Raw genomic sequence first — 115,343 nt, forward strand, 5'->3', positions numbered from 1 at the left:
TTTCTTGTTTTATATCTTTATTGTAATTAATTGATATTAGAATCGATCAATACGATCTTCACGTCGATAGCAGGAGGCAAGACAGGCGTACCCGAACCTGAAGGGTTTTGCGCGTAAATAGATACTCGGCCTACATCATGCGTAAAGCTGTAAGCGCGGCCGTTAAAGGTTTCAGGGATCTGTTCCCACTCAGTACTGCCCGGAGGCGCTATGTAAACTAATACGGCTCCATTTTCGCTGTAGGTTTTATCCAGGGCTGGTACATTAATGTCCATTACGTAAGAACCACCGCCATCGGTTACCAGTTGCCAGTTAGAAACATTTGTTGCGTATACTGTGCGATTAGTATTACCACCTTGTACAACAGTTTCTTTTTTACATGATGCTGCTGTAAGTGCAATAACAGCTACGCAGATAATAGATAAGAGTTTTTTCATAAATGTAAATTTTTTATTCCGCTATTTAACGGTTTAATGGTGCGATAAATTGTTTAACCCAACCACTCTAATCATTATAATAACAGGTGTTCCGTATTTGTTTTATGTGATTATGATTAAAATTATTGGACAAGGTTTAACTGAATTAAAATATTATTTACAAAAGCCTGAAATAAAAAAACCCGCTTACTAAGTAAGCGGGTTTTCCATATGATTAACAGACGATTACTTCTGCTCTTCTTCTTTTGGCTCCTTGTTTTCGCCCTTTTTGTCAGAAACCTTTATTTCATTGGCTTCTTTGTCGTAATCAACAATCAGGGTGTCGCCTTCGGTTAATTCACCTTTGAGTATCTCTTCGGCAATCGGATCTTCCAGGTATTTCTGGATGGCGCGTTTAAGCGGCCTTGCCCCAAATTGCGAATCATAACCTTTCTCGGCAATAAACTCTTTGGCTTCAAGCGTAAGCTCAATTTTATAACCCAGTGTGTTCACACGGCCAAATAAAGCGGCAAGCTCAATATCAATGATCTTGAATATCTCGTCTTTACCCAATGAGTTAAACACGATCACGTCATCAATACGGTTCAGGAACTCCGGCGCAAAGGCACGTTTCAGCGCGTTCTCTATCACACCGCGCGAATGTGCTTCGGCTTGTGTGGTTTTGGCGCTGGTGCTGAAACCTACACCCTGACCAAAATCTTTCAACTGGCGCGCGCCAATATTAGAGGTCATGATGATGATGGTATTCCTGAAATCTACCTTGCGGCCCAGTGAGTCGGTCAACTGACCTTCGTCCAGCACCTGTAACAAGATGTTGAACACATCAGGGTGAGCTTTCTCAATCTCATCTAATAATACCACCGCGTATGGTTTACGGCGTACCTTTTCGGTAAGCTGTCCGCCTTCTTCGTAACCTACGTAGCCCGGAGGCGCTCCCACCAAACGAGATACCGCGAATTTCTCCATGTACTCGCTCATATCAATCTGTATCAGCGCGTCCTCGGTATCAAACATAAAGCGGGCAAGTTCTTTAGCAAGCTCAGTTTTACCTACACCTGTAGGGCCTAAGAATATAAATGAACCAATTGGTTTTTTAGGATCTTTAAGGCCCGCACGGGTACGTTGTATAGCACGTGTAAGCTTTTTGATGGCATCATCCTGGCCAATAATTTTACCGCTGATGGTTTCAGACATGGCCAATAATTTGGCGCTATCTGCCTGCCCAACACGCTGTACCGGAATACCGGTCATCATGCTTACTACCTCGGCAACATTATCTTCAGTCACGGTATAACGTTTCGCTTTAGTTTCAGCTTCCCAGGCAGCTTTAGCCTGGTCAAGCTCTTCCAGCAGGTGTTTCTCGGTATCACGCAGTTTGGCGGCTTCCTCGTATTTCTGGCTGCGCACCACTTTGTTCTTCTCTACCTTTATCTGCTCAATCTTCTGCTCAATATCCAGGATATTTTGCGGAACATGGATGTTGGTTAAATGCACACGTGAACCAGCCTCGTCCAAAGCGTCAATAGCTTTATCCGGCAGGAAGCGGTCGGTAATATAACGTGTGGTTAAGGTAACGCATGCGGTAATCGCTTCGTCGGTATAAGTAACACCATGGTGTTCCTCGTACTTCTCTTTAATGCGGTTCAGTATCTCTACAGTTTCATCAGGCGTAGCAGGCTCTACCATTACCTTTTGGAAACGGCGGTCTAACGCGCCATCTTTCTCAATGTACTGGCGGTACTCATCCAATGTAGTAGCACCGATGCATTGTATCTCTCCACGCGCCAGGGCAGGTTTAAACATGTTAGATGCATCCAGCGAGCCGGAAGCACCACCAGCACCAACAATAGTGTGTATCTCGTCGATAAACAGGATCACGTCCGGAGATTTTTCCAGTTCGTTCATCACTGCTTTCATACGCTCCTCAAACTGCCCGCGGTATTTGGTACCGGCAACCAGCGAGGCAAGGTCAAGCGTAACCACGCGTTTGTTGAACAATACACGCGATACCTTGCGTTGTACAATACGCAACGCCAGGCCCTCTGCAATGGCAGATTTACCTACACCCGGCTCACCTATTAAAATAGGGTTGTTCTTTTTACGGCGCGATAATATCTGCGATACGCGCTCTATCTCTTTTTCACGGCCAACAATGGGGTCAAGCTTACCTTCTTCGGCAGCTTTGGTCAGGTCGCGGCCAAAGTTATCCAGTACAGGCGTTTTGGATTTGATGTCTGATACCTTTTTAGGTTGGGTGAAAGAATCATCCTCTTTAAAGTCATCGTCACCACCGGTTGATGAACCCGGCATTTCGTCCGTAATGTCGTTCTTGCTCGATTCTACTTCTCCTTTAAACACCTCGTAGTTTACGTTAAACTGCATCAGTATCTGTGAGGCGATATTATCCTCATCACGTAGTATAGAGAGTAAAAGGTGTTCGGTACCTATTACATCACTTTTAAATATTTTGGCTTCGAGGTAAGTTATCTTTAATACCTTTTCGGCTTGTTTGGTTAGCGGGATACTGCCTATATGTACATTTGTGCCTATTGTTCCTTTTACAGCATCCTCAACAGCACGGCGTAATTTAGCGGTATCAACGGCCAGCCCTTTCAATAGTTTAATTGCCACGCCATCTCCATCACGGATAAGGCCAAGCAAAAGATGCTCCGTACCAATATAATCATGCCCAAGGCGCAGTGCCTCCTCGCGGCTGTACTGTATCACATCTTTAACCCGTGGCGAAAATTTAGCTTCCATATATACCTTTCTGATTATGATCGTCCTAATCTAATATTTGTTTCACCAGGTTAAGCCGATTTTTATTTTTTTAACAACAATGTTGCCAACTTTTCTACATCAAATATTAACAGACAATCGGATGATAAAAGCGGATAAAAATTTAATTCGTACGGCCGGGTTTTGTTTGCCCAAACCGTAAAAAAACGTTTGAACACGGGTATAAACAAATAAAACATTTATTATTTGATGTTGCACCGCTCAAATAGTTTAAGCCGGATAAAAATTATAGCTACTATTTTACTTGCAGGGCAATTAGTCATGTTTTATGCCATTACGGCATGGTGTTGTGCAAGTGTGCCAACGGCATGAAACACGATATCAGCAAACCAAACGATTTACTTTGAAAGATACAAATTATGGGATGAATTTGAGATGAAAAATTCTCCACCAATCCACATTTCAAATCCTATATTTGCTCTCCCTAAGTATAAATCAATAAATTTTTATGGCTGACGAAAAGATCATTTTTTCAATGGCCGGCGTAAGTAAGGTTTACCCGCCGCAAAAAACAGTGCTGAAAAACATATACCTGTCGTTCTTTTACGGCGCCAAAATAGGCGTTATCGGTTTAAACGGCTCCGGTAAATCATCGCTGTTAAAAATTATCGCCGGTATTGATAAGACCAATATTGGCGAGGTGGTTTTTTCGCCGGGCTACAGCGTAGGTTACCTGAGCCAGGAGCCTGAGCTTGACCCCGAAAAAACTGTACGTGAAATAGTAGAAGAAGGCGTGGCCGAAACCACCGCCCTGTTGAAGGAGTACGAAGAGATCAACGAAAAATTTGGCCTGGAAGAGTATTACAGTGATGCCGATAAAATGGAGAAGCTGATGAACCGCCAGGGCGAATTGCAGGATAAGATCGATGCTACCAACGCCTGGGAACTGGATACCAAACTGGAGCGAGCGATGGATGCCCTGCGCTGCCCCGAGCCGGATACTAAAATTTCGGTTCTATCAGGTGGTGAGCGCCGCCGTGTGGCCCTGTGCCGCCTGCTGTTGCAGGAACCGGACGTGTTATTGCTGGATGAGCCTACCAACCACCTGGATGCTGAATCAATAGATTGGCTGGAGCACCACCTGCAGCAATATAAGGGTACCGTTATAGCCGTAACGCACGACCGTTATTTCCTGGATAACGTGGCAGGATGGATACTGGAGCTTGACCGTGGCGAGGGTATCCCATGGAAGGGAAATTATTCCTCATGGTTAGATCAGAAAGCCAAACGCCTTGCCGCCGAAGAAAAAAGCGAGAGCAAACGCCAGAAAACACTGGAGCGCGAGCTGGAATGGGTACGTATGGGCGCCAAAGGCCGACATGCTAAATCAAAGGCCCGTTTATCTAACTATGAAAAGCTGGCTTCTGAGGAAACTAAAGAGCGCGAAGAAAAACTGGAGCTGTTCATTCCGCCGGGGCCGAGGTTGGGTAATATCGTTATCGAGGCTAATAACGTTACAAAAGCCTATGGCGATAAGGTGTTATTCGAGAACCTGAGCTTCTCGTTGCCACCGGCAGGTATTGTAGGTATTATTGGCCCTAACGGTGCCGGTAAAACAACCTTGTTCCGCTTAATTACCGGGCAGGACCAGCCCGATGCCGGTACTTTCCGCGTAGGTGAAACGGTAGCCCTTGGGTATGTTGACCAAATGCATGACGACCTTGACCCCGATAAATCTGTTTGGGAGAATATTACCGGCGGCACGGATAACATTATGGTAGGCAACCGCCCGCTTAACTCGCGTGCCTACGTTTCCAAGTTTAACTTTAACGGTGCCGACCAGCAGAAAAAAGTGGGTGTGCTATCGGGCGGTGAGCGTAACCGTGTGCACCTGGCTATTACCTTAACCAAGGGCTCCAACGTGCTGCTACTGGATGAGCCGACCAACGATATTGACGTAAATACTTTACGCTCGCTGGAAGAAGCGCTTGAAAACTTTGGCGGCTGCGCCGTGATCATCAGCCACGACCGCTGGTTCCTGGACAGGGTTTGCACCCATATCCTGGCATTTGAAGGCAACTCTCAGGTATACTTCTTCGAGGGCAACTACAGCGAATATGAAGAGAATCACAAAAAACGCGTAGGTGACATAACGCCTAAGCGGATCAAGTATAAAAAACTGACGGCTTGATAGAGTCAAGAGCCAAGAATCAAGAGGCAAGAAACAAGAATCAAGAGGCAAGATTCAAAATAGTTATAAAGCCCGATTGTGTTTGCAACCGGGCTTTTATGTGGAATGCACCCTACTCAATATCTACCTACATTAAATTCAGGCTCATCAGCCACAATTCTAAGGCGATCTCCCCAGCGCTTTAATTCATATTCACGTTCCTCCCCGCTCATTCTTGCAGGCCCGTACACCACATGCGGCGTTAAAACCTTAAAACCCGTAAACTGAAGTATACCACGCTGTAACGGCCTCAAAATACCATTAATATCTCCTTGCAATCCATCTTTGAGGTAAGCATCTTGCGGCCCGCCGGTTGTTAAGGATAATAAGGCCTTTTTATCTTTGAAAAAGCCGGTTTCATAAATCCTACCGCTTCCATAAGCCTGCCCCATCGCAAATGTTCTGTCTACCCAGCCCTTGAGTATGGCCGGCACGCTAAACCACCAAAGCGGAAATTGCCAGATCATTAACTCGCACCACTCTATCTTCTTTATTTCCGGTTTAAGTTCGGAAGAAAATAAATGATTGGCTGTAGCGTGCAATTCTTCTAACTGCTGCTTAAAATAATCCGGGTTTTGTAAACCGGTGAAGTTAGATGCATCTGACACAGGTTTAAACGCCATGCCATATAGGTCTGATGTTTGAACCTGGTGCCCTTCTGCTTCCAAAACCCGACAAGCCTCCTGAAACATAGCGCCATTAAAACTTTTACGTTCCGGATGGGCATAAACTATAAGAATTTTCATAAATATAAATTACGTTTAACTGATATAAACAGGTCAAAAGTATAATGTCTAATGCTACTTTTGAAGAACCGCATCCATTGTTCGGAGCGAACAAAAAAGTAAGTAGCCATGAGTAAAGAAAACTCCACCAATCAATATAACCGTAAAAAACTTCAGGACTTTTGCGGTATGGTGTATGCACACGATATGGTGAGCGGCCGGTGGAAAATGCTGATCCTGTATAAACTTGACAAGGGCGCTATGCGTTATACAGAACTTAAAAAATTGCTGCCTAATATTACGGAACGCATGCTGACACTCCAGTTAAAAGCGTTGGAAAAAGATGGTTTGGTTAAACGTTCCGTTTATGCAGAAGTACCGGTGAGAGTTGAATATTTGTTAACAGAATCGGCCCTGCAATTAAGTCCTTTATGGTATGCGATGGAAAAATGGGGTGATGATCATCGCCGAAACCATAACAGTTAATCAACAACATGGAACTATCTATAACTCGTCAGTTTGGTTCTTCATTAGCTTCCCCTGAGCAGTTCACTACTCCGGGCAATTATCCTTACGGCGGGTATCAACAATGTAAATGATCTTCCAGCCCTGCACGGTTTTCATCAGCTGAAAAAAGTTAACCCCGCAATGGCTGAACTGCGTGCCCAGGTAAAACTTATAGGGCGTCCATACGCTGGCCAGCGAACCATCAATTTTAATGTCGCCCCAGGTAATGCGTTCATCGTAAACTTCCTTGTGTGGCGCGCCTACCTGTTTTACAAAATCGCCCGCCTTCTCTGTGATGAGCACAGTGGAACCGTCTTTTTTATTGGCTACACTCTGCAGCACCATATCCTTATGAAACACTGAGCGCAGCATAGTGCTGTCGCCTTTGCGCATGCCCTCGAAAAGCGTATTAATGGTCTTTTTTATATCTTCTCTGTCTGTTTGCGCCAACGCTGGCAAAGAAAAAATAGTAATAGTAAGCAGGATAAGCAGCTTTTTCATGATGGATAAAATTGGTAACCCAAAATAGCCAAAAAAATAGGATGTTAAATGGCTAAAAAAGAAAACCCCGGCAAGCCGGGGTTTTCACTATATAATTAAAACTTCCTATTTAAGCGGCGGGAATTTCGCACCGTCAAATATACTACTTTGCGCGGCCATTTTCTCAACCGCCTGCCAGGTGCGCGGGGCATCTGCAGAAAGGTTGGTAAATTTATCTTTACCTATCAGGATATCATCCTCAATACGTACACCAATATTCCACCATTTTTTATCGCATTTACTGCCAGCCGGAATGTAGATACCGGGTTCGACCGTGATGATCATGCCTTCTTCCAGGTTACCGGCGTAAGAGCCCTTATCATGCACATCCAGCCCCACATGGTGCGATACTCCATGCGGATAATAGGTACGCAACTCTTTAGCATCCCTAATCACGCCAAGTTTAATTAAACCGGCGGCTAAAACTTCTTCCGTTTTTTTCTCCAGGTCTCCATATCTGATACCTGCCTTACACATATTTATCGCTTGTTCTTGCGCATCATAAACCACCTGGTAAATAGCTTTCTGCTCTTCGGTGAATTTTCCATTGGCGGGTACGGTGCGGGTAACATCGGCAGAATAACCATGGTATTCAGACCCTACATCCATTAAAACCAGCTGGTTATTCAGCATGGTTTCATTATTTTCTTCGTAATGTAATATGCAACCGTTTGCTCCTACCCCAACTATTGGCGGGTAACCTTCGTCCTCGGCACCATAATTTTTATGTACATAAAGCATAATGCCTTCCAGCTCGCGCTCGCTCATGTTGGGCTTCACAGCTTTCATCACCTCGGCATGCGCAATAGCCGATAGCTGCGCGCTCTTTTTCATCAGGGCAATTTCTTCCGGCTGTTTAATGCCACGCAGCGCTGTAGTATATTCTGTAAATAAACCTGATGCGCCGTATTGCGCCTTTAGCTTAGCTTTTACGTTTTCCAGGGTGGTAGAATCCATACCGGTAGAAAGCTGTTGCAGCAAAGGTTCGCTTTTGTGCGCTTCATCCTGTATGCGCGGTTTAATGTAGTTTAATATCCTGTCGAGGTTATGTATATTGGCGTAAGCCATAACTACCTTAACATCATCCATTAAACCTTTATCTATATTTTTTACCCCGGCTTTGGCTTTAAACGAGGCTATCATCTCCTGCAGTTCGCCGCCTGCCGCCTCAGGCAGGTCATCATACACTACGGCAGCAAACTTTTTAAGATCAACCGGGAGTTTGCTAAACTCATTACTGTTATAAACGCGTTTAAAGCCCAACCGGGTTTTAGCACCCTCCACTCCTAAACGGCGGCCTGTCCATTGCTCCTGCTGCGGGTTGCGCCGGCGCACATATAATATTTCGTTATAAGCCGTATCGCCGCTGCCCTGCATTTCTTTAAACACTAAAAGCGCCGCGTCAGGCTCTTTATAGCCGGAGAAATAATACAGATCGGGATTAGCGTGGTAAACGTAATTAACATCATTAGAGAAAACACGTTCCGGATAGGCAAATATCACCGTTACCGAATTTGCGGGCATGAGTTTACGCAAGGCTTCGCGCCTGCCGGCATGAAACTCCTTTGATAAATAATCTTTAGGAATATTATTTTGCGCCGTGCTTTTTTGATAAAAAACAAAGGTTACCGATAAGGCTAAAATTGCCTTGCTGAATACTTTCATGTTAACTGCTATTGGTTTAGTAAAACGGCTTTAAGGTAAATATTAATTATTAAAATAAACAGCTACCTGCTTAACGAACTACTTAAGATTAAAGACTTAAAGAAACGATGAACTGTGCTACATTATTAGCCATACCTGCCAAAAATAAATGCCTGTCAGGCTGTGGATCTTCCACGTTTGGCGGCAACTGGTCTATATAACTGAAATGACCGGCTTGTTCGTCTAACACAAAATCTACGCTGCTATGCTCCTCAAGCATGGCCTTGAACATCATCGTTCTATCGGTCGGTGTAATGTTGTCTTTAGCACCGGTGCGCAGGTATACTTTTGTATTTATCGCGTCTGATGCGCCCTCGTGCAAAAAGAAATCTACCGCGGGTGCAAGCAGTACCAATCCGGCAAAATTCCTTTTTAATTGAGGCTTAACACTTTCTTTGTAAAAAGTTATCGCCTTTGCACCTGCAAGCGTAAGCAGTAAAGTTGCCCCTATGGAGTGGCCAACTCCAACAATCGGCAAATCAGCTACGGCATAAGAGTTCAGAACAGTTTCAAGCTGTTTCATGCGAACATCCAGCTGCTCTTTTGTTGGCATTGGAGAGGGTATCATTTCAAAATGCGGAGCCACCACTGTGCATTCCCTGGCTGCAATTGCCCTAAGTAATGGCAGGTGCCGCGCCGGGCTGCCACCGCGCCCTGCTGCAAAAACAACTAATGCTTTTGGCTCCGCCATCTCAAACATGGTAACCGTAATGCCACTTTTTTTTGCAGGTGAAAAGTACTTTCGGTGAAGTCCATCTTTTTAATTTTAGATGGTAAAGATAAAGGATTACATCAAGGCATGTTTCTTTCATAAAATCGTCAATATCAGTTTTACGCAAGCCCTTGCTAACCATCTGATAAACAAGGGAACACATCATTGCGCACAACCGAACAATCACTGTCCGATTACGAACGTTTATTTTACCCATTAACATTACAACCTGCTTATATTCATATATTTACGCAATTGGCATATTATTAAATGTATGGTTAATGCAATAGTAGCACGTAACGCACCAATACTTATCAAACTGTATTTGCCATGATAAAGAATTACCTGAAAATTGCCTGGCGCAACCTCATCAAAAATAAAACGCATACGTTTATCAACGTGGCCGGACTGTCTGTGGGTATGGCGGTGGCCATATTGATAGGCCTGTGGATATGGGACGAGGTATCTTACGATAAATACTTTAAAAACCACGACCGTATTGTGCAGGTAATGCAAAACCAAACCATAAACGGCGAGGTACTTACCGGCAACTCCATGCCTATACCCCTGGGCATGATGCTGCGTAATGATTACAAGAGCGATTTTAAATACGTTAGCTTATCCAGCTGGACTTTCTCGTTCAGCGTGTCGCACGGCGAGCAAAAACTGATCGCTAAAGGTAATTACATGCAGCCTGAAGCGACTGAAATGCTAAGCCTCAACATGCTCAAAGGCAGCCGCGATAACTTAAAGGACCCTTCATCTATCTTAATATCACAAAAACTGGCAAAAGCCATATTCGGTAATACCGACCCTATGGATAAGGTGATACGCATTAATAACCAGTACGACCATAAGGTGACCGGCGTTTACGAGGATTTCCCTGCCAATACCACTTTTGATGGTATGGAACTGATAGCGCCATGGGACAGGTACCTTACCACACAACCCTGGCTTAAAAGAGCGGCGACCCGCTGGGGCAACAACTCGTTCCAGATCTTCGCGCAGCTACAGCCGGGTGCTGACATTAAAGAGGTGTCCGCACGTATCAAAGACCTTAAACTCAAAAACATCACCTTGCAGGGCGATGCAGTGGGCGCTTCATTTAAGCCTGCCGTGTTTTTGCACCCTATGGATAAATGGCACCTGTACAGCGAGTTTAAAAATGGGGTTAATACCGGTGGTGGTATTCAGTTTGTTGTGATGTTCGGTATTATAGGCGTGTTTGTTTTGCTGCTGGCCTGTATTAACTTCATGAACCTGAGTACGGCCCGGTCGGAAAAACGTGCTAAAGAGGTAGGTATACGCAAAACAGTAGGCTCGTTACGCGCACAGCTTATCGCCCAGTTCTTCAGCGAATCGTTACTGGTTACAGCCTTTGCCTTCATATTAAGTATTGTGCTGGTGCTGCTGGCGCTGCCCTGGTTTAACCAGGTGGCCCATAAAAGCATGGCGGTACTTTGGGATAACCCCGCATTTTGGATAATGGGTTTGAGTTTCAGTATACTCACGGGTATTGTTGCCGGTAGTTACCCTGCCTTTTACTTGTCATCCTTTCAGCCTGTAAAGGTTTTAAAAGGCACTTTTAAGGCAGGGCGTTTCGCGGCGCTGCCACGTAAAATATTGGTGGTGCTGCAATTTACGGTTTCAGTAACCTTAATTATCGGCACCATTGTAGTGTTTTTGCAGGTACAGCATAGCAAAAACCGCCCGGTGGGCTATGAACGTACCGGGTTGCTGCAGGCAGATATGCGTACCGATGCTATTCATAAAAGTTTCGCCGCTGTGCGGTATGACCTGTTGCAAACAGGCGTGGTGATAGACGTAGCAGAATCTGGCAGCCCTTTAACGGCAGTATGGTCAAACAACAGCGGTATGCAATGGCGTGGCAAAGCCCCCGGCCAGCAGGACGATTTTGGCACCATACCTGTCAGTCCGACTTTTGGCAAAACTGCAGGCTGGAAAATTATCAAGGGCCGCGACTTTAACGAAAATTACAAGTCAGATTCAGCTGCCGTTATTATTAATGAAGCTACCGCCAAATTCCTGGGCTTTAAAAACCCGGTAGGCGAAAAAGTAAAATGGGATACGGAGTTTACCATTATTGGCGTAGTAAAAGATATGGTAATGTCGTCACCCTATGAGCCGGTAAAAACTACCATATTTTTTCCGCTAACCGAAAAAGGCGATGTGCTGGATATTAAGCTCAACCCCAAAATAAGTACACATGAAGCATTAGCCAAAGTTGAGGCCGTGATTAAAAAATATGACCCTGCCAGTCCGTTTGATTACAAATTTACCGATGAAGAGTACGCCAAAAAATTCGCTACAGAAGAACGCGTGGGCAAACTGGCCGGGTTCTTTACTATACTGGCTATCTTTATCAGCTGTATGGGCTTATTTGGGATGGCATCCTTTATGGCCGAGCAGCGCACCAAGGAGATAGGCGTTCGTAAGGTTTTAGGCGCATCGGTATTTACCTTGTGGCGTTTAATGTCGGTTGATTTTGTGGTACTGGTAACCATATCCTTACTTTTAGCCATCCCAACAGCGTATTACTTTATGCAAGGCTGGCTGCAGGATTACAAGTACCGCACGGAGTTATCCTGGTGGATATTCGCTGCCACAGCCGCTGGCGCACTGGTGATCACCTTAATGACGGTGAGTTACCAAAGCCTCAGGGCCGCCACTATCAACCCGGTAAAGAGTTTGAAAACGGAGTAGGTTAGTGAGCAGTTAATGGTGAGTAGTAAATAGCTTTATTAGAAAACAACAAAGCCCGATGCAATGCACCGGGCTTTGTATTTAACATGTCTTGTATCTTGCTTCTTGATTCTTGATTCTTGAATCTATCAATTAGCAGTATTGCTCAAACGCGTCTATCAGGTTATCAGCAATCATTTGCGCGGGGCGGCCTTCAATCTGGTGGCGCTCAATGATGTGCACCAGTTTGCCATCTTTAAACAAAGCCATCGATGGTGATGATGGCGGGTAAGGCAGCATCAGGTTACGGGCGGCATCAACCGCTTCTTTTTCCATACCGGCAAATACAGTTACCAAACGATCGGGGTGTTTAGCATTGGCAGCGGCCATACGCGCGGCCGGGCGTGCGTTAGCGGCAGCGCAACCACAAACCGAGTTAACCATTACAAACACGGTACCTTCGCTTTTTATAGCATCATTAACCGAAGCGGCATCCTTTAGCTCTTCAAAACCAACTCGGGTTAACTCTTCGCGCATTGGCGCAACAAAATATTCTGGGTACATCATAATTTTTACTTCGCTTATATTCAGCACAAAAATACCAAATTCAAAATAAAATTAACTGCTTATCAGAATAATCGGCAATAATTGACGTTTCGGTTATAAATAAAAAAGGCGGGATTGATTGCGTGCTGTTAGGTTAATAATTGCTACATTGTAGTCCTTAATTTTTTGCTACCCCGTGTTAAACTATCAGGTTAAACTTAAAAATTGAAGATTTAGGTATGGGAATTATTTATCGAAAAAATAATGCGCAACCGCGTATTGTACAGGTAAAGGCCAGGCATGTTAACTCATTAAAATTTACTGTAGCGGCCGTGCTCATTGTAGTTATGGTACTCATGACGGCCATTGTTAGGCTAAGCAGCGAAGCCGCCCAGCAGCGCCAGGAAAACAGCAGGCTGCAATCGCAGATAGCCACATTGCAGGGCCAGATAGAAAAAAATGACCAAGACGCCCTGCTGCAATCAGCAGCGAAGGAGGGCCAGCGCAGTCAGGCGGTATCGTACCTCTCCGCCATACAATCAAAACTAAAACGTATTAATGAATTTATGAGCAAGCGCGGTTTGCATGGCATATCATTCCGTAAGCTTAATATTGATGATAAGCCCAAAAGCGAAACCAAGCTTTACGCGGAGTTTAACAACTACCTCGACCGGCTGGTTAATACTATTGCCTATACACCTATGGGTTATCCGCGTTTAAGTTCGTTCACCTCATTCTTCGGTTCGCGCGGAAACCCGTTTGATTTTGGCGGGCATGAATTTCATCCGGGTATTGATTTTAGCGGGCATAAAGGCGACCCGGTGAAGTGCACTGCCAGCGGCAGGGTAGTATTTGCCGGCCGCGCCGGTGGCTACGGCAACTGCGTTAAGATACGCCATAACAACAACATCGAAACCTGGTACGGCCACCTTTCCAAAATAAATGTAAAGGAAGGCGAACGTGTAACCGTAGGCGAATTGATTGGAAAAGTAGGTTCAACCGGCCGCTCAACAGGGCCTCACCTGCATTACGAGATACGCAAGAACGGCAAGCCAGTTAACCCCAAACAATACCTGAGTTTAAATATGTAATACCCACGTAGGTTATAAGATCAATAAGGCCAATGAGTTATTCATTGGCCTTTTTTATTGACCGTGCAACAGATTTACTGCACCAAACAACCTTTTTAACTGCCGGATGTTATGCTATTATATGACAAAGCCAGCAAACAACCACGATAAACCGTCGCCATCTGATACCCCGACAAACAGGCCCAATGATGAAGGGCATGAAAGCGTTGTGCGTAAAGAGGATGAGCAATACCATGCCGATGAACCGCAGCAGGAGGATGTTGCCAAATACATGGAGAACCGCGAGCAGCCCGTGCAACCGGTAAAAAACGCGCCGGCTGAGGATCAGCCGGATGCGTCTGATGATGATGAGCGCAGGTTGGAATCGAAATAATTTAAAACATAAATGTCATTTCGAATGAGCGGTAACGAAGAGAACAGGAACGAAGTTAAGCTCATCGAAGATAATCTTCTACGCCTTGGTTAGCGCGTAGAAGATCAAACACCCTTCGCTATACCTGCTGAATTAAATTGCAGGTCGTAAAGTTTACGGTAATAGCCGTTTTCTATACGCAGCAATTGCTGATGGGTACCCATCTCCTTTATCTCGCCGTGGTCAAGCACAATGATCTTGTCGGCATTTTGAATGGTGGACAAGCGGTGCGCTATTACAATAGCCGTACGACCCTGCATGAGCTTGTTAATGGCATTCTGTATGAGCAGCTCGGTTTCGGTATCTACAGATGAAGTGGCCTCATCCAGCACCAGTATGGCCGGGTCATAAACCAGCGCCCGGATAAACGAAATAAGCTGTGCCTGCCCTGCCGACAGCGTGGAGCCGCGCTCCATCACATTATAATCATACCCGCCGGGTAAACGCTCAATAAACTCATGGGCGCCCACATCTTTAGCCGCCGCTATCACCTGTTCACGGGTGATAGACTCATTGTTGAGGCTAATGTTATTGCCAATGGTATCGGTAAACAAAAATACGTCCTGTATAACGGTAGCGATCTTTGAGCGCAGGTAATCCACGCTGTACCCGCTTATATCGTGCCCATCTACTTTAACCTCTCCCTTACCAATGTCATAAAAGCGGTTAAGGATGTTGATGGTGGATGACTTGCCCGCACCTGTAGCACCTACCAATGCCAGCGTTTCACCGGGCTTAACATGAAAGCTGATATCTTTAAGCACCCAGTTCTCATCATTATAGGCAAACCAAACGTTATTGAATTGGATATCGCCCCGCAAAACGGCTGGGGCAAGCGTACCTTCATTCGGTGCTACGTCATCGGTATCCAAAACCTTAAAAATACGGTCGGCACCTACCATACCCATTTGCAGGGTATTAAATTTATCGGCAAGCTGGCGTATAGGCCTAAAAAGCATGTTGAGCAATACAATAAACCCGGTAATTACACCCGGTGTAATGCCATTGGGCGATGCCGAGAGCATGTGCATCTGCTCGTCATTCAAAATACGTTTACAGCCATACCAAACCAGCAGCGCGATACAAATGGCAAATAATATTTCAACAACCGGGAAAAAGATAGAATAATACCAATTGGAGCGGATGTTGGCATCGCGGTATTTGGTGTTAACCGCCACAAATTTGCGCATCTCCTGTTCCTCACGAGCAAAGTACTGGATAATACTGATGCCGCTGATATGCTCGGCCAAGAAGGTATTGAGCTGTGCCACCTGTGTGCGCACTTCCTGGAACGATGATTTGATGGCCTCCTTAAAAACGTACGTTGAGGCAAACAGGAAAGGCATCGGGATAAGCGTTATTAAAGCCAGTTTCCAATCCTGCCACAGCATGTACCCGATAACCGCGATTACCAGCAGCAGATCGCCCATAATGGATATCAGCCCCTCAGAAAAAATATCAGCAATGGTTTCCAAATCTGATACGGTACGGGTAATGAGCATCCCGATGGGTGTACGGTCAAAATAACGCAGGCGCAGACTGGTGATGTGGTTAAAAACATCTTTACGCAGATCGCGGATAACCGACTGGCCCAAAGCGTTGGTAAGGTAAGTTTGGTAGTATTGCGTAACAGACTGCACCAGCAGTTGCAGCAGCATAAAACCAACCATTAATACCAGGCCGTTGTAATTATTGCCCAATATATATTTATCCAGCGTAATTTGTACCAGTATAGGCTGTACTAGCGCTATAGCAGCTATGAGTATAGTTAATATGGTAGCTACTACAAACGTGCGGTTATAAGGCGCCACGTAATGCAATATCCGCTTGAACAGATGCCAGTCAAAGGCCTTACCGGTAACAGTACCCCCTGCACCCCCTGAAGGGGGAACTTTTGATTTGCTCTCTTTATCCTGTTTCGCCATTTTTATATACTACTCCCCCACCAGGGGGCTGGGGGGTTAATACTTAACCTCCGTTAAATACAAGCCACAGGCTGGTACGCTTGTACCGGCGTTGCTTCGGTTTTTGCTTTCAATTATTTTACGAACTTCCTGCGGCGCTATCTCTCCCTTACCCACCATCATCAGCGTACCTACAATAGCACGCACCATGTTACGCAAAAACCTATCGGCCGATATTTTAAATACAATACCATTGAGTGTTTGTTCCCACCGGGCATTTACAATTTTACAATTATTAGTAAACACCTGTGTATTGCTCTTGCTGAAACAGCTAAAATCTGAATATTCCATGATGATAGCAGCCGCCTGGTTCATCAACTCGATATCGGGCTTATCCCGCTGCAGCCACGAGCGGTTATGCAGGAACGGATCTTTTTGAAAATGGATACGGTACTCGTATGAACGTTGCGTGGCACTGAAGCGGGCGTGCATTTCATCATCAACTGCAAATATGCGTTTAATAGCTATATCGTGAGGCAATAAGGCGTTAAGCCCCCTAACGCCCTGAAGGGGGAATTTTTGAAGTGCATCTTCGGCTCCCCCTTCAGGGGGCCGGGGGGCTTCAAAATGCGCGAAAAACTGCGTAGCATGCACGCCGGTATCTGTACGGCCGCAACCTACAGTTTCAACGGGTTGGCGCAACAACGTGGTTAAAGCTTTATCCAGCAGTTCCTGCACGGTTATTGCGTTGGGCTGTACCTGCCAGCCATGGTAGCGTGTACCATCATAACTTAGCTCTATAAAATAGCGTTGGGTGTTTGCCACGGCGCAAAGTTAGCATCATTTACCATTTTAGATTTACAATTTACCGTTCTATCTTTGAGCACCTGTTAAAATAGATAAATATGTTGCAACGTATCCAATCCATATACTTACTGTTCGCTTCGCTGGTATTATTCGGTCTGTTTATTTTTCCGCTGGCGCATGGCCTTTTTATTGACGGCAAATTGGTTAACATAGCGGTTACCGGGGTATCTGAAAATGTAAACGGGGTAGATAAACCCGTACAGTCGTTTGTGGCCCTTAGCATTATTACCGCTATTGTGGGCTTAATACCGTTGGCGGTTATCTTTATGTATAAAAACCGCAAACAGCAAATAGCGTTAATATACAGCACTATCCTGGTGCTTATAGGCTATAGCTTCTGGATGGCGCAAACCGTTAAAAAGGTAGTTGGCCCTATTACACTGGAGTATAAAAATATGGGTATAGGCCTGTTCCTCACCTCACTGAGCATCATCATGCTGATATTTGCCGTTAAGGCCATTCAGCGCGATGAAAAGCTGGTAAAATCTGCCGACAGGTTACGTTAATTGAATCGTAGTCCTTTACTTATACTGCGATAAGGTTTCTCAAAAAAATCACCTACTGTCTGGTTAAACATATCCCTGTAAAATATGGGTGTAGAATGGCCGGAATTAGGTAATATCCACAAATAAGCCTTCGGGATATTTTCAAATATTTCTACAGTATGCTGCACGGTAATTACATCATGGTCGCCGGCTATGACCATTACAGGGCAAGTTATTTTTCCAAGCTCGCGGGCATCAATATGCGGCTCGTATGATAACAGGTGCATCAGCTTGAGTTGATTCTTCATTTCAGCCGGCGGGTTCTTCATCTTTTTTAATGAGTCTGCACCCTTTATATTTTCTGCCATTACCATTTTTTGGATGTAGGGGTCAACGGCAGTGGTATCAGGGCGCAGATTAGCGCCCGTAACGGCCAGCTTTTTTACCTTATCCGGATGGCGAATGGCCATTAGTAAGCCTTCAATCCCCCCATCGCTCCAGCCTATCACATTGGCATTTTTTATCTTTAAATGATCGAGCAAGGCGTCCAGGTCATCGGTGATCATCTCATAACTCAAGGAATCGGCATGGTCAATGGTTTTGCCCTGCGCGCGACTGTCGGCCAATATCACCTGGTACTTCTTAGCAAAGTAGGGTATCTGAAACAGGAAGTTATTGATAGAACCACCATTACCGTGGATGATAAGCAGCGGCTCGCCTTTGCCATAAACCTCGTAATACATTTTAATGCCACGGATACTGGCATATTTACCAACGGCAGGGTTACGGCCGTATTTAGTGGTGTCCATCATTTTGCGGATGTCCTGCGCGTGAAGCATGGCCGCACTTAACATTACAAGTGCCGGTACCAATAAAAAAGCTATTTTTCTCATTGTGACACAGGGTATTGGGTATGTCACTAATATAAATCAAATTTTCGGTAGTTTTGCCAGCTAACCAAGCCTGTTTTTGAGCAGGCTGTTCGCTATATAATGTTCAACTCTATACAAGATTTTGCCGAAGGGCAACTGCTGCTCGTTAATAAGCCCTACAAATGGACCAGCTTTGATGTGGTAGGCAAAATTCGCAACGCTTTTAAACCGCTGAAGCTAAAGGTTGGCCATGCCGGCACTCTGGACCCGTTGGCTACCGGCCTGCTCATCATCTGCACCGGTAAAATGACCAAACAGATAGATACCTTCCAGGCCGAGGAAAAAGAATATACCGGCACCATGGTATTGGGCTCAACAACGCCAACTTACGATCTGGAAAGCGAGCCTGAAAAACTTTTCGAAGTAGATCACCTCACTCCGGAACAGATCTATGCCACCTGCGCGCAATTCATGGGTGAGATACAGCAATACCCACCAGCCCACTCGGCCATTAAGATAGATGGCGAACGCCTTTACGAAAAAGCCCGCCGCGGCGAAGAAGTGGAGTTACGGGCACGTACCGTAACGATCAATGAGTTTGAGATCACCCGCATAGAACTGCCCGAGGTTGACTTTAGGGTAGTGTGCAGCAAAGGCACCTATATCCGTTCACTGGTAAATGATTTCGGAAAGGCGCTTAACAACGGCGCTTACCTATCGCGCTTACGCAGAACCCGCAGCGGTAGTTTTAAGATTGAAGATGCCCATGAGGTAATGGAACTGGTTGGGAAGATAAGGGGGTTGAAAGAACCGAAGGGAGAATAATTACAATCCGTTTTTGCTGAATTTATTTCAGCTATACACATTTATCCGGGTGCCGAAATTAACGTTAGCCCGCTCAATTGCCGCGGAGGGCTGTTACTTTTTGCTTGATCAAAAAGTAACCAAAAAATCAAATCAGCAAAGAGGCTTCTTTTCGCTCAGGGCCTTTGCCCTGCAAAGCGGGCAGAACCACGGGCTGCAAATCTTGCCGCCACTTCGTTCACTCATAGCTATCGCTTCAGGCAAGTATTGCTATGCCTTTGCCATGCACAAGGCCACCACTGTTCTGCCTGCTTTCGTCCGAAGCTTTTTTGCTGACAATCAGAAGAAAATACCACAGACAGAACCACACCGAACAAATGCGACATAGCGTAACGTGCGGGTAGTACAGGCTAAGGTAATATCAGAAACATTGCAGCGCGTTACCAAGTCGCGACTTTTCTTTGGTTACTTTCTTTTGAGAGAAAAGAACGGCGAAGCCCTCTTGAGCGCCCCTAAATAGATAACCGCGAAAAACGTAACATCCACAAACGATTTATACAAGCACTGCAATCCCTAATGAAACACAAAACGAACCTTACGCGTTAAACTGCGGCCCGTTCATGATTAAAAGGGCCTGCACTTCTTCTTTGTCTTTACCCAACTGCACCACAAGCTCATCCAGTGATGCGAATTTGATATCGCCGCGTACAAAGTGCAGGAACTCCATGCGCAACTGCTGGTTATATATATCCTCGCTAAAATCAAAGATATTCACCTCTATGTTGCGGCTCATTCCATTCACTGTTGGCCGGTGGCCTATATAGGCCATACCATTATACTGCTGTCCGTTTACTTTTACACGTACGGCAAATATGCCGTCATCAGGTATCAGTTTATAGCTTTCTTCAACAAGTAAGTTCGCGGTTGGGTAGCCGAGCTCCCGCCCCAACTGGTCGCCCCGTATCACCTTACCGGTAATAAAAAATGGATAACCCAGGCACTCGTTGGCAATATAGATATCATTAACGAGCAAAGCCTCCCTTATACGGGTGGAACTAATGGCCACGTCGTTGATATCCTGCTCAGGTATCTCTACCACATTAAACCCATAGCATGGCGATAAACGCAGCAGATCATCCAAACCACCCTGGCGGTCTTTCCCAAAACGGTGGTCATAACCGATCACAATAGTTTTGGTGCCTATCTTGTTCACCAGGATATCGCGGATGTACTCTTCTGCCGTTTGGTTAGAAAAATCGCGAGAGAATGGGGTAATGATCAAGTGATCTACACCCAACTGCTCCAGTAACTCGGCTTTCTCATTAATGGTATTAATTAGCTTGAGGCTTTCATCCTCCGGATGCAATATCATACGCGGATGCGGAAAAAAGGTAAGAATAACCGTTTCGCCATTGCTGCGCTGGGCAAGCTCTTTAATATGCGCGATAATTTTGCGGTGGCCTATATGCACACCATCAAACGTACCAATAGTAACCACCGCGTTCGCTAAAGGTGTAAAATCGTTAATATGGTGATATATTTTCATAAGACCCGGCAAAGGTATAACGACAAAACAAATTGCCGAAAGGTTTTTACTTATTTTACAAACGCCCGATGCAAGAACAAGGTATCTTTCTTTCTCTCCCTCACCCTCTTTGCGCAGCAGAGAGGTTAGGCGAGCATAGCGATGCCGGGGTGAGTTAAACAGTACTACCATTACCCACCGGAACCTATTATTCACCCTATTTGCGTAGCAGAGAGGGTCGGCGAGTGTAGCGACGCCGGGGTGAGTTAACCAATAAATGATTAATTTAGCACTAACATGGCTAAACTTAACCTCGATAAACAGGAAAGTGATTTTTTAAACAGCACTATTGCTTTTTGGGAAAAAGAACACCTGGTAAATACCGCACAGGCTCAGCAGCTTCGTAATTCATACGAAGTAAAAGGGTTCGACTGGATGCGCCTGGCTAAATACAGCATTTGGGTTTCTCTTTTTTGTGGTGCCATTGCCATAGGCTCGTTTATTGTGGACGACGCTGTGCTCAACTGGATAAAAAAACTTTATTACACGCCCGATCTGGTGATCAGCCTGCTATCAGGCGTGGCCGCTGCCGGCCTGTTTTACCTGGGGCGATTGCGAGAAAAACAGCATCCCGAAAAGATATTCAGTAATGAGGCCACCATATTTCTCGGCGTATTTTTTACGGCAAGCTGTATCGCCTACCTGGGCAAAGCGTTAGATAATGGCTCGGGGCATTATTCCATTTTATTCCTGCTATCGGTTTTTGTGTATGCCTTTTTAGCTTACCGCATGCAGTCAAGGCTCATATGGCTTTTCGCGCTGGTATCATTAGGCAGTTGGTTTGGCACCGAAACGGGTTATCAAACCAATTGGGCGCTATATTTCCTGGGGATGAACTACCCGCTGCGTTTTGTGGTATTCGGGATGGTTCTGGTAAGCGTTTGTCACCTGCTTAAAGGCCGTAAATGGTTTGCCTATTTTTGGGAACTCACGTATATAGTAGGGATGCTCTACCTGTTTATGTCGTTATGGTTGTTAAGCATTTTTGGCAATTACGGCAGCCTGGATAACTGGTGGCATATTAAGCAGATCAGCCTTTATTATTGGGGCATTATATCAGCAGTGGTAGCCGCACTGTTCCTGCTCTACGGTTTAAAATATAAAGATGCTATAGCCCGCGAATTTGGCATTACTTTCCTCATCATCTCACTATACACCAAGTACTTCGAATATTTTTGGGAACACACCAATAAAACGCTGTTTTTCGCTATACTGGCTTTATCGTTCTGGTTGGTAGGCCGCAAGGCAGAGAAGATATGGAACGTAAAGCTCAAGGTGAATAATTAGCCTCTTTGTTAGCCGATAAATCACTTACCGGTGCCATTTGAGCGACAGGGGAGAATCTGTCAGTTGTAGATTAACGCATAACAGGCTTCGTTATCAGCATGGTAAATTAGTTATATTTAATGATGCTTAAAAAACACCAGATACAGCTGCTTAAATATATGGTAGGCGGCGAATGAAAAGAAAAGTATCGCGATACCTGTATCAATAAAGCGGTTGCTGAGTTCAAATTTCTTTTTTATGTAGCCGGCAAACTTGGCGTACAGGAACAGTGCCAGGAATGCACCACAGGCCGAGCCTACGCTAAAGATGACCAATGGAAATTTCTGGTCCAATATCCATTCATGGGTGATGAGATAAGTGCCGGTCACCATCCAGAAGGGTATCTGCATGGGGTTTAAAAAACCTAATAATATGCCGTATTTGATGCTGGCATGTTCGGAGTAGGTGGTTTTTACCGGCTTATTCCTGCTGCGCCAGGCAATAATACCCAGCACGGTAAACAGCAGTACCATTACCCAGTCAATAATGGTATCCAGCTTTACCTGTTCGGCCAGCCACCTGGCCCCCAGCATCACAAAAAAAGTGAAGAAAAACTCAACGCACGAAAAAGCGATGATAAACTGCAACGCCTGTTTCATGCCACGGTTAATGGTAATTTGTACCAGTGTAAGGTTAATATTACCGGGTGGTACATAACCGATAAAATTGGCTATGATACCGATGAAAAAGGTCAGGAATATCATCGGTGTAAAGATATGGTTAATAGTTAAATTAAACTGTTATTGATGTTAACGAATTAATTTCAGCACTCCACACGCTATGCCTATAAGTACTTGTCGGAAACAGGCAATTTCCAAATTAGTATTCTATTAGGAAAGGCAGTAATTAATGAGTCGATTGTGGTTGTACTTTTTCTTTTTCCGCAAAAGAAAAAGTACCAAAAAGAACCGAGCAACAGCGAGCTCATTGATACCTACTAAAACAAATAACAATCAATAAAACTCGCGGCTGCCGCAAAACGCTTTCAAGTTTCTGCTGCTGCAATGACTGTGCTTACCGCCTTTTGCGAAGGCCGCATAAATTCGGTGGCGTCAGGTTCATCGCCGCAGCTTATTTTTCTTGTTCTTTCTTCTCCATGTCAGCAAAAAAGCTTCGGGCGAAAGCGGGCAGAACATTGGTGGGGCGTGCGAATTGGCAGGGGCATAGCAATACTTGCCCGAAGCGAAGGCTTGTGCGAACGAAGTAGCGACAATCTATTGCAGCCCGTGGTTCTGCCTGATTGCAGGGCAAAGGCCTTGTGGGTAAGAAGCCTCTTTGCTGACTTGATTTTTTGGTTACTTTTTGATCAAGCAAAAAGTAACAGCCCTCCGCGGCAATTGAGCGGTATCAACCAAATCATTACTCAACACAAAATCAAAAATCGCATATTTGCAACCTCATCAATGGATAGCTGCAAACTGCGCACTAATCATTGCAAACTAATAACACCATGCCGGAAAGAATTGTATCGCTACTGCCTGCCGCTACCGAAATTGTTTGTGCCTTAGGACTGGAAGACCGTTTGGTGGGCCGATCGCACGAGTGCGATTACCCGGAGAGTGTGCAGCAATTACCGGTATGTTCTGAAGCCAACTTCCCTGATGGTTTAAGCAGTGCCGAGATAGACGTAAAGGTGAAGGAGATACTGGCTGATGCGCTATCCGTTTACACCGTAAAGCGCGACGTGATAAAAGACCTGCAACCGGATGTAGTACTCACCCAGGCCCAGTGCGAGGTGTGTGCCGTAAGCCTGCCCGAGGTTGAACAAGCCCTGAGCGACTACCTGGATAAACCCGCGCAGATCATTTCCCTGCAACCTAATAGTTTGGATGAGATCTTAAACGACATCACACACGTTGCCGCTGTTTTAGGCGCCGCCGATAAAGGCGAGCAACTTTTAGAAGACCTCACCGAGCGTATCGATATTATTCGCCATAAGCTGAAGTTTATGGAGCTGAAACCCAGCATTGCCTGCGTGGAATGGCTGGAGCCCTTGATGATCTCGGGCAACTGGATCCCCGAACTGGTGAGTATTGCAGGTGGTACACCGGTACTGGCGCAGGCTGGCAAACATTCGCCTTATGTGGAGTGGAGCGATATTGTTGCTGCCGACCCGGATATTATCCTGCTGATGCCTTGCGGCTTCTCCATAGAGCGCACTATGAGCGAGGTGGGCCTGCTTTTAAGCCGCCCCGGTTTTGCGGAACTTAAAGCCGTAAAAAACAACCGTGTGTATATTGCCGATGGCAACCAGTATTTTAACCGCCCCGGCCCAAGGATAGTGGACTCGCTGGAGATACTGGCCGAGATCATTCATCCTAAACAATTCATCTTTGGCAACGAGGGTAATGGCTGGGTGAAATTCGCACTTTAAAAAATATTTTAAAAAGTAGATTGCTACGCGGATTTACTGGCTATATTTACGGTTAAACAAAACCTGAATAAGCCATGCGCCGTTTTATTATCCTGATGGTTATCGCGTTCGCGAATGTTACCGCATTTGCTGCCGCCCCGGTATTTAATGCTAAAAACCTTACCCTTACCTGGGAGGTGGTTGATTACAATTACAAAAACAAGCAGCAATCGCTAACGGCGCTCATTATCACTAATAACGGAACTGAAACGCTGCCCGCCGGTGGCTGGAAGATATACTTCAACTCATCGCGCAACTTTATGGCCGATGCGGTAAGCGGTAACGCCAAAATATTACCCGTAAATGGCGACCTCTACAGCATTACCCCCAATCAAAACTTTACCGCCATAAAACCCGGCGAAAGCGCCCGTATCGAGTACATCTGCGAAAATATCGTTGTAAACTATACCGACGCTATCGAGGGCCCTTACTTTGTTTGGGATGCCGCGCCCGACAAAGGCTATCTGCCCGGCAACTTCATCATCAAACCGCTTGATCCAAAATATCCCGGACTTGTTACGCCTGAGGTGATCTATAACCAAAACAAGACCATTATTGATATTCCCGCCGGTCAACTGTCTAAGATTGTCCCCCTGCCGTTAAGCTACCAGGAAACTGAAGGCACATTCACCCTTGCTGCCGGTGTTAAGCTGACGGCTACCGATGCACGCTTTACAAAAGAACTTAAAAAATTAGATACCTGGTTGCTTAGTACATTCGGTGTGCCACCCGCCACCGGCAGTGCCAATACCATAACCCTGGGTTACAAAGTCGGCTTTGGTAAGGAAGGTTATGAGTTAAGCGTAAAGCCCAATGCCATTCAGATCAACGCTTCTACAGAGGCAGGGATGTTCTATGGCATACAATCATTAAAGAACCTTTGTCCGCCCACAGTATACACAGACAAGCAGAAAAGTGTTACCCTCCCTTGCGTGGAGGTGAAAGACTCGCCGCGTTTTGGCTACCGTGCCGTGATGCTGGATGTCGCCCGTAACTTTCAGAATAAAAAGCAGGTGCTGCGCCTGCTGGATCTTATGGGTGCCTACAAGCTCAACGTGCTGCACATGCACCTTACCGATGATGAGGGTTGGCGCATAGAGATACCCTCACTGCCCGAGCTGACTTCCGTAGCCTCAAAACGCGGCCATACGCTGGATAGCAAAAACTTTTTACCGGCCTCGCATGGTTCCGGGCCCGATTTTAGCAACCCTGCCGGTACAGGTTTCTACTCCGTTGCGGATTATATAGAGATACTTAAATACGCCAACGAGCGCCACATTACCGTAATGCCCGAGATTGAAACGCCCGGCCATGCCCGCGGCGCCATTAAAGCCATGCAGGCCCGCTATAACCGCCTGGTGGCTGCTGGTAAAAAGGCCGAAGCTTCAAAATATTTACTGTATGACGCTGGCGACCAATCGGCCTACCGCTCGGTACAGTACTGGAACGATAACGTGATAGACGTTTCGTTGCCATCAACCTACACCTTTGTTGAGCGCGTGGTTGATGACCTGGTTGCTATGTACAAACAAGCCGGTGCACCGCTGCCTGCCATCCACTTCGGTGGCGATGAGGTACCCGCGCATGTTTGGGAAAAATCTCCCGCTTACGAAGCGCTCCGTAAAACGCATCCCGAAATTAAAAACACCGGCGACCTGTGGTACTACTTCTACGGCCGCGTGAACAGCATCCTGAAAAAGAAAAATATTACTCTGGCAGGCTGGGAAGAAATGGCCCTGCGCAAAACCACACTGGATGGCCACCCCACTTACTTGCCTAACCCTCAGTTTGTGAACGAAGGCATGCAGGTGGATGTGTGGAACAATGTACTGGGCGACGGGCAGGAAGACCTTGCCTATAAACTGGCTAATGCGGGCTACAAAACCGTGCTTACCTGCGTTACCAACCTGTATTTTGACATGGCCACCTACAAAAGCTGGGACGAGCCGGGCTATTACTGGGGCGCGTTTTTGGGGATAGATAAATTCTTCTCCTTTATCCCATTCGATTATTTTAAGAATACCGATGTGGACAAGAACGGCAAACCTATTGACCGCCGCATGTTTGTGGGCAAACAGCGCCTTACCGATTATGGCAAGGAGAATATTATAGGCTTGCAAGGTGCGCTTTGGGCCGAAACCGTAAAAACACCCCAGCAAATGGAATACATGATATTCCCTAAGCTGATTGCCCTGGGTGAACGTGCCTGGGCCAAAGACCCCGCCTGGACAACCGAGCTCGACTCGGCCAAAGCTAAACAAATGTACAACGCCGACTGGAGCCGGTTTGTGAACGTACTGGGCAAACGCGAACTACCGCGCCTGGCCTACGAGGGCGGAGGCTACGCCTTCAGGATACCTAAGCCCGGCGTAATATTAAAAGACGGTAAGTACTATGCCAACATGCAATACCCCGGCATGGTTATCCGCTACACCACCAACGGCGCGGAGCCAACTGCTGGTAGTCCTGAATATACCGGCCCGGTTGATGCTACAGGCACTGTAAAGTTCCGCGTGTTTGATGCCAAAGGCCGCGGCGGCAATGTAGCCCAGGCTGCGGAGAACGATAAGCCAGCTATTTAAGCATGTCCCAAGCCCCTCTCTAACTAAGTAGAGGATTGCCACGCTATCGCACGCAATGACAGATGGTTTATTCATCTTGTCATGGTGAGCTTGTCGAACCACTCTCGCGCATATAGGTCTTTGACAAGTTCATACTGACTCCTACACAACCTTTAGCTATAAAGCACTCCGTTTTATTATATTCGGCTGATAATTGTATTTTAACCACTTAGGTAAAAAATCCTTAACTTTGCCTCACTTAAAAAAACAATAATATGTCAACAGTAGAAACTGCATACGTTAAGTATAAAGTGAAGGACCTTTCACTGGCCGAGTGGGGTCGTAAAGAGATTGAATTGGCCGAGGCGGAAATGCCGGGTTTAATGGCGCTGCGTGCCGAGTATGGCGCAAGCAAACCTTTGGCCGGCGCGCGTATAGCGGGCTGCCTGCACATGACCATCCAAACTGCTGTTTTAATTGAAACATTGATAGAGCTGGGTGCCGAAGTTACCTGGTCGTCATGCAATATATTCTCTACCCAGGACCACGCCGCTGCCGCTATCGCTGCTGCCGGTACTTCTGTTTACGCCTGGAAAGGCATGAACGCTGAGGAGTTTGACTGGTGTATTGAGCAAACCCTGTTCTTTGGTGAAGATCGCAAACCATTAAACATGATTTTGGATGATGGTGGCGACTTAACCAACATGGTACTGGATAAATACCCTGAACTGATCGCTAACATTAAAGGCCTTTCTGAAGAAACCACTACCGGTGTACACCGCCTGTATGAGCGTATGAAGAACGGTACCCTACCTATGCCGGCAATTAACGTTAACGATTCGGTTACCAAATCAAAATTCGATAACAAATACGGTTGCCGCGAATCGCTGGTTGACGCTATCCGTCGCGCTACCGACGTAATGATGGCCGGTAAAGTAGCTGTTGTTTGCGGTTACGGCGACGTAGGTAAAGGTTCTGCCGATTCATTGCGTAACTCTGGCGTTCGTGTAATTGTTACCGAGATCGACCCGATCTGCGCCCTGCAAGCCGCTATGGAAGGTTACGAAGTTAAAAAACTTTCTACCGCTGTTGCCGAGGCTGATATTGTGGTTACCGCTACCGGTAACAAAAACATTGTTCGCGAAGAACACTTCCGCGCGCTGAAAGATAAAGCCATTGTTTGTAACATAGGCCACTTTGATAACGAGATCGACATGGCCTGGTTAAACGGCGCTTATGGCAATACTAAAGTAGAAATTAAGCCTCAGGTTGATAAATATACCATTGAAGGTAAAGATGTTATTGTATTAGCAGAAGGCCGTTTGGTAAACTTAGGTTGCGCTACCGGCCACCCAAGCTTTGTAATGAGTAACAGCTTCACCAACCAAACTTTGGCCCAGTTAGAGCTTTGGACCAACGGCGATGTTTATGAAAACAAAGTGTACACCCTGCCAAAACACCTGGACGAAAAAGTTGCCCGTTTACACCTGGCTAAAATTGGTGTGGAACTGGAAGTTTTAGATCAGGACCAGGCTGAATACATCGGCGTAACCGTAGAAGGTCCGTTTAAACCGGAATACTACCGTTACTAAGTAAAAATTAAAAAGTAAAAATTAAAAAGGGATGTGGTTTAAGGCCGTATCCCTTTTTTGTTGGTTTTTAGCTATATTTAGTTCACTTTATTCAAATGGCTGATAAAATTTTCACTCCTAATGAGACTCTTTTTCTTGATAAACAGTTCAAGCAAAATCTCACTTCTCACTATCATGTGCTAAAAGAATATAAAAACTCAATTGATGATGTACTTAAATTGGGTGGAGATACTCCAATTTTTTTAGACACAAGTGTGATTTTAGGCTTCTATGAAATATCATTTATAGCGAGAGAAAAAGTCGAACAGTTTTTAGATAATTATAAATCTCGCATAGTACTAACCGGACAGATACAGTATGAGTTTATAAAAAATCGCGAAAAAGTCATAAATACATTTCAGAAAGATGTATCTGAACAGCTACCAAAAGACTTCAATAATAATGTTGTCAATAAGTTGAAATCATTTATTAATTCAAATAAGTTAAAGTTAGAAGATTATCCACATATCGGAAAGAATCTGGAATCGCTGCATTCTATGTTATCAGAATTATTAAAAGAAATTCAAGAAAGCGTAAATGACAAGAAGGGAACAGCATCATCACTATTACATGACGATAGCTCCCTTGATGTCTTAGCTCAAGTAGAATTGTTGGATAGTTTAGACGTTTCTTACGTTAAAACTATAAAAGAGCATTATCATAAACTTCTTCCATCGTACAAAACGGCTCCAAATGAATCTTATAATTTGACCTCGTTTCCTGGTTGTGCAGAAAAAGGCGACAAAGATGATCCAACAGGAGATTTCATTATTTATCATGAACTGATGAAATACGCGATAGAGAAGAAAAAAAATATAATCTTCTTAACAAACGACACGACAAAAGGAGACTGGCTACGTACAGATGGCAGGCCACATTTACATTATCTTGAAAATTTCTTTTTAAACACAAATCGTATGCTCTTTATAATAAATGCTGAGCGTCTTTTTGAAAGCCTATTTGATCGCTCTTTCGAGTCCTTGATTGATGACAAAACGCTGATACCAGATGTTATTGATCATCAAGAATTAGAACTATTCTTGAAAGACATGGATTGTTTATTTGACGTTAAAGAGCCCCCTGAAGGAGCCTGTAAAATACTTGCAAATGAACTTTATCAAAATGATATTTATAGCATCTCTAAGCTTAATCAAAAATTGAGCTTAGCTAAATATGCCATTCCGGAAATTCTAAAGTTTCTACCGAACATCACTAAAACGGGTGCAGTCAAATTAGTTTTAGATCTATTGGATAAAAATTACTCCAGAAATCGTTGGTCTAAATCTTCCGAAGAAAAAATAACCCAATTAAAAAAACATTGGGAAAATGTGTCTGATTTTATAGAATTATTATAATCAAAATATTCTTCTTATCACTTCAACTCCTTTATCTTCAAACTCCTGAAATCCACATCAAAGCCGTGGTCTTGCAGGAGGATGTGGCCTTCTTTGGCTTCGCCGAAATCTTTCCAGATCTTGTATTTGCTGATAGCTACCAGGTCGCGAAATTCTTTTGAGCCGCGTTCATATTCCAGCACTTTTATACCGTTGAGGTAATGCTCCACGTGATTATTGGGGTAAACAATAATGCGGCCGGTGTTCCAGTCGCCAATAGGGTGCACAAAGCGCGGTTGCTTTTTGGCGGTAATGAGGTCATATAACGATGCCAGGGTGCGGTCACCATCGCGACCCAGTTTGGCATCGGGGTGTACAGCATCATCCAGTACCTGGTACTCCAGTCCAATGGCCGATCCTTTGGTTTTCTCGTCCAGCGTGACAAAATACTTAACACCACTGTTAGCCCCCCTGCTCATCCTAAACTCAAATGACAGATCAAAGGCTCCATACAACTTATCGGTCACTATATCGCCGCCATTGGTAGCCTCACCGCCGGTAGCGCCAATAACCGACAGCTTACCTCCCTCTATCTTCCAGCCTTTTGTAGGAAATGTTGATGACGAAGCACTATGCCAGCCAGCGTTGCTCTTTCCATCGAACAGCAATTTCCAGCCGTCACCCTTTTCGTAAGGCGTTAAACTGTTCGATTGTAGGTTGGCAACATATACACCTTTCGCAAATGCCTGTGGCTGCAAACCTGTGGTTTTAATTCTGATGTTTTTAAAGAATATCTTCTTACCTGCCTGCGCCTCATTATCAATAGCGTGCACCTGCAAACCTATAAATCCTTGGGCATCAAGCGTATCTACCACGTAAGCCGCAGCAACGCCGTTGATCCAGGTTTTCATGCTATTACCTATACACTCCACTTTTACGTGATTAAATTGCCCGTTCTTCCAGGCATCTTTGGCTTGGGCATGCAGTTCGAGAGGGTACAGCCAGTCGCGACGGCCTTCGTCATAAATTCCGCCGGTCCATTTACGGTCGCTGGGGTCAATTTCGCACTGTTTGCCATAAACCTTTCCCTTGCCTTCGTGCCCGGCAGGGTCATAATGGCTGCGCACCTGTATACCGGAGTTGGTGAGCGTGCTCTCCGTCTTCACATCCAGTTCCAGTATAAAATCGCCATATTCCTTTTCGGTTACTAAAAAGGTGTTACCGCTATTGAGCACAGCGGTACCGGTTATACCGCCATTTTCTACTTTGTATTCGGCTTTGCCGGCCAGTATTTTCCAGCCTTTGAGGGTTTTGCCATCGAACAGGCTGTTAAAGCCTGTTTGCGCGGCGGCATTGTTTGCAGCCGCGGCCAATACGGCAAGCATCAGGTAAGTTTTAAGGTTCTTCATATGGTGAAAAGATAATTTTAAACTTTAAGGTCCCAACCGGGCTGGTATTCGCGGCTCCAGAGTTTGGCGGCTTCCGCATCATGCAGGATATGGCCGTTCTTTGGGTCGATATTGAGCACGCGGCCAACTCTTTGCGCGATATTGCCTAATTGCGGTACCAGCGTAGATTTATGCCCGTTGATGATGGTTTGATTTAATTGCTCATCTCCACGAATAGCGTTCACGAAGTTCTGCAGATGCACACGATCCAGCATTTCGGTAGGGCTTACTTTGTTGGAGGCATCAACCGGCGTTTCGTCCTTCACTTCTTTTACCAGCTTATTATCCATGTCAAATACCTGGTAGCCATTACCGCCACCGTAATTAATAGTACCGTGGTCGCCGTAGAAAACTACTCCCCTGCCAACTCCTTCGGAATTAAAAGGATTACAGCTTCGCCCTTCCCATGAAAGGGAGGTATCATTAGGGAAATTCACTACGATGGTTTGCGTATCGGGGGTTTCCCAGTCGTCCTTAAAAGCGAAACGGCCGCCGCCGGAGGTCACCCGGTTAGGGAAATCGGCGCCAAGCCCCCAGCGCATTACATCAATTTCGTGCGTGCCGTTATTGAGCGCCTCGCCGGTACCCCAGTGCCAGAACCAGTGCCAGTTGTAATGGATCAGGTTATCCTTGTAGGGTCTGCGTGGCGCATAGCCCTGCCAAAGGTCATAATTAAGGTTGGCGGGAACCGGCGCGGCTTTACCAATGCCGATGGATTTACGGTTGTTAACATACCATCCACGCGCGAAATAAGCCCGCCCAATAATACCACTGTGCAGTTCCTGCACCATTTTCTGCACGTTACTGAACGAGCGACGCTGGCTGCCCATCTGTACCAGTCGATTGTATTTGGCGGCTGCTTGTATAGCCAGCTCACCCTCATGCGGGTTATGGCTGCAAGGCTTTTCAACATATACATGCTTACCTGCCTGGCAGGCCAGGATGGTAGCCGGGGCATGCCAGTGGTCGGGCGCGGCAATTACCAATGCGTCAAGGTCTTTCTTTTCCAGTAGCTGCCGCACATCGGTTATGCCTTTAGGCCTCTTACCGGTTATCTTTTCAATCTCGGCAATACACTTGTTCATGGCATTGCTATCCACATCGCATATGTAGCTGATCTCTACATCGCTTAGTCCTGCAAATTTCTGTGCGAGGAAAGCGCCACGGCTGTTTACCCCCATTACGCCAAGCACCACTTTTTTAGCGGGCGAACCTTTATATATACCGGCGATAGCCGTATGGCTGCCCAACATAAATGTAGTGCCGGCAACGGCCATGTTTTGGATAAACTGTCTGCGTTCCATAGCGATAACCTGTTTGGATGGTTGTTAAAAAGGAATAACTGGTAAGGCTAATTTAGCATTTACAGTTTAAAATTGAACATTTAGTTAATTTATAACAGGCTTGTTACTTTGCTTACATTCCCTGTAACATAATTATATTTCCACCGTCTTAAATCAATATAAAAGCTATACTTTAGCTTTATTATGCATGCATATCATTAAACTATTAACACATATGAAAACTCTTTACGCTGCCGCCCTCATTGGCAGTATGGGCCTTTTTGCCTTAAACGCTACCGCACAGCAGGCCGCCCCCAAACAGGACGACCCTGCCATGAAGATCTACCGCGAAACGCCTACCAAGTACAACGACCTGGTACACACCAAGCTGGATGTACGCTTTGATTACAAGAAGCGTTACCTGTATGGTAAAGAATGGGTTACCATAAAGCCGCATTTTTACCCCACCGATTCGCTTTCGCTGGATGCCAAAGGCATGGACTTAAAAACTATTGCCATAGTGAAAAATGGCAAAAACACGCCTTTGAAATTTACTTATGATGGCATGGTGGTTAAGATAAAACTTGATCGCACCTACCGTAACAACGAGAACTATACCGTATATGTTGATTACACGGCCAAGCCAAATGAATACAAGGCACAGGGCAGCCTGGCCATTACCGATGCCAAAGGTTTATATTTTATAAACCCCGATGGCACCGAGAAAGATAAACCAACCCAGATATGGACACAGGGCGAAACCGAAGGTTCATCGGTTTGGTTCCCTACCATTGATAAGCCTAACCAGAAAACAACTGACGAGATCAGCATGACGGTACCGGCCAAATATGTGACTTTATCTAACGGCCGCCTGGCTTCGCAAAAAGTAAATGGCGATGGCACCCGTACAGATACCTGGAAAATGGAACTGCCACACTCGCCTTATTTGTTTATGATGGCCGTGGGCGATTTCAAGATCACTAAAGATACCTGGAAAGGTAAAGAGGTGAGCTATTACCTGGAGCCTAAATACGCCCCTTACGCCAAAGACATTTTTGGCTTTACGCCTGAAGTGATAGACTTTTATTCGAAAACATTGGGTATTGATTACCCATGGAATAAATATTCGCAGATCGTGGTGCGCGATTACGTGAGCGGCGCTATGGAAAATACCTCCGCTACCTTGCATGGCGAATACGTGCAGGCCACCAAACGCGAATTGCTGGATGATTATTACGGCCAGGGCCGCAGCACTATTGTACACGAGTTATTCCACCAGTGGTTTGGCGACTATGTGACCTGCGAAAGCTGGAGCAACCTTACCGTAAATGAATCATTCGCGGACTTTAGCGAAACCCTGTGGGCAGAACACAAATACGGACAAGAAGCCGGCGACGCGCATATCAATGGCGACAGGCAAGCTTATTTAAGCCAGCCTGACCTGCGCACCAAAGACCTGGTACGTTTCCATTACCACGATAAAGAAGACATGTTTGATGCCGTTACTTACCAAAAAGGGGGCAGCATACTCTACATGCTGCGCAACTACCTGGGTAGGGAAGCGTTTTACAAAGGCCTTAACATCTACCTGAAAACAAACGCCTTAAAAAACGGTGAGGCACAACAACTGCGTTTAGCATTGGAAGAAGCCAGCGGCCGCGACCTTAACTGGTTCTTTAACCAATGGTATTACGGCGCGGGCAACCCGATCCTTAATATTAATTACAAATGGGATGACGCCACTAAAACAGAAACCGTTATCCTTAACCAAACCCAGGATGGCAACGCCTTTATCCTGCCGATGGCGATAGATGTTTATGCCGGTGGTAAAAAAGAGCGCAAAACTTTCTGGATGCGGAACAAGGTGGATAGCCTGGTGTTCAAATCGGCAGTTAAACCAAGCTTGGTAAATGTTGATGGCGACAAAATGCTATTGGCCAAAAAAACCGATAACAAGACCCTGGATGAGTTCGCGTTCCAGTACTTTAATGCGCCTTTATACTTAGACCGTTTTGAAGCCATTACTGCCGCTGCCAAATCGCAAAACAGCAATGCTGCTGCCCGCAAAGTAATTATTGCCGCGCTTAATGATAAATACTGGGAGTTACAGGTTAAAGCTATTAAAGCGGCCGATCTGACTAATGACGATGTGCGCAACGCCGCCCAGCCTATCCTGTCAAAACTGGCCCAGACAGACCCAAATAACCTGGTAAAAGCCGCCGCTATTACCGCGTTAGGCAAATTAAAAGCATCAGGCAATACCAACCTGTTTAAACAGGGGCTTAACAGCCAGTCGTACGCGGTACAGGGCGCATCATTAACCGCCCTTTCGTTAATTGACGCGCCTAACGCTTTAGCAATGGCTAAAACATACGAAAAAGACAGCGACGGCGCACTGAAAGATGCCGTACTGAAAACCTATGCCAACAGCGGCAGCGACGAACAATGGCCGTTTGTTTACGACGCCTTTAAAAACGGGCAGCCACAAGAGCAATTCAACATCATACGCAGCTATGCTGATATGATTGGCCGCCTTAAAAACCAAAGCAGCGTAGAGCAGGGTATCAGCTCTATTGTAGATTTTGGTAACAAATACAAAAAATACGGCGTTGGCCCGCAAATAGCCATGGTGCTTAACGGCATTAAAGATGCCCGCAATAAAGCAGGCGACACCGCCTCAAACGCCATGATCGACAAAGCTGTTGCCGAGATGAACGCTCCAGCCAACTAATAGGTATATCCGCATATTTAACGAAAGCCGCTCGATACAGAGCGGCTTTCGTTGTTTTAATACCATAAATGTTAAATAAGCTGATTTAACACTTTTTGTGCTCCCACTGAATACGCATCAATGCTATGCAGCCTTATATTAGTATTGTCAAAAATTAAAACGTATGAAAAAATTATTGATAGCGGCTATCTGTCTTGCCGCGGTAAATATGGCCAGGGCGCAAAACTCACCCTTAAATGGCAACACGGGAAATATAAACGGTGTAGTAAAAGCAGATACCTCTTTAGCCAAGCTATCCAAACCAGTACCTAATGACCTGCTATTGACGTTAAATGATGCCATCAATAACAAAATTTATAATAATATTAACCGCTCCCTTTATACACAACCCGCTGTAAAAAGCAATATCGACCATATGCCGGTAGCGGTTTTAAAGGGACAGTCGAAAATGCCGGTGGTGAAAATAGGTGGTAACTCAAAAATGCCGGTAGCCGGTTATCAGGTAAAGCCTTTACTGAAAAGGGATAGTGTGGTAGTAAAGCCTTAAAAATCCTTATTCAGTAGTTTTTCCAGTTCGGCAAAGCTGATATCCATTTTAATGCGGCCCTGCTTAGCGTATGAGATCTCGCCGGTTTCTTCAGATACGATGATCGCCGTGGCATCATTGGCTTCGGTAACACCTATCCCTGCCCGGTGGCGCAAACCAAATTGTGCCGGCAGGTCGGACTTTTCGGTTACTGGTAAGATACAGCTGGCAGATTTGATCTTGTTCTCGGATATTACTACGGCCCCATCATGCAGAGGGCTGTTTTTTTGAAAGATACTTTCCAGTACACGTTTGGATATACGCGCATCCAGCACTTCGCAGCTGTTCTGGTAAAACTGCTCATCGTAGTATTTGGCAAAAACAATCAGCGCTCCGGTGCGGGTTTGCTTCATGCTTTTACACGCGTCAATAATCGGTTTTATGCGCGCGTAGTTGTTTTTTTCGACCTCTGCTTTTCCAAAGAAATATTTCCACCAGGCTTTATTGCGCTGGAGCGATGCATTTTTACCTACCAACAGCAGGAAACGCCTTACTTCCTGCTGAAAAACAATAATGATGGCAATAATGCCCACATCCGCGAACTTGCTGAGGATGCCTGATAGCATTTGCATATGCAGTGCGTCAACAATGCGGTAAACCAGGTATATGGTAATAAACCCGATAAAGATATTTGCCGCTATGGTGCCCCTGATGAGGTTATACAACTGGTAAATGAGAAAAGCCACCAGCAGTATATCCAGCACATCAAAAATGCCAAATTTTGGAAAGTTGAGGTCGGGGAAATGCATATTTACGAAGTTAGTAATCTTTGCGAAAGATTAGTATAAACCCATCATGCCGAATTAATTCAATACATCAAGCGGCACTTAATAATACGAGGTAACCCTATGCGTCGTTGCGAGCGGAAGCGTGGCAATCCCCAATTTACAGAGCGGTTATGCCTATGGAGGATTGCCACGTTGCTGTCGCTCCTGGCAATGACGGGTAATTAAAAACTAACGCAGTTTAGATTCTTCGCTGCCGCTCGAAATGACAGAGTTTTTAACTTTGCCTTGAATAACTTATTTATTCCTTTCCGTAGTATATCGCACCAATTGCTCAAGACCTGTTCGTGCTTCAGAAGGTGGAAAAGTGTTTAGGATATCAAAAGCCGCCTGTTGGTATTTTTCCATTTGGGTTTGGGCATACTGTAAACCACCGTTACTCTTAACGAAGCTGATGATCTCCGCGATCTTTTTAGGGTCGTCGTTATGGTTTTTCACCAGGCTCACCATGCGCTTTTTTTCGCTGCTTTCCGCATGATTTAGCACGTAAATGAGTGGCAGCGTAACCTTCTTTTCCTTAATATCAATACCCAGGGGTTTGCCTACATCGTCGGTTCCAAAATCAAACATATCGTCTTTTATCTGGAAAGCGATACCTATCTTCTCACCAAACATGCGCATTTTTTCCACTGTGGCCTCATCAGCACCGGCCGAGGCCGCGCCACAGGCACAGCATGAGGCAATGAGCGAAGCGGTTTTTTGTCGTATCACCTCGTAGTATATTTCCTCACTTACATCCATCCTCCGTGCTTTCTCTACCTGTAGTAATTCGCCCTCGCTCATTTGCTTTACCGCTTCTGACACGATCTTTAATAAACCAAAATCGCCATTATCAACCGAAAGCAATAAACCCTTGCTTAACAGGTAATCGCCCACCAGTACGGCTATCTTATTTTTCCAGAGCGCATTAATAGAGAAAAAGCCACGGCGCTGGTAAGAGTTGTCAACCACGTCATCATGTACCAGCGTGGCAGTGTGCAGCAGCTCTACGAGAGCCGCGCCCCTATGAGTAGCCTCGTTGATGCCCCCGCTAATACTCGCCGAAAAAAATACGAACATGGGCCTTATCTGCTTGCCCTTGCGCTTAACAATATAATGGGTTATACGGTCAAGCAGGGGCACAGAGCTCCGCATTGAGGCTTTAAACTTTCCCTCAAAAACATCAATTTCCGCGGCAATAGGTTTTTTAATTTCGTTGATGTTCAGCATGCAGATGGCTGGCCTTGTATTTGGGAGCAAACATAAGCTTTATCAGATATATATGTGTAAACATCACATTTTTTTACCATAGCATTAAACCTTTAAATATTATTATACTCTATTATATAGTTAGTAATAACAGCATATAAGTTTAGTTTTTGTGAGTTAAAGTTTTCGTAGAAAGCGGGCACCTGAAAAGGCCCGCTTTTTTTTGCGATAATATTATACCTTTGCAAACCCTGATAAATGCATAAACGGAGAGGTGTCTGAGTGGTCGAAAGAGCACGCCTGGAAAGTGTGTATACGTCAAAAGCGTATCGAGGGTTCGAATCCCTCTCTCTCCGCTGATTTTCATACCAGAATAAAGTAAAAGCCCGTATTTCGCATTGAAACGGGCTTTTAAAATGATGAAATTACTTCAAAACCTTTCCGGTAACTCTAACCTCAGATAGACCAGCGTGTTCGGAATCAATAAAACTGATCCGAATTGCTCTTGCATGAATACCTTCCAGCGTAATCGTAGATTTAGTCTTTTTCTCGGAATTCCGAGTAAAATCTTTCAGCAAATACCAGTTCTTTCTGTCATCACTTGTTTCTACGATGTATTGATAAATATCAGGCTTTGGAAACGAGATATCAACCTCTTTGATCTCCAAACCTTTTTCAGTATCCAGGATCCAATAGGGTTTGGCGTCTGACGGCACAGGTAGCCACCAAGTATCTGCATGCCCGTCTGCGGCATAACCGCTAATATGATTGGCGGCTGAACTACTGGAAAAAGTAGGATTATTGCGACCAAAGACCCGTAATTCTTCTGATTTAGCAATGCTTGAAAAACGTGTATATGGCCTGGAACTGGCTTTGGGCGTTACTCCATCAATGAATGGGATATTACCTTTAAAATCAATCTCGATGATGGCCGGTTTTAAGCCTGGTGAAGTTGCCTTTACCACAGACTTTCCTGAAAACCAGGAACGATATTCAATCGCCGCCTGCCCATCCATGATCCTGATATCACTTGCACCAGAAAATAATATAGAAGGCCCCGTCGGAAATTCACCTGGCCCTGATATCACCTCAAGTTGCACATCGGGACTATTACTGATCAGCTTACCACTTTCATCTAAAACGCTTACGGTTAGTTTAATATCGTCCGTCCCATCGGTATTGGCGGTTAGTTTATCTGCCTGCAGCTTAAGCGCAACCGGCTTTCCATGCTCGGGCCAGACAGGCGGGGGAATATGTTTGTACTCGTTCCTATACCAATACCACGCGCGCTTCGGTATCCTGAAATAGTCAACGATACCCATTTTGGAAAGAGCTAATCCGGCTATCGAACCGTGGTCATACCCACACCACATCGCCTGCCCGCTTCTCCAGGCATAAGTTTCCTGTCCATTATCGACAGATAAGTCGCCCCAACCCGGCTCGTATTTTCCAGGGCGATCTGTGGATGTGCTGCCATACTCAGATACAATATTAGCTACCCCAGGGTTCCTAAACAACTCAATGATGCTTCCATCACCATTATATCCGGCAACATCACCTAATATATCTATCCGTAGGCTGTCCAAAGGTCGCTGAGCACCGCCTATTGCAGCAGGTCGGCTCGGATCAGCTTTGTGAACGGTTGCCACAAGCTTTTTCAAAAGATTTCGCATAGCTTCCACTGTTTGCTGCGCAGTAAAAAAAGGCTCGTTAGATACACTCCAAGCAATAATTGATGGATGATTACGGTAAATGTGAATCATCTCCTTCAATTCTTGTATTGCAGACGCGTTAAAGGCAGCACTATCGGCAGGATGGGTAGGATAGGCACTTGAATTCCAATAACCCTCGGGCGTATTGTCACTGCCTCCTATACCCCAGAAATTATTTTCTGACCATAATAGCATGCCGATTTTATCGCATGCCTCGGCAAACGCCGGATCATGCGGATAATGCGATCCTCTTATAAAATTGAACCCGGCGTCTTTCATCATTTGCACGTCCCGAACAAATCCGGTATTAGTTACTGCATCTCCCCAGCCAGCATGATCCTGATGAACGTTGATTCCACGAATGTAAAAATGTTTACCATTCAGAAAAAAGCCGCTATCAGCGGTCCACCTAATACTTCTTATTCCAAAATGCTGTTGGGTTTCGTCAACCTGCTTCCCTGACCGATAAATCTTGGTTATTAAAGTATACAAATATGGGTGATCGGGATGCCACAACCTGGGGTTGGAAATATTAGGAATATTTTGCTCAACGTTTTGCGAGGTACCGGCATTTAATTCGCCTTTGTAAGAAGCTGATCCAACAGTTTTACCACTTGGAGAAAGTACAACAGTTTGTACTTCAATTGATACTGCGCGCTTTTCAGTATTGGCAACATCAGTTTGTACCTTAACAGACGCTGTTTTTTTGTTTACCAGTGGTGTGGTTATAAAAGACCCATACCAATCAATATGCACAGGGTTTACTATTACCAGCTTCACATCTCTATAAATACCTCCGGAAAAAACATGTTCGCCGGCACGCGGCGCCAATGCAGCATTCCATACATTATTCACTCGGACAGCAACAAGGTTATCGCCCTTTTTTAAAGCACCTGAAATATCAATCCGGAAACCTGTATATCCGCCCTTATGACTTCCCATCTTTTGCCCGTTCACGAATATTTCGGCCTCCTGAAAAACGCCTTCGAAATCCAGGTAAGCCTTTTTATTTGCTAAATCGTTTTCCAATGAAAAATGTTTACGATACCAGCCGTAGCCAATGTAAAATTCGGTAGACATAAAATATGGAATACTGAAAGAGTGTGGCAAACCAACTGTAGACCATCCGCTATCATTATATTTATTAGAAGCACCATTTACCTGGTCACCCAGATCGAATTTCCAATCACGATTAAAGTTTAGCGATGCCCGACCTGCTTTTGCATAAATGGAAATCTTTTCCGGACCATTTTGTGCTTTCGAATCAGGAGATATAAAGACAAAACGGATGGCGATAAAAAGAAAAACAAACAGGACCTGGATACGCATGTTATTAAGTTAAAAGTTATTGCTATTTATTATTAAGCTGGCAATAGCCCATTTTGCCTGATCTTCATCATAATCAAAAACTGCAATACCAACCAACAGAGGTGGTAATACTGAAGCGCTAAGTTAGAATTTCTTAATTGTTCAGACAGGGGGTTTAATTCCTAAAAAAGGGGGGGAAATTAGTTATGATTTAACTAAATGAACCACCAGAAAAACAAAAAGCCCGTATCTCGCATGGAAACGGGCTTTTAGTATTAAAAGGTTAATACATTCTTGAACTCATCAATTACTATCCATACATCAATATGGTTCACAAATTAGCCACGACATTAACCTAATGCTCATCCTTTGGTTTTAGCCAGTACGCGTTAAAGTGGTGGAGTAATCAGTACTAAGATATCGGAAGCGATAATTTCTTCGTTATATCCGGAGCTACATATTTTGAAAAGTAGTTTTGCTCTAATTCCGATGTATTGGCGGTGGCTCGATAAACATGAGATACAAAATGGTTAGCAGACCGGTATAGGTATAATGAGATAACAAATTTGATATTTTGCCCTTTTCTGACAGATATGTCCTTTCCAATCCTGTCATAAGCGCTACCCAGCACCCTGTTTAGCCGGTCTCTCAAATAATCTATCCTGAATATATAGGCGCTATTGAGGTATTGGGCCAAAGCGTTAGCGTGATCGGGATAGTTGATGGTATATACTACCATCTGGTGCCAGATCTCCATAGCCGCATCTCTATTTTTTTCGGGATATTTTAGCTGCAAGGTGATGTTCTGGATAAAATGATCAAAACTGGCCGCAAGGCTGGCCTCCAGGATGGTCCTCAAATTATCAAAGCACGACAGGACCATGCCTTTATTACAATTCGCGGCCATGCAAATCTTCGCCATGGTCAAATGTTCAAATCCATACCGGTTGATCAGCCTGATCGCATGGGAAATGATGTGATCTTTCAGTTCCTCACCGGTATATTCGATGTTTTTTTGTTGTGCCATAGATCCAATTCATTTATTTAGGTTTATCATGCGCAGGTCTTTAACCTGCTATTGGTTATTTGGCTTAATTTTGTTGCCGGAATAAGATAACCGGCCGATCAACCCATCAATTAAGGGTCATTTCTGATGATTATCGCCCGATGCTGTCATATACCGGTATACCGCCAACCTGTCGTTATAATCCGTATAAGCGGTGGTAAGCACACCCACTGCCTGCTGGTAACCGGCTTGTGCATCCAGCACATCTGTAACGGGTGCCAGCCCGGCCTTATAATTGTCCCTGTTTACCTTTAAGTTTTCATCCGCGAGCTTCACGTTCTCCTGCGCGTATCTGATCTGTGTAAGCTGATCCTTTAACTCATACCAATAGCGGGTAATACCCAGCCTGATCTGGTTTTGCGCATCATGCAGGTCATTAGCGGCAATGGCTTCATTTAACTTCTCCTGCCTCACTTTTTGCTTCCCGCGCCCCCATAAGCCACTTGATATAGGAATGCTAACCGTAACCAGGCCCGCGGGCACGAATGAACTGCCCAGGCCGTTATTGAACGAACCCGCCTGTGACGCGCTTACACCTACTGAAACGCTCGGAAGGTTATCCCCTTTGGCCAGCCGTGTCTGCAGCGCTTGCGCGTCTATGCGTTTGCGTAATAATTGGTAATCCAGGTTCCTGGCCAGGAGCGTATCAGGAGAGAGGCCAGGCAGTGTGGGTAAATGCTGTTTATCCAGAGTATCCCTCATCGTCATTAACGAATCAAAGGGTATACCTGTATACATAGAAAAATCGAGCAGGGCCACCCTGTTACCGTTTTGCAGCTTACTTTTTTGAACCATTAGCTGGCTAAGCTGCACCTTAACTTTAAGCAGGTCGTTCCGTGCGATGAGCCCGGAAGCCAGCATGTCTTTCTGCATTTTTAACAGTCCGTTCAACAATACTTCGTTAGCGGCTACTGTTTTTTGCTGTTCCTGCAGGCTTACCAGGTTCCAGTATTTTTGTTCGGTAAGCAAAAGTACCGAATCTGTTGACTGCTGCATACGAATACGGGTAACCTCTAATTGCAGGGCAGCCAATTCGTTGCCGGTCTTGATCTTTCCGCCTGTATAAAGTGGCTGCATGCCGGTAACCCCAAGTAAATAAAAATTATTGATCCCTTTTGACAGCAATGGCGGCATGGCAGATACAAAGTCTTTAAACCCCAGCAATCCTACACCTGTAGCGCTTACTGATGGCAGGTAATCTGACTTGGCCGCGGCAACACCGGCCTTTGCCGACTCAATACGCAATTGCCCGTTCTTTAGTGTATTGCTATAAGATAGCGCGGCCTCTTTACTCGCTTCAAGCGAAATAACGTGTTGCTGAGCAATAGCACGAAGGCCGCTAAAGGTTATGATCAATGCTAAAATATATTTTTTCATAGCGGTTCGTTAAGCGTTAAGGCTTGTTTTAGTTTGGGCCGGTTGCCCATCTTCCTTTCGAAAGAACAGCCAGTACATAGTAGGTAAAGCGAATAGTGTAAGCAGCATAGAAACCAGTAAACCGAAACATATCACGGTACCTAAAGGCCCCCATAGCGAAGACCGGCTGATGATCATGGGTATTACACCAACGGCAGCTGCCGATGAGGTAAGGAATATCGGCCTCATGCGGCGTTCGGCCGAAAGCCTGGCAGCTTCAAATACAGAGGCTCCCTCGCGGTGACGCAATTCTTCGGCAAAATCTATCAGGATCACACCGTTACGTACCACAATTCCGCAAAGCGCCAGCAGCCCCAAAAACGAAGTGAAGCCGAAAGGGTAACCGGTCAACATGAGCCCGAAAGACGCTCCAAGAATACTTAGTGGCATAGTGGTAATACTCAATACCGCGTGCTTCAGATGCTTAAAGTGCCACAGAAGGATCAGGAAGATCAAGATGATACTCATGCCAAGCGCCATACCCATAGGGCCCATATTCTCGTTTTGCAACTCAAGTTCGCCACCATAGGTGATCTCCACACCCTCAGGCAGCTTAATCTTTTGTATACCAGGCTGCAGATCGGCCAATACACCATTGGCTACCGCATCCGGTGTAACATCCATCCTTACGGTAAGCGTACGGATGCTGTTACGGCGTACGATCTGCCCTTCGTTCCAATCAGGCCTGATGTTTACCACCTGCCTTAACGGCACTGCCGCGTTTGTTTTTGGCGATATGATATTGAGCTCATCCAATCGTTCCACATCCATCCTTACCTGCTGCGGGGTTTTGATCTCTACGTCTATAGGATAAGTGCCATCCCAAAGCTGGGTTGCTTTTATACCGGTAGTTTGGGCAGCAATGGTGTTGGCAATATCATTTTTACTGATACCCAGCCGGGCAGCTTCTGCTGCTTTTACATCAATATACAAGCCTTGCTGCATATCATCATAATCGGTACGTACCCAGTTCACCTCTTTGTGCTGCCTGCCAATAGCCATTACCTGTGCTGCTACTTTTTTCAGGTCCGCAATGCTATCACCAGAAATACGTACCTCTATAGGTGCCTGCGCGTTAACCATGTTTAACTGTTTCATGCGCACAAATGCAGACGGAAAATGCTCGCTATATTTTGGAATGTATTCTTTAATTACTTCTTCCGTAGCGCTTTCCGTTGTGGTGTTTACCAATATCTGCGCATAGTTTCTGGCTGCCAGGTTAGGCGCGTATACCATATGGAAACGTGGCGAGCTGGAGCCTATAAAACTGGTGTAATTGATGATACGCTTGTCCTTCGCCAATATTTTCTCCATCCCTTTTACCACACTATCTGTTTGTGAAAGGCTGTAACCACTGGGCAGGTAAACCTCTATCGCGAACTGGTTACGTTCAACCTTCGGGAATAATTGTTGTGGCAATAAGCCCATAAAGATGATACCTATTACAACAGATAATGCCGCGAATAATACGGTAAGCCTGTAATGGCGCATGGCATTGCCGATGTGTTTATTAAAGAAATCCTGCAGACGATCTAAAAAGGATTTTTTGTCATTCTTCTTCTCACCATGTATCAGGCCCTTTTTTATAAAAAGTGTATTAAAGAATGGCACCAGCATCATGGAGATGACCAATGATAGTGTCAACGCGATAATGATGGTGATAGGAAAAACGCTGATAAAGTCTTTCGCGATCCCCGTCATGAAGAACATGAGCGGCACAAATGTGGCAGATATAGCCAGGGTAGCCGTAAATACCGAGGGGAACAATTCAGACGCGCTGCTTTTCGCGGCGTCCCAAACAGACATACCATGATCCAGTTTCTCGATGTGATTGTCTATCACCACGATCGGGTCATCCACCACTATACCCAGCACTACGATCAATGCAGCTAATGTTACCGTATCAAGTTCTATCCCGAACAGATACATAATGGCCAGCGTGGCAGCAATAGTAATGGGGATGGTTGCGGCAGCAACGGCAGCTACACGGAAAGGCAATAGCAACAGCGCTACAATAACCACCCCCACCAATGCAAACGCAAACTCTTTCATGAAGTGGGTAATAGACTCGTCAACCACCTCGGGCTGGTTAGCCAGCTTTACCATCTTAATATCTTCGGGCAAATGCTCACGAACAACATCAAGCCGCTTCTCCAGCTCTTTACCAAAATGTACGATATTTTTTCCGCTAACCATTTCCAGCGAGATAATGATGGACTTGGTTCCATTAGCAGTAACATAGCTCTCCGGCTCCTGGTACTCCCGCTTAATCGAGGCTACATCTCTCAGCCTAACGGTGTTACCTTTATCATCCCGGCGAATGATCTGTTCGGCCAGGTCACCTTCGGTTTGGTAAAAGGTGCTCAGGTGTATAGGCCTGTCAATCACGTTACCCTTTTCGGTACCGGCAGGGTCTATAGCTCCGGCGTTCTGCAGCACCTGCATAATGGCGCTCACTGATATGCCCTGCTGCTGCAGCTTATTGTTATCAACATATACCGCTATCTGCTCGTTAAGGTCGCCGGTATGGGTGATCTTGGCTACATCTTTAACATGGCGCAATTGCGACTCAATGTATTCTACATTATTTAGCAGGTCCTTGTAAGGGCGGCTTTTAGATTCAACCGCCATTAATAACGCCGAGGTACTGCCAAAATCGCTATTTACATAAAACCCGCGTACTTCTTTAGGTAATTGCGCCTGTAAAATGAACATGCCATTCTTGATCTTGTTCCAGAAGGCCTTGCTTTGAACATCGTTGTATTTGTCCGAAACCTCAACGAATATATACATCATGCCATCGCGCGAGTAGGAATAGGTTTTGGTTTTATCAACCTCGTTATTGCTAAAAAGGTATTCCTCTACTTTTTTGGTGAGCTGCTCTTCAACCTGTTTGGCAGAAGCACCAGGATACACCCCGATGATCACGCCCTGCCTGATAGTAAAATCAGGAAACTCATTACGCGGCATGTTAAAAAGTGCCGAGATACCCACCACAAATAAAATAACGGCAAGCGCAACCGGCAGCACATGATATTTCATGGCCCAGTCAATCATACTTCCTTTTTCCTCTTTCATACCGGCCTATTGATTAATTACGGTTACAGGACTCTGATCAGAAAGTTTCTGGTACCCGGACGTAATGATGCGTTCATCGCCTTTGAGTCCTTCTGTAATCGCTATACCGTTGCTGTAAAGCTTACCCGTAGCTACTTTACGGCGTTGCGCTTTGTTGCCGGCACCCAACAGATAAATAAACTGGTTCCCTTTCTCATCCACCTGAACCGCCTGCACGGGTACGGTTACAGTACTGCTATCCGTGCCACGTGCAGCTATACCGGGCGTTCCAAAGGTCACTTTGGTTAGCATGCCCGGTTTTAACATACTGTTGGCATTAGTAAGTTTGATCTTTACATTGTAGTTGGCCGAACCATTAACCGCCATAACGCCAACTTCGGATATTTTCCCCTCGAACACCTGCCCCGCAATAGCATCAATGGTTACCTTGGCAGCCGTACCCACCGGAAAATGGTTAACCTCGCTTTCCGGAACAGCTACCAGCACCTGCATGGTTCTGGTGTCCAATAACTGGGCTACAGGTTGCCCGGGGTTAGCCACCCCGCCTGCTTCCACCATTTTCCCACCGATATAACCAGATGCCGGCGCATATAGGTGCGTATGCGCAATATTTTGATAAGTGGCCTTAGCCGCAGATGTAGCCTGCTCATAGTTTGATCGTGCTTCAAGCATCTTTATCTCGGCAATACTACCCTTACGGTATACCTCTTCCAATCTTCGATAGTTCTCCCCGGCCAGCTTAGCCTGGGCCAGCTGCGCGTTGTACTGGTTACGATAGGTAGTTTCATCCACCTGAGCAATCAACTGCCCTTTATTGACATGGTCGCCTGCTTTTACCGGAAACGATGTAATGGTGCCGGATACCTGGAAACTAAGATCGATCGTCTTGTCGGCTTGCAGCGTACCGTCATAATTAACTTGCCGTAACCCACCGGCGCCTGATCTATCAAGGTTAGTAACTGATACCGCGATAGTGTCCGGACCACTCTTTGTGTTTTTTTGATGACTACAGCTACTTACCCCCAGCGCTGCAAGGATAAAACCCATATTAATCATCGTATTACGATTGATAAGCCAATTCATAGAGTCATTTATTGATTTTTTGTATACATAAAAATTACGCCTTTTGATATTTTTCGCTGCAAACATATGAATATTTTTGAAAACAAAAATACAAAATAACAATAAATGTCTTTTTGTTTAATTAGTTTTGTGCTGTCGATTTTTTTATCATTTTTGTAATAGCTGTTAAGACGAGTGATCATTATGGAGAAAGAAATTATAAAGGAGGAGCGCGAGGTGGTAATTGATGGTGTGAAGGAAGAAATTATTGAGGGGGCGATAAGCGCTTTTAAAAAATATGGTTACACCAAGGTAACCATGCAGGATATTTCAAAAGAAGCGGGCAAAGTGCGCAGTACCGTTTATAAATACTTTGATAACAAGGCAGAGGTGTTGAACGCCATGTGTGCAAAAACCATGGCATCCATACTCAATGATTGCGCTGAAGTGATCAGTAAACGACGCTCGCTTTCAGCCAACATTGAACAATATTTTCGCCGAAAGCTGGAAAAAATCAGAGCGCTGGTAGTTAATTATGAATTACTGGTAAATGATTTAAAAGCAGACCCAAGTTTGATCATCATACAAACAAGATGTATGATGAATGAAGAATTGTTGCTCATAGGAAACATTATATCCTGGGCAATTGAAAATGAGGATATTAAACCACTAAATGATGAGGATCGCGCTTTCTTAGCTGAAACGCTGCAAACAGCTTTTAGAAGCTTTGAAATGGATGTTATACTCTTTGGGCGTTTTCCTAATTATGAAGAAAAGCTTTCATGGCTGGCACAAATGCTGCAGAAAGGGCTTTCTTAAGAGTGCCTTATAACAGATTTAATCATTTATACCGGCTGTAAAGGCTATTGTGGTTATTACTGACGGGTTTTAACCCGCTTTATGTAACAGTGCCAGGTTATTTTTGGCTGTTTCGTCACCAAGGTCGGCTGCTTCTTTCCAGTATTTTTCTGCATCAGCTAATTTTTGTTGTTGTGCGCAACAAACACCAAGATTAACCAATGTGTTGATATAACTTTCTTTTCCAAGATTATCCTTGTGCTGCAATACTGCCAGGAAATGCTTTTCAGCCTCGGCATATTTTTCACTGTCCATCAGGCGTTTGCCCTCATCAAAATCATACTGGCCGGATTGTACCTGGTCTTTTATAGCAGAAATATCTGTACTGTTGCTTTTATTAAAAAGTATATTATAAAACACCCACCCTACAATTACAAGCGCTATTATACTTACTATGGCTATTAAATTCTTGTTCATAATATTAATGTTATAAAGAATAGTACAAATGCAAACATTATAGGTTTGGATAGATTCGACTGGTTGTAAACCCAATTAACTTCATCAGTTACGTCAACCCCTTTTTTCGTCCGCTTATAAATATCTCTTAACAGCGCAAATACAATAAAAATAGCTACATGCAATACTATAAGGCTATGTAATACATAGTTAAAAACATCTATCACCAAACGCAAGCCAGACGCTTTTTCTCTGCCTGCCGTAGCGGCGAAATGTATAATTTTACCGCTTGCATTTGGCGGCAGAGCATAAAAAGTTACGGTTTTAACCCTATTGATATCTCCCATTGGAAGCATAAACTTCGAGAGGGTTAAGCCTGTATAAACCCTTGATATAGGCGAGCTGTTTTTCGTTATCCCCGGAGTATTTCCCAAAGATATTTTAGTAATATAAAACTCTTTAACTAAACCTATGGGGCCAGCGTGACCCATCTGGGCCCCTTCAATTGTAACCGGCTTTATTTCTGCTATAATATCAACTACTCTATATATAATAAATAGCCAATAAAATAACCATATAACCAGAAATGAGCTAACAAGGGTTACAAACTTCATATTTCGTCTTCAACAACCTTTATAGATTTCTTAGCTGCTGCTTCTGCAGTTTGCAGCGCGTTAACGTAATTTTTAATATCGTCTTTTAATATCATATTTGTCACACCTTTATAAGCATCCTGGGCCACGTCCATTACTAAACCACCACCCTCAACACCTCCTGGCTTAAATTTGGGTTTTGTTGCGAAATAATCTTTGCTCCAGCCTTTGATAGTGTTACCTGCAACGCCTGCGTTTTCGCCGGCCGACATAGGCCTATACTCGCGCCCGGTTTCCTGCCGATAGTTTTCCTCATGCATGTATGTGCCGGATTGATCTGAATATATATCATTACCCGGCAGGTTATTTACTGTTGGGTTTCTTTCAGGTATAGCTCCCGGTGTTGCATTTGATACCCGATCTGTATGATACTCTTCTAAACCACCGGTATTACTATTAGCAATTGTTCTTGATTCATAATCAATAGTTTCATAATTACCTACACGATTGCCAACATGATCATGGCCGGCTTTTGTAGATTCACCAAACCTTTTAGAATCATCATATGGATCTATCGGAGAACTTTCTTCGGCCTTTGGAACCGAGTTGCGTATATTATCAATATTGGTATCATAACCTTCAACATATTCGCCTACCGGGGTTTGAGCATAAAGCCATTTTTTTGCTTCATCCTTAGTCCTGTCTAAAGCAAAGTTAGTACCCAGGCCAATACCGAGACTTCCCAAATAACTTGCCGTAGCCCGGTACCTAAAGGCACTCATTAAACCACGTACTGTAGTCACAGCGGTACCCGCGCCCTCGGCGGCAGGGCCAGCCAGGTACGAAGCTGCAATAACAAATGCCAGTTTAAAGGCAAACTCTTTCCTCTTCATGTCAACGGCAGCCTGTGCCGCTTCTTTGGAGTATTGTATCAATACCTTTCCGCCCAGTATACATGGAACAATTGATTTGGCTATTAAAGCTTCTTTCTTTTCAAACTTAACGCGTGGGTGAACCGGCGCCCAATCATTAGGCATAGTTAACAAAGCACATGTTGGTGGCACAGTTGCCAGCATAGCTCCAACAGCTGCACCGCCGGCAGCAGCTGCAGCCATAGCAGCACCTGCACCAATAGTAACAGCCGCGGGTGCTGCAACTATTACAATTGCACAAATAAGCGCTGCCGCTATAGCAGCAGCGATGATCATTTTTGCACAAATAAAATTTGCACTCGTCCTGTCTTTTATCGTAGCAGCCAGTTTGCCATGTGCTATAAAGATCGTTTGCTGGCTGTTAACTTTTATCTGTTGTATCTTCAGCCCTTCCGTACAAACCAGATAGGCCTGATCCGGAACATATAAGTCTTTCATTTTAAACCTTTCTAATTAAATAACTGCCCTCAAAAAACAGATCGGGGTGGGCTTTTTCGGTTATTTTAAAGAAACAAGATCTTGCCTGCCCGGTCTGCACATCGTAAGTACCGCGCCCTGTAAGCGATATGTTATAATTAAAGTTGTCGCCATTTAAGGCCTCCTTATAAACAGCATTGTAAATACTTTCCAGGTCTTTTTTATTAAAAGCGGATATATCTGAATTAAAATTTAATTCTATATCTGCCGTGTGTATGTTCTCCACTTTGTTAGTTATGGTGTATGGGATGATCTTATCCTGAAAAAGCTGTGAAGTGAACCGGCCACTGGCTATGGTTTTTGTTTCGCCTTTTACTTTGTGTCCATAAACAGGCATAAAGAACAGGTTGTAAACAATGGCCGACTGGAGCATTGTTACAGGGTTGTTAAACTGCTGGTCGGCATTGGGAATAATCATTTTCACTTCTTCGGGGCTTAACACCGGTATCAATTGCTCCCGTACTTCCTGCCAACGTTTAAACACCTGCTGGCGATTAAGCACCTCCTTTAAATTGCCCGCGAGGTCTAATTTCAGCACCATCTCAACAAGCGGAACATTGAATAGCTTACTAAAATCAATCATGCCGTTTAGCAATTGGTTCGAGTTGATCACATCGTGTCGTGTAACTTCAACCATTACTATATAGCCGTCGGTAACAACCTCAATATCGGTCACTGTCCAAACAGATTCACTTTTAATGCCGAGCACTTTATTGCCTAAGGCAATAAGCTCAGAATCATAATCTATCTGAAAGCTGGAGCCCTTTGATGACTTAAGCGTGAAATCAACCTCATTGGTATTTTCTAAAGGCTTAGAGGCTACCTCTTCAACATTCTTATTATCAAAAAACTTAAAATTGCTCATGGTTTAGTTGATGTTTACAGGCTTACCTTCAAGTTTTTGTTCTTGTTTAGCGGTTGATTTAATAGTGCCACCATTTACAGTAACCGAAGTGGTACCGGTTATAGTAATTTCAAGCCCTGTAAGTTCAATTTTTCCGTCTTTATACAGCTTGATCGAGCTTTGGCCGGTAGTGATAGTAACGGTTTCCTTAGCCACAACATCAACAGCACCCTTTTGGCTGCTAATAATTAAACTATTATCCGCAGCCGCGCCTTGTGCAGGTGCTGCGGATTGCAGGGTAACAGTATTTGCCGCTGAGCCTGTTAATGAGCCCGACGGCTCATCAACATGTATCATGTTTGATAAAGAGGTTGCCAGGGAGAGGGCATGCGCGGCATCGTCAAATTTGAGATGGCTACCCCGGCGGGATGTCATCCCTTTGATATTACTGTTGCTAAAACCGCCACTATCAACGTTATTACTGTGGTATACGCTGCCCATGATGATCGGGCGGGCGATATTTCCCTCTTCAAAAGCAACAATAACCTGATCACCCACTTCAGGCACAACCAAAAAACCCCGGTTTTTTCCGGTGTCACCATGCCCTGCATTAGGGCTCATTACGCGCAGCCATTCAGTTGGGTCATTAGCGGTACACTGCCATTTGAACTGTACTTTAATACGGCCCTGCTTTTTGGGGTCGTTATTATCAAGCACTATAGCGAGTTGCATATCAGGCATTGGCTTTTCAGCATGGCGTACCGGCAACTTTTCGCTATCAGCAGACACTCCCTCGAAAGTATTCTGATAGTGCCCTACACCATCTAACTGATGATAAACCGCTGTTACCAGAAATTTACCAAAGTCCTGCACCTCAAAACCGGTTGCAGCACGCATGCTGGTACTTATATTTACAATTGAGCCCAGCTTAACCTGCGGGTTATCGCCATTGCCCATAATGTTCAGCAACTCTGATACTATTGCTTTGTGCTCATCATTCACAAACGTATCTATCTCCTTTTGGTTACTTACCCGCACATCTATCGGCCCGTTATATTGCTTGCTGTACACCTGGTTTGAAGCAGCTATCACATGAGACAGATCTGGGTTGCTGCCGCTGGCTTCCGCGGGTTTGGAGCTAAGCAATTTATCTTCCAGGGAGTGATAGGCAAATTTTTGATATTTCAAGGGCGCGATCTGCAAACCATATTGAAGGCTGTGCAAGTCGCGGCCATAAATTAACGGCACCTCGTCAAGCTTGGAAGGCTTCCCAAAATTGAGCTTAACCCCGTCATAATAAAACCACTCATGGTACTCTGCCGAGAGTCGATTGATAAAATCAAAATCACTCTCGCGGTACTGAATAATATAATCAATTGGCGAGGTATAAGTGGGGTTAATGTTCAGGTTCAGATCATTCTTAGGCGCATCATCAGTTGCCTGCTGAATAATGGTTTTAAGGTCCTTATTTAAATACGACCCCAGATCAGGCCCACGATCTATTAAAATTGTAGGACTATAACCGCTGATAACAATATCACCCTGAAAACCGTGGCTCTGCGCTATTTCAACACGGGTAATTTTACCGATGAACTGATGCTCGGTATCCTCGCCCCTGCCAAATTGAACGGTTAAGTTCTTGCCAATAAAATCTTTAGATTTTTCGAGCGTCACCTTGTTGGAACTCTCCACCTGGTCATGGTTAAAGCGCAACTGAAACGATTGATGCTCATTAAACCGTTGCTCCAGGTTAAATGATGAGAAGTGCGTTATAGGCGTCCCCTCAATATTTATATCTACTTTGATCTTTGTTTCCATAATGTATGCTTAGGTTTAGTCTTTTAAAGGCCAGGGCCGGTAATAGCTCATAACTTTGTACTGCCCCTTTATCCTCCCAAACACAAATCCAAACGAGGTTTCCTGGCCATTATCCTGTGTATATTGCTGTTGCAGCTCGTATAAGGTACTGCCCTTATCCGTTGCTAACATTAACTTTTTATAATAGTCTTCCGTAGTGGTTTTATCTATTTCTGACAGATCGTCTTCTTTACTTTCCGGTATGAGCTTAGTGGCGTCCTTAGTAAAAATATCATCATAGAACTTATCAAACTCGGCCGCGCCGATTAAGCCGGATCTGTAATCGATACGGGTATTTTTTAACTCATCGTTTGACCACTGCGGATTTGTTTGTAAAGGAAAATTGAACAAGGAGCGCAGTTGTTGCTTGTTATGAGTTTTCACATCATTTTTAAACTTATTGAAAAATGCCCTGAATAACTGCTCGTCATTTAACGCTGGTTGCTTTTTTTCACTTGCAAGGCTGTCGGACGCTTTTTTCTGAACGGCAGTATTTGCCCCCGCGGTTTGGCTTTCACAGCCGTACGCACAGTGCAGTAGCAACACTGCAGCAATCAGTCGTATGTATTTAAACGTATTCATTGCTTAATTTCTCGGTATGCTGATCAACGCACGGTCTTCCATGCGTTTTAATATCACAGCCGATCCCATTTGTGATGAAACCGCCTCTGCGTCAAACACCCCATCTTTAACATACTTGCCTTTTATGTAATGGTTTGAAAAGCTCCATAAATAGGGCGATTTTACGCCCTTTCGGTTATACCCAAACCCATTGTAACCCTCCAGCTTAAGTAAGATGAATGGCAGGCTCCAGTTAGTCACCTGGTCATATTTCATGAGTTTTATAGCATCAACAGCACTTTCTTCAAAAGTAAATGGTGGTGGATGCCCTACTTTAGGGCGATGGGCCGGTACGTGTACGGTATAACCTGTTAAAGGGTCACCATTATGTAAATGCTTTTTGAAGCTGAAACTGCATTCCATATAATGGACACAAGCCAGGAAATACCAGGGTACCGAAGAACTATTGAAGAACCCTGTGGCAAACAGATCGCGGTTTAGCCCAAACATACTATCAGTAGTTTGTGTAAACTTCCCTTGCAGCATATTGAACTGCCCTCCGTTGTTGAAGTTGAACGACGGAGCAGTAAGGGTAGCGTTGTTAATTATCGAACTGTCTGCTGACAGTAAGCGATCGGCAGCGCTGAATTTTTTATAGAAAGGGTTAGGTTGCTGAAATAACGGTGGGCTGCCAAAAAGCAATGTATTTGACCCTCCACCACGTACTAAATTTGAAATTTGCTCATAACGGTTTCGGTTAGGAACTATCTTATCATCAATAACTTTATCAACCTCCGCAATCTTCTCCTTCTTTATTACGCATTTGTTAAAGAGATCAATATATTCCATGGCCGTTGGCGTAACGGAAATTTTTTTCTTCTTAGTAGTCTTCGCTCCCGGCTTTATTATTCTTTTCTTTTTCTGCATAAAAAATAAAGAACTAATTGGAAAAAAAAGAGGAGATAAACTTCGTATCTCCTCTGTACCATTTTATACGAAAGGCTGATTGCGCGATGGCTTATTTAGGCCAATCGTTCTCATGCTCCGCGTTACCGATTTTTAAAACACGGGCCGAGATCACGAAGCTTAATGACATAGGCGCGTTACCTACGATAGATAAACCTTCGTTATATTGAATGATGTAACCATCCTGAAAGCTTAATTCTTTCATTTTGGCATCTTCTTCTGATTTTTTAAAGGTAATAGTACCACTTAACGGTTTGTACTGGTTGTTTACCATTGATTCGATCACTGAAGTATCTTCAGTTGATTCAACTTCAACCTGTATGGTACCACCATATACACCAGACGACGGACGACCCTTCGCGTCAACATCCCTGCTTAGCGCATAGCTGCACTGCAATACGTCAAACTCTTTTGAGCCAATATTAATTCTTGCTTTGAAAGCCATTTTAATAAAATTTAAAGTAAAACCTTAGGCCTGGTAGAAAAACCCTGCCCCTTAATTACAAACCAGCGTGTTAAGCTTTAACACCCGGCCAATCGTTCACATGCTCCGCGCTACCTAATTTTAGTTTCCGCGCCGAGATAGTGAATTTGTAACTCATTGGTGTGTCACCAGTGATGTCCAATCCTTCAGAATACTTTACAATGTAACCGTCTTCAAAAGTCAGCTCTTTCATTTTAGCATCTTCCTCAGACTTTTTAATTAGCAAAGTACCTGCAAGAGGCTTGTACTGGTTGTTCACCATAGACTCGACAACGGAGGTGTCTTCTGTAGATTCCACTTCTATGTCGATTGTTCCGCCATATACTCCTGAGGACGGGCGTCCTTTTGAGTCAACATCGCGGTTAAGGGCATACGAGCAATTAAGTACATCGTACTCTTTGCCCGAAAAATTTAATCTTGCTTTGAAAGCCATAACGATAAATTTTAAAGGTTAATGTATAAATACCGACCGTCGGTAATTATAATATTAACTACAAAATAGGCAAAGTATTGTTTTAACGAAAGTATTTATTTTTTAACGCTATGTATATTAAATTATTTTTGCGCCAAAGTTAAACAGCTTTTTTAGCCATTTTTGGGTATAATCGTTGTTGAGCGAGTATAAATGGCCGATGGTACTGGTATGGACAGGATGCATACGGCAACGCTCCAGCACATTCTTTTTTATAGATAGGTAAGTTGGTTTTTGATTTAACTGCCAATCGGCCCAGGCTTCTTCATCAAGGATAGACACGATACGTGCTGTGCGGCCTCTGAAATCATTATTAAAATTACCCTGGTTAACCACAAATACCTGATCAGGAAGAAAAACACGATCAAAAAATCCTTTGATCTTAAAATTGATAGAGCTTTTATAAACAGGGCAAAAAATAATAATGTGGCTGGCCCACTTTAGCTTCGATAGGGCATCGGCCAGATCAGGTTCCACTTCTACAGGGCGCCCTAACAAGGGTTTGTTGGGGTTAAACTTCAGGTCGGCAATAACAATAACTTTAACAGTAGCAGCGGCACTTTCCGCACCCTCCCTGTAAGCTTCTATCAAAGCCGTAGTGGTATCTGTTTTGTTAATATCCGCGTTTACTATTGCTACCTGTTTCATTTAACAGGAGCAAAAGTAACTGAATTTAACAATAAAGAACAGTACAGTTAAACTTAATGTAACAAAAAGGCCGGCTATGCTGCCGGCCTTTTGTTACATTATTGCTGGTTATAATCAGTTTCCCAGCTAGTATTTCCATCTTCGCCTTTGTGGCCATCAAGTTTAACTACAAAGCTTTTAGCAGGGAAATAAGGTGTTATATTAATATCCAGGTGAATACGGTCTTTCTGCACCTCGTCACGTTCAAAACGGAGTATCTTGAAACGTTCTATCAGGCGGTCAGGTCCCTGTATATTATCTAAAAACTTCACGATCTGGCTGCGCAGGTCCTGCTCTGTTTTTGAGTTCCAGTTTTCAAATGCCCTGCGGTTCAGGAAGTCAAACAATACTTTAGTGATATAGTCAAATACACGCACCACCGAATAGGTTTGCAAACCAATATTATCGCCATTGAACAGGGTTTTAGCCGAGAATGCCATTACCTTGCCATACTCGTTAACCATTGGTACCAAACCAATCCTTTCCAGGTGAGATATTTCGCTTTTCTTCAGGTCAAAGCGCACCCCATCAACCTCGTTTACTGCACCGTGTTTTTTACCCGCGGTAACCTGCGACATTAAGGTATAATACATTTTACCAGCGAGTGCCGCAGAGCCCGGCACATACAGGTTATCCTCTTCGCCAACCTCTGCAACTTTGTTACGGCCCACAACCCAATTACAGGTCATTATGGTGTTTGATTTAAAAGCGTCTCCGCCGGTAAGATTGGCCGCGGTAAACAGGTCTACCACATCATCCGGCTGGTCAAGGTCGGCAAAATCGGTAACCAGCATCACTTTGTTCTCGTATGCCATTTTTGACCACCTTTCCACTACTTTATTTGAACCCAGGTAACCGGGTATCACCATAATAGAGTAGTTTTTACGCAGGTCTAACCTATCATAATTCTGTTTAAGCTCGTTACCTACATATTCAATAAAACGGGGGTTATCCAACTCTTTAAGTTGTTCCATACTGGCATTCATTACCACTACGTTTTTAAGCTTGTCTGCCTCGGTATTCTTGTAAAACAGGTGAACCGAACGGTAGGCTTGCTCCAACTCTTTGGTTGTTTCCAGCGCTTCTTTTATATTGCTGTTCAGGTTTTCTTCGGCAAGCTGTAGTTTTTCGTTGCTCTTTTCAACCATCTCAGCAACAGACGAACCTTCTTCGAGTGCGGTTATCCACTGGCTTAGCTTTAACTTTAGCTCCTCACGCTCCTGCTTCTTTTCATCATCAGTTAGAAATATCTGTTTACGTGCCTTGCGTTCGGGGTTTAAATTTTGAAGACCATCAATAGTGGTTTCCAACAGATCAAACCCACCAACACGTGAAAGTTTATCAAGGCTTTCCTGTAAAGAAAGCTCCTTAGCCGCGGGGCGTTCTGCAGGCTTAAATGCCTGTTCCCCGGATGTATTTACTGCCTGTTCGTTATTTGTTGCCATAGGTGTGTAGCGTTAAGGTTATTGGGGAAAGATGTTATTGCTCCAGCTCTTTTACAAAGTTTTTTAGCGCACTCACAAAAGCGGCGCGTGTTTCTTCATTATCAAGCGTGGTTTTTAAGGTTTTGTTGGTTTTTAGCTGCTTGATAATATTCATGTACATCTCCCGCTCAATATTTAATTTGCGCAGGTAGCTACTTTGCTGTACAATCTTTTTAGGGCTAAAATCACCAAGATTTTTAAACTTGATATTCTCTACCACAGCCGAGCCGTCCTGCCGGGTTAAATTTAAGTCCACATTGGGCTGATAATGTTCAAATACAGCTTCTACTGTACTTAACCCTTCAACCTTTTCGGGCCTTAAAGGCTCATTGTCGGTAAGTTTCTGTATAAAAAGTGTTTTGTTTGGGGCTATCTCGCCAAACGCTTCTGAGGTATCTACTTTAACTTCGTTCCCTCCAATTTCGTAGTTAAACATATAATAAAGGTGTGAGGTGTGACTTGTATATTTTATTATAACTCATTTTTCTTAAAAATGTTTTGTAGCTTAAAAAGCATTAACTTATTAGCAATTAATTAATTGCCCAGGTCAATTCTTCCTTTTCGCCGTCTTTTCCAATGCTAATGGTGTGCCCCTTCTTTAACTCGCCAGAAATTATGTATCGTGATATCGGCCTGCGCAGGCGGTTACGTATCACACCCGATAATTGCCTGGCACCATATTTTGGCGTAAAGCCCCCTAAGGCCAGCATACTTTTCGCCTCTTCGCTAATGTCAAAACCAATACCCATCTTATCCAGGGCATCAGTAAGGCTTTTTAGCTGTATATCAAAGATCTTTACCACGTTAGCTTCAGATATGGGCGCAAAGGGAACGATCTCCGAAAGCCTTGCTAAAAATTCGGGCCTGAAATGCCCACCCATGATCTCCATTAATTGTGCGGAAGTAGGCATTTGCCCCTTTGTTAATTGATCTGCCACCCACTCGCTGCCAATGTTGGAGGTAAAAAGAACAAGGGCATTAGAAAAGTCGCCTTCTTTACCCAAGCGGTCATGAATATGGCCCTCGTCCAGTATCTGTAAAAAAATATCAAAAACAGATGGATGGGCTTTTTCAATCTCGTCAAATAACAAAACGGCATATGGCTGCTGCCTTATTTTGTTTACCAGCAACCCGCCTTCTTCGTAACCCACATAACCCGGAGGCGCCCCGTACAGCAGCGCTGCAGAGTGTTCTTCCTTAAACTCCGACATATCAAAACGGATCATGGCCTTTTCATCGTTAAATAAAAAGTCGGCTATGGATTTAGCCAGTTCCGTTTTACCTGTGCCTGTTGGCCCCAGTAAAAAGAATGATCCTATTGGCTGCCCTTTCTTATTCAAACCACTGCGTGATTCCAGTATGGCATCAGATACCGCTTTTAATGCCTGGTCCTGGCCTACCACGCGTTTTTTCAGGAAGCTTTCCATATTCAGCAACCGCTCTTTTTCCTGCGCCTGTATTTTGCCTATAGGTATACCGGTTTTGTGTGATACCACCGCAGCTATATCATGTTTATCTACAGTGCTTGTTTTTTCTTTGGCAAACTCCGCTAATGCAGGTAAGTTCTTCTCGAAGTAACTAATGTATTCATCAGAGTTCTCAAAGGTGTTTACCTGCGTTTCGTCTTCAAGTTTCCCCAATAACACAGCGCTGGTTTTATTTTGCATGAGGTTATACAGCCATTTATAATCGGCTACCGCGGCTGCCTCATCAGCTTTCAATTCGGCAAGCTTCTCTTTCAGTTCAACAAGTGTTTGGTCTGATGTATCATTCATCAACCTTATCGCAGCCATAGTGCGGTCCATCAGGTCAAATGCCGAATCCGGAAGGCGGCGATCTTTCATGTAGCGTTTGGCTAAACGCACGCAATCTTTTACAGCTTCGTTATCTATTTTTAGCCCGTGATGTTCCTCGTAATAAGGCACCAGCTTTTCCAGCATTTTTATGGCTGTATCTATATCCGGCTCGGCCACCTGCAGCACCTCAAACCTGCGGCTAAAAGCCTGTTCAGGTTCAATTATCTTCCGGTATTCCTCCATAGTGGTAGCGCCTATTACCGTAATTTCGCCACGCGCCAGCTCAGGCTTAAGCAAGTTACCTACGCCGCCGCCGATAGGCCCTTTGTTATCTAATAAGGTATGTATCTCGTCAATAAAAAGGATCGCTTTATCCTGCTGCTTTAATTCGCGTAAAATATTTTTGAGCCTGTCTTCTATCTCCCCTTTATATGACGCGCCTGCAATTAGTGAGCCCAGATCCAACTCAAATAAATTAACGCCCTGTAAGGATTGAGGCACTTTGTTCCCGATGATATCTAAAGCAAAACCATCTATAAGGGCCGTTTTACCAACCCCGGCATCTCCGGTAATAATTACGTTAGGTTTGGTACGCCTGCTGAGTATCTCCATGATCATGCGCGTTTCTTTATCGCGCCCAATGATGGGGTCTGTTTTTCCCTGGCGTGCCAGATCGGTACGGTCAATACAGTATTTTAAGAGGGCGTTACCACTTTTGGTGTTTCCGGCTGATGTTTCTTCAAAAGACGGTGCAGACACTGCCTGTTTTACATCTTCTTCATTGATATACATATCCAGTATATCTTTTTCTTTAACAGGAAATGATTTTAGCTGGCCCGCATCAAAACCAACATTTGGCTTGGCTAAGGCAACCAGTATGCAAACAGGGGTAATGGCATCAAGGCCAAGCTTTACACGAACGTTATCCGCTTCCTCAAAAACGGCCTTTACAGCATCGTTCCCAAGCATTTCATCAGGCACATGCATAGCCTGGGGATAATCCTCTATACGTACATCGGCCCAATCGCCTATGTAAGCAGCATCTTTCCCTATCGAGTTCAGAAAGTTTTTTAAACCCACTTCCTGATGCAACAAACCCTTTAAGAGGTGCGCGGGTCCAAATTCTTTGTGATGATATTCTTTGGCCAGCGATTGTGCCACCCTGACGGCCGTTTTAACCGATTCGCTTAAATTCAATACGCTCATATCGCTGTTGTTATTGCCAGTTTGCCTGTGTTACGTAGTAATATGTTTTTCCGTTTGATGTGAAACGCTGCTGCAATAGCGCCTGCTGTTTGATGGTATTACGGCACTTGATGAGATAAGCTATGTAAGCCTCAAACTGTGGCTGCGGCATATTGCTGGTGCTGCTGATATCGCGCACTTTATAATTACCCAGTTGCTTGCCGGCAGGTATCACCAGGCCGGTAACCTTTTGCAGATAATCTGATAAGAGTATATTTTTTATATCGCCATTGCTCATTTTAAGGCCCATATTCTTTTTAATGATATCCAAATAGTTCCGGCGCAGTTTACTGCGGAAATTACCTGCATCCTGCTCCAGGTTTTCGCCTATCATCATAGAGAGTATATCGTTCATTTGCTTATACTCGTCCTCGTTAAGGATGATCATGTACTGCAACTTATCGGGGTTACTGCTTACCATGTTTGCCGGGGCATTGGTGGTAAGGAAATATTTGAAGGCATTATGCGGCATATCGTCCCCAATGGTTGCAGGCGGCGAATTCAATTGCGATAACACTACAGGTGTAACATAACGGTACTCCCGGCCAGTGAGCCTGAAAACACTATCAAGCGATCGGGTTTGCATGCGGATATCTGTTTGCGTTTCCAGCATAAAGCGCTTTAAAGCCGCCTCCATAGCCTGATTAGTTTTCACACTCCCCTTTGGCGGAAACACTACCGCACCTTGGATCAAACTGTTTTTTGGAAAATCGAGATAAAAAGAGATGGAATCTGACAGGGATACGTTAAACTGCTGCGCATTGCTTAACCCTTCGCCAACTACCATACGGTTTTTCTTACGATCGGCCAGTAAGGCTGCCGATCCTGATACCAGCTTACGCGACTGGATAACGAAATCGTTATAGATAGAACTATAGTCGGCGTAAACCTGCATGGCAAGTATACGGGCGTCAGCAGAAGCGATATCTTCAGAAAGATCGGCTATTGTGCCGGCTGTGGCTTCTTCATTGCCGGTACTGCCTACCAATACTATCAAATTGGTTTCGTTTTTATGGTTGGCAAACATGCTAAGCGCGTTACGCAGCCCGTCAAATACAGGCTGGCTGTTTGCGGCCGACACACAATTAGCTGTAATAGCCGCTTGCTTTTCAAGGAAGCTGATAACCTTACGGTAATCGGTATTAAAATCCTGGCGCTCTACACCACCTTTTGAACAGTTGGTTTGGTTACGGTAAACCGCTACGCCATAGTTAATTTTGCGGCCGCGGTTATAGTTATCAAAAACATTTTCAAATGACTTTATGGAGCTGGTTATACCTGAAAAATAATTGCGCATGGATGAGCCACCATCAACCACAAATACCACGTTTATTTTACGGATATTTTTACGAATGGCCAGGTATTGCTTGTAGCTCAAATGCCCACCTTTAATATTAATGATGCTGTTGTTTGATTTATCGTAAACATCTGTGGCAATACCCAACTGCATAGGCGAACCGGCATTATAGCCCATTACGGGGATACTGCGCAATACAGGCTGGTCAGCATCAATCAATGGGTCAAAAGCAAAGCGCACGTTAGCCGATTGGCCGTTAGATTGCAAAGATTGGTTAATAACCGATGCCACGGAATCATCCGCGTCTACATCAAATGGTTTGGCCGAGCTTATGTAAAGCCTGTCGCCCCAGCCATGAACGGCATCAGATGGCACCCAGCCAAATACACTCTGTGCCGCGCTATCCACCACCAGTTGCGGGTTTGAACCTACGAGCAGCGTTTTACCATCAGCAGATTTTTTTAACACATAAATAAGCTGGTTTAAAGCTACTTTGGTTTTTTTATGCTCCAGCTCGGGTGAATTATACACCAATAAGGAGTCGGTACGGTCATAATATATATCCGGGTTGATCATCGGATTTTGTCCCGATATTATCGCGATAGCCTTCTCCGGATAACCGCTTGCCGGGCTTACATAGGCTGATTGCCACAGCAATAATTTATTCTTACTGATCCACCCGTAGCTTTGGGCTGCTTTTTTATTGATCAGCTTGCGGCCCTGTACCATGCCCGGCTGATATTTGATGAGTTTAACATAGCCGTTGCGTGATTCGCTCACATAAAACGGCTCCATAAACTTTATTTTTTTCATCACCAGTGAGCCTCCCGGTGCTGTAGTGGTAAAGTTCTCCTCACGATCCGAAAAAACGATCCACGGTAAGGCTGTTTTTTTGTTTTCGTCAAATACATTGGTTCTGTCGTTAGGTTTCTCAAAGGCAGCAGGCAGCGTAGCAACCTTTTTGCTTATTGACACCGGCGACTGCGCGTTTACAGCAACCGTAGCAACCATGAGCGAAAAAATGCATATTATGTTTTTCATGTTATGTTGGTAAAGGCTAATTATTTTGAACGTTTAATACCCGGGGTTGATGTTGTAGAATGCTGCTTAACAGTAAGCAAACTTGAGCAGGTTGACTTTGGCTTAAGCGTTATCTGCGCTTCATCAACATAAATACCACCGCCAAAAGTGAGGCGCATGCAATAAGAGTAAAAGTCGGTTTGCTTTTTATCACCGTTTGATTCGAGGTTCACCGTGATCTTCTCATCGCCGCAGAAATACTTATTTACCAGGTAATAGTAATGCGTGTTAAAATCGGCGCCGTTGGCAATAGCCTGCAGATGCGCGCGTATATCGTCTATCACACGCTGCTCACCCTCGCCTGGGGTAACCATTGTATTAAAAGTAGAATCGGGATTGGTGATCAGGATTTTGTGATAAGCCGGACGGGTACCTTTATCTGTATTTAATCGCACGAAATAAGTACCGGGGTTATGGTAGGTATAAAGCGCGGTAGGGCCTTTAACGTCAACCCGGCCGGTTTCTCCGAATGACCATTCGTAGATGCGCGCGTTCCCCTGCGCTTCAAGCCTTACTTCTTCGTTAACTATGCCCTGGGTTGGGCCGTTTATGGTAATAAGCGTATCGGCACTAACCGGCGCTAAGGCTACCTCCTTCACATCTACCGGAAACTGCTGCTGTAATTTACCGTCAACAGTTAGCCTTACTATATAGGCGCCGGGTTTGCTGTAATGGTAAGTCCCGTTTTGCTTGGTAGACCTTTCGCCGTTACCAAACTCCCAAAGCCAGCTTTTGGCATTTGGCGTGTTATCAGAGTAGATCAGGTCCTCGTTCAGCAGTATCTCGTCCTTCAGGATCCTGGCGTTCACGGTACGTTTCTCAAAAAGCGAACTCTTAAATAAAAAAATCAGCCCCGCCAACAGCAAAATACTGACTACAATATATAAGAAAATGTAGCCCTGCCTGTTAGTGCTTACTGATCTGCCATAATTTTGATCGTCTTGCATGTTTAGTGATAATTATTAAAGGATTGGGTTATGTATGTTTATCGCCTGCTGCTCATGCTTTGCTGCAGTTGCCGGCTTGATAGTTTGCAATCTTCTGATAGTTTGTTTAACCTGCTAATGTCATTGTAGTTACCCCGCAATTCCCGTTTGTCATAAAAAAGGTTCTCCTGTATTTTTGATGCGTAAACGAAAAATTTATACCTGTTGTCATACGACCGGGCATTGTAGAAAGACCGTATAGCAGATATAGAGTTCCTGATATCGTTTTCAAGAAACAGCGCCTGCACGTTGGGGTTAAATTTTACAATGCGGGCGTAACTTGTATCAATGGTAGGCTCAGCTTCCGCACAAACAGCTTCAAAACGCTCTTCTTCCTGCAGCCTCCTTGCAAAATCAGCCTTGGATATGTCACTACTGTCGCCATAATTATAAAATATAGCGGTACATAATATTGCGGCTGTAAAGACAAACAGGCTCAGAAAAAACAAAAACTTTTCCCTTTTTTCTTTTAAACTAAATTTCATAGGATTAACGGCCAAAACGCCCGCGGATACGGTTTACTGCCGATTGGTTTGACTTATTACAAGCCTCTACCTGCGAGCGTAAACTTTCTATCTGGAAGCGGGTGGTGAATAGTGAATCTTTAATATTTGCAGCGGTAGCTACATTATCGCTAAGTTTTTTATACAGATCAAAGCTTTTTAGTGGTACATGGTTATCCTGCAGCTTAGCTTGGATCTTCATGTTGCTTTCCTGTATATCATTCAAAATAAGGTTTTGATTATTAAGCTCCGTTGAATTCATTTTGGTGTATTGAGACAACTGCTGCATACGGAGCATAATAAGGTCAAAGTTGGCGTTGATATCAGTACGCATGGCCATCAACTTGTTTGACTGCTTTACTTTGGCGTTAAGCATAAGCACTTCGCGGTTGGCTGTCATGAAAAAGAAATACACGGCCATTACGCTGAAAAGCAAAAGAAAAGCGAAGTATGATAGGAATTTGATATAGGCCCTGCGCAACTCATTATTGTTGATCGGCTTCATCTCTGTGATTAAATTTTATGGTTAAGGATAAACTATGTCAATCAGCCTTCACTAAAGCATAAACTTTCTTACCTATGCTTAAAACAGTCCAATTATTTGCTTGTTGATAAATAGACTTTCACCCACACGACGGATATATAACCATTGACGAAAAAAATTGTTTACAGTGGATGAAAAATTAACCTTTAAGCTCTTTTTAAATCAACCAAGCTATGTCACTTTATAAAAAGCCATTGCTTTTTAACCAATTGTTACGAGGTCGGGATCTTGAAACTCAGGATCTGGGAGCTTCCATTTCCCAATATTTAGAGCTCATCATTTTTACACGTTTCGGCGAGCATCGTTTTAAGCCTGATTTTGGTTGTGAGATATGGGAGCTCGACTTTGAACTGATCGTTAGTGAAAGCACCTGGGAAGAAAAATTAAGGCAATCGCTACTTAAATCAATCACCACGCATGAGCATCGTATTTATGATGTAAACCTTGACGTGCGCATAAAAGAGGTTAATAAGTTTTACCCGCTGCGCAATATCAGCGAAATAAAAAAACGTGTAGAAATAGTAGTGACAGGCAGAATACAGCAAACGGGCGAAAACTACATGTTTTCTACAGCACTTTATCTAAACCCATTATCAACTTAACTTTATGAGCTCAATTTTCTATAACAGTAAGGAAGAGATACGAACCCGTATGTTGCGTAATGCAATGGACTTTTGGGGTAATACCAACGTAAACGACATGGACCCGTTGGTAAAATTGCTGATAGAGGCGCTTAGCACGGAAATATTTAACGTTTCAAACGATGTAAAAAATCTGGAGAACCGTGTGCTAAACAAAATATCACGCATACTTGCTTCAGACTATCTCACTTCGGCATTGCCTGCACACGCGGTTCTTAAAGGCCATCCAATAGAAAGCGGGGAAGTGCTTGGTACCAACAATCATTTCTTTTACCGCAAGCCTAACGCTAATGAAGGCTCAAAGCAAAAGCAGGACGATACGGATATTTTCTTTTCACCTGTTGGTAACATAAAGGTTTATGATGCCGGCATCAGGTACACGGCAAGTGGAAGGTACCTGTATGAGCATAATGATGGCTCACACAAAACCGTACTGCTAAATGCGCAGCAAAGCGCCGGCAACGAACCAAATACACTTTGGCTGGGTATTGAATGCAGCCAAAACTTAACAGACCTGCGTGATCTATCGCTGTTTTTTGAATGGCCCGACTATACAACAAGCGATGACCTGTACACGCTTTTATCAGTGGTAAAATGCTACACTAATGATAACAAGGATTTAGAATTGCTCAACGGATTAAAATACCAGGATGAGCAGGCTAAAGAGAATCGCCCGGTATTTTACGAGCAAAACATTATTAATTTGCTTACCCGTGATATTAAAGAATATTATAGCAAACGGTTCATCACGCTAACGGATGACCAGCTGGCGGATGTAAGCGCCATGAAAGCTGCCTACCCGCAGGTGTTTACCGGGATGTTTAATGCAGCAGACCTGGCACGTTTAAAACCCTGTGTTTGGTTAAAACTTACCTTCCCCGCCGCTATGCCTGCCGCTGCCATAGATGAGTTACAATTATCTTTAAATTGCTTCCCGGTGGTAAACCGCCGTTTATATGAGCAAAAATACCGGCTTAAGGATACCAATAACATTATCCCGATAAAGCCCGCCAATAGCGAACTGTTTTTATCTGTAAACAACTTGTTTGATGATAAAAACACGCATTATTCCGAGATACCTTATACACAGGCCGACCATAATTACGAGGGCAGTTACTCCATAAGAAATGGCGGGGCGGAAAGATTTGACTCCCGCAACGCGCACCAGCTTATTGAATATTTATTTGAACTGCTGCGTGATGAGAAAGCAGCATTTGCAAGTTATGGCAGCGACTTTTTGAGCAGCATGCTAAAAACCCTTGAACAAAACCTCGCATTGATAGAGCGTAAATCACGCGTTACTAAAGACAAGGCAGGAGCTTTTAACTACCTTATTATAAAACCGGCTAACAAGGCTACTATGTTGTACCTGCAATACTGGACAACACTGGCCGATGCCGCTAATAACATTCGCAGGGGTAGTAAGGTACAGCAATTTGAGATGCTGAAACTACGCGACGAAAGCTTACGACTAATGACCACTACTACAGGTGGCCGTAACAGCCTTGGCGCCACAGAACGTATACAGGCCTATAAGTACGGGCTAACAACAAAAGATAGAATTGTAACCCAGGCCGACCTGATCAGCTTTTGTTATTATGAACTTGGTAACAAGATAAATGATGTTAAAATTGGCAAAGGTGTGGTGGTGTCGCAAAACCCTAAAGAGGGTTTCCAGAAAACGGTTGACATCTATCTTAAACCTGTTGATAATCTTCGGTTATCTGCAGAAGAATGGGATACGCTGCTCGACCTGCTGAAAACTAAGCTGATCAACCGGAGTGTCATCAATTCCCATTATCGGTTTTTCCTTAATTAATGCCTAAGTACGTAGTTACGCCAAGGCAAGAGTTCTCCTCTTCTGGTCCCAGGGAAAGCTTCTGCGACTCGGGGCCTGCTAAATAATGGATATTGTAGGTGGTTTGCAGCGGGATGAAATAAGAGAGCAAAACCTCAAGTGCCCTGGCAGATCGCGTTCCCGGCAAAAAGCTGAGCATTTGTTTGGCATCAAGCGGGCCAATGGTGATAGACAATTCTTCTTCCGGCTCTTGAACAAAACCCGCAATGAAATTAACACCAAGTGTACCTTGCCCCAATTGGGTCTGCAATGCCTTAGCCGCTGATGACGGCTCTGCTTCCTTAATATGATATTGCAGCTTAAACGGCATCTGAAACATAATGCCTAACACATTGCTAATGAACGGCAAATTGTTTCTTTGCTCGTGTATTACCGGTAACACATGCATTAGCATTACCATTTGTTTGTTATCGAAACAATTAAACTCGCGCCACTCCGTCAGGAATATATTTACCAGTTCGTTATACTCGCTTTTCTTGTCCAGCCGGCTTTCGTATAATTCAACAATGGTCCTAACGTGGTAGAGTTCTGCTTCAAATGGGGCAAAAAAAGCACGCGCATGTTTTTCCTCCTCGCGGCGCGTAGCTATGTCTTTGATCATGCCTTCTTCGTCAAGCGATTCACTGGGCTGCGGAGGTGCATGAAAAAGCCCCTCGGGCAACATATCATACAGTCCTTCCCTGTTTATCCGTATGGATGTCATTTGCCTGTCGCGGTAAGCCGAGATATAAGAACCTAACTCCCTCACCTCTTTGGCATAGGCACGTTCCTCGGCGCCAGCCGGGAGTATAATTACCTTATCCGCGTCAACCTCACCCTGCTCAATAAGCTCAGCGGCAAGCGTAACGGCTTTAAAATCGGTGTTAAAACGGTTGGCTGATTTTGATGGCATAATGTCAATATTTAGGTTTCTTAAAACAATAACCACAATTATTGGTAATTGATTATACAAATTTCACTTTTTAATTTTTAGTGATTTTTCTGACCACAAGCCTATTACTATATGGACGTTAAATCGTTTTTTATAAGATATCTGCTTTTTCCCGTAATCGTTATCATCTCTACTACCGTGATGACGATCTTAAATAAGAAGAACAAGCTGCTCAACAACAAAAAGCTCATTGTAATTATGTTGCTTACCGGCATTGTTTTGGGCTTACCGGGCCTTCTTGGTTTTCTCGACCTGCAGTTTATGCCCTGGGGATATTTAGGGTGCTCTTTTTACTACCTGGTGGTGGGTACCATATTTGTGTGGCAGGCAGGTGTACATTATGAAGAAATGCTGCTGCAAAAACGGGGCTTCTTTTTTGTTTGTTGCCTTATAACATGCCTGTTAGGTATATTTTTATTTAAGCTCGGGTTTGATTGGCTAAATAACCTCGGATACGGCATCTGGGCTTCATCATCCGTACTGGTGTTTCTACTGCCCGTAATTTTCTGGTGGACATATATTGCCTTTTTAAATATCCCCATGGAGATATACAAAGTATGGCAGTACCCGCTTGTACCAGAAGACATCAGCATGGAGCATCTTGACTTTAATAAACTATTGGTTTTAGAAGTAAATATCTATAAATATACTACAGATGATGAGCCGCTAAAAGTAAAGGCCAAAGCCCCCCGAAACATGAATTTTGGCCTGTGGTTTCAAAAGTTCATTGATGATTATAACCTCAAGTTCCCTGATTCAAAAATTGAGTATTTAAATAATCAGGAGAGATATAAATGGATATTTTACGTTAAACCATCATTCTTTAAAGAACGCCAGTTTATTGATCCCGACCTGGATATTGAACAAAACCAGATCACGGAGCGGTTCCCCATATTTGCTAAAAGAGTTTCTGAAATAGTGAGCACTCCGGAAAAGGTGGGCGATCAGGCTGTTTATTTATAACGCTAAATTTGTAATGTAATGATTTTGCCATTGAAATACCGTGCTGTAAATTGGGTGGATGGGATGAAGATCTCCAGCGCTCATTTTGTGCAAACAGATAACTTTGTACAGGATATCATCAGAGATAGCAATTCACTTACGCTTAACTCCGTAAACTATGGTTTGCTACCGCCATTTAACGGCGAACAACGTTCTTTTGATATTCAGATAAACGAAAGGCCGGCCAATGGCATACAAATAAAAATAAAGCAATGCAATGCCATCACTGCTGAAGGCTACCGCATATTTATCCCTCCGGCTAATATGGGTGAGGAATTGGTATTTGACCATTATTTTAACACCGATCCGGGAAATGACGGAGCCGAGGTTTACTACATTATCCTGTCTGTAGATCCGCACCAGCGTGTAGCGACAGGTAAACCCAATGCCGAAGAATCTCCTTTACGCTACCCGGAAGTAGATAACTATTATGGCATTACCATTATACCGGCGTCGCAGCTAAATGCGCGCAATAACAACTACCTTGAGGTAGGAAAATTTACACGGAGCAGTACCGGCATAACGGTTATAAAAGATTATATACCACCATCAACCAGTATATTAAGCCATCCGGACCTTATCAGGTATTACGAGCATTTCAGCAACCAGCTAAATGAGTTTCAGCTGCTGTCTTTCCGTATCATAGATAAGATCACGTCGAAAGACAACATTTCTACCATCGGGAAAAACGTAAAAACCCTTTGCGATAAAATGCTGGATTTTATTGCCCGCATTTATTTCCCTTACCGCAATATCGTTCATCATCAACCGCCGTTGATAATGGTTGGCTACTTTTCTGAAATGGCCCATGTTTTTTTCAGTACCATAAAAAGTATAGCCGGTAACGAACGCGAAGAGTTATTAAAATACTTTTACGAATGGAAAGACGTTACCCCGGGCAACTTTGAAGAGTTACTGGCCCGCTTGATAGAGATTGTGTACAACCATCACGACATTAGCGCTGCCATGACCACTATTGATGAGTTTATACGCGTTTTAATTGCACTTTGGAATAAGCTAAGCACGCTGGAATACATAGGCCAGCGCAAAGAAAACATTGTGGTTGCCGAGCAACAGGTTGTGCAGGCGGTACAAGCCAAACGCACATGGACGCTGCTTGATTAAATCTAAATAGATTTGATACTTCTTTAGCTTGAAATATTTGAGGGTGACGTTCGTTAGAAACGTAATATCCTCAAAATGAAAAACGTTTTCTTATACCCGCTTTACCTGGTAACCTGGCTAATGCTATTTTGCCTGCCGCAATTTTCCAGCGCGTCCGACTTCCGGTTTCGTATTAAAAACGAAAATAAAAATAAGGTCGCAGTTTTTTATCGCCTCAAGGGGCACTCGGGTAATCTGAAAGTAAAAGCCATCTTCAGCCTTAAACCAGGCGAGGACCGCGAAAAAGAGATCGACATTAAAAAGGGAGATACCATTGCCTTTTACGGCCAGGATGCGGAAGACCAGCTTTCTGTATTAATTAAGAGGGATTATCAAACGCTTGAAACGCATAAGAAAGAAATTAATGATATCCCCATTATTGTACCCGAAAAAATAAACAGCTCTTTTGAGTCTTTAGAGGGGCTGAGCATAAAGCTGGAACATAACAAGGTGTTGAATTTCCTATTGAAAATGGATTCCACTTCCATGAGCAGTTTATCAATGGTGGAGAAGAATTTTCAAAGCGTATACCCACTCGGAACATTCATTTTTGTTGATACTAAAACAAACCGGTTACTACTACCACCGCTGGAACCGTCTTTCTGGAATAATAGTGAAAACTATCTGACCATTCAGGATAGCCTTTCTGCAATGGTCGATAAAGATAAAAGAGGGATGGCTAATACCCAGGTAGCCTTTTTTATTGCCAAAATGTTTGATTCACTCCGTGTAGACCACGCAGCACAATTACAATTCAAGGCCAAATTATCGCTCGTCCGCTGGAAACCTACCGCTGAAGCAAACATCTACCAAATATTTAACGATAAATCCTTTGTAGATTTTTTGCAGAATTGTTATGCGCAAATTGATAACCCGGATAAAGAATATCAGCGATACCGGCTCTATTTTCTATCATCATATGAACGCATTGATGACCTGGAGGTTTACGGAAGGCAATTTTACAACTTTGGGAATGAAACCGATCTTTCTTTTAGTACACCTTCAGAAATTGTAAATACTAATTTGGGCGTTATGTTCGCAAAAACAAAAACGCTTAGCAATTACTATTCAGTACAGGGAGCCGTTTTGCGTACCAAGGCCTATGATTTTACCGCGTTACTCTTTAATGGCTTTCAAACAAACGTTAAAAGAAAAATAGTTACCGAGGACAAGGCACTGCAAACAAGTATCAGCAACGATATTGTAAGTGAATACAAAAGCCTTGTAGCCTACAACCCCGACCCTCAACAGCTAATGCTGCAAGCTGTTGATTCCAATACAGCGGCTCCTCCTCTATTGTCAATCCGTACAACTTTAGGAGATCTGTCCGCGTATTCACCTATGGCGGCAGATACTTCCAAAACAGCTTCCTCTGCGCTAAACAATATTCGTATCAGCGCCTATAACAATAAGGCTAAAATCTTCAATTCGCATCTTAAAGAACTAAATCACTTATTTAAAGAATTTGACCAGGTAACTGCCGACTTAGATAAGATCTCTATGGCATCGCCGGAAAAAAGCTTTTCAAGCTCTGTAAATACACCGGGCCTGTTAAGTGAGATAGAGATCAATAGCCAGATCATTAAGAAAGAATAGATCAGGTAATAATCCTTCTTTATGTAATTAGTGTGTGAAAGGGTTTAGTGATTAATAATTACCGTAACTGCGCCTGCACACTGCATTGGGATCTAAGAACGATCACCTGAATACCATGTGCTTTAAACTATCACCTCCGGATACCAGTCAGCTGCATTAAAACCGCTGTAATTACTTCCTACCAACTATATTTGTTCTATACTCATTAACGCTGTTATTTTATGCTTCAATTACTCAGGCAACCCTGGCCCTGGTACACTTCGGGTACCGTTATAGCGGCTGTAATGGTTACCTTAATACTATTTGGTAAATCTTTTGGCTTTTCATCTAACCTGCGTACCATTTGCACCATGGTTGGCGCAGGGAAAAAAGTTGCTTTCTTTGATTTCAACTGGCGTTCGCAAAAATGGAACCTGTATTTTCTTGCAGGTGCTGTTATCGGCGGCTTTATAGCAGGTACATTCCTTAAAAACGGGCAACCGCTGCAATTATCTGCCGCTACCATCACAGATTTAAAAGCACTCGGCATCCGGTTTGACGGGCAGTTGGAACCCGGCCAATTATTTGGCCTGAAAGCATTAAACTTAAAAAACATACTGCTCATGCTTACAGGCGGCTTGCTTATTGGCTTCGGTACGCGTTATGCCGGAGGCTGCACTTCGGGCCATGCCATAAGCGGCTTATCAAACCTGCAGTTACCTTCGCTGGTGGCCGTGATCGGCTTCTTCGCTGGTGGCCTTATCATGACTCATTTATTATTCCCCCTCATCTTCTGATATGAAAGCACTAAGATTTATACTGGCGGGCATCGTCTTTGGTATCGTCATGATTAAGTCCGAAGCCGTGAGCTGGTACCGCATACAGGAAATGTTCCGCTTCCAATCGTTCCATATGTATGGTATCATTGGCACCGCGGTCATACTGGGCATTATAGCAGTTTATATCATCAAAAAACTAAAGCTACGTAACACCGAGGGCGAATTTATTAGCCTGCCGGACAAAGACAAGCAATGGACCAAGTACATACTTGGCGGGCTTATTTTCGGGTTAGGATGGGCACTTACCGGCGCGTGCCCCGGCCCCATGTTTGTTAGTATAGGTTATGGCTACGTGAGCATGATCATTGTTGTAGGAGGTGCCCTGCTTGGCACTTATATTTACGGTGTACTACGAAACAGATTACCTCACTAACTTACTGTAGTTAAAGTACTTTCAGAAACCATACAGATGAACAGAAGAGAGTTTACCCGGATAACTTCACTGGCAGCATTGATATTACCGCGACAAAATGGTTGGGGTTTAATTAATGATATTAATCAGCTTAACCCGCTGCTGTAAAAAAGCAATGTATAGCCGCCTTTAAAAGGTTTGAGCAGGTATGGAACTTTAACGATTTCTGGAAAAGAGGTAACACCTTTGACGCCTGCCTGGTATTTGCCGACGCGCTGCATAAAAAATGGCCTGGCGATAAAGACGTAATGGCTGTTTTAGAAAGTATTGACGGCATGCTGGAAGAAAATTACCGCTACTTTAAATCGTTCGATGCCGGAAAAATGTGGGCTGATGATTTTGGCTGGTGGGGTTTAATGGCCATTAATGCGCGTAAACATCTGTTGAGATCAGGAAACGAAGCACTGGCCGATAAATATACCAAACTGAGTATAGAATTGTGCTGGCAGCAGGAAAAAGAACACGCATACGATTTCTCTGACACCGCTAAACCAGTACCGCATGGTTGCCGGAACGGCGATGCTGACGGGCAGGACAAAGGCGTAAAAAACACGGTGACCAATGTACTGTTCTTCTTATTATCATGCCGTATTTACCGTTTGCTATCTATCGAAAAGCAAACCGGTAACGAACAATACCTGGAAATGGCTTACCGCCAATGGCTTTGGTTTGATAGCTGGTTTAAACTTACTGATTATGGTTACCTTCAACAATTAGGTAATGATGCCTTTTTAGTGCAGGAAAGGCCTACCGCGTTTTTCGATGGGTCGGACTATAAAGATACCACCCACCCAACATGGGAAAAAGGCTGGGTGTGGACCGGCGACCAGGGTATGTTAATGGCCGCGTTAACCGAACTGTTAACCATAAAAAATGATATTGCCGCATGGATAACGCGCACCCATTTTGATGCCGGGTTTAAATCGAATGTATTTGAAAATAGCATTAACCATTATCTCAAAAGCCTTGCGAAAGGTGTAAAGATGGGATTGACCGGCAATACGGATAACATTATCAGAGAAGCACCCTTTAAAGCCAATTTCGGGCCGGAGTTTGGAAACGATTATTTAGCCGGTCGTGGTATATTAATGCGTTACCTGGGCCAGTTTGGTAATAACGCAGGAAACGTTAATTTTAGCAAGAGTATTATAGCTACCGCTGCTGCTATCTGGCATACACGAGATGTTGTCACTAACCAGTTCTCACCGGAGTTTACCTCCATTGAAAGCGATGAATTGTATGCGCAGCAATACCGGAAATTAACCGGCTTAGGCGACCCTGCCATGGAGTGGCAGATACAGGCAATGAATGAACAGCAAAAATTTGGTGTATGCCAGTCCATCGGTTTGGATGCCTTTGGCGCCCTTATCAATCAATTATAACCGCAATTTCTTTTTAAATTGGTGGCTAACCTGTGCAGCGAATAGGAACGCGTTTTATTCTCAGGCGCGCTAAAGTGTGCAACAGCCATAGCGTTAGCTGGCCGGAATGCCTCGTTACAAAAGCTCAAAATAAACGTAGCTACTCCCAGGGATATAAAAGTGGTTTGATAGCCCACTATTATGAACATAACACCACCTGTGAGAAGGGCGACTGCCTGCATATCATAAAAGCCTATCCTGTCGCTCAGCCAGCCACCAACGTAAGCGCCCACTATTGAGCCTGCACCGAACAAGGCCATGATGTAGCCTGCCTGTGCCACTGTGAAATGCAACTGGTTAATACAGTATATGGTCATGAAAGGCACAACCATAGTACCGCTTCGGTTAATAAGCATTACAATACTGAGGTACCAATTGTAACGCGCAAGCCCGCTGTATGCTTTTTTATAAAGTTGGATTAAGGACACGATTAAGGAATTTAGATTGACAAAGCAAATACCGTAGACCCTGCCTCAGCAATAAAATTATTATATTTAATTGATTACAATGTTAATAAGGCTTGTTTACTTATTACATGAAATTGTATTCCTTTTTTAGTACTTAACCCAAGTGTCATGAATGTTAACGAAATTATGGCCGAACTTAAGGCAAAGGGTAGCGAAAGTATAAAGAAAACACTGTTGAAACATGGTGTTAAAGAGCCCTTTTTTGGCGTTAAAATCGAATATCTCAAACCCATACAGAAAAAAGTTAAAAAGGATTATAAGCTTGCTAAAGACCTTTTTGCCACAGGTAATGCCGATGCTATGTATTTGGCAGGGTTAATAGCTGACGATGCTCAAATGACCAAGGCAGACCTCCAAAACTGGGCTGAACTTGCTACATCAAATAATATAAGCGAGTATACCGTGCCCTGGGTAGCGGCAGGCAACCCACATGGCTTTGAACTGGCGCTGGAATGGATAGAAAGCCCGGTAGAGCATATAGCCGCCTGCGGATGGTCTGCTTTGAGCAATATTGTTACACTTTGGCCTGATAGTGAACTGGATATGGAAACACTACAACATCTGTTGAAGCAAACTGCAGAAAATATCCGTTCAGGCGATGCCAGGGTGATTTACCAGATGAATAACTTTATTATTTCGGTAGGGTCTTACGTATATACACTGGCAAATGAAGCTATGGACATTGCTAACCAAGTAGGCATGATTAATATTGAAAAGAACGGTACGGCATGTAAAGTGCCGGTAGCTGCAAATTACATTCAAAAAATATGGGATAAGCACGGAGGTGTAGCGCCAAAGAAAAAGGATGTTAAATGTTAACGCAAGTGTACCCGCTTACATCAATATAATTATCCTTTGTGCTTTAAACAGCTTTCCTATCTTATAGTTTTGATGTCCTGTCTCTCAACAAATGGTCGGCTAAAACTAAAGCGGCCATTGCTTCAACAATAGGCACCGCGCGTGGTACCACACAAGGGTCATGGCGCCCTTTGCCCGATATTTCTGCTGCATTGCCTTCGCCATCAATAGTTTGTTGGTTGTGCATAATGGTGGCCACAGGTTTAAAGGCAACTTTAAACTCGATAGGCATACCATTGCTGATACCGCCCTGTATACCACCGGAGAAGTTAGTACGGGTGGTTACTTTACCGCTTGCATCTTTCTGGAAAATATCGTTATGCTCAGATCCGCGCATTTCGCTGCCACTAAAACCCGAGCCGAACTCGAAGCCATGTACGGCATTGATGCTCAGCATAGCTTTTCCTAAGTCGGCATGTAGTTTATCAAAAACCGGCTCGCCTAAACCTACCGGGCAGTTTTTAATGTAACAGCTTACTTTGCCGCCAACGGTATCACCATCTTTGCGCACACCGTCAATAAAAGCGATCATTTCTTCGGCGGTGGCTGGGTCTGCACAACGTACAATGTTTTGTTCGCGCTGGGCAATAAAGTCATCGGCGTTGTCAATAAAAACGTTCGGCGCATCAATTTTACCTACACTGCTTACATGTGCAACAATCTCTATGCCCTGTGTTTTGAGTAACAATTTAGCCAAAGCACCGGCAGCTACACGTGCTGCTGTTTCGCGGGCGGATGAGCGGCCCCCACCACGATGATCGCGGATGCCGTATTTAGTAGCATAAGTATAATCCGCATGCGACGGGCGGAAAACATCTACATTGTGGCTGTAATCCTTTGAGCGTTGGTCCTCATTCGGGATGATCATAGCGATAGGTGTGCCTGTGGTTTTACCCTCAAATGTGCCTGAAAGTATTTTAACGGTATCGCTTTCCTTACGTTGTGTAGTGATCTTGGACTGGCCTGGTTTTCGCTTATCCAGTTCGCTCTGTATGTAATCCAAGTCAACGTCAACGCCTGCAGGGCAGCCGTCAATAATGACGCCGATAGCCTCGCCATGTGATTCGCCGAATGTGGTTATCCTGAATAATTGCCCAAATGAGTTGCCTGCCATAATGTATTAATGTGCAAATGTGCGGATATGCAAATGTGCAGATTGTTTTTAATTGATTTCTTAAGTGTTATTGCGAGCGTTAGCGCGGCAATCTCATATGACAAGCATGCTCGACCTGCTTATGAGATTGCCACGTCGTCCCGATAGCCATCGGGACTTCTCGCAACGACATAGTTTTTGTACTATGATAACGGCTCTGATTTAAACCCAACTTTTTCCAGGTCTGTCCAGAAAGCCGGATAGGATTTGTTTACCACTTCGGCATCTTCTACCTCCAACTCGGGTATCAGTATGGCCAGCGGTGCAAAGGCCATTGCCATACGGTGATCATCATACGTGCTGATGAACATGTGCTGTGGTAAGTTGCGTTCGCTGCAATCCAGTTTGTAAACCTGTCCTTTTTCTATCAGCTTAACACCCATTTTAGCCAGCTCGGTTTGCAAGGCCAATACCCGGTCGGTTTCCTTGATCTTTAAGGTTTCCAGGCCGGTAAATGTTGCCTCATGCCCCAAAGCTGCGCAAACCACAATAACGGTTTGGGCCAGATCAGGACATTCTTTCATATCAAATATTTTACGGGCAATAGGTTTAGCCTCTTTAGTAAGATAAACGCCCCCACCCTTAAATACAGATGTGATGCCGAAGTTAGCCATGATCTCGGTGATAACGCTATCGCCTTGCAGGCTGTAGGGCGTTAATCCCGGTAAAAAGAGTTCCGCCTCGTCACTTAGCGCCGCGATGGCATACCAGTAAGATGCCGCGCTCCAATCGGGCTCAACATAGAGGGTAGTTGGCGTAAAATCCTGTGGTTGTATGGTAATTACATTATCTGCCCAGCTATGCCTGATGCCGGTTTGGTTAAGCATGGCCAGCGTCATTTCCACATAGGGTTTGGAGGTTAGCTCACCTTCAATATGCAGTTCGAGGCCTTGCGATAATTTAGGAGCTATCAGTAAAAGCGCGGTAATATACTGGCTGCTAATATCGCCCTTTATCGTTATCGCGTTTGTTTGCTGTTCAAACCCGCTATGGATATGGATAGGGGGATAACCCTCGTTATTCACATAATCTATAGTGGCGCCCAGCTTGCGCATGGCATCAACCAATATGCCTATAGGCCGCTGCTGCATACGGGCAGAACCGGTTAGGGTAACATTTTTGTTAAGCAAAGGCAGGTATGCCGTAAGGAAACGCATGGCCGTACCGGCCGGGCCAACGTCCACCTGCCTGCCAGACTCAACTCCGGTAGTTAAAACGGGGCCACTTGTTGTTACCTTACCGTGTTCATCAATCTTACGCGTTTGAACAAATAGTTGCGGTGGTTCCATTTTCGTTGTATCAAGAATGGACTTGAGTGTAACCGCGTCAGCAGCGTCAGATATATTTTCAACTTTAACTTCACCATCGCTTAAGGCTTCCAGTATAAGGGCGCGGTTACACTCGCTTTTGGAGCCGGTGAGTTGTATAGTCCCTTTAGCTGTATTGCCTTGCTTGGTAAGTATGATGTTATGTTTTGCCATATTAGCCTCACCTAAATCCTCTCCAAAGGAGAGGACTTTTCGTGTTTTTATTTAAGCTTCATCTTAATTCTCTTTGACTGAGAACCGTGTTTGTTATTTGCAACCCTTCTCTATGTGAGAAGGGCAGGGATGAGGCAGGTTACGCGTGCGTTAATTTTTCTTCTACCTGGCCAGCCTCCGCGTTCATGATCTCTGTTTGCTTGCGGATAGATTCGTTGTGCACCAGTTCCAGGAATTTCTCGGTAAACTCGGCACCTAATTTAAGCGCTTTTGCATAACCAATACGTTTGTGCAAAATTTCGTCCCAACGGTTAACCTGCAGAATGGTTAGGTTATTGTCTTTTTTATAATTACCTATTTTTTCAACTATCTGCATACGCTCGGCCAGTTTTTGTATCAGCAGGTCATCGATCTTGTCAATCTGGTTACGTAATTCGCCCAGTTTATCATTGATTTCAGTATTGCGTGTTTCAGGTTTGCGTAAAGTTAAATTGTTGATGATATCAGTAAGCGCGGCAGGGGTTACCTGTTGCTTAGCATCGGTCCAGGCCACGGTAGGGTCAATGTGCGATTCGATCATCAGACCCTGCATATCCAGGTCAATCGCTTTTTGTGAAATGTAAGCGATAAGGTCGCGGTTACCGGTAATGTGGCTTGGGTCATTGATAATAGGCAGCTCAGGCACTAAAGTTTTTAAGCTGATGGCTACATCCCACATCGGTTCGTTACGGAAAGCCGATTTTTCGTAAGATGAGAAACCACGGTGAATGGCTGCTAATTTAGTGATGCCTGCATTGTTGATACGCTCCAACGCACCAACCCACAAAGAAAGATCGGGATTTACCGGGTTTTTAACCATTACAGGTACATCAACACCTTTAAGGGCATCTGCAATTTCCTGCACGGTGAAGGGGTTAGCAGTTGAACGTGCACCTACCCAAAGGATATCTACGCCTGCTGCCAGGGCTTCTTCAACGTGTTTCGCGGTAGCTACCTCAACAGCGGTAGGTAAACCGGTTTCTTCTTTGGCTCGTTTTAACCACTCCAGGCCAATGCTGCCAATGCCTTCAAACTCACCCGGGCGGGTACGTGGTTTCCAGATACCTGCGCGCAGCGCGGTAACTTTGCCGGTTTTAGCTAATAAATGCGCGGTGGCTACCAACTGGTCTTCAGTTTCGGCACTGCAAGGGCCTGCAATTAATAAAGGCTGCTTACCTTCTTTATTTATCCAGGTGTTTAGGGGCTGTATGTTTAAGTTCAGTTTCATATCGTTTTTTGTTAGTCCGGAAGTCCGATAAGAAGGGAAGTCCGGGGTGGTTTTTTAATTTCTTTAAATTTTTTCTTTCGGACTTTCCGAATCTTCGGACTTCCGGTGTGTTTCTCTTTCGGCCTCCCGGACTTTCCGGGCTTTCCGACTCATCACTACTCTATCTTTTTCACAGTAATGTAGCGTTTTGTATTACTTGGCTTTGGCGGCTGCTTAGGCGAATTGTCTTCTTCGTAACGCCGGTACTCTCCCAAAATATTAAAGTTGTGTGTGTACTTTAATATCTGTTTTATGGCATTGTCAAACTGCTTGGTTTCCGTCCATTCAATGTCAACATAAAAATTGTACTCATTACGTTTACCCAATACCGGCATGCTTTGTATCTTGGTCATGTTCACCTGCTCATGAGCAAAAATGTTCAGCACTTTGGCCAGCGCCCCCACTTCGTTATTTACCTCAAAGCATAGTGAGGCTTTGTTGGCGGGTTCTTTCCTGCGGTTGTTCTCATGCGTGGTCAGTATCAGGAAACGCGTAAAATTCAGCTTGTTTGATTCAATACGGCGTTCTAAAACGTCTAAACCATAAAGCTGAGCGGCAAGCGTATTGGCGATAGCTACAGTATCTTTTAACTGTTCATCGCGTATGCGTTTGGCACAGGCGGCGGTATCGTTACTCTCAATGATCTTGAGATGCGGGTACTCATCAAAAAAATCAATACACTGGCGTATGGCAATGGGGTGAGAGGTAACGTATTTTACCTCATCAAACCGTACACCGGGCAGGGCCATCAGGTGCAGTTGTATAGGTACGTATACTTCACCAACTACCGGGTAGCTATAGCCCATCATGAGCGAGTAATTAGGTAGAATGCTGCCGGCAATGCTGTTTTCAATAGCCATTACCAGGTAGTCGGCCTCTTTGTTCTTAAGCGCCTCAAAAGTTTGCTTAAACGAGTTGCACTCAACCGTTTCAATGTTTTCACCAAAGTAACGGAAAGCGGCTTCCTCATGAAACGAAGCTTTTATGCCCTGTATGGCCACCCGTGGTTTATCAGTCTTTATCATACCTGTAAAGCAAAAAGTCCCGGCTTGTTGGGCCGGGACTTTTCAGTTTTTTCTTTTATGTGTTTTTAGTACATATCAGTCCCGGCTCTTACTGCTAAAGTAAAAGTAGAAACCCCAGAAATATGCACGTTGTGTATTCATTGTTTTGTTATGCCGTAAATGTACAAGTAAAAATTGTTTTGTCAATAGATAATTTTATTTTTCTAAAAATTTATAGGTCGAACAAAATTAAATTCTGTTAAATCCGGTTTAACTTGTTTTGCCATCGGCTTTAGGCTCGGGGATGATCTTAGGTTCATGGATACCCTGTTTTTCATAAACCTCTTTGTTCATCTCAAAATGTAATCTCGACATCTGGTTCAAGTAAACCTCAATAGGTTCCAGGCCAACCTGCCTGCGGCGTATGTTTACATTCGCGCTATCAGCCAATGGGCGCGGGATAGCCTGGCACAGTTTGGTATTGTAAGTTAATTGTGTGGCGTAAACTTGTTTTTTTCCGGTGTTGATGTTGACTCTGTCGGTTAGGTAAGCAAAATTTTTCGGGTCGGCGTTGTTCTTATCAACCTCAACCTTCATGGCTTTTAAAACTTGTATTTGAAAATCGGGGTGCTTGTCGCAATGCTGTACCATTAGCCAAAAATGGTTTGAGCCTGTTTTTCCTACAAGGTCGTAGCCCGGGTAACCGTATTGCTTAAAAATATTTGCAAGCAAGCGCTGGTGGGTATTAAAAACGCTGTCTTTAAAGTTGTCCCAACGTTCGCGTGTCCAGTTTTTATATTCTCCTTGCGGAACTGATGCGGCTATCTGGTCAACCTTTACCCATTTGGCAAGGCTATCGGCCAGCGGTTGGTTAAACTTTTTGTTTTGGGCAAAGGTGCTTAAAACTGAAAGGTAGCAAAGCGACAGTAGTATTGTCCTGATTTTCATAAGGTTTTGTTTGACCCAAATATAAAGTTTACCAAAATAACGCGATAGCGGCTATCAACAAATTTACAAAGCCGCTGTTTTTCAACAACGGATCATCACGGGATTCGTACTCCGATAATAAAAAACTATTCGGGGCAATCTACAAAGGTCTGTAATTGGTATATAACAACAAATAACACAAGGTAATGGTAAACGCTAAACCGAAAGATCTGGCCCTGCACGTGCTTGAAAAGTTGAAGCACAGTAAACTATCGTTGCCTATACCTCCTATGGTAATATTGGAGGACCTTTTTGAAACGTTGTTCTTTGCCAGCATGCGCACAGAAGAAAGCGACCTGATAAAGGTGACCGTTACGCTGATAGACCCTGAAAATCCCGACCCGCGCCCGCCTCGGGAAGTAGTGGCTGAACGCTGGAGTGTTATCCGCTTCGATGAACACATGGAGTTCACCATTAAAAACCTGGTAAAGCTTTCCAAGGCGTCAGACCCTTCTACCACCTCCCTCGCGGTTTATTATAATCAGGAAGGTGGATTATATATCTGGGGGATGATCGATCAGGCTATACATTATCAAAGTTTTTTGAATTATGAGTCGGAATCAGGCTCCGAGCAGCCAGGCTTATTTCAGGTGCTGGTAAATGATATTGGTACGCTGGATGTATTGTTTGATTATGAGCTGCTCGCCAGGTTAAAGCAAAACGTATTAATACCGCGCTACCTGGACGTATTTACCATAGGCCCGGTATCCAAAATATTAAAAGCTAATGCCGGCCATTTAAAGGAGGAGCTAAAGGAGTTTTTGAAAAGCGAGCACCCGGAAGAGGATTTTGCTGACTGGGAAAACTTCGCCGACGGGTTATGGATACAAACCCTTTCGCGCCTGTTACTGCGTGTTCAAAATTATCATCACGGCGGGGGCATCCTCATCACTAATAATGAACAAGATATCGACATTAAATACAAGATCTATTACGATAGGCTAAAGTTAGCGGTAAGCAAATATGCCAAAGAAAGCATCAACAACTACCTGGCCGAATGGCTTATTGAAGACCACTTGGCATCGGGCAAAAGATCCATCTCCAAAGACTGGTATTTGGAGCAGTCCCGGTCGCTGTTCTCACGTGAGCAAATAGCCGATGAAATTAAGGGCTGTATATCGTTCCTGGCTTCGCATACCTGCGTAGATGGTGTTTTACTGTTTGATGCCGATATGATATCAAAAGGTTTTGGCGCAGTACTAAAGGCTAAAAAGTCCCCAAGAAAAATATATATATCACCTACGGCAACCGCCACACCAAAATCATTGGTACCTACAGATCCACTGCATTTTGGCACCCGCCATCGCTCCATGATCAGTTATTGCTGGAACTATCCTGGCAGTTTAGGCCTGGTTATTTCGCAGGACGGCGATATAAGGGCGTTCCATCGAATAGAGGATAAACTCATTATGTGGGAAAATATAAAAACCCAGCAGTTCCTTAAAAGCCGTAAGCTCAAGAAAAATAAGTAAGTAAATTAAATACTGATGTAGGGCAACAAGAGCAATACGGCTATTAACGGTATAAGCATCACCACCGCGCCTATTTTTAAAAAATCTACGGCGCTTACATTGATACCTTCCCTGCGAAGCGCGTTTAACCACAATATGGTAGCTAATGAGCCGGTAACTGAAAGGTTTGGCCCAAGGTCGATACCGATAAGTATAGCTTTGCGCACCAGGTCGGGCATGGCTGCGGCCTGAGATATTTCGCCGGCTATAAGTCCAGCCGGAAGGTTATTCATGAGGTTACACAGGATTGCCAGTCCACCGCCTGCTATAATTGAAGTAGTTTGGGCGCTATGGCTTGCCGCTGCGGCTAATTTTGCAGCCAATTGCTGCGTTACGCCTGTTTGGGTAAGCGCTTCAACAATTACAAAAAGCCCGGCTACCAGCAGTAAAACGCCCCATGATACCTGTCGCATAGGTTTGATGACAGACTTTTTGGCAACGGCGCCAATAATTAGTGTACAAAGTAAACCTGTAATAAAGGTTGGCCACCCGAGGTCGATTCCTAAAGCAGAACATGCGAGCAATACTGCTACAGTCGCGATAATGCTATACAAAGCCAGCTTACCTGTTTTGCTTAAAGGCTGGCGTTCCACGTCGGTGCTGAAGATTTCCTTCAGCGCGTTTTTCTGTGTGGTTTTCAGCGCCCAATACGTGAGCACAATTACCAAAACAGACGGTATAAGGAATTGACCCAGCCAATGCCCGAGCGAGGGTAGTTGCTTTTGGTAGATCACCAGGTTTGCCGGGTTAGATATAGGCAGCAGGAACGATGCCGCGTTAGCGATAAACGCGCAAATAAGTAAATATGGTAAGTTGTTTTTAACGCCTGAAGCCCTGGTAGCGGCAATTACCGCCGGTGTTAAAACCACAGCGGTAGCATCATTAGAAAGAAGCGCGGTGACCACAACACCAGCCATGAAAACCAATAGGAAGAGTTTTGAGGCAGAACCACCTGATGCTCTTACCGTATGCCCGGCAATCCAATCAAAAAGTTTCTCTTCCCTGGCCGATTCTGAGAGCAGCATCATCCCCGCCAGAAAAAGGTAAACATCAGTACCTTTTGCTACACCGGCGGTAAAGGTTTTAAAGGTAATGAGCCCGCATATAAGCAGTAAGATAGCCCCGCTTAAAGCCCAAACGGCTTCCGGCAATTTAAAAGGTCTGATAATAACCCCTGCGATGGCCAGCAGGGAAATAGCCCAGATAATATAGTTGTTGCTCATGATCAGTGTTTGTGGCCGTGGTCGCAAACTTTGCGAAGTGTTTTACTGTAATAAACCCAGATAAATATAGAGATAACCGCGAAACTGCCTAATACCACAAATGCCGGTTTAAAACCCATGCTTTGTGCCAGCCATCCACCAATTGCCGGGCTTAATGCCGCGCCTACACCCTGTACCGTCATTACAGCGCCCTGGCCAACGTTAATACGGCCGGTACCATTGAGTATATGCGCTACAAGGGCGGGTACAGCTACGCTTTGCAGGCCCGCGCCAATACCATCAAGTGCCTGTACCGGGTATAGGCCTATATGATAGTTTAAACTGGCAGCCACCAGCCCGCGTATGGGTAACGATAAGAAAGATAGCAACATCACCAGCCAGTAACCGCTCTTATCTGCCGATCGCATAGCTACTATAGATGCGCCTATCATCACCAGTTGTGCTATTACAATGGTCATGGCTACAAACATGGACGCATTGCTATTGCCCTGGCTTGCCGCGCCAAGGCCATACATCGGCAGCATGGCGCCGTTGCCGAGGTGAAAGCAAGCCAGCGCCCCTGCCAGCATTAATAATGGTTTGCATTCTAAAAGTTCTTTATAGCTGCTGGTATCATTAGCATCGTCTTTTCCTGCTTTCATACCGCGGGCGGCCCTGTCATCAATAGCAGAAGCGGGTATGGTACTCACCAGTATAATAGAGATTAGCCCAAACGCAGCCGATAGATAAAAGATAGCCTGCATGCCATATACCATGCCCAGGTAACCTGACAGGCCTGCGCCAACCATGTTGCCGGCGTGGTTCCAGGCCTGGTTACGCCCGTTTTGGCGGTTAAAGCCTTTTTGTTTTACCAAACCCAGCGTAATGGCCATTACGGCGGGCACTATAGCGGCGCCTGCTATGGCTGTAGCCACCTGCGACAGGCCCACGATCCAAAAATTTTGCGATAGCAGGATAACCGCCGAGGCCAGTACAGTACATATACCGGGAATGATCACATATAATTTTTTGCGCTTGGTTTGGTCAATAAGCGCACCTGCGGGTATGGTTACCAGTACACCTGCTACGCCGCCAAGGGTCATTACGGTACCAATGGCTCCGCTTTTCCACTGGTGGGCAAGCAGGAAGATACCCAGAAAGGGGCCGATGCCCGCCTGCATATCTGCCATGAAAAAATTGAGCGCTTCAAGGGCGGCTCTAAAACCGGTTGGTTTGGTTTGGTGTGTTGCAGGAACGGCTAAATGTGGCATATGGTGTAAGTGCTATCAATAACCGCACTGTAACAAAAAGGTTGCCGTTATCAGCAATAGAGCATTTAGCTATAAATTCTAACATAGATACGCAATGAGCGTCGCATATAGGATGGTTGTGTCAATATTTAATTTACAAGATAAATGTATAGCATTACCTTTATGCCCTTATTAATTAACCTGTAGTTATTTGGGCATGAGAAAACTTCTACTGTTATTATTTACCCTTACTTTAGTTAAATCATCTTTTGCTCAAACTTCAGGCTTGTCGGGTACTGTGGTGGATAGTGTAACGCATATAGCTATTGCTAATGTCACGGTAAAACTTGAGGATGGACATACAGACATTACTAATGAAGATGGAAAATTCCATTTTAAAAATGTAAGTGGACAAAAACTTACCGTAACGGCAATTGGATATCGTAAGGAAGTGATCTTACTATCAGCATACCGGAATGGGCAACTTATTAACCTGGTGCCACAGCAAACCCAGTTGCAGGATGTGGTGATTACCTCAAACAACCTTAACCCCTATAAGGCTATCAGTGAAACAGATATCAGGTTGAGGGGGGTATCCAATTCCCAGGAGGTATTGCGAATGGTGCCCGGCTTGTTTATAGGACAGCACCAGGGTGGCGGTAAAGCCGAGCAGATATTTTTAAGGGGTTTTGATAACGACCACGGTACGGATATCAATATGAGCGTAGATGGTATGCCTATAAATATGGTATCACAGGCGCATGGACAGGGATATGCGGATAGCCATTTTATTATACCCGAAACCATTGAGCGTACCACCTACAAAAAAGGTATGTACGATGCCGAAAAAGGCGACCTGGCGGTAACCGGTTGGGTAAACTTTAAAACTGCCGACGCGATCTCCGGAAATACGATCAAAATAGACGCCGGGCAGTTTGATACCTATCGGGCGCTTGCTATGGTTAATTTGTTAAGTAATGATGCAAGGGCAAAAGGTCAGTCGTGGTACGCGGCCTCGGAGTACCGTTTCAGTAACAGCTATTTTGATAACCCGCAGCATTTTAACCGCCTTAACTTTTTTACAAAATACCACGGCACGTTAGGAGCTCATAACATCCTTTCGGTTTCGGCCTCTTCAATGTACAGCAACTGGAAAGCTTCCGGGCAGATCCCTGAGAGCGCGGTTGAGCAGGGTATTATTGGTTTTTATGGCGCTTTGGACCCCAACGAAGGCGGCGTAACTTCGCGAACCAATGTTAATGCTCTGTTGATTACGACCTTAAACAATAACGACATTATAAAAAACCAGTTGTATTATTCGCGGTATAAATTTGATCTGCACACCAATTTTACTTTTTACCTGGTTGATACCGTTAACGGCGATGAAATAAGGCAACGCGAAGCAAGGAACCTGTTTGGTTATAATGGGAGTTATCTTAACGAGCGTTATTTGGGCAATATCAAGCTCACCTCCGAGTTTGGATTAAACACGCGCCTTGATGCTACCCGGGGTTCCGAACTATCACATACGGTTAATAATTTTACTTTGCTTGATGCCATCAAACTGGGTGATATTACGGAAACAGGCTCGGGAGCTTATTTAAGTGAAACCTTTCGTTTTTCGCCCCGCTTTACTATCAACACGGGCTTACGTTTTGATCAGTTCTATTATCGTTATTATAATCGCCTGCCGGTGGATAGTACGCTAAATGGCGCAGGTGTTTACACAGCTGCTAACCATATTCTTAGCCCTAAACTTAATTTTTACTATCAGGCAAGCGATAAGGCGCAATTGTATCTCTTTATGGGCAAAGGCTTCCACTCAAATGACGCCCGTGTAGTAGTAGCAGAAAAGGGACTGCAAACCTTACCCGCTGCATATGGGGCAGATCTGGGTACCGTATTTAAACCTGCAAAAAGCATATTAATTAATGCGGCTGTGTGGTATAGTTATCTGCAAAAGGAATATGTGTATGCCGGTGATGGTGGCACGGTAGATTTTAGCGGCCGCACAAGGCGTGTGGGTATTGATCTGTCTGCGCGCTATCAGCTTGGAACCTTGTTGTACTTTGATGCCGACCTGAACTATGCCCATGGTCGCGCTGTTGACGACCCTGCAGGCAAAAACTATATACCGCTGGCTCCTGTATGGAGCAGTACGGGCGGTATGACTTATGTTTTTAAAGACGGTTTTAATGGTAGTTTACGCTACAGGTGGCTGGGTAACCGGCCTGCTAACGAGGAATATAGTTTGAGAGCGGAAGGCTACTTTATAAATGATCTTGTTTTAAATTACACCAAAAAACGTTATGAAGTAGGTGTTACCATCAACAACCTCTTTAATGTGAAATGGAAAGAAACCCAATTTGAAACGCTGACGCGTTTGAAAGGCGAACAACCCATCAACAATATCGCGTTTACAGCCGGTACCAGGTTTTTCGCTATTGGGCATGTGGCATATAATTTTTAGTTTCCATGATTATAAACTCATCTGATTAAAAAAATGCCGGGCTATGCAGCCGGCATTTTTTTAATGCCAATAACTTAGGTTGGATGTTATGGTAGTAAAACCTGGTCAATTACGTGTACTACGCCATTGGTAGCTATAACGTCTGTAGTGGTAATGTTAGCGGCGGTTGAGTTTTTATTACCTTTTATTTTAGCACCCCCAGATAGCGAAATGGTTACTTTGCCGCCGTTCAGGGTTTGTGGCATAGCACCGTTAGTAAGATCGGTAGAAAGTATGCGGCCAGCTATTACATGGTAAGTTAAAATAGCTGCCAGTGTGTTAGGATCAGCAGTTTGAATAGCGTTGATGCTTGCAAAACCCGCAGCTTGGAAAGCGGCGTTGGTAGGTGCAAACACGGTATACGGGCCATTGCCAGACAATACCTGAGCTACATTGGTGTTACCCACGCTGGCACGCACCACAGCAGCAACCAAAAATGTTAAGTTGGCATTCGCCTGGGCGGTAGTTACCAAATTACCCGGTGGCGGCATCAGCACTTTGTTGATGATGTGTACTACACCGTTATTGGCGCGAATATCCGCTTGTTTAACTACGGCACCGTTCACAAAAATACCATTTGAGTTCCTGGTAACGTAAGCCTTTGCCTGGAAAGCGGTATTAATTTCGGTAGTACCTGTAGTAATGCTGCCTGAGTCATACACCTGGCCGCTTACGTGGTAAAGCAGAATGTTTTTCAAGGTTGCAACAGGTACAGCGTTTATCTTGTCTTCGCTGCCAAGCCCTGCTGCCGCAAAGGCGTCATTATCCGGCGCGAAAACGGTAAATGTACCGCTGCCAGATAAAGTTTCAACTAAACCTGCACGTACAAGCGCCGTTTTTAATAGCGATAAATTGGCATTTGATGATACTAACACAGCAATAGACTGGTTAGAAGAAGTCATGTTATCGTTCTTCTTGCTGCATCCGGTAATAATTGATAGCATGCAAATCGCTATCAATCCAAATATTTTTTTCGTTTTCATAAATAATTGTTTTTGTATCAGCATATTATGTTTTTTTAAGTTCTATAACATTCGTTATAAAAAACTTGTTTTGCTTCTTACGAAAAATTTGGAAAATATATGTTTACTTGCTTGCTCGTATAAGTTTGTACACCATGTCATGGTCGGCAGCGCAGGTGTTAGCGCCTATACTGGGCGGGCAAATTATTTTATGGGGGAGCTTTATATGGTTATGGTATTCACTTGGTGTAATATGCCTTTTAGTAGCAATAGCATTATACTTTTTGTATCGTTTAAATTACAATAATAACAGGACGAGCCCTGCCTGAAATAAGAGGCTAATTCCCTAATATTACGTTATATGAAACGAGCCCTGATACTTGATCTCGACAATACCATATATCCGGTAAAATCCATCGCTGCCGACCTGTTTGAAAAGCTTTTTCAACTAATTGATGAGGAGATAGGCTTATCAGACAAGCAAAAGGCAGCTAAAGCCAAGAGCGAACTTACCCGCCGCCCTTATCAGCACGTCGCTGATGAATATGGTTTCAGCAAAGAATTGAAGCAAAAAGGCTTGGACTTACTGAAAAACTTCAGCTATGATAAGCCTATGAAGCCGTATCCCGAGTATCATGCGCTCAGCGCTTTGGCTATTGATAAGTTTTTGGTTACAACAGGTTTTACCAAACTGCAGAACAGCAAGATTGAAAAGTTGGGTATTAAAGCTCATTTCAAAAAGATCTACATTGTTGACCCTGAAGTTTCTAAAATAAATAAAGGAGATATATTCCAGCAGATCATGTTAGAGAATAGATATAAGGCGCAGGATCTACTGGTAATTGGCGATGATCCTCAATCAGAGATCAAATTTGCCCGCGAACTGGGAATAGATACTTACTTATTTGATCCCGAACAAAAATTCTCAGACGTTGACGTTACATACGCCTCTATCAGTTATACAAACGTTGCTGATATCATTAATCAGTAACCACCATTAAGTTTGCTTGTAACACTTTAACAGTAACTATTAATTGCCCCAAATGCCTCATGGTATGTTCTGCCGCGTGTGTATATAACCCAATTACCGTTGAGGGTAATTGCTTACGCCCCACCCCCCTGAAAGCAGTGAGTTCTGTTTCTTCCGTAATTACCAGTTGCCTTATAGCAGCATCCACCTGGGTATTAAACCGCTCTGTTAAATATTTAACAGTGTATGTTTTATTGGTCAGCTTCCCTTCTTCAGCGAGGTAATTGAGTTGCGCTTCGTCTAATTGCTGGTTACGCGCGTAGGTAAACAACCTATCCAGTACACCTGTGAGGTGTTGTAAATGAAAAGCCGGCGAAGCCATTCCGGCAACCCGTTTCCATAACCATGCATCCGGGAAGTCTTTTATAAGCTCATTGAGTTCTTCGCGTGCCTGTAACAGCGCGTGGGCAACTGGCTGCAGCAAGGCCGGGATATTTCTTAATGGTCCCCTTAACCATACTTCGGGCATGTGATCATTCCCCATTATATCATAATTTTAACAATAACGCATTAAGCATTACTAATGTAACATTAGGCTTTATAACTTGTGGTATAAGTATTGTATAAACAGTAACATCTATTAAATATTACATGATACATAAACATACTTTCAAAAAATCCTGGATACTATTTTTCATAACGGTTATTACAACGGGCTTATTGCTGCAAAGTTGCGGTAAAAAAAGCCGGTCGGACCTTGGGGCCGAACTCTATAAAAAAACAAAGAATAAAGTTTTCAAAGACGCTACCCCCGAAGGCCTGGAAACGGTTTTTAAAGAAGTGCTTGCACAGCAAAAGGGTAAAATGAGCCAGCCGCAGATAATTACCGCTTTTTATGAGCAAAACGGCTACGACCCGGTATTTGTGATGGACCATACCTTTAACGGTGATGTTGACCTCACTGCAAACTACCTGGAAAAAGCCGGCCAGCATGGTTTAGACCCTAACATGTTTAAGGCCGATCAGATCAAACAACTGACAGCAAAATTTAAAGATAAAAAGGCGATCAAGGATCTGAACGAGGCCTATCATGATATTGCAATGCTGGAACTTTTAACAGCCAACTCACTGCTCACCTATTCAAATGCTTTGCAATACGGAATGGTAAGCCCGCGTAAGATATACCAGCGATATTTTACCGCTACTAAAAGGCCTGATAGCGTATCAATGTTCGCTACATTACATGCAAAAAACCTAAAGACGTTTTTAGATAGCATACAGCCTAAGAACCCGCAATACCTGATGTTGCAAAAAGCTTTAACGGCTGGCGGGGCCGCGAAAGGAATGAGCAAAGAAGAAACACAGCGCTACCTGGTAGTGAACATGGAACGCCTACGCTGGAAAAACAAGCCTCATGAAGATAAATATGTGATCGTTAATATTCCTGATTATCGCCTGGATGTAATAGAGAATGGTCACTCCGCGCTTAACATGAGGGTTATAGTTGGTGAAGGCCGCAATACGGATAACCAGATATCATTAGCTGAATACAACGAAAACGACAAGATCGACCGTCCGTTTAGCCGCGAAACTCCACAATTAAACAGCCTGATCTATGCAGCGCAGGTTAACCCGGTATGGAACATCCCGCAAAGCATTGCCACCAAGGAAATAATGGTTGAGGCCGCGAAGGACCCTTACTACCTTGAAAATAAAGGCATTGATGTGTACCAAGGCGGCAAAAAAGTTGATGATCCGGAAACAATTGACTGGAGCAAAGCATCAAAAGGCGATTATGAGTTTAAACAGCGCCCTGGCGATTTGAACTCTTTAGGAAAGATAAAATTCCTGTTTAAAAACAACAGCAGTGTTTACTTGCATGATACGCCTGCCAGAAATGCTTTTAACCAGAATATGAGAGCTTTGAGCCACGGATGCGTACGCGTAGGAGATCCTTTAGCGTTGGCTAAAAGCCTCTTTGGAGATAGTAAAGCATACGAAACTATTGATAAGGACATGGCAGATCCAAAACCTTCTCCTACCACGCTTGAGCTACCTAAAAAAGTACCGGTATACATCACTTATGTTACTTGCTGGGCCGATGAAAACGGCACACTGCAATACCGACCTGATGTTTACGGGCTGGATGTTGTATTATATGGGCATTTGAAAAAATTCCTTGCCGACTCCAATACATTAGCGGCTTTGTAAACCAATAAAAAAGTCCCGGGATATTAATTTCCGGGACTTTTTATTTATTGTTGGCCTTATCTTAAAGCTTAGCCATTTTAGATGCAAGGTTTGTGGTGTCGGGGGTTAATACACCAGACGGCACAGTTTCATCAAGTAATTTAGACAGATAATGGCTATCGTTGCCGTTAATATATAATAACGAACCTCCTTTGATGGTGTCTATGATCTGGTTGGAAAGCTCCGGAGATACTGCGGGGCAACCAAAGCTACGACCCAAACGACCTATCTGATTAATGGTGTTTTGGCAAACATAGTCGGCAGCATGTATTACAATGCCCCTCGCACGTGCGGCGCTGTTAACGCCTGCTTCCAGACCATCCAGGCGCAATGAGCGTCCATGTTTACCAAAATATACATCATCTGTAAGGTAAAAGCCAAGGCTACTTTGGTGCGACTCATTATTATTCGAAAAACGGTTAGCCATATCATCACCGCTACCCTGCCCATGAGCAACCCAAGTGTTCAACACTAATGATTTATTCATTAGATCAATGATCCACATACGCTTGGTACGGCTTGATTTGGTAAAATCAACCACCGTTAAATAATTAACGCTGCGGAGCTTGTTAGTTAATTTCAGGTTCATGTACCCTGTAAAGGCCTTCTGAAAAACTGAAAGATCCATACCGCTTTGCTGCAAATTAGCGGTATTGTATATATCCGCTACATATTGCGCAAAAAGTTCTTTTGGCGTAAAAGCTTTCGCCGTTTTGTTATTTAACAGATTGCTTTTGATGGCGTTTGCTGGTTTCCAGCTAATAATTACTACAGAAAGCAACAAAAAAACGCCTACAATCCACCACAGATTTTTTCTCATACTTTATCCGGTTTAATCAATTAGTTTAATATCGGGTAACGCAGTAAAGGTTGGTGCAATTGTTTGTGAGTAAAACAAATATACGCTAAAAACACAAATAAATTGTCACGTAAGTCTAATTAAGTACTTACGCGACAATTTATTTATTAATAATCAATAAGTTAACTAAAATTATTTATTCCAGGTAATTTTTTCTTCCAAAGGAATCTTACGCTTTCCTTCCGGTTGATTGTCTGTGTAGCCTAAGAACAATACGCCAAGTACACTGTCTTCCGCGCCTAAGCCAAAATGCTCGGCAAACGCGGGTTTAAGCACCATACCACCGGTACTCCAAAAAGCGCCAATATTTAACGCAGTGGCGCCTAATAGTAAATTCTGCACTGCGCAAGATGTTGCTATCACTTCCTCAAAAACCGGTATTTTAGGCAAGTCGCCACGCTTTTGGTACGCAATTACCACGTGCGATGCCGTGTTAGCCTGGTTGCTAAGGTTATTATAAACCGTTTCGTTAAAGCTTTCTCCGGGGTTAGCAGCTTTGTATAACTCAGCGTGCTGTTTACAATATTGCGCCGGCTCCTCAAACACAATAAAGCGCCATGGTTCGGTATTGCCATGGTTTGGTGCCCAATCTGCTAATTCTAAAATGGACGCGATATGGCCGTTGGGTATCTTATTGCCATTCATGGTTGATGGCTTTATGGTACGGCGGGCCTTAATATTATTGGCTATTACTGAAAAATTGTTATCCATAAGTATTTAATTATTGCAGGCGAAATTATAGATTTTTACCCACAGACTAAAATACTTACATACCCGGCTTTTTGGCAACACCTATGATATCCATATCCACAAGCTCTAATGACTTTACCATACCGGCCACAGCTGCTTTATATTTTTTAAAGTGCGGGGTTTGGATATGCAACTGGTAAGCCGCAGTATCCGCGTAAATTTCCAATATCGTAATGTGCGACGGATCTTTTTTATCTGCCACAGCATAATAAGTTAATACGCCGGGCTCAGTACCTACAGCCGCTGTCATTTGCTCTTTAAGCGCACTATTATATTGTTCAAGCTGTGCCGGGTCAACCGTGATCTTAGCTATCCTAACCATTTGCTTCTTGTTTTGAGCCGATGCGGTTAACGCGGTAAACAGCACCATTACAGATAAAAATATCTTTCTCATTTTATAAAAAAACCCGGCTAAGCCGGGTTGTATCATTTAAAATATTGTGGGGTATTTCCCGGGATTAGCTTCATTCATCATCCTGTAAACCGCCTCGATCACATCATCTGCAGAAGGCTTGCTGAAGTAGTCTCCATCAGAGCCATACGGAGGCCTGTGTTCGGCCGCGGAAAGGGTTTTAGGCTGAGCATCTAATGAGTAATAACCATTTTGAGCTTCAATGATCTTTTGCAGGATGTAAGCAGAACCACCACCCGGCAGGTCCTCATCAATTACCAGCAGCTTATTGGTTTTTTGTAGCGACCTGCCGCAAGTATTATCCAAATCAAAAGGATAAAGTGTTTGCGGGTCTATCACTTCCATATTAATTCCCATGTGTTCCAGTTCTTCTGCCGCTTCCATTACTACACGCAGCATTGAACCGTAAGAAACTACGGTAATATCAGTACCCGGTTTAACTATTTCAGCCTTACCGAGCGGAACCGTGAATTCACCCACATTAGCCGGTAATTTTTCTTTCAGGCGGTAACCGTTAAGCGACTCGATCACCAGTGCTGGTTCATCGCCCCTTAACAGGGTGTTGTACATACCGGCAGCCTGCGTCATATTACGTGGAACGCATATGTGCATACCGCGCAATGCATTGAGGATCAATCCTAGAGGTGAGCCGGAATGCCATATACCTTCCAGGCGATGGCCGCGTGTACGCACAATAAGCGGCGCACGCTGCCCACCCGCTGTACGGTAACTTAAACTGGCTACATCATCACTTAAAACAGTAATAGAATATAATAAATAATCAAGGTATTGAATTTCAGCAATTGGGCGAAGGCCTCGCATAGCCAAGCCCATGCCCTGGCCTATGATAGTAGCTTCGCGAATACCGGTATCGGTAATACGCAAGTCGCCGTATTTACTTTGCAACCCTGCGAAGCCCTGGTTAACATCGCCAATGGCACCTACATCTTCGCCAAAGGCAACAATGCTTTTATCGCGCTCAAAGTTGGCATCAAAACAGGCATTTAATACTTCGCGGCCATCTAACAACCGGGCATCATCCTGGTATTGCGCCTCAATAACCGGCACATATAATGGCGATTTAGGAGTATTGGTAAACAATTTAGAGTTAAACCGCTCTTTATTTTTTTCAGTTTCCTGGTATAACCAGTTCACCAAAGCCTGCCTTGCAGCGGTAGGTTCTTTAACTGTAACACGTAAAACCTTACGCGCGGCAGCAATAGTATCGCGGCGGCCCGGATCAACACAAGTTTGCAAGCTTGTGATAACCTGTTGTAACGCATCCCGGTGTTGTGACGATTGCGCTATATTTCCTGTCAGCTCCAGCACCTGAGCTATCTCCGCTTTAATTTCCGACTCCAGCTCCGCCCATGCTTCTTTCTGGCAATTACGAACATGCTTTTTAGCTTCGGCTTCCAGAGCGTCAATCTCTTCTGTAGTAATAATAGCCGACTGGATCATCCACTTACGCATTTGCAGCAGGCAGTCGTGCTCTTCTTCCCAGGCAAGCCTTTCTTTTGATTTATAGCGCTCATGCGAGCCCGAGGTGGAATGCCCCTGCGGCTGCGTCATCTCAACAACATGTATCAGTACCGGCACATGCTCTTCGCGGCAAAGTTTAATAGCACGCTCATAAGTTTCACAAAGGGCTGCATAATCCCATCCGCGGACTTTAAATATTTCGTAACCGTTACCCTTTTCATCACGCTGGAAACCTCTTAAAACTTCAGAAATATCTTCTTTTGTGGTTTGCAGCTTTGCAGGCACAGATATGGCATAAGCATCGTCCCAAACAGATATGGCCATAGGCACCTGCAAAACACCCGCGGCATTAAAAGCTTCGAAAAATAAGCCTTCAGAGGTTGAGCCATTGCCTATAGTACCAAAAGCAACCTCGTTTCCATTTACTGAAAACTGTTTAAGGTATTCCAATTCTTTATTCTGCCGGTATAATTTAGAGGCATAGGCCAGCCCCAAAAGGCGCGGCATATGGCCACCTGTAGTAGAAATATCGGCGGCACAATTCAAAGTATCAGCCTGGTTGGTCCAGTTCCCATCGGCATCAACATAGCGGGTAGCGTAGTGGCAATTCATTTGCCTGCCGCCTGACGCGGGATCTTTTTCAATATCAGGGTTAGCGTACAGTTGGGCAAAAAATTCCTTGAGGTTACTCATGCCGGTAGCAAACATAAAGGTTTGGTCGCGGTAATAGCCCGCACGCCAATCGCCCTTTTTAAATGCCTTAGCCATAGCCAGTTGGGCTACCTCTTTACCATCGCCAAAAATGCCGAATTTAGCCTTACCGGTAAGCACTTCCCTCCTGCCCAGCAAACTTGCCTGCCGGCTCTCGAAGCCAACGCGGTAGTCGTTTATAACGATCTGTTTAAAATCGTCAAAACTTAGTTCGGCAGAATGGTTTGCGGCGGCTGTGTTCAATACAGTTTCAGGCATATATAATTCTGTTTAGATGGTAAAAATAGGAAATTCTGTTCTGTTTAACCAACTGTTCCTGTTAAACAGTTAGATTTTACCTTAGTTTTGAGAATACATTAAACCTTTTATATTTGCAGCAATCAAACGCGTAAACGATGAAAAAATTTATTTTAATATGTGCGGTGATATTAGGCTTTGCATACAATGCTTCGGCCCAAACCGCTGAGTTCAAATTTAACGAGGAGAAGCATGATTTTGGTAAAATACCACAAGGCACTCCGGTAACCACCGTATTTGAATTTACCAACGTTGGTACCACTCCGCTTATTTTAACTGAGGTAAAACCTACCTGTGGCTGTACCATTGCCGATTACACCAAAACACCGGTAACACCCGGCCAGAAAGGTTCTATCAAAATTACCTACAACGCAGCAGCTGTATCGGCCTTTAATAAAACTATTGTAGTAACCTCTAATGCCAAAACGCCTACCAAATATTTAAATATTGTGGGTGAGGTAGTGGCCAAGTAAACGCCGGGTTTATACAAATAGCCATAAAAATATTTAGGCACCGTATGCATACGGTGCCTTTTTTTGTGCCTGTTAATTCCTTTTAAGCAAGCAAATTCTTTTAAAAGCTTTTACTAATTTTGGCCATGCCAAAAATTTCGCAAAAAGGGCTGCAAATGCCGGCCTCACCCATACGTAAATTAACCCCATTTGCTGATAATGCCAAAGCCGAAGGCAAAAAAGTATATCACCTCAATATTGGCCAGCCGGATATTGAAACGCCCGAAGGCATGCTGGATGCCATCAAAAATATCGACTTTAAAGTTTGGGCCTATACCGCTTCGGAAGGGACTTTGAGTTACCGTAAAAAGCTGGTAGAATACTACAATAAATTAGGCTACAATATTACGCCTGATAACATTATTGTTACAACAGGTGGTTCAGAAGCAATCACTATTGCCATGATGACCTGCCTGAACGAAGGAGATGAAGTAATTATCCCGGAGCCATTCTATGCCAATTACAATGGCTTTGCCAACCAAACCGATGTGGTGGTGAAACCTATACTTTCTTATATTGAAAACGGTTTCGCGCTGCCCCCAATCGCCGAGTTTGAAAAAGTGATCAGTGAGCGTACAAAGGCCATCATTATTTGTAACCCTAATAACCCAACCGGCTATTTATACTCGAAAGAAGAATTAGAAGCTTTGAAGGAGCTTTGCCTTAAATATGACCTGTATTTATTCAGCGACGAAGCTTATCGCGAATTTTGCTACGATGGCCGCTCTTTTACCTCTCCCATGCACCTTGATGGCCTTGATGAAAATGTAGTAGTGATGGATACTGTAAGCAAACGTTACAGTGCCTGCGGCGCAAGGTTAGGCTGCCTGATCACCAAGAACAAGGAAGTAATAGCTACCGGTTTAAAATTCGCGCAGGCGCGCCTTTCGCCGGGTATGGTGGAGCAGATAGCCGGCGAAGCAGCTGTTGATACCCCTGATGAATATTTTGAAGCCGTAAACAAAGAATATACCTCGCGCCGCGATACACTGGTGAACGCGCTTAACCAGATGGATGGTGTTTATTGTCCTAATCCCGGCGGTGCTTTCTATGTAGTGGCTAAGTTCCCTATTGATAATGCTGATAAGTTTTGCCAGTGGATGCTGGAAAGCTTTAATTACAATAACCAAACCGTGATGATGGCCCCCGCTACCGGCTTTTACAGCACGCCTGGCGCAGGCGCTAATGAGGTACGCATGGCCTACGTTTTAAACAACCAGGACCTTGCCAAGGCTATGGAATGCCTGGATGAGGGTTTGAAACAATATCCGGGTAGGGTTTAGTTAGTAGTTATTAGTGTGCAGTTTGCAGTCTGAGAATGCCGCTTATGGTTATCATTCAGTGTGTTTTTTGACATTCTGGTAACTGCACACTGCCTACTGCAAACTAAAATAACGTATATTTGTAGTTGATTTAACTGCACACTGGCAACCGCCAATTGCGAACTCAAAAAATGGGGTCGACCGGAATTGACAGGATGGAGATAAATAGGTAAGCATGCAGCGCGTTGGGTGAATTAGCGCTTTAATCTGAACGCTCAACTTACAAATGGCGAAAATAACTACGCCTTAGCTGCCTAATTTAGAATTAGCATAGCTTTTGTCCCGCCGGTTTTCCGTTCTGTTGGATCGGCATACGGGGCATCGAAAAACGGAACTGGCCTGCTTAGGGTGTGATAAGCGGGTAAGATAAAGCACCTAAGGATGCCGGTACAGGCAAGCGACTGGCCTTCCGCATCCCGACAATTAAACAGAAGCTAAGCATGTAGAAAGCTTATCTTATACCATGTTTGGACGAGGGTTCGAATCCCTCCGGCTCCACTTAAAAAAACCGAACCTAAAGTTCGGTTTTTTTATGCAATAATAAATATTGTAACTCATTGATAATAAATGTTTTAAAATTACAATACGGCACTCGAGGGTTCGAATCCCTATAAATAAGAAGATATTATTTGAATAAGATCAAGCAGTCACTCAATCCTTATTTTGTATTTTTGTTATGTAGTTAGTTACACTTTAACCTTATCAAATGATTAAATCAATAGAAGATGGCCGCAAAGAGGATGGCAACAGGTCGATAGCGGATAAAATAATAAAGAGACTACACGATTTGGAGATGACAGTTCAGAGCAACTTTGGTCGATGGGCTTGGGAGCTGCTGCAAAATGCCAAAGACAGTGTTGCCAATACCGATAGGAAGGTTTCTGTACAAATTACCTTTGACAACACTAAAATTGAATTTCGCCATAACGGGAACCATTTTACTGAAAAAGATATCAGGGGTTTAATTAATCAAATTTCATCCAAAGAAGTAGAAGAAGGTGAAGTGTCTACTCGTACAGGGAAATTTGGAACAGGATTTCTTACTACACATCTGCTTTCCAAAGAGGTTACAATAAAGGGTATTGTTGAAACGAAAACTGGTCAGTTCTTTAAATTCAACTTCCCACTTGACAGGGATGGCAAAACAACAACGGTGCTGATACCTAAGATTGAAAATGCATGGCTTCAGTTTCATATTTCAACAGAAAACAGCGAAATTGATAGTTATGACCATACGTTTTTCAACACATCATTTTCTTATAAACTTCCTACCGCAGAACAGAAAGAAATTGCAAAAACTGGCGTTGACGAGTTTATTAAACTTATACCATTCGTGTTAACATTCATTTCGCAGATCGATAATGTCGAAATCATCGACAACACGCGAAGCACCATAAACAAATTTAAAGTCAGGCCAAAAACATCAGACGGATTTCAAGTAATTGAAAAGATTGAAAATGGAAACAGCACAGTTATCAGTTTGCTGCATGCCACAAACGAAACCGTTACTATTGCGGCTATGGTTAAAAAGGTCGGCGACAAATATGAGGTATTAAGCTTGAATAAAATCCCAAAGTTGTTTTGTGACTTTCCACTAATAGGGACAGAAAATTTCTATTTCCCCATAGTGGTCAACAGCTTTCATTTTAATCCGCAGACAGAAAGAGATGGTATTTGGCTGATGGGGGATTCGAATGCGGAAGTGTTAGAAAATAAGGATTTGTTAAAGCAGGCGTTTGAACTATATAAAACTTTGTTGACTAATTGCGCTAAGCCTACATTTAGACAGCTATATAATTTATCTGTTTCACAATTACCATTAACGGACGATAGATACTTCGAAAAAAGTTGGTATATAACCAATATTCAAACGCCTTTAAGAACTTTTCTGTTGAGTCAGCCTATAGTTGAGCATGAAGACGGCAAGAACGGGAAGCTCGAGGATTCTTGGTTTCCACTTAAAAGTTATTCAAAAGATTTCCGAGAAAAAATATGGAAATTTAATTTCGATCTTTTTCCGGGCGCGGTTTGCCGTAAAGAAGACCTACATCCCTGGATAGAGGTAATCTGGGAGGATATAAATAGACTAACCGTTAATGAGTTGATGCAGGATATCGCGAAGAAAAATACCATCGGACAGTTAAGTGAAGACCTTGGATTGAGCGAAGTCGACACCTTTAATTGGTATAATGATTTGGGTACTTTCCTGATAAGTGATGAACAGAACCTATCACTTTTCGGTAAACATGCCATCATACCCAACGAAAACGGTAAATTTCTGATTAAAGAGGAAATCTACATTAATAAAATAAAAGATTCTGATTTAATTGAGGTGCTCCAGTTATTAGGCGAAGACTGGAATGACATTCTAATCCATCATAGTGTCGGCTTTGGGAAATATCATGTTAAAGAAAAGAAAGACATCGCCATAAAAATCAGCGAAAAGCTAAGAAAGGTAGACAATACGGACCATGATATTGTAAAGGCCATCAGCATTTTGTCGGAGTGGTTCGATAACCATCTTGAAGAAGGGCGTGAGTTGTTTGCGGAAACTTTTTCACGGCGTGCGGAACTATTTATGAATACAATCGAGGATAAAGAAAGCCTTTACAAAGTAATGAAAAGCGCGACTAATTTATCACAGGTGGCTGCCGCAATGGAAGATAATCCGATGCTTTTTGAAAATATAGAGCGGGCTAACAATATATTTTCATTAATGAAGGAATATAATCTGCAAACGGTCGAGCAATTGAGAGCGGTATTAGAAGGTCAGGCGGTCAATACACAAAAATCACTATTACCAATCACCGAAGAAATATTGGTTGCGATGGGTATTACCAATGTCGAAGAATGGGAAGACGCCATGCGGGATACAGACTTGAAAGCTTTGTTCGATCACCGTTCCGTTCCGACAAAAGATATGTATGTTCTTGCTCATGCCCACATCGATAAGGCTAGGGCAAGGGTTATTGAACACTTGAAAACCTTGAGCGATGATTACGATCTTGATGATTTGGATATTCATACAGCTCCCACGATTTTAGCAGGTGTGCGGAAACATGGACGCCCAATCAAAATCGTCTTTCGCCCCGCTTACTCACAAGAGGTTATAGTATATTATGGTGCGGAAAAAGACACCCTGGATTACACAGATACGGAATTGTGGGTGGACGATGGAATTGAAATATGGCAAGTTAGCCTGGGGTATATTTTGAAGAAAAATAACATAAAGAAGTTTAAGATTTAATGATGTCGCTTGATGAATATGTAATTAACAAGATTGGCCTACCGGAGAGCGACCGTCTAAAATATGATGCCTTATTGCCTTCAAGTGCTGAATTGGGGCGAGTGATTTGTGCATTTTCTAATACAGATGGAGGTGTTCTAATTTTGGGTATATTAGTCAAAAACAACAAAATTTCAATAAAGGGTTTAAGTGCCGATTTCCAAGTGAATGTTGTGTTAACGAATGCGTTGTCAAAGTTATCGCCGAATCCCTCAGTCCAAAGTGATTTCGTTGTCTTTCAGGAAAAACGATTGTTTGTCATTAAGGTAGATAAGTCTGACCAAGTCATAGCTTACAATCAAACTGCCTATGGAATCAAATCAAAAGAAATATATAAGCTCGAGGGTACGACCGCACAAGAACAACCTGCAACAAACAATGAGGTATTTCTTGATCGTATCTTAAATTATCTGATTGATAATCCTGGTTTGATTAACGTGAATAAACACACAATCAGGGAAACGATTCTGAACAATAAAATTTCAGTCTCGGACGCACAGCGATTATTAGCAAAACTGAAGATTGACGGGCATGTAAAATCTTATGGTGACAGGTACATCGGTTATTCGGCAGACACCAAATCATTTATGGATAATGGCGGCTACAGCAAATCAACTAAAAACTATTCTACAAAATTAGGTGGTAAGCATATCTTTATATCCTATCAGTGGCATCATAAGCTTGCAGCGAATAAACTTTACGAATTCTTAAAAACTAAGGGATATATTCCCTCGATGGACGATCATCAATTAAGCTATAAGGATAGCATATCAACTTTTATGGAGTCTATCCGCGCTTCTGATTTTGCAGTGCTAATTATAAGTGACGAATACCTGAAGTCAGAAAACTGCATGATGGAGGTGCTACACGTCTTAAAGGAGAGGAATAGTCAACAAAAAATCCTTCCGATCCGCCATGAAGATGTACGAATTTTCAAAACAGCCGACAGAATAAAATATGTGGAGTTTTGGCAAACACAAGTGAGAGAGCGTGAAAGGATACTTGAGGGAATTGAGGCTACTAATGCAATTGAAGAAATCAAAAAATTGCGAATAGCTAAACAAATTTATCAGGATATAGGTGACTTTTTGTCTGCCATTGCAGATATGATCATTAATACTATTGAAGAACAGGAAAAAACTTCTTATCAAAGCATTATGAATTTCATTGACGGTAATAACAAGAACGTTTGAGAAAATAAATGTTTGATGTGATGGTGATGTTCTAAAATAAATTAGAGCGAGATTATCAAGGCTATTAAATTATTGATTCCTTACATGCATTTAAATTAAATATTAAATTATTTGCAGAAGCAATGCTGTAAGTTCTTAGGTAAATATAGTTTACTAATTACCTAAGTAATCAACCGGATTACATTGTTCTTTAAGTCAAGGTACTTCCTGCAGAAAGCTTTTAATATACAGGGATATTTGCGGCAAATAGTAGCAGTATTTTGAAAAAACATCTAAAAAACGCGCTTAAAACGCTAGAATCGCATAAAGTGAAAATCCCTCCGGCTCCATTAAAAAGGTCTAAATGAGCAAAAAGCGCTATAAATTATATTTATAGCGCTTTTTGTTTTAAGTCTAAAGGTTTTAAAGATGTATTATAGCAAGACTTGTAAGTACCTATTTATTTTGTTACACACAAAATAAATAGGTGTAAATTTATCACAATAATAAAAAAGTAGTATCTACCAACACTAAACCATGAGAATATTTATTGCCCTTTTAATTGTATTATTTGGATGCGAAGCGGCTAAATCACAAAATAATGGCGCATTATCGGGAACCGTTACCGACAAGAGTACTCTAAAACCCATAGATGCGGCAAGCATACAGCTAAAAAGTAGCGCTGATTTCGGGACAACAACAGATTCGGCAGGAAAATTCAGGATCACGAAAATCCCGGCAGGAAGTTATACACTCGAAGTAAAACGTATCGGCTACCAAACTTCTACATCCTATAACATCGTTATTTCTAACGGTAACGAAAATGAGCTCAATATAGAGCTTACTCCTGCCGCATCAAACAACCTGAATGAAGTTAAGATTACTGCCCAACGCTCTGCATCTGTAGCCACATTAACCACACCACTTTCCGTACAGCGTTTAACTTCTGAGGAAATAAAAAGTAATCCGGGTGGTAACTTTGACATATCCAGGGTTATACAGGCATTGCCGGGGGTTAGCGGTACCGACGGGAGCAGCGGAGGCTTCAGGAATGATATTATCATCAGAGGTGGCTCGCCAAACGAAAACGTCTTTTACTTAGATGGTATAGAGATACCGGTGATCAACCATTTTAGCACACAGGGTAGTGGCGGTGGCCCGGCGGGTATTTTAAACGTATCTTTTATCCAGGATGTAAAGCTCAGCACTTCGGCGTTTGATGCACGGTATGATAACGCCCTGAGTTCGGTTTTCCAGTTTACGCAAAAAACGGGTAACCCCAACCGTTACCAGGGTAACGTACGGCTAAGTGCATCGGAGATTGCCGGAACCGTAGAAGGGCCGATAGATAATAAAACCACATTTCTTGCCTCGGTAAGGAGGTCGTACCTGCAGCTTTTGTTTTCTCTTCTCGATATCCCTGTGAGGCCAAATTATTATGATTTTCAAACAAAGATCACGCATAAGTTCAACTCTAAAACAACCTTAAATATCATTGGTGTGGGAGCCATAGATGAGTTTAAATTCGGTAAAATTAAAAACGCCACTCCCGAGAAATTATACGCGCTCAACACTTCACCAAGCATCAACCAGTACAATTATACTGTTGGCTTAAGTTTAAGGCATTCGCTTGAACACGGTTTTTTTAACCTGGCGCTGAGCCGAAATTTGCTAAATAACCAGATTGACAAATACGATGATAATGAATCAACCGACCCGAAAAAACTGAGGCTAAATATCAATTCGCAGGAGGCCGAAAATAAACTCCGGTTCGATTTTAATTACTTTAATAATGGCTGGCAATGGTCATTCGGTGGGTCGGCACAGTACGAACAGTTTAAAAACTCTTACTACAACAGGTTCCGTGCACAACTTACTGATAGTACAGGTAACGTTACCCAGCCGGCTGTTATATTCAACTCAAGCGCCGCACTCAATTTTTTCAGGTTTGGCTTATTCGCGCAGGCAGGCAAACGGTTCTTTAATAATAAATTGGGGTTAAACGCGGGTATCCGATCGGATATGAATACGTTTACCAATGATGGCCTTAATGGAGGGAAAACTTTATCGCCACGACTGTCTATAAATTATGCGCTTACGGAAAAATGGAACCTGAATGCCTCAGTGGGTAGCTATTTTAAAATACCGGTATATACTATTCTGGGATATACAAACTCAAGCGGTGGTTTTGTAAATAGAAATGCCGCCTACACACGGTCTGACCATTATGTGCTGGGTTTAGAATATTTACCGCGAGCATCAACCCGCTTTACAGTGGAGGCTTTTTATAAAATCTACAGCAATTACCCTGTATCAGTACGCGATGGTATATCATTAGCTAACGAAGGCGGAGATTTTACTACTGTTGGTAACGAGCAGATTGCAACTACAGGCAAAGGAAAATCATACGGAGTAGAGTTTTTTGCTCAACAAAAGCTTACCGACAGGTTTTTCGGCGTGCTTTCGTTTACCCTTTTTAACAGCAAATTTACCGAATTAAACGGAGTATATATTCCGTCTGCCTGGGATAACCGGCAGTTGCTCTCCTTAACTTTTGGCTATAAGTTGCCTAAAAATTATGAAATAGGGTTAAAGTTCAGGTACCAGGGATGCGCACCGTACACACCGTTTGATTATGACCTGTCAAAAGCGAATTATTTAACAACCGGCGCCGGAATACTTGATTTTAGCAGATTGAATACCCTGCGACTGGGTGCCTTTAATGCCTCTGACATCCGGATTGATAAACGATGGAATTTTAGAAAGACAACCTTGGATATTTACCTGGATGTAACCAATTGGTATGGGGCAAAAACACCCGCCTACCCCAATTACACTTTTGCCAGGAACAGTGACAATACAGCTTTCTTAACAACAGATGGCAAACCTTTGAGAACAGACGGATCAAACGCCGTACCTCTTTTACTGAAGAACAACGATGCTAACACTGTGCCGACAATCGGATTTATACTTGAATTTTGATACTTAAAATAACATAGGCTAATACATGCCACTCAATTATAGACTATATGTTGTTTAACGTCATTTATTTAAATATTCTAATTTCTATCGTGTAAACATTTAGCGCTTTGACTCATCTGGATTATCGTTTTGATCGTTTAGTGATTCGCCGGACTCCTCTTGTAAATCTTTCATTAATTCGGGCAGATAAGCATTTAAGCTATCCCGCATTGCTTGTTCTTCCTTTTTTATATCCTTTAAAAATAACCTTAACTCATTATCGGACAAAGCGCTTTTCCATGCTTGACCAGTCTGTTTGAAACCTTCCCTTTGAAGAATGTTTATCATGCTGTTACCATCTCTTATTTCGGTAGTTGCCATTAAATTTTGTTTCCCATACAATTTCAGCAAATTTTTTAAAATTATAGATGAGAACCCTTTGCCCTGATGTTCTGTATGGGTATAAAAATATCCTGCCTCCCAATCATAATCATTTGCTAAATCTGGCAGGTTTGCTTTTTCTGCTCCAAAATCACTTGCTGTTTTAGGTTTAATGGCACCTATTGCAACAGGTTTGCCCCATGAAAATCCCATTGCAATAAGTTTACACCTTTTTACCTTTTCTTCTGATGGAGTTTGAACTTTTCCTTGCTCTTCTAAAAGTTCAACAAAGCTGGCAATTTGTTTTTCAGTAAATTCAGAGGGGTCACCTATTTTGAACGACTTATCATTGATCCATGGAACAATTGTTCCGGTATTTTTCCAGGTATTGCCGTCTGTTCGATTTCTGTATTTACCTTTATAATCCATTATAAATAATAGAGCCAGTTCAACGTACCAAATGCCAAGCTGTAATGCCTGATATTTTGCCATTAAGTCTATTTTTCTCAATTCCGTACGTTTGGATTCCTGGCCGTGTACCAACGCATTTCGGATAAACGTAAAAGCTTCAGGCCCATCGATGACGTTAGGTAATGCTGCAAGTTCCTGAAATGCCGGAGGTACAGCTGCATCAATCTTTAATTGAAAAATGATCATACGGATCTTATTGGCGGCTGATATTTTTTCAGCATCGCCACCAATTATTACCTTCTGTCGTTCAACAATTAACCAATTGTAGATTAATTCTAATGCTGTTTGAATTAAGATAATTGAACCATCAACCATTCCCGCTTGTGAATTAGCCTCTACATACCAATGTATCGCGGTTTTAAGAAAATCCCGGTCATTTTCTTCCTCCCAAAGTTTGTTGTAAGATTTCCATAAAGATGGCAAATCATTCAAATAATAGATATCAGACCAGCAGTTTACGTATTTATGTATATCAACCGTATAATTTGTATAATCAGTCCAAAGATTCTGACCGTCGAAAGAACCTTTGTAAAACATTGGTGCTATTCGTCTTCCGTTCAAGAAATATAGAAAGTGATGAAAACGATCATGCCATTTATGTAAATCTGCCAGGCTCATAGCCCCTCTGATATTAGTAATCTTCCCTAAATAGGTAATCAAGAAACCACCATCTTCATTGAGCTTTTCCTGTCGAATTTTATAATCGACAGTTTTGTCAAGAATGATTTTATAGCGCTTATCCTCAAGAACTAACCGAGATTTTTGAAGGTTAACCACACCATCAGTAGTTTCCTTAACTGAATCACCTAAATATTCCCGCATATTTGGTATCGCGAAAATTACTTCGTTAACGGCAATAGTTTTTTCGCCCCAGATAAATTCGTTAGCATAGCCCCCACAGGTGGCTTGTTCAGTCAAATTTAGATCGTAGACCTTTATTTTAGCCATATACTGATTGCCTATCCAAATTTCATATTCTCCCGTTTCATTAAAATTTAGTTTAGCAGAAGTTGTAAAGGAAGCTTTAAATTTTACCCCCATATCTGGAAACCATTTAAAGATGATATCCCCATTTACTGGGAATTCCTTTTCTTCCCTTTTCAAAATGAAATCACCAGAATAAATTTTAAGAATTTCATTGGCTTCAACCATGGAAACCGGAGATACATTTCTTAATGGAACATCTTTAAAAAATTCCTGCAATTGATCAGACATATTTAATATAAATTTGAGGGATAGGTTGGTACAGTTTTCTTCACAATAACAAGTACTGATTTAGAAATAACTGGAAATCTTGATTGTTAAAATCACGCGCTAATTTAGTAATTGGAACTTTTATACTATAGTTGAACCAGAATGCAGCAGCTTTAGTTGCCGACACCATTAATATTGAGTACTTCTGGCGATATCAGCACATAATCATATTTTTCAATCAGCTGGTAAGCATCTTTAGGCAAGGTATTATCGTTTTTTATTTTTAATTGCCTCAGATCGATCAATACCCATCTGTCTTTATCATAAAACTTTGAAAATATCCTTGGGTTTTCGTTTTCATTGTTTAGTAGATCATCAACAAGTTTGCCGTTTTCCATTGTATAGCGTACCATGAGGTATACATTAGCAAATCCGGTATTGTTGCGTTGGGCAAGTTCATAAACAGCGTTACCAATATCGTACAGGTTGGTTTGCAAATTCATACCTTTCGCTAAATGATTGCTGCCCATCTTAAAGAACGTTTTTTCATTCTTTCCTGCCGTGTCATAATATTTAAAAAAATTTGCTTTCATTAAAGCAGACCGTGCCTGGTTATCGTTATTGCGGTAAATTTCCTTGGAAACCTTAATTGATTGTATAAGGGATTTATATGGTTTCTGGCGCACCGCTTTACTCAAGCTATCCAAAAGTATGGTGCTGGGATACCACCACTTAGCCTGTAAGCTATCATAAAGTGGTTTATGCTGTTGTTGAAATTTAGCAGATTGCGCCTTGTAAATTGTACTTAGGTAATACGGAAAACTCATTTGAAACTCCTGGTCTATTCCCCATATCTTATATCCAGATCTGTTAGCGGCTATTAGCATCCGGGCATCCTCGCAACTGCTAAAAAACGGAAAGACCCCAATATGAGGATAACCCGTTTTATATAACTTAATTACAGTATCAACCGGGCTTTTACTGCGCGAAATGCGCGTAAGCTCAGATGCCGCGTAGGGCCCTACTTCAACACACCAATTCTTATAGCCGTATTTGGCCGCACTTTCCAGCGCATACGCCGTTAACTGGGAGAGCAAAGGAGAATTGTGGTATTCGCCCCAGGCAACAAACTGGTTTTTTGCAAACATGCTGTCTAAAATATCCCAACCCTTACCCACCGGGCTATGGCCATCAAATGTAAAGTAGCTTAAGTGGGCTGGAATATACTTGTTCAGTCTGTCCTCGTCATTCATAAGCTGCTTCTTTTGCGCGTAGATGGAGGTACCGGCCAATAACAGCACGGCTATTAGTATATGTTTCATAAAGTATTTATTAGCGTTATAAAGCTTTTGGAAAAGGCAGATTTTATTTGTGTTTAAGCCATTGAAGCGCAGCTTTTACCTTTAGGTCATTTTTCAGGTCATTAAAATTGTCGCCTCCCAAAATCTCTTCATCAGGTTTAACATTATCTGTGTATAAGTGTCCGTTACGGTCAGCTTCGATCGCTGTAGCAACGAATACACCGATTTCATTAGTAAATTGAAAAGAAACATTAGCTGTTGTGTAACCACCTGTATCTTCTCCTATAAACCAGGTATTATGGCGTCCTTTAAATGAAATCGCGAGCGCTTCGCCTGAACTCCGGGTGTAAGGCCCTATCAGAACAACCACTTTCAGATCATACAACTGCTTACCCCGGCGGTTGATCCGGCACAAGGTATCCTGGCCTGAATAAACTTTATCCTTGCCATTGTCACTGACAATATTCCAGGCCTCTTCTTTCTTTGTACCCGGGTAAACAAAAGATCCCAGTTTTCCGGGTCTAAACAGATTGCTTAGTCCTCCGATCATGGCGTACATATCACCACCCGGATTCAACCGCAAATCGATAATAAGGCCTTTCAATCTTTCCGGATCCATAGCGGCAAGCGAATCCCTTATCTGCCTGGCAATATCGTTAACTGCGCCACGGTACGTTGGGTTATTATCAGGAACGAGCAAATAACCATAGCCCTTTGCCAGTATTTCTTTACGCACACCATAACCGTCTTTCATTTTTTTGATTAAGGCGGCGTGTACTGTTCTATCAAAGGGTTTACTGTTTCCGGGCCAGCCATAATAATTGTTATTGTACGTAATAAACCCGTGGTGATCTCCCAATAGTTGATAAAGCAACTTTACAGCTGGCAAAGCCGCCTTTATGGTACCGGCATTAGCTGCTTTATTGCGCACACTATCGCTTATCATTTTCCAATCAACCTGATTGCTGTAAAGAGCATTTGCTTTGCTAAACTGAAGCAGCGTGTCTATCAGGCGGCGCACACTGTCTGCTTGCTGCGCGTTGGCTTTACCAAAACTTAATAGAAATACAGCTAAAATTAGCAAGTAGGTTTTTTTAATATATCTTTTCATGTTCGTATTGTTTACAAAACAAAAATGTTCTCCATAGCGCTTAACATAAATTTTGTTATCCCAACTGCTCAATAAATTATCCCAGCAGCTTATGAAGCCAAATCATGCGTTCACATCGGGCAGGCAGGTTTTCATAAGGCTGTAAGGTGTGTTAGGATAAGAAAATTCCGATTGGTACACTATACTTTTATATTTGGGATATGAAGGGTAAACGGTTGCTTATTTATTATTTGCTGGCATGGGCATGCTATGCACTGTACCTTTATATTGATAATATTGCGAACAGAAGAGGCACTCAGCCTTATGTATGGTCAAACCTATTGGCCGGGTTTACAGAATTCACCTTTTGCTTCTTTTTTGTTTACCCAAGGTTCCTGAAAATTAAAAAGGTTCCGCTGCTGATCCTGGGGTTAGTCATCGCCGATATATTATTCATTAGCTGCCGTTATATGATAGAGGAGGTTGCCTATTTATGGCTATTAGGCTACGGCAATTATGACCCTTCCGTGAAATTCTGGTATTATATCAGCGATAATTGGTGGCGCGCTACGCAACCCATCATATTCAGTTTTATTGCCTGGGCTTTGTTAGAAACCTATCGCAGGGAACACGAGGCAGATCAGTTAAAGCAGGAAAAGACCCAGGCAGAATTGCTTTTCCTGAAAACACAGATCAACCCGCATTTTTTGTACAATACGCTAAATTATTTGTATTCATTAGCCTACCCGGTATCCGGCAAACTCGCCGACGCGATTATTAAGCTTTCTCAACTCATGCGATATATGTTAAATAACAGCGTTGATGGTATGCTTAACCTTCAGCTGGAGATAGACTATCTTGAAAATTACATTGAGATATACCGCTTAAGGTTTGAGAAAAATTTTTTTGTTGATTTTAGAAAAACGGGCGAGTTCAGGGAGAAAAAGATAGCTTCACTCATCTTAATACCTTTGGTAGAAAACGCATTCAAACACGGTGTATGTACTGATGCCAATTCGCCGATCAGTATCCATATCAGCACAGCCGGGCAACAATTGACCATGGTGGTTAGCAACAAGATCAGCCACGGTAATAAAGATAATTCCAGCGGGATAGGACTTGTAAATATCAGGCGGAGGCTTGAGCTGATCTATACGGGGGAACATGAGCTTTTGATCAGTAACAACGGTGAAAACTACGAAACTACCCTGCATCTAATATTAAAAACAACATGAAAAGGATACGCTGTTTAGCCGTTGATGACGAAGGATACGCTATAAACATGATAGCCGACTATATTACCAAAGTACCTTATATGGAACTTGTTGGCACAACAACGAGTGCAATAGAGGCTTTGAGCCAGATCCAAAGCGGAGAAATAGACCTGGTATTTTTAGACATCCAAATGCCGGAGCTTTCCGGCCTTCAATTTTTATCTCTTTGCGGAGATAAGTGCAAAGTGATACTGACAACAGCCTATGCAGAATACGCGCTGGAAGGCTTTGACCATGGCGTAATTGATTATCTGCTCAAGCCAATCGCCCTTGACCGGTTCCTGAAAGCTGCACAAAAAGCTTTTGATCAAATTACCGGAATTAATTACCGCACTACATCTCAGCAGCCAGCGCAGACGGCACCCAAAGTCACCAGCCCCGCACATGATTATATTTTTATTAAGGGTGATAGCAAGAGCAAGTTTCTAAAGGTAGATCACCGGGACATACTCTATGTTCAGGGACTTAAAAACTATGTATCTGTTTTTACGCTAACACAAAGATTTGTGACTTATCAAAGTTTGCGGGATATCATCGAACTATTGCCGCAGCCCCCATTTTACAGGGTACATAAATCCTATATTGTTTCGGTTAACAAAATACGAATGATAGATGGGCAAATGATCTATATCGGAGAACAAGCCATACCTATCGGCGAAAGTTATCGGGATAGCTTCATGGCAATGATTAAAGACGGCAGCAATAGGGAACAGTAATATGCAGGTTTATTTTTTTGTATCATGCGTTTAACTACGCCTGCCTGCCAGCTTTTTCCGATAGCCAATCTCCAACTCTTTAAGTTGCTGGTAGTAATTCTCTTTATCCATAAATACCGATGGGCGGTAGTTTTTCGCAGCCGGGTACTTTTTAAGCAGATCGAATTGTGAGCCATGAGAAGCCAGCCAGATATCAAATTTTAGCTTTTGCATAGCGGCTAATGTATAGGCATAGTCCTTGGCGATTTTTGGGTAAGCCGGTATGGCATTAAAATCTTTATCCGTTACTATCGTTGGCATATTGGCTATCAATACGCGGTAGGTGCGGCCCTTGTCTGTTACATTAAACAGGTAGCTGCAAGAGCCCTTAGTGTGACCCGGGTGATACAGCATGGTCAGGGCCATATTACCCAACGTAATATGATCATCGTTATGCAAAATACGGTCTACATGAATGGGTTTAAACGTACGGTGTTTACCATCCAGGTCATAGTCAGAAAGTCCCCCATCGGCAATAACCGATGCATCGGCATAATCGGCCAGCATTTTTGCACCGGTTATCTTTTTAATTGCCGCCATAGCACCGAGGTGGTCAAAGTGCGCCTGGGTTGTCAACAGTATTTTAACGTCGCTTACCTTAAAACCCAGTTTTTTGATGTTTTCCAGGATGATGTTTTCGGATGAAGCCAGGCCGGTGTTAATTAGAATATGACCTTCTTTTGTAGTGATCAAATAACAGGCAAGGTCGGCGGTACCTACATAGTACAGGTTACCGACGACCCTGAACGGAGCAATAGACCTTGTCCAATCCGGATACTTTGTTGCATCAGGTTCACGTACGATCTGTGCCTGAACACATGCGGCGATCAATACTAATAACAGAATGGACAGGACTTTTTTCACTTTTAAAAATTTAACTACAATGTAGTCTTAAAATTACTGATGAACAATTTACTACCCTTATCATATTGCCAAGGGCCGCTAAAATAAAAGTATTTGGCGGCTTTTGGCGTGAATAGCTCTGTTTCCGCGAGTTTTGTATCGTCAAGATAAACAGCCATTTGAGTACCATTAACAACCAGTTTTACATGCACCGGCTTGTTTGTAGTAGATGCAAGGTCGAAAGTAGTGCCAGTTTCTTTCTTGAGTTCGTAATTACCAATATTTACGGCGTCTGCATCTCTGTAATGCAGTTGCACAAAGGCTCCGGCATTGCTAAGGTGTTCCCTTGCCGCATTGTCTTTTACAAAACCGAAACAAACGGGGGCAATGTCTTTTATTTCTTCAGCCACCGCAAGTACGTCAAATTCTAAGGTAAAATTAGCCGGGAACGGTTTTAGGCGATTGAGCTTATATGTAGCCTGATTTTTTACTTCAAGCCACTTCCCCTCCTGTCCTGTAGGATGAGCAACAATAGCTGCGCCATTGGTTTTAATACTACTGGGCGAGGCGCCAAGCTGATAGCTCGAAAAGTCCTCGTTAAAAGGTTTATCCTGGGCTTGGGTCGGTTTGCTAAAAAATATGCCGCCCAAAAAAGCAAATATAG

General features: G+C 43.6%; 94 protein-coding genes, 1 tRNA gene and 1 other RNA gene (1 of these 96 cut by a window edge). 38 read left to right on the forward strand and 58 right to left on the reverse strand.

The genetic code is table 11. From position 1 onward, the window contains the following. Positions 1-26: 26 nt before the first annotated feature. Both CKK33_RS00290 and CKK33_RS00295 read right to left on the reverse strand, forming a co-directional pair. Positions 27-437, reverse strand: a complete 411-nt coding sequence (locus CKK33_RS00290) for a hypothetical protein (RefSeq protein WP_095702182.1) — start codon at positions 435-437, stop codon at positions 27-29. A 225-nt stretch (positions 438-662) separates the two neighbouring features. Then, positions 663-3,197: an ATP-dependent Clp protease ATP-binding subunit gene (locus tag CKK33_RS00295; protein WP_095702183.1), complete on the reverse strand. Its 2,535-nt coding sequence runs from the start codon at positions 3,195-3,197 to the stop codon at positions 663-665. A gap of 487 nt (positions 3,198-3,684) precedes the next feature. Here CKK33_RS00295 and ettA point away from each other — a divergent pair, with 487 nt between their 5' ends. After that, positions 3,685-5,367 (forward strand): energy-dependent translational throttle protein EttA, encoded by a 1,683-nt coding sequence (gene ettA, locus CKK33_RS00300; RefSeq protein WP_095702184.1) that lies wholly within the window; start codon positions 3,685-3,687, stop codon positions 5,365-5,367. Positions 5,368-5,483: 116 nt separating this feature from the next. On the opposite strand, the gene CKK33_RS00305 is transcribed toward ettA, so the two are convergent. Beyond that, positions 5,484-6,152, reverse strand: coding sequence for an NAD(P)H-dependent oxidoreductase (locus tag CKK33_RS00305; RefSeq protein WP_095702185.1), 669 nt, complete (start codon positions 6,150-6,152; stop codon positions 5,484-5,486). Between the two features lie 108 nt (positions 6,153-6,260). On the opposite strand from CKK33_RS00305, the gene CKK33_RS00310 reads away from it, so the two are divergent. Then, positions 6,261-6,617: a helix-turn-helix domain-containing protein gene (locus tag CKK33_RS00310; RefSeq protein ID WP_095702186.1), complete on the forward strand. Its 357-nt coding sequence runs from the start codon at positions 6,261-6,263 to the stop codon at positions 6,615-6,617. A 66-nt stretch (positions 6,618-6,683) separates the two neighbouring features. Here the strand turns inward: CKK33_RS00310 and CKK33_RS00315 are convergent, their stop codons facing one another. From CKK33_RS00315 to CKK33_RS00325, 3 genes are all read right to left on the reverse strand, one after another. Continuing rightward, positions 6,684-7,139 (reverse strand): nuclear transport factor 2 family protein, encoded by a 456-nt coding sequence (locus CKK33_RS00315; protein WP_095702187.1) that lies wholly within the window; start codon positions 7,137-7,139, stop codon positions 6,684-6,686. Between the two features lie 105 nt (positions 7,140-7,244). Next, the gene (locus CKK33_RS00320; protein WP_095702188.1) at positions 7,245-8,843 is read right to left on the reverse strand and encodes an aminopeptidase P family protein; all 1,599 of its coding nucleotides are present in this window, start codon (positions 8,841-8,843) and stop codon (positions 7,245-7,247) included. Positions 8,844-8,931: 88 nt separating this feature from the next. Continuing rightward, positions 8,932-9,573 (reverse strand): alpha/beta hydrolase, encoded by a 642-nt coding sequence (locus CKK33_RS00325; RefSeq protein WP_233138114.1) that lies wholly within the window; start codon positions 9,571-9,573, stop codon positions 8,932-8,934. A gap of 351 nt (positions 9,574-9,924) precedes the next feature. Here CKK33_RS00325 and CKK33_RS00330 point away from each other — a divergent pair, with 351 nt between their 5' ends. After that, entirely contained in the window at positions 9,925-12,318 is a 2,394-nt protein-coding gene (locus tag CKK33_RS00330; protein WP_095702190.1) for an ABC transporter permease, read from the forward strand. 132 nt (positions 12,319-12,450) lie between these two features. Here CKK33_RS00330 and CKK33_RS00335 read toward each other — a convergent pair whose 3' ends face one another. After that, positions 12,451-12,861: a BrxA/BrxB family bacilliredoxin gene (locus tag CKK33_RS00335; protein ID WP_095705697.1), complete on the reverse strand. Its 411-nt coding sequence runs from the start codon at positions 12,859-12,861 to the stop codon at positions 12,451-12,453. A 221-nt stretch (positions 12,862-13,082) separates the two neighbouring features. Here CKK33_RS00335 and CKK33_RS00340 point away from each other — a divergent pair, with 221 nt between their 5' ends. Beyond that, positions 13,083-13,934 carry a M23 family metallopeptidase gene (locus CKK33_RS00340; protein WP_095702191.1) on the forward strand — a complete coding sequence of 284 codons (852 nt, stop codon included), beginning with the start codon at positions 13,083-13,085 and terminating at the stop codon, positions 13,932-13,934. A gap of 121 nt (positions 13,935-14,055) precedes the next feature. Continuing rightward, positions 14,056-14,307 carry a hypothetical protein gene (locus CKK33_RS00345; protein ID WP_095702192.1) on the forward strand — a complete coding sequence of 84 codons (252 nt, stop codon included), beginning with the start codon at positions 14,056-14,058 and terminating at the stop codon, positions 14,305-14,307. 104 nt (positions 14,308-14,411) lie between these two features. On the opposite strand, the gene CKK33_RS00350 is transcribed toward CKK33_RS00345, so the two are convergent. Continuing rightward, complete coding sequence (locus CKK33_RS00350; RefSeq protein WP_095702193.1) at positions 14,412-16,271, reverse strand: ABC transporter ATP-binding protein; 1,860 nt, start codon at positions 16,269-16,271, stop codon at positions 14,412-14,414. Between the two features lie 36 nt (positions 16,272-16,307). Further along, entirely contained in the window at positions 16,308-17,075 is a 768-nt protein-coding gene (gene truA, locus CKK33_RS00355; protein ID WP_095702194.1) for a tRNA pseudouridine(38-40) synthase TruA, read from the reverse strand. A gap of 80 nt (positions 17,076-17,155) precedes the next feature. Here truA and CKK33_RS00360 point away from each other — a divergent pair, with 80 nt between their 5' ends. Further along, complete coding sequence (locus CKK33_RS00360) at positions 17,156-17,623, forward strand: DUF4293 domain-containing protein (RefSeq protein ID WP_095702195.1); 468 nt, start codon at positions 17,156-17,158, stop codon at positions 17,621-17,623. On the opposite strand, the gene CKK33_RS00365 is transcribed toward CKK33_RS00360, so the two are convergent. Continuing rightward, entirely contained in the window at positions 17,620-18,495 is an 876-nt protein-coding gene (locus CKK33_RS00365; protein ID WP_095702196.1) for an alpha/beta fold hydrolase, read from the reverse strand. The two genes, CKK33_RS00360 and CKK33_RS00365, sit on opposite strands and share 4 nt — an antisense overlap. 99 nt (positions 18,496-18,594) lie before the next feature. Here CKK33_RS00365 and truB point away from each other — a divergent pair, with 99 nt between their 5' ends. Continuing rightward, positions 18,595-19,299, forward strand: coding sequence for a tRNA pseudouridine(55) synthase TruB (truB, locus tag CKK33_RS00370; RefSeq protein ID WP_095702197.1), 705 nt, complete (start codon positions 18,595-18,597; stop codon positions 19,297-19,299). 49 nt (positions 19,300-19,348) lie between these two features. Then, positions 19,349-19,666 carry a hypothetical protein gene (locus tag CKK33_RS00375; RefSeq protein ID WP_095702198.1) on the forward strand — a complete coding sequence of 106 codons (318 nt, stop codon included), beginning with the start codon at positions 19,349-19,351 and terminating at the stop codon, positions 19,664-19,666. 207 nt (positions 19,667-19,873) lie between these two features. Here the strand turns inward: CKK33_RS00375 and CKK33_RS00380 are convergent, their stop codons facing one another. Further along, entirely contained in the window at positions 19,874-20,824 is a 951-nt protein-coding gene (locus tag CKK33_RS00380; protein ID WP_095702199.1) for a bifunctional riboflavin kinase/FAD synthetase, read from the reverse strand. 276 nt (positions 20,825-21,100) lie between these two features. Here CKK33_RS00380 and CKK33_RS00385 point away from each other — a divergent pair, with 276 nt between their 5' ends. Next, a complete protein-coding gene (locus CKK33_RS00385; RefSeq protein WP_095702200.1) occupies positions 21,101-22,150 on the forward strand; it encodes a DUF2157 domain-containing protein in 1,050 nt (349 codons plus the stop codon). A gap of 116 nt (positions 22,151-22,266) precedes the next feature. Here CKK33_RS00385 and CKK33_RS00390 read toward each other — a convergent pair whose 3' ends face one another. Next, positions 22,267-22,893: a LysE family translocator gene (locus CKK33_RS00390; protein ID WP_095702201.1), complete on the reverse strand. Its 627-nt coding sequence runs from the start codon at positions 22,891-22,893 to the stop codon at positions 22,267-22,269. A gap of 746 nt (positions 22,894-23,639) precedes the next feature. Between CKK33_RS00390 and CKK33_RS00395 the strand changes: the two genes are divergently transcribed. The 4 genes from CKK33_RS00395 to CKK33_RS00410 all read left to right on the forward strand — a co-directional run bounded on the left by CKK33_RS00395 (position 23,640) and on the right by CKK33_RS00410 (position 30,149). Beyond that, a complete protein-coding gene (locus CKK33_RS00395; RefSeq protein ID WP_095702202.1) occupies positions 23,640-24,563 on the forward strand; it encodes a cobalamin-binding protein in 924 nt (307 codons plus the stop codon). A gap of 74 nt (positions 24,564-24,637) precedes the next feature. Beyond that, positions 24,638-27,184 (forward strand): family 20 glycosylhydrolase, encoded by a 2,547-nt coding sequence (locus CKK33_RS00400; RefSeq protein WP_095702203.1) that lies wholly within the window; start codon positions 24,638-24,640, stop codon positions 27,182-27,184. Positions 27,185-27,438: 254 nt separating this feature from the next. Beyond that, positions 27,439-28,755 carry an adenosylhomocysteinase gene (ahcY, locus tag CKK33_RS00405; RefSeq protein ID WP_095702204.1) on the forward strand — a complete coding sequence of 439 codons (1,317 nt, stop codon included), beginning with the start codon at positions 27,439-27,441 and terminating at the stop codon, positions 28,753-28,755. Between the two features lie 95 nt (positions 28,756-28,850). Continuing rightward, positions 28,851-30,149, forward strand: a complete 1,299-nt coding sequence (locus CKK33_RS00410) for a PIN-like domain-containing protein (RefSeq protein ID WP_095702205.1) — start codon at positions 28,851-28,853, stop codon at positions 30,147-30,149. 17 nt (positions 30,150-30,166) lie between these two features. Here the strand turns inward: CKK33_RS00410 and CKK33_RS00415 are convergent, their stop codons facing one another. Continuing rightward, positions 30,167-31,537, reverse strand: coding sequence for a DUF1080 domain-containing protein (locus CKK33_RS00415; protein ID WP_095702206.1), 1,371 nt, complete (start codon positions 31,535-31,537; stop codon positions 30,167-30,169). Between the two features lie 17 nt (positions 31,538-31,554). Then, the gene (locus CKK33_RS00420; RefSeq protein WP_095702207.1) at positions 31,555-32,880 is read right to left on the reverse strand and encodes a Gfo/Idh/MocA family protein; all 1,326 of its coding nucleotides are present in this window, start codon (positions 32,878-32,880) and stop codon (positions 31,555-31,557) included. A gap of 214 nt (positions 32,881-33,094) precedes the next feature. Here CKK33_RS00420 and CKK33_RS00425 point away from each other — a divergent pair, with 214 nt between their 5' ends. Further along, positions 33,095-35,590 carry a M1 family metallopeptidase gene (locus CKK33_RS00425; protein ID WP_198952427.1) on the forward strand — a complete coding sequence of 832 codons (2,496 nt, stop codon included), beginning with the start codon at positions 33,095-33,097 and terminating at the stop codon, positions 35,588-35,590. A gap of 163 nt (positions 35,591-35,753) precedes the next feature. Next, positions 35,754-36,137, forward strand: coding sequence for a hypothetical protein (locus tag CKK33_RS00430; protein WP_095702208.1), 384 nt, complete (start codon positions 35,754-35,756; stop codon positions 36,135-36,137). Here the strand turns inward: CKK33_RS00430 and cdaA are convergent. Both cdaA and CKK33_RS00440 read right to left on the reverse strand, forming a co-directional pair. Beyond that, positions 36,134-36,925, reverse strand: coding sequence for a diadenylate cyclase CdaA (cdaA, locus tag CKK33_RS00435; RefSeq protein WP_095702209.1), 792 nt, complete (start codon positions 36,923-36,925; stop codon positions 36,134-36,136). The two genes, CKK33_RS00430 and cdaA, sit on opposite strands and share 4 nt — an antisense overlap. Positions 36,926-37,198: 273 nt before the next feature. After that, entirely contained in the window at positions 37,199-38,170 is a 972-nt protein-coding gene (locus CKK33_RS00440; RefSeq protein WP_095702210.1) for a polyprenyl synthetase family protein, read from the reverse strand. A 247-nt stretch (positions 38,171-38,417) separates the two neighbouring features. Between CKK33_RS00440 and CKK33_RS00445 the strand changes: the two genes are divergently transcribed. Further along, positions 38,418-38,505, forward strand: a tRNA-Ser gene (locus CKK33_RS00445). 69 nt (positions 38,506-38,574) lie between these two features. Here CKK33_RS00445 and CKK33_RS00450 read toward each other — a convergent pair. The 5 genes from CKK33_RS00450 to CKK33_RS00470 all read right to left on the reverse strand — a co-directional run bounded on the left by CKK33_RS00450 (position 38,575) and on the right by CKK33_RS00470 (position 47,812). Then, complete coding sequence (locus CKK33_RS00450) at positions 38,575-41,190, reverse strand: glycoside hydrolase family 2 TIM barrel-domain containing protein (protein WP_095702211.1); 2,616 nt, start codon at positions 41,188-41,190, stop codon at positions 38,575-38,577. A gap of 391 nt (positions 41,191-41,581) precedes the next feature. Continuing rightward, the gene (locus CKK33_RS00455; protein WP_095702212.1) at positions 41,582-42,196 is read right to left on the reverse strand and encodes a TetR/AcrR family transcriptional regulator; all 615 of its coding nucleotides are present in this window, start codon (positions 42,194-42,196) and stop codon (positions 41,582-41,584) included. Positions 42,197-42,313: 117 nt separating this feature from the next. Continuing rightward, positions 42,314-43,612, reverse strand: a complete 1,299-nt coding sequence (locus CKK33_RS00460) for a TolC family protein (RefSeq protein WP_095702213.1) — start codon at positions 43,610-43,612, stop codon at positions 42,314-42,316. Between the two features lie 9 nt (positions 43,613-43,621). Next, positions 43,622-46,729, reverse strand: a complete 3,108-nt coding sequence (locus CKK33_RS00465) for an efflux RND transporter permease subunit (RefSeq protein ID WP_095702214.1) — start codon at positions 46,727-46,729, stop codon at positions 43,622-43,624. 6 nt (positions 46,730-46,735) lie between these two features. Continuing rightward, entirely contained in the window at positions 46,736-47,812 is a 1,077-nt protein-coding gene (locus tag CKK33_RS00470; protein WP_233138115.1) for an efflux RND transporter periplasmic adaptor subunit, read from the reverse strand. Between the two features lie 183 nt (positions 47,813-47,995). Between CKK33_RS00470 and CKK33_RS00475 the strand changes: the two genes are divergently transcribed. Then, entirely contained in the window at positions 47,996-48,610 is a 615-nt protein-coding gene (locus CKK33_RS00475; RefSeq protein WP_095702215.1) for a TetR/AcrR family transcriptional regulator, read from the forward strand. Positions 48,611-48,679: 69 nt separating this feature from the next. On the opposite strand, the gene CKK33_RS00480 is transcribed toward CKK33_RS00475, so the two are convergent. From CKK33_RS00480 to CKK33_RS00560, 17 genes are all read right to left on the reverse strand, one after another. After that, positions 48,680-49,066: a tetratricopeptide repeat protein gene (locus CKK33_RS00480; protein ID WP_095702216.1), complete on the reverse strand. Its 387-nt coding sequence runs from the start codon at positions 49,064-49,066 to the stop codon at positions 48,680-48,682. Beyond that, positions 49,063-49,659 carry a hypothetical protein gene (locus CKK33_RS00485; protein ID WP_095702217.1) on the reverse strand — a complete coding sequence of 199 codons (597 nt, stop codon included), beginning with the start codon at positions 49,657-49,659 and terminating at the stop codon, positions 49,063-49,065. The genes CKK33_RS00480 and CKK33_RS00485 overlap by 4 nt, the downstream gene beginning before the upstream one ends. Continuing rightward, on the reverse strand, positions 49,656-51,008 hold the full coding sequence (locus tag CKK33_RS00490; protein WP_095702218.1) for a PAAR-like protein: 1,353 nt from the start codon (positions 51,006-51,008) through the stop codon (positions 49,656-49,658). The genes CKK33_RS00485 and CKK33_RS00490 overlap by 4 nt, the downstream gene beginning before the upstream one ends. A 1-nt stretch (position 51,009) precedes the next feature. Further along, positions 51,010-51,912: a hypothetical protein gene (locus CKK33_RS00495; RefSeq protein WP_095702219.1), complete on the reverse strand. Its 903-nt coding sequence runs from the start codon at positions 51,910-51,912 to the stop codon at positions 51,010-51,012. A 3-nt stretch (positions 51,913-51,915) separates the two neighbouring features. Then, complete coding sequence (locus CKK33_RS00500) at positions 51,916-53,709, reverse strand: type VI secretion system Vgr family protein (protein ID WP_095702220.1); 1,794 nt, start codon at positions 53,707-53,709, stop codon at positions 51,916-51,918. Between the two features lie 15 nt (positions 53,710-53,724). Continuing rightward, positions 53,725-54,330 (reverse strand): hypothetical protein, encoded by a 606-nt coding sequence (locus CKK33_RS00505; protein ID WP_095702221.1) that lies wholly within the window; start codon positions 54,328-54,330, stop codon positions 53,725-53,727. A gap of 3 nt (positions 54,331-54,333) precedes the next feature. Next, a complete protein-coding gene (locus CKK33_RS00510) occupies positions 54,334-55,236 on the reverse strand; it encodes a hypothetical protein (protein ID WP_143822871.1) in 903 nt (300 codons plus the stop codon). A 91-nt stretch (positions 55,237-55,327) separates the two neighbouring features. Beyond that, positions 55,328-55,720, reverse strand: a complete 393-nt coding sequence (tssD, locus tag CKK33_RS00515) for a type VI secretion system tube protein TssD (protein WP_095702223.1) — start codon at positions 55,718-55,720, stop codon at positions 55,328-55,330. Positions 55,721-55,790: 70 nt separating this feature from the next. Continuing rightward, positions 55,791-56,192, reverse strand: coding sequence for a type VI secretion system tube protein TssD (gene tssD, locus CKK33_RS00520; protein WP_095702224.1), 402 nt, complete (start codon positions 56,190-56,192; stop codon positions 55,791-55,793). A gap of 117 nt (positions 56,193-56,309) precedes the next feature. After that, positions 56,310-56,879 (reverse strand): NAD(P)H-dependent oxidoreductase, encoded by a 570-nt coding sequence (locus CKK33_RS00525; protein WP_095702225.1) that lies wholly within the window; start codon positions 56,877-56,879, stop codon positions 56,310-56,312. Between the two features lie 98 nt (positions 56,880-56,977). Next, positions 56,978-58,363, reverse strand: a complete 1,386-nt coding sequence (locus CKK33_RS00530) for a DUF5458 family protein (protein ID WP_095702226.1) — start codon at positions 58,361-58,363, stop codon at positions 56,978-56,980. A 34-nt stretch (positions 58,364-58,397) separates the two neighbouring features. Beyond that, positions 58,398-58,838 carry a type VI secretion system contractile sheath small subunit gene (locus CKK33_RS00535; protein ID WP_095702227.1) on the reverse strand — a complete coding sequence of 147 codons (441 nt, stop codon included), beginning with the start codon at positions 58,836-58,838 and terminating at the stop codon, positions 58,398-58,400. Between the two features lie 94 nt (positions 58,839-58,932). Further along, on the reverse strand, positions 58,933-61,404 hold the full coding sequence (locus CKK33_RS00540) for an ATP-dependent Clp protease ATP-binding subunit (RefSeq protein WP_095702228.1): 2,472 nt from the start codon (positions 61,402-61,404) through the stop codon (positions 58,933-58,935). A gap of 10 nt (positions 61,405-61,414) precedes the next feature. Then, positions 61,415-63,781: a type VI secretion system protein TssR domain-containing protein gene (tssR, locus tag CKK33_RS00545; protein ID WP_095702229.1), complete on the reverse strand. Its 2,367-nt coding sequence runs from the start codon at positions 63,779-63,781 to the stop codon at positions 61,415-61,417. Positions 63,782-63,801: 20 nt separating this feature from the next. Beyond that, positions 63,802-64,767 (reverse strand): PKD domain-containing protein, encoded by a 966-nt coding sequence (locus tag CKK33_RS00550; RefSeq protein ID WP_095702230.1) that lies wholly within the window; start codon positions 64,765-64,767, stop codon positions 63,802-63,804. A 38-nt stretch (positions 64,768-64,805) separates the two neighbouring features. Then, positions 64,806-65,291, reverse strand: a complete 486-nt coding sequence (tssO, locus tag CKK33_RS00555) for a type VI secretion system TssO (RefSeq protein WP_095702231.1) — start codon at positions 65,289-65,291, stop codon at positions 64,806-64,808. Positions 65,292-65,295: 4 nt separating this feature from the next. Continuing rightward, positions 65,296-65,814, reverse strand: coding sequence for a type VI secretion system TssO (locus CKK33_RS00560; RefSeq protein WP_095702232.1), 519 nt, complete (start codon positions 65,812-65,814; stop codon positions 65,296-65,298). Positions 65,815-66,026: 212 nt separating this feature from the next. On the opposite strand from CKK33_RS00560, the gene CKK33_RS00565 reads away from it, so the two are divergent. Beyond that, positions 66,027-66,455, forward strand: a complete 429-nt coding sequence (locus CKK33_RS00565; RefSeq protein WP_095702233.1) for a GPW/gp25 family protein — start codon at positions 66,027-66,029, stop codon at positions 66,453-66,455. Positions 66,456-66,459: 4 nt separating this feature from the next. Next, positions 66,460-68,313 carry a type VI secretion system baseplate subunit TssF gene (locus CKK33_RS00570; protein WP_095702234.1) on the forward strand — a complete coding sequence of 618 codons (1,854 nt, stop codon included), beginning with the start codon at positions 66,460-66,462 and terminating at the stop codon, positions 68,311-68,313. On the opposite strand, the gene CKK33_RS00575 is transcribed toward CKK33_RS00570, so the two are convergent. Beyond that, complete coding sequence (locus CKK33_RS00575) at positions 68,306-69,244, reverse strand: type VI secretion system baseplate subunit TssG (protein ID WP_143822872.1); 939 nt, start codon at positions 69,242-69,244, stop codon at positions 68,306-68,308. The genes CKK33_RS00570 and CKK33_RS00575 overlap by 8 nt on opposite strands. Before the next feature lie 111 nt (positions 69,245-69,355). Here CKK33_RS00575 and CKK33_RS00580 point away from each other — a divergent pair, with 111 nt between their 5' ends. The 6 genes from CKK33_RS00580 to CKK33_RS00605 all read left to right on the forward strand — a co-directional run bounded on the left by CKK33_RS00580 (position 69,356) and on the right by CKK33_RS00605 (position 75,657). Next, on the forward strand, positions 69,356-70,246 hold the full coding sequence (locus CKK33_RS00580; protein ID WP_095702236.1) for a TssN family type VI secretion system protein: 891 nt from the start codon (positions 69,356-69,358) through the stop codon (positions 70,244-70,246). An 18-nt stretch (positions 70,247-70,264) separates the two neighbouring features. After that, positions 70,265-71,410 (forward strand): hypothetical protein, encoded by a 1,146-nt coding sequence (locus CKK33_RS00585; RefSeq protein ID WP_095702237.1) that lies wholly within the window; start codon positions 70,265-70,267, stop codon positions 71,408-71,410. 75 nt (positions 71,411-71,485) lie between these two features. Continuing rightward, a complete protein-coding gene (locus CKK33_RS00590) occupies positions 71,486-73,045 on the forward strand; it encodes a hypothetical protein (protein WP_095702238.1) in 1,560 nt (519 codons plus the stop codon). Between the two features lie 221 nt (positions 73,046-73,266). Next, positions 73,267-73,821, forward strand: a complete 555-nt coding sequence (locus CKK33_RS00595) for a YeeE/YedE family protein (RefSeq protein ID WP_095702239.1) — start codon at positions 73,267-73,269, stop codon at positions 73,819-73,821. Position 73,822: 1 nt separating this feature from the next. Beyond that, positions 73,823-74,236, forward strand: a complete 414-nt coding sequence (locus CKK33_RS00600; RefSeq protein ID WP_095702240.1) for a YeeE/YedE family protein — start codon at positions 73,823-73,825, stop codon at positions 74,234-74,236. 287 nt (positions 74,237-74,523) lie between these two features. Continuing rightward, positions 74,524-75,657, forward strand: a complete 1,134-nt coding sequence (locus CKK33_RS00605; protein ID WP_095702241.1) for a glycoside hydrolase family 76 protein — start codon at positions 74,524-74,526, stop codon at positions 75,655-75,657. Here the strand turns inward: CKK33_RS00605 and CKK33_RS00610 are convergent. Further along, a complete protein-coding gene (locus tag CKK33_RS00610) occupies positions 75,648-76,124 on the reverse strand; it encodes an MFS transporter (protein WP_233138117.1) in 477 nt (158 codons plus the stop codon). The two genes, CKK33_RS00605 and CKK33_RS00610, sit on opposite strands and share 10 nt — an antisense overlap. A gap of 147 nt (positions 76,125-76,271) precedes the next feature. On the opposite strand from CKK33_RS00610, the gene CKK33_RS00615 reads away from it, so the two are divergent. Then, positions 76,272-76,982 carry a DNA alkylation repair protein gene (locus CKK33_RS00615; protein ID WP_095702242.1) on the forward strand — a complete coding sequence of 237 codons (711 nt, stop codon included), beginning with the start codon at positions 76,272-76,274 and terminating at the stop codon, positions 76,980-76,982. Between the two features lie 61 nt (positions 76,983-77,043). On the opposite strand, the gene aroC is transcribed toward CKK33_RS00615, so the two are convergent. The 5 genes from aroC to CKK33_RS00640 form a co-directional block, all read right to left on the reverse strand. Further along, the gene (gene aroC / locus CKK33_RS00620; RefSeq protein ID WP_095702243.1) at positions 77,044-78,135 is read right to left on the reverse strand and encodes a chorismate synthase; all 1,092 of its coding nucleotides are present in this window, start codon (positions 78,133-78,135) and stop codon (positions 77,044-77,046) included. A gap of 182 nt (positions 78,136-78,317) precedes the next feature. Then, positions 78,318-79,655 (reverse strand): 3-phosphoshikimate 1-carboxyvinyltransferase, encoded by a 1,338-nt coding sequence (aroA, locus tag CKK33_RS00625; protein WP_095702244.1) that lies wholly within the window; start codon positions 79,653-79,655, stop codon positions 78,318-78,320. A gap of 139 nt (positions 79,656-79,794) precedes the next feature. Next, positions 79,795-80,922, reverse strand: a complete 1,128-nt coding sequence (locus tag CKK33_RS00630; protein WP_095702245.1) for a chorismate mutase — start codon at positions 80,920-80,922, stop codon at positions 79,795-79,797. 155 nt (positions 80,923-81,077) lie between these two features. Then, complete coding sequence (locus CKK33_RS00635; protein ID WP_095702246.1) at positions 81,078-81,986, reverse strand: prephenate dehydratase; 909 nt, start codon at positions 81,984-81,986, stop codon at positions 81,078-81,080. 249 nt (positions 81,987-82,235) lie between these two features. Beyond that, positions 82,236-82,913: a DUF6624 domain-containing protein gene (locus tag CKK33_RS00640; RefSeq protein ID WP_095702247.1), complete on the reverse strand. Its 678-nt coding sequence runs from the start codon at positions 82,911-82,913 to the stop codon at positions 82,236-82,238. Between the two features lie 185 nt (positions 82,914-83,098). Here CKK33_RS00640 and CKK33_RS00645 point away from each other — a divergent pair, with 185 nt between their 5' ends. Beyond that, entirely contained in the window at positions 83,099-84,424 is a 1,326-nt protein-coding gene (locus CKK33_RS00645; protein WP_095702248.1) for a putative sensor domain DACNV-containing protein, read from the forward strand. A gap of 5 nt (positions 84,425-84,429) precedes the next feature. Here CKK33_RS00645 and CKK33_RS00650 read toward each other — a convergent pair whose 3' ends face one another. Both CKK33_RS00650 and CKK33_RS00655 read right to left on the reverse strand, forming a co-directional pair. Continuing rightward, a complete protein-coding gene (locus CKK33_RS00650) occupies positions 84,430-85,686 on the reverse strand; it encodes an arsenic transporter (RefSeq protein ID WP_095702249.1) in 1,257 nt (418 codons plus the stop codon). Between the two features lie 2 nt (positions 85,687-85,688). After that, the gene (locus CKK33_RS00655; RefSeq protein WP_095702250.1) at positions 85,689-86,936 is read right to left on the reverse strand and encodes an MFS transporter; all 1,248 of its coding nucleotides are present in this window, start codon (positions 86,934-86,936) and stop codon (positions 85,689-85,691) included. Positions 86,937-87,132: 196 nt separating this feature from the next. On the opposite strand from CKK33_RS00655, the gene CKK33_RS00660 reads away from it, so the two are divergent. Further along, positions 87,133-89,385: a TonB-dependent receptor domain-containing protein gene (locus tag CKK33_RS00660; RefSeq protein WP_095702251.1), complete on the forward strand. Its 2,253-nt coding sequence runs from the start codon at positions 87,133-87,135 to the stop codon at positions 89,383-89,385. A gap of 86 nt (positions 89,386-89,471) precedes the next feature. On the opposite strand, the gene CKK33_RS00665 is transcribed toward CKK33_RS00660, so the two are convergent. Further along, positions 89,472-90,407, reverse strand: coding sequence for a fasciclin domain-containing protein (locus CKK33_RS00665; RefSeq protein WP_158223368.1), 936 nt, complete (start codon positions 90,405-90,407; stop codon positions 89,472-89,474). 340 nt (positions 90,408-90,747) lie between these two features. Here CKK33_RS00665 and CKK33_RS00670 point away from each other — a divergent pair, with 340 nt between their 5' ends. Beyond that, on the forward strand, positions 90,748-91,377 hold the full coding sequence (locus CKK33_RS00670; RefSeq protein ID WP_095702253.1) for an HAD family hydrolase: 630 nt from the start codon (positions 90,748-90,750) through the stop codon (positions 91,375-91,377). On the opposite strand, the gene CKK33_RS00675 is transcribed toward CKK33_RS00670, so the two are convergent. Continuing rightward, on the reverse strand, positions 91,367-91,900 hold the full coding sequence (locus CKK33_RS00675; protein ID WP_233138118.1) for a DinB family protein: 534 nt from the start codon (positions 91,898-91,900) through the stop codon (positions 91,367-91,369). The genes CKK33_RS00670 and CKK33_RS00675 overlap by 11 nt on opposite strands. Before the next feature lie 107 nt (positions 91,901-92,007). On the opposite strand from CKK33_RS00675, the gene CKK33_RS00680 reads away from it, so the two are divergent. Then, positions 92,008-93,567 (forward strand): L,D-transpeptidase family protein, encoded by a 1,560-nt coding sequence (locus tag CKK33_RS00680; RefSeq protein ID WP_095702254.1) that lies wholly within the window; start codon positions 92,008-92,010, stop codon positions 93,565-93,567. 61 nt (positions 93,568-93,628) lie between these two features. Here CKK33_RS00680 and CKK33_RS00685 read toward each other — a convergent pair whose 3' ends face one another. The 4 genes from CKK33_RS00685 to CKK33_RS00700 form a co-directional block, all read right to left on the reverse strand. Continuing rightward, positions 93,629-94,426: a murein L,D-transpeptidase catalytic domain family protein gene (locus CKK33_RS00685; protein ID WP_095702255.1), complete on the reverse strand. Its 798-nt coding sequence runs from the start codon at positions 94,424-94,426 to the stop codon at positions 93,629-93,631. Positions 94,427-94,597: 171 nt separating this feature from the next. Next, on the reverse strand, positions 94,598-95,176 hold the full coding sequence (locus tag CKK33_RS00690) for a nitroreductase (protein WP_095702256.1): 579 nt from the start codon (positions 95,174-95,176) through the stop codon (positions 94,598-94,600). A 55-nt stretch (positions 95,177-95,231) separates the two neighbouring features. After that, positions 95,232-95,609, reverse strand: a complete 378-nt coding sequence (locus CKK33_RS00695; RefSeq protein ID WP_095705702.1) for a putative quinol monooxygenase — start codon at positions 95,607-95,609, stop codon at positions 95,232-95,234. Positions 95,610-95,645: 36 nt separating this feature from the next. Further along, entirely contained in the window at positions 95,646-98,078 is a 2,433-nt protein-coding gene (locus CKK33_RS00700; protein WP_095702257.1) for a thiamine pyrophosphate-dependent enzyme, read from the reverse strand. A 137-nt stretch (positions 98,079-98,215) separates the two neighbouring features. Between CKK33_RS00700 and CKK33_RS00705 the strand changes: the two genes are divergently transcribed. The 6 genes from CKK33_RS00705 to CKK33_RS00730 all read left to right on the forward strand — a co-directional run bounded on the left by CKK33_RS00705 (position 98,216) and on the right by CKK33_RS00730 (position 107,391). Then, the gene (locus CKK33_RS00705) at positions 98,216-98,590 is read left to right on the forward strand and encodes a DUF1573 domain-containing protein (protein ID WP_095702258.1); all 375 of its coding nucleotides are present in this window, start codon (positions 98,216-98,218) and stop codon (positions 98,588-98,590) included. Positions 98,591-98,715: 125 nt separating this feature from the next. After that, on the forward strand, positions 98,716-99,912 hold the full coding sequence (locus CKK33_RS00710) for a pyridoxal phosphate-dependent aminotransferase (RefSeq protein WP_095702259.1): 1,197 nt from the start codon (positions 98,716-98,718) through the stop codon (positions 99,910-99,912). Between the two features lie 172 nt (positions 99,913-100,084). Beyond that, positions 100,085-100,452, forward strand: a transfer-messenger RNA (tmRNA) gene (gene ssrA / locus CKK33_RS00715). Between the two features lie 205 nt (positions 100,453-100,657). Beyond that, entirely contained in the window at positions 100,658-103,198 is a 2,541-nt protein-coding gene (locus CKK33_RS00720; RefSeq protein WP_095702260.1) for a sacsin N-terminal ATP-binding-like domain-containing protein, read from the forward strand. Beyond that, a complete protein-coding gene (locus CKK33_RS00725) occupies positions 103,198-104,430 on the forward strand; it encodes a TIR domain-containing protein (protein ID WP_095702261.1) in 1,233 nt (410 codons plus the stop codon). Before CKK33_RS00720 ends, CKK33_RS00725 begins: the two co-directional genes overlap by 1 nt. A gap of 516 nt (positions 104,431-104,946) precedes the next feature. Continuing rightward, entirely contained in the window at positions 104,947-107,391 is a 2,445-nt protein-coding gene (locus tag CKK33_RS00730) for a TonB-dependent receptor (protein ID WP_095702262.1), read from the forward strand. 99 nt (positions 107,392-107,490) lie between these two features. Here the strand turns inward: CKK33_RS00730 and CKK33_RS00735 are convergent, their stop codons facing one another. The 3 genes from CKK33_RS00735 to CKK33_RS00745 all read right to left on the reverse strand — a co-directional run bounded on the left by CKK33_RS00735 (position 107,491) and on the right by CKK33_RS00745 (position 111,828). Continuing rightward, the gene (locus CKK33_RS00735) at positions 107,491-109,437 is read right to left on the reverse strand and encodes a hypothetical protein (protein WP_095702263.1); all 1,947 of its coding nucleotides are present in this window, start codon (positions 109,435-109,437) and stop codon (positions 107,491-107,493) included. 152 nt (positions 109,438-109,589) lie between these two features. Beyond that, positions 109,590-110,738, reverse strand: a complete 1,149-nt coding sequence (locus CKK33_RS00740) for a hypothetical protein (protein WP_095702264.1) — start codon at positions 110,736-110,738, stop codon at positions 109,590-109,592. Between the two features lie 43 nt (positions 110,739-110,781). Further along, a complete protein-coding gene (locus CKK33_RS00745) occupies positions 110,782-111,828 on the reverse strand; it encodes a S41 family peptidase (RefSeq protein WP_095702265.1) in 1,047 nt (348 codons plus the stop codon). Positions 111,829-112,028: 200 nt separating this feature from the next. Between CKK33_RS00745 and CKK33_RS00750 the strand changes: the two genes are divergently transcribed. Both CKK33_RS00750 and CKK33_RS00755 read left to right on the forward strand, forming a co-directional pair. Next, complete coding sequence (locus CKK33_RS00750) at positions 112,029-113,042, forward strand: sensor histidine kinase (RefSeq protein WP_095702266.1); 1,014 nt, start codon at positions 112,029-112,031, stop codon at positions 113,040-113,042. Beyond that, a complete protein-coding gene (locus CKK33_RS00755; RefSeq protein WP_095702267.1) occupies positions 113,039-113,797 on the forward strand; it encodes a LytTR family DNA-binding domain-containing protein in 759 nt (252 codons plus the stop codon). Before CKK33_RS00750 ends, CKK33_RS00755 begins: the two co-directional genes overlap by 4 nt. 30 nt (positions 113,798-113,827) lie before the next feature. Here CKK33_RS00755 and bla read toward each other — a convergent pair whose 3' ends face one another. Next, complete coding sequence (gene bla, locus CKK33_RS00760) at positions 113,828-114,700, reverse strand: subclass B3 metallo-beta-lactamase (RefSeq protein WP_095702268.1); 873 nt, start codon at positions 114,698-114,700, stop codon at positions 113,828-113,830. Between the two features lie 14 nt (positions 114,701-114,714). Beyond that, positions 114,715-115,343, reverse strand: the 3' portion of a protein-coding gene (locus CKK33_RS00765) for a hypothetical protein (RefSeq protein ID WP_095702269.1). The gene runs 31 nt beyond the window's last position; only the last 629 of its 660 coding nucleotides appear in the window; its start codon lies beyond the right edge, outside the window; its stop codon occupies positions 114,715-114,717.

This window comes from Mucilaginibacter sp. MD40, assembly GCF_002288635.1.
Lineage (GTDB): Bacteria > Bacteroidota > Bacteroidia > Sphingobacteriales > Sphingobacteriaceae > Mucilaginibacter.

What these genes read in the sequence shown, in the direction of transcription:
- CKK33_RS00640 (WP_095702247.1), bottom strand. Translation starts at nt 82,913, where the DNA reads ATGAAAATCAGGACAATACTACTGTCGCTTTGCTACCTTTCAGTTTTA.
- CKK33_RS00705 (WP_095702258.1), top strand. Translation starts at nt 98,216, where the DNA reads ATGAAAAAATTTATTTTAATATGTGCGGTGATATTAGGCTTTGCATAC.
- aroC (WP_095702243.1), bottom strand. Translation starts at nt 78,135, where the DNA reads ATGGCAGGCAACTCATTTGGGCAATTATTCAGGATAACCACATTCGGC.
- tssO (WP_095702231.1), bottom strand. Translation starts at nt 65,291, where the DNA reads ATGAAATTTAGTTTAAAAGAAAAAAGGGAAAAGTTTTTGTTTTTTCTG.
- CKK33_RS00310 (WP_095702186.1), top strand. Translation starts at nt 6,261, where the DNA reads ATGAGTAAAGAAAACTCCACCAATCAATATAACCGTAAAAAACTTCAG.
- CKK33_RS00710 (WP_095702259.1), top strand. Translation starts at nt 98,716, where the DNA reads ATGCCAAAAATTTCGCAAAAAGGGCTGCAAATGCCGGCCTCACCCATA.
- tssR (WP_095702229.1), bottom strand. Translation starts at nt 63,781, where the DNA reads ATGAAAAACATAATATGCATTTTTTCGCTCATGGTTGCTACGGTTGCT.
- CKK33_RS00465 (WP_095702214.1), bottom strand. Translation starts at nt 46,729, where the DNA reads ATGAAAGAGGAAAAAGGAAGTATGATTGACTGGGCCATGAAATATCAT.
- CKK33_RS00685 (WP_095702255.1), bottom strand. Translation starts at nt 94,426, where the DNA reads ATGAGAAAAAATCTGTGGTGGATTGTAGGCGTTTTTTTGTTGCTTTCT.
- CKK33_RS00730 (WP_095702262.1), top strand. Translation starts at nt 104,947, where the DNA reads ATGAGAATATTTATTGCCCTTTTAATTGTATTATTTGGATGCGAAGCG.
- CKK33_RS00480 (WP_095702216.1), bottom strand. Translation starts at nt 49,066, where the DNA reads ATGAACAAGAATTTAATAGCCATAGTAAGTATAATAGCGCTTGTAATT.
- CKK33_RS00290 (WP_095702182.1), bottom strand. Translation starts at nt 437, where the DNA reads ATGAAAAAACTCTTATCTATTATCTGCGTAGCTGTTATTGCACTTACA.
- CKK33_RS00745 (WP_095702265.1), bottom strand. Translation starts at nt 111,828, where the DNA reads ATGAAAAGATATATTAAAAAAACCTACTTGCTAATTTTAGCTGTATTT.
- CKK33_RS00395 (WP_095702202.1), top strand. Translation starts at nt 23,640, where the DNA reads ATGCCGGAAAGAATTGTATCGCTACTGCCTGCCGCTACCGAAATTGTT.
- CKK33_RS00540 (WP_095702228.1), bottom strand. Translation starts at nt 61,404, where the DNA reads ATGAGCGTATTGAATTTAAGCGAATCGGTTAAAACGGCCGTCAGGGTG.
- CKK33_RS00750 (WP_095702266.1), top strand. Translation starts at nt 112,029, where the DNA reads ATGAAGGGTAAACGGTTGCTTATTTATTATTTGCTGGCATGGGCATGC.
- CKK33_RS00325 (WP_233138114.1), bottom strand. Translation starts at nt 9,573, where the DNA reads ATGGCGGAGCCAAAAGCATTAGTTGTTTTTGCAGCAGGGCGCGGTGGC.
- CKK33_RS00500 (WP_095702220.1), bottom strand. Translation starts at nt 53,709, where the DNA reads ATGGAAACAAAGATCAAAGTAGATATAAATATTGAGGGGACGCCTATA.
- CKK33_RS00390 (WP_095702201.1), bottom strand. Translation starts at nt 22,893, where the DNA reads ATGATATTCCTGACCTTTTTCATCGGTATCATAGCCAATTTTATCGGT.
- CKK33_RS00340 (WP_095702191.1), top strand. Translation starts at nt 13,083, where the DNA reads ATGGGAATTATTTATCGAAAAAATAATGCGCAACCGCGTATTGTACAG.
- CKK33_RS00415 (WP_095702206.1), bottom strand. Translation starts at nt 31,537, where the DNA reads ATGAAGAACCTTAAAACTTACCTGATGCTTGCCGTATTGGCCGCGGCT.
- tssD (WP_095702223.1), bottom strand. Translation starts at nt 55,720, where the DNA reads ATGGCTTTCAAAGCAAGAATTAATATTGGCTCAAAAGAGTTTGACGTA.
- truB (WP_095702197.1), top strand. Translation starts at nt 18,595, where the DNA reads ATGTTCAACTCTATACAAGATTTTGCCGAAGGGCAACTGCTGCTCGTT.
- CKK33_RS00535 (WP_095702227.1), bottom strand. Translation starts at nt 58,838, where the DNA reads ATGTTTAACTACGAAATTGGAGGGAACGAAGTTAAAGTAGATACCTCA.
- CKK33_RS00450 (WP_095702211.1), bottom strand. Translation starts at nt 41,190, where the DNA reads ATGCGTATCCAGGTCCTGTTTGTTTTTCTTTTTATCGCCATCCGTTTT.
- CKK33_RS00385 (WP_095702200.1), top strand. Translation starts at nt 21,101, where the DNA reads ATGGCTAAACTTAACCTCGATAAACAGGAAAGTGATTTTTTAAACAGC.
- CKK33_RS00350 (WP_095702193.1), bottom strand. Translation starts at nt 16,271, where the DNA reads ATGGCGAAACAGGATAAAGAGAGCAAATCAAAAGTTCCCCCTTCAGGG.
- CKK33_RS00440 (WP_095702210.1), bottom strand. Translation starts at nt 38,170, where the DNA reads ATGCTGAACATCAACGAAATTAAAAAACCTATTGCCGCGGAAATTGAT.
- CKK33_RS00455 (WP_095702212.1), bottom strand. Translation starts at nt 42,196, where the DNA reads ATGGCACAACAAAAAAACATCGAATATACCGGTGAGGAACTGAAAGAT.
- CKK33_RS00740 (WP_095702264.1), bottom strand. Translation starts at nt 110,738, where the DNA reads ATGAAACATATACTAATAGCCGTGCTGTTATTGGCCGGTACCTCCATC.
- CKK33_RS00665 (WP_158223368.1), bottom strand. Translation starts at nt 90,407, where the DNA reads ATGAAAACGAAAAAAATATTTGGATTGATAGCGATTTGCATGCTATCA.
- CKK33_RS00605 (WP_095702241.1), top strand. Translation starts at nt 74,524, where the DNA reads ATGGCTGTTTTAGAAAGTATTGACGGCATGCTGGAAGAAAATTACCGC.
- CKK33_RS00575 (WP_143822872.1), bottom strand. Translation starts at nt 69,244, where the DNA reads ATGCCATCAAAATCAGCCAACCGTTTTAACACCGATTTTAAAGCCGTT.
- CKK33_RS00380 (WP_095702199.1), bottom strand. Translation starts at nt 20,824, where the DNA reads ATGAAAATATATCACCATATTAACGATTTTACACCTTTAGCGAACGCG.
- CKK33_RS00755 (WP_095702267.1), top strand. Translation starts at nt 113,039, where the DNA reads ATGAAAAGGATACGCTGTTTAGCCGTTGATGACGAAGGATACGCTATA.
- CKK33_RS00345 (WP_095702192.1), top strand. Translation starts at nt 14,056, where the DNA reads ATGACAAAGCCAGCAAACAACCACGATAAACCGTCGCCATCTGATACC.
- ahcY (WP_095702204.1), top strand. Translation starts at nt 27,439, where the DNA reads ATGTCAACAGTAGAAACTGCATACGTTAAGTATAAAGTGAAGGACCTT.
- CKK33_RS00420 (WP_095702207.1), bottom strand. Translation starts at nt 32,880, where the DNA reads ATGGAACGCAGACAGTTTATCCAAAACATGGCCGTTGCCGGCACTACA.
- tssD (WP_095702224.1), bottom strand. Translation starts at nt 56,192, where the DNA reads ATGGCTTTCAAAGCAAGATTAAATTTTTCGGGCAAAGAGTACGATGTA.
- CKK33_RS00635 (WP_095702246.1), bottom strand. Translation starts at nt 81,986, where the DNA reads ATGATAAAGACTGATAAACCACGGGTGGCCATACAGGGCATAAAAGCT.
- CKK33_RS00595 (WP_095702239.1), top strand. Translation starts at nt 73,267, where the DNA reads ATGCTTCAATTACTCAGGCAACCCTGGCCCTGGTACACTTCGGGTACC.
- CKK33_RS00585 (WP_095702237.1), top strand. Translation starts at nt 70,265, where the DNA reads ATGATTTTGCCATTGAAATACCGTGCTGTAAATTGGGTGGATGGGATG.
- CKK33_RS00660 (WP_095702251.1), top strand. Translation starts at nt 87,133, where the DNA reads ATGAGAAAACTTCTACTGTTATTATTTACCCTTACTTTAGTTAAATCA.
- CKK33_RS00675 (WP_233138118.1), bottom strand. Translation starts at nt 91,900, where the DNA reads ATGGGGAATGATCACATGCCCGAAGTATGGTTAAGGGGACCATTAAGA.
- CKK33_RS00550 (WP_095702230.1), bottom strand. Translation starts at nt 64,767, where the DNA reads ATGCAAGACGATCAAAATTATGGCAGATCAGTAAGCACTAACAGGCAG.
- CKK33_RS00430 (WP_095702208.1), top strand. Translation starts at nt 35,754, where the DNA reads ATGAAAAAATTATTGATAGCGGCTATCTGTCTTGCCGCGGTAAATATG.
- CKK33_RS00580 (WP_095702236.1), top strand. Translation starts at nt 69,356, where the DNA reads ATGGACGTTAAATCGTTTTTTATAAGATATCTGCTTTTTCCCGTAATC.
- CKK33_RS00505 (WP_095702221.1), bottom strand. Translation starts at nt 54,330, where the DNA reads ATGAATACGTTTAAATACATACGACTGATTGCTGCAGTGTTGCTACTG.
- CKK33_RS00650 (WP_095702249.1), bottom strand. Translation starts at nt 85,686, where the DNA reads ATGAGCAACAACTATATTATCTGGGCTATTTCCCTGCTGGCCATCGCA.
- CKK33_RS00330 (WP_095702190.1), top strand. Translation starts at nt 9,925, where the DNA reads ATGATAAAGAATTACCTGAAAATTGCCTGGCGCAACCTCATCAAAAAT.
- CKK33_RS00485 (WP_095702217.1), bottom strand. Translation starts at nt 49,659, where the DNA reads ATGAAGTTTGTAACCCTTGTTAGCTCATTTCTGGTTATATGGTTATTT.
- CKK33_RS00470 (WP_233138115.1), bottom strand. Translation starts at nt 47,812, where the DNA reads ATGAATTGGCTTATCAATCGTAATACGATGATTAATATGGGTTTTATC.
- CKK33_RS00735 (WP_095702263.1), bottom strand. Translation starts at nt 109,437, where the DNA reads ATGTCTGATCAATTGCAGGAATTTTTTAAAGATGTTCCATTAAGAAAT.
- CKK33_RS00720 (WP_095702260.1), top strand. Translation starts at nt 100,658, where the DNA reads ATGATTAAATCAATAGAAGATGGCCGCAAAGAGGATGGCAACAGGTCG.
- CKK33_RS00600 (WP_095702240.1), top strand. Translation starts at nt 73,823, where the DNA reads ATGAAAGCACTAAGATTTATACTGGCGGGCATCGTCTTTGGTATCGTC.
- CKK33_RS00615 (WP_095702242.1), top strand. Translation starts at nt 76,272, where the DNA reads ATGAATGTTAACGAAATTATGGCCGAACTTAAGGCAAAGGGTAGCGAA.
- CKK33_RS00525 (WP_095702225.1), bottom strand. Translation starts at nt 56,879, where the DNA reads ATGAAACAGGTAGCAATAGTAAACGCGGATATTAACAAAACAGATACC.
- CKK33_RS00475 (WP_095702215.1), top strand. Translation starts at nt 47,996, where the DNA reads ATGGAGAAAGAAATTATAAAGGAGGAGCGCGAGGTGGTAATTGATGGT.
- CKK33_RS00400 (WP_095702203.1), top strand. Translation starts at nt 24,638, where the DNA reads ATGCGCCGTTTTATTATCCTGATGGTTATCGCGTTCGCGAATGTTACC.
- cdaA (WP_095702209.1), bottom strand. Translation starts at nt 36,925, where the DNA reads ATGCATTTCCCCGACCTCAACTTTCCAAAATTTGGCATTTTTGATGTG.
- CKK33_RS00305 (WP_095702185.1), bottom strand. Translation starts at nt 6,152, where the DNA reads ATGAAAATTCTTATAGTTTATGCCCATCCGGAACGTAAAAGTTTTAAT.
- CKK33_RS00590 (WP_095702238.1), top strand. Translation starts at nt 71,486, where the DNA reads ATGAAAAACGTTTTCTTATACCCGCTTTACCTGGTAACCTGGCTAATG.
- aroA (WP_095702244.1), bottom strand. Translation starts at nt 79,655, where the DNA reads ATGGCAAAACATAACATCATACTTACCAAGCAAGGCAATACAGCTAAA.
- CKK33_RS00365 (WP_095702196.1), bottom strand. Translation starts at nt 18,495, where the DNA reads ATGAGAAAAATAGCTTTTTTATTGGTACCGGCACTTGTAATGTTAAGT.
- CKK33_RS00645 (WP_095702248.1), top strand. Translation starts at nt 83,099, where the DNA reads ATGGTAAACGCTAAACCGAAAGATCTGGCCCTGCACGTGCTTGAAAAG.
- ettA (WP_095702184.1), top strand. Translation starts at nt 3,685, where the DNA reads ATGGCTGACGAAAAGATCATTTTTTCAATGGCCGGCGTAAGTAAGGTT.
- CKK33_RS00655 (WP_095702250.1), bottom strand. Translation starts at nt 86,936, where the DNA reads ATGCCACATTTAGCCGTTCCTGCAACACACCAAACCAAACCAACCGGT.
- CKK33_RS00335 (WP_095705697.1), bottom strand. Translation starts at nt 12,861, where the DNA reads ATGTACCCAGAATATTTTGTTGCGCCAATGCGCGAAGAGTTAACCCGA.
- CKK33_RS00680 (WP_095702254.1), top strand. Translation starts at nt 92,008, where the DNA reads ATGATACATAAACATACTTTCAAAAAATCCTGGATACTATTTTTCATA.
- CKK33_RS00565 (WP_095702233.1), top strand. Translation starts at nt 66,027, where the DNA reads ATGTCACTTTATAAAAAGCCATTGCTTTTTAACCAATTGTTACGAGGT.
- CKK33_RS00570 (WP_095702234.1), top strand. Translation starts at nt 66,460, where the DNA reads ATGAGCTCAATTTTCTATAACAGTAAGGAAGAGATACGAACCCGTATG.
- CKK33_RS00700 (WP_095702257.1), bottom strand. Translation starts at nt 98,078, where the DNA reads ATGCCTGAAACTGTATTGAACACAGCCGCCGCAAACCATTCTGCCGAA.
- CKK33_RS00460 (WP_095702213.1), bottom strand. Translation starts at nt 43,612, where the DNA reads ATGAAAAAATATATTTTAGCATTGATCATAACCTTTAGCGGCCTTCGT.
- CKK33_RS00410 (WP_095702205.1), top strand. Translation starts at nt 28,851, where the DNA reads ATGGCTGATAAAATTTTCACTCCTAATGAGACTCTTTTTCTTGATAAA.
- CKK33_RS00560 (WP_095702232.1), bottom strand. Translation starts at nt 65,814, where the DNA reads ATGAAGCCGATCAACAATAATGAGTTGCGCAGGGCCTATATCAAATTC.
- CKK33_RS00315 (WP_095702187.1), bottom strand. Translation starts at nt 7,139, where the DNA reads ATGAAAAAGCTGCTTATCCTGCTTACTATTACTATTTTTTCTTTGCCA.
- CKK33_RS00725 (WP_095702261.1), top strand. Translation starts at nt 103,198, where the DNA reads ATGATGTCGCTTGATGAATATGTAATTAACAAGATTGGCCTACCGGAG.
- CKK33_RS00425 (WP_198952427.1), top strand. Translation starts at nt 33,095, where the DNA reads ATGAAAACTCTTTACGCTGCCGCCCTCATTGGCAGTATGGGCCTTTTT.
- CKK33_RS00630 (WP_095702245.1), bottom strand. Translation starts at nt 80,922, where the DNA reads ATGAAACTGAACTTAAACATACAGCCCCTAAACACCTGGATAAATAAA.
- CKK33_RS00670 (WP_095702253.1), top strand. Translation starts at nt 90,748, where the DNA reads ATGAAACGAGCCCTGATACTTGATCTCGACAATACCATATATCCGGTA.
- CKK33_RS00510 (WP_143822871.1), bottom strand. Translation starts at nt 55,236, where the DNA reads ATGCAGAAAAAGAAAAGAATAATAAAGCCGGGAGCGAAGACTACTAAG.
- CKK33_RS00690 (WP_095702256.1), bottom strand. Translation starts at nt 95,176, where the DNA reads ATGGATAACAATTTTTCAGTAATAGCCAATAATATTAAGGCCCGCCGT.
- CKK33_RS00495 (WP_095702219.1), bottom strand. Translation starts at nt 51,912, where the DNA reads ATGAGCAATTTTAAGTTTTTTGATAATAAGAATGTTGAAGAGGTAGCC.
- CKK33_RS00360 (WP_095702195.1), top strand. Translation starts at nt 17,156, where the DNA reads ATGTTGCAACGTATCCAATCCATATACTTACTGTTCGCTTCGCTGGTA.
- CKK33_RS00295 (WP_095702183.1), bottom strand. Translation starts at nt 3,197, where the DNA reads ATGGAAGCTAAATTTTCGCCACGGGTTAAAGATGTGATACAGTACAGC.
- CKK33_RS00695 (WP_095705702.1), bottom strand. Translation starts at nt 95,609, where the DNA reads ATGAGAAAGATATTTTTATCTGTAATGGTGCTGTTTACCGCGTTAACC.
- CKK33_RS00490 (WP_095702218.1), bottom strand. Translation starts at nt 51,008, where the DNA reads ATGAAAGACTTATATGTTCCGGATCAGGCCTATCTGGTTTGTACGGAA.
- CKK33_RS00530 (WP_095702226.1), bottom strand. Translation starts at nt 58,363, where the DNA reads ATGGCAACAAATAACGAACAGGCAGTAAATACATCCGGGGAACAGGCA.
- CKK33_RS00320 (WP_095702188.1), bottom strand. Translation starts at nt 8,843, where the DNA reads ATGAAAGTATTCAGCAAGGCAATTTTAGCCTTATCGGTAACCTTTGTT.